The sequence below is a fragment of the Rhodopila sp. genome, assembly GCF_965276935.1.
Classification (GTDB): Bacteria; Pseudomonadota; Alphaproteobacteria; order Acetobacterales; family Acetobacteraceae; genus Rhodopila.
The window spans coordinates 57672-170783 of the sequence record NZ_CBDIBS010000003.1 but is presented as its reverse complement, the minus strand read 5'-3'; the positions used below and the strand labels follow the sequence as shown (position 1 = coordinate 170783).

The window sequence follows — 113112 nt, the reverse complement described above, 5'->3', positions numbered from 1 at the left end:
TCCGCCTCGGCACACGACCGGATCAGGCACTCGACCGCCGCGGCGTCCTGTGAACCTGTCATGGCGGAGAGCGACCTGGCCGTCTCGGCGCACCGGCCGGCATCGGGCGCCTGTCCGAAAACGTGCAATCCATCGCCGATCTGCATGTCCTTGATGTCGCACAGCCACGCGTTGAGCTTGATCAACGCCGCTTGCGGGTCTTCATCGGCCGCAACACCAGACTCCGCGGCCAGGCCCGTCTCCCACGCGCGCGCCATGATGAGTTCGGCCAGACGGGCGGCACGCCGCGGATCGAGGGACTGCGCCTCGGCGTATTCATCGAAAAGGTTCTCCACCTCGGCCGCGGCGCCATGCGCGCCAGCCTGGGTCAGCGGTGGCGTCAGATGGCCAATGGTGACCGCCGCCACACGCCGTTTCGCCTGTGCGGCCTCACCCGGGTTGTTAACGATAAACGGATAGATCAGTGGAACCGCCCCCAGAACCGCTTGGGGAGCGCAGGTCTCGGACAGCGCCGTGGCCTTGCCGGGCAGCCATTCGAGTGTCCCGTGTGTCCCGCAGTGGATCACCGCATGAACCTGCTCAACCCCGCGCAGCCACAGATAGAAGGCGACATAGGCATGCCGGGGCGGCAGCAGCGCGTCATGATACTCGGTCTTGCGAGCGGCCGTGTTGCCGCGATCCGGCTGCACGCCGATCAGCAGATTGCCAGCCCGGACAATGCGAAATCGGAACGCCCCGTCCTGGACGGCAGCGTCGCCGCCGGGTTCGCCCCAGGCGGCGCGAACTTGGTCGACAAACCGCGTGGGAAGTGTCGCGAGCAGGCATTCATAGTCGGCAATGCTTAGCACGGCGCTTGTCTCGCCGGCGGACAGTGCCGCTGCCAACGCGGCGGCGTTGCCAGGCGGTTCGACCGTGAACCCTTCATGCGCAAGCCGCTCCGCGATGGTGATGATACTGCGTGGCGTATCGAGTCCAACGGCATAACCGGTGCGCCCGGCCTTCGCCGGATAGTCTGAAAGGATGCAGGCGAGGCGCCGTTCGGCGCGGGGTGTGCGAGCCAGCGTCGCCCAGGCGAGCGCGAGATCGGCGGCGTGGGAAACGCCATTCGCCTCCGGCTGGTGAACCAGACGGGTGAACTCCAGCGCCTCGTTGCGTGGGGTCTCGCCCTTGAAGGATATCGCCCCGGCGAAGATACGGCCGTCAAGCTCGGGCAACACGATATTCATCGCGAGATCAGCCGGCCCGAGACCCCGTTGCGACGCCATCCACTGCGCCCGACCGCCGCCGCTCAAGGCCAGTTGAAAAACCGGTGCGTTCGCTTGGTCCAGCACCGCGCCGCCGGTGTCCAGCCGCGCCGAAAACGCGGTCAGATTGAGGATGATGTCAGGCCGGTTCGCTTTCAGGTACGCGCGCAAGGGGACAGCGGCTGCCGCGTCCTTCAGGCTGGTCACATAGACAGCGGTGACACGAAAGCCGCGAGATCCCAGCGCCTGCGCCAGCGCCACGACGGGATCAGTGTCCGCCGCCAACATCCAGGCGCGATAGAAGACGATCAGCGCTTCCGGGGCCTGAGTGGCACTTAGCCGCATCGCCGGCGGGAAGAAGCCGAACGCTTGCGACGTCACGGCGGGTGCAGCCTCGCCTCCCATGACGGGATTGGGCGACCATGCCTGCCTCGCAGCCATGACGGGATTGGAAGACTGTGCCCGCCTCGCCGCCGTTAGTTGTTCGCCAACCTGTAACGGCGAAACGTGGCTGGCCATGAAGCGCAGACACTGAGCGATATTCTCGATCCCACCGGCGGTGAAATACGACCAGATCTGGCGCAGCGCCTGGGGATCAAGCGTTGACGCTTCATCCAGACGCGCATCCGCCCGATGGTCGCCCGGCACCATCGCCAGTTGAAAGCCCGACGACCGCGCGAGGGACGCCAGCTCGTCGACGCCATAGCGCCAGTAATCCATGCCGCCGAGCAGACGAACCAGCACGAAGCGGGCCTTGGAGAGAACCTTCTCGACGTAAAGGTCGACGGAATAGGGATGACGAAGCGCGGCCAGATTGGCCAGCCTGAGGCTTGGCGATGCGTTCTTCCGCACCTCCCACGCGGCAGCGAGAAGCGCAAGGTCGGTGTCGGTGAAAGACAACGCGACAATATCCGCCGGGCTCTGCCCCAGGTCCACGGCTTCGGACGTATCATCGATCGAACGGGATTCGACGCGCAGCAAATGCATCGCCGCGCCTCAGCCCGCGAGAGCCGCGGCGATGGCATCCCGGTCAAGGCGTTTTTCGCCAATGACCACAAGCCGGCTGCGCCGCTCATCGCCTGGCGCCCAAGGTCGATCGAACTGCTGCCGGAAACGCTGCCCGACACCCTGGACCAGCAGCCGCATCGGCTTGCCGGACACCTCGATGAAGCCCTTCATCCGCAACACGTCGAACGTTTCGGCGACGCGGGCAAAGCGCCTGAGCAGTTCGGCTGGATCGGACGTCGCCGGGATATCGACAACAAAGCTGGTGAAGTCGTCGTGGTCGTGGCCTTCTTCCGCGTCGTGGTGCGATGGCCGCTGAGCAAGATCGTCCTCCACCGCCGCGGCCAGTCCGAGCAGAACCGACGCATCAATCCGCCCCTCCCGCGTCTCGACGATCTTGACCGCGCGCGGGATAGTCGCTTGGATCTCGGCGATGACGCGCTGCGCGGTTTCAGCCGTCAGAAGGTCAGCCTTGTTCAGTACCACCAGGTCGGCGCACAGAAGCTGGTCCTCGTAGACTTCTTCCAGCGGGTTGTCGTGATCGATCGCGCTGTCGGCGGCGCGTTGGGCGGCCAGCCTGGCAGGATCGTCGGCGAAGCGCCCATTGGCGACGGCCGCGCCGTCAACCACCGCGATCACGCCGTCGACGGTCAGCCGGGTCCGGATCTCGGGCCAGTCGAATGCCTTCACCAGCGGCTTCGGCAGCGCCAATCCGGACGTCTCGATGATGATGTGTTCGGGTTGCTGGGACCGCGCCAGCAGAGCCTCAATCGCCGGAATGAAATCGTCGGCGACGGTGCAGCACAGGCATCCGTTAGCAAGCTCGACGATATTCTCCTCGGGACAGCTATCGATGCCGCAGGATTTCAGGATCGTCCCATCGACGCCGACATCGCCGAATTCATTGATGATCAGCGCGAGGCGCCGCCCCTGGGCGTTTTCCAGCACATGCCGGATCAGGGTCGTCTTGCCGGCCCCCAGGAAGCCGGTGACGATCGTGACCGGAATTTTCGCCATGATCTGCCGCATTCACACCTCTTCGGCCAAGCCGGGATCAAGGCGGCCGATGCCGCCAGTCTCCAAGCCTGACCATTCCTTGAGGTACGAAAACCAATCCGGCGCGCACGTAAGGCCGCGAGTCCGAACCGCACCGGGGCACCCCGCCCGCCGCGTCAGCACTGATTCGTTGGCCGGTATCCTGGCTTGTGGGTCAATGCCTTGCGCCGCCTTCCCGGAGGATCACCCGTGGTGACCTGATTCCAGTGGCTTTGTCGGCGTTCGGCTATCCACTTACAGTTGCGGGGGCAGCTGCGGTCTCGGCGCGATAGTCCACGTCGTCCGCATTCCCGTTTAACCCTCGGTCTAGAGGGACCATCGAAACAGGACCATGTATGCTGCCGGTGCCGATGGCTGTCAAACGGTTTCCCGGAAGCCGGACCCGCGATCCATGTGGGTGATCCCGACCAGACATGGCGGCCGGACGAGCTGCCGATCGCATACCCGTAGCCTTGATCAGATCGTCAACCAGCGGCATTGGCTGCCGGCATTGCCTCGACAGGAGCAGGATTGATGACCGAAGCCGACGATCCCGACCGCCGGCACGCGGAGAAGATGGTCAGGCGCAAGCAGGTGCAGGACGCCGAGGTCGCATCCAAGACGATCACCTCCAAGGGGCTGCTCATGGTCAACACCGGGCCAGGCAAAGGCAAATCCACGGCGTCCTTCGGTCTCGTGCTGCGCGCGCTCGGCCATGGCTGGCGCATCGGCGTCGTGCAGTTCGTCAAGGGCGCCTGGCACACCGGCGAACGCAAAGCCCTGGAACGCTTCTCGGACCTGGTCGAATGGCACACAATGGGCGAGGGATTCACGTGGGAGACGCAGGATCGGCAGCGTGATATCGCGGCGGCGGCAAAGGCCTGGGACATGGCGCGAAAGCTGATGAACGATGCTTCAATCCGCCTTCTGGTGCTGGATGAGCTAAACATCGCGCTGCGCTACGATTACCTGCCCCTGCCGGACGTGCTGGCGGCGCTGGCCGACCGGCGGGATGACCTGAATATCGTCGTGACCGGCCGCAACGCGAAACCGCAGCTTATAGCCATCGCCGATCTCGTGACCGAAATGGCCCTGGTCAAACATCATTTCGCCGCCGGGGTGAAGGCGCAGGCGGGGATCGAGTTCTGATGCCAGCCGCGTCCACGCCAGCCAGGGCGCTGATGTTCCAGGGGACCGGGTCCGATGTCGGCAAATCCCTGGTCGTCGCGGGATTATGCCGAGCGCTGAGTGGTCGCGGCATGCGGGTTCGGCCGTTCAAGCCGCAGAACATGTCCAACAATGCGGCGGTCACCGTGGATGGCGGCGAAATCGGCCGGGCACAGGCGCTGCAGGCGCGCGCCTGCGGCGTCGCGGCCTCGGTGCATATGAACCCGGTGCTGCTCAAGCCGCAGAGCGATGTCGGCGCGCAGGTTGTCGTCCTGGGCCAGGTAACCGGCAACGCGACGGCGCGCGCATTCCAGGCGATGAAGCCGGGACTGCTTCCCACGATCCTCGACAGCTTTCGACATCTGCAGGCCGATGCCGATATCGTTCTGGTTGAAGGAGCAGGCAGCGCGGCCGAGGTTAATCTGCGTCCCAACGACATCGCCAACATGGGCTTTGCTCGCGCCGCCGGCGTGCCGGTCATTTTGATCGGCGATATCGACCGCGGTGGCGTCATCGCACAGCTTGTCGGCACACAGGCCGTGCTCGATCCGGCCGATGCGGCTATGGTCACGGGATTTCTGGTCAACAAGTTTCGTGGCGACCCGGCGCTATTCCAGCCGGGCATGGACTTTATCGCCGCGCGCACCGGCTGGCCCGGCCTGGGATTGATCCGTTATTTCGGGGATGCCGGACGCCTTCCCGCGGAGGATGCGGTCGCGCTGGACCGGCGGTGGGCGAGGGACGGGGGCAGCATCACCGTCGCAGTTCCGCGCCTGGCGCACATCGCCAATTTCGACGATCTCGATCCGCTCCGGCTCGAGCCGGCGCTCCGTGTGGTCATGATCGAACCCGGCCAGGCGCTGCCTGGGGATGCCGCGGTGGTCATCCTGCCCGGTTCCAAGGCAACCCTTGCGGATTTGGCGGATTTTCGGCGGAATGGCTGGGACATCGATCTTCGCGCGCATGTCCGCCGTGGTGGGCATGTCCTGGGGATCTGCGGCGGCTACCAGATGCTTGGGCAACTGGTGGCCGATCCCGATGGGATCGAGGGCCGTCCCGCCAGCCTTCCGGGGCTTGGCCTGCTCGATGTTCAGACGGTGCTGACCCACGGCAAGACGCTGACCGAGGTCAGCGGTATCTCGATGATCGAGCGGGCCAGGTTTCGCGGCTACGAGATGCATGTCGGGCAGACCGGCGGCGCGGACTGCGATCGGCCGCTGCTCCGCTTTGCCGATGGTCGAAGCGACGGCGCGGTGTCGGCCGATGGTCGTGTCCGTGCCACCTACGTGCATGGGCTGTTCGCCGACGACAGCCAGCGTGCCGCGCTGCTGTCCTGGTTCGGCGCCGATGCCGCTGGGCTATCCTATGAGGCGGATGTCGACCGGGTTCTCGATGCGCTTGCCGATCACCTCGCCGCCGATATCGATCTGGATCACCTGCTCAGTGTCGCCAGATGACGACGATCGCGAACAGCACCAGCCACTGTGCAACACAGGCTGCCTGGTACAGCCGCAGCGCGCGGATTATGTCGGCGACGGTCGCTTCCCGGCGACCATTGCCCATGAAGGCGTCGTCGAGGAGCGTGTCGCCATAGACTCTGGGTCCAGCGAGTTGCAAACCCAGTGCGCCAGCCATCGCCGCTTCGGGCCAGCCGGCATTGGGCGAGCGGTGCCGGTGCGCGTCTCGAAGCACCGCCCGCACGGCATCTTGCGGCGACCCGGCGACAGCATCTTGCGGCGGTCCGCCGACGGCGATCGACGCCAGAACAAGCAAGAACGCGGACAGACGGGACGCTGGAAGATTGATCAGATCGTCCAGCCGCGCCGCCGCCCAGCCGAAGGCGGCGTAGCGAGGCGTCCGATGCCCAATCATGGAATCGGCCGTGTTCGTGGCCTTGTAGCAGGCAGCACCCGGCAAGCCTCCCACAGCCAACCAAAACGCTGGAGCAACGATACCATCGGAGAAATTTTCAGCCAGGCTCTCGATTGCCGCGCGGGCCACACCAGCCGCGTCCAGGCAGTCGGGATTGCGGCCGACGATCATCGACACGGCTTTGCGCCCAGCTTCCAATCCGTCCCGTTGCAGCGCGTCGGCGACCGCACGGACATGGTCGTGCAGGCCGCGCTGGGCCAGAAGGCTGCTGGCGGCCAGGATCAGGAGACCCGCGCCGACCGGTCCCCGGGAAAAAATCCGATCAAGGATAAATGCCGCGCCTGCCGTCGCGGCCAGCAGCACAAAGAGGGTCAGAATCCCCAGCATCCGGCGGTGGATGTCTTGCGCGGCTGGGCGATTGAACCGCATCTCCAGCCCGCTGAGCAGCGCGCCCATCCAGGCGACAGGATGACCGATGGCGCGGTAGACGAAAGCCGGATAGCCGATTGCCGCTTCCAAGAGCAAGGCGGCCAGCGCCAGATCGACGTTGGAAACGCGGTTCATGATTTCACGGGAAAAGGCTCGGAACGTAGTCCGCGCGCTGATACCAACAGGCGGAGGACGTGACAAATCAGAGGCGGCACCTCGTCATGCCGTCGGAGATCGGCATCCACGCCTTTTCTCAACACGGACAAAAGCGTTGATGGCGTGCCTGCGCCCGCCATCACCACAAAACACCGCCGATCTTGGGTCAGAACTTACGGTGGCTGGTAGCAACTTGCTAAATCAGGTGATCGACCACTCATTCTTTGTTTTCAGCGGCCTGCTTATCCGCGCTGTCCATCATAAGATATGACAAACTTCGGGGGCAGGACACTAAGCTAGCGCCCCGCTTGATAGGTCGGAGCTTTTCCGCTGGAGAGTCGCCACCAGCGCATCGCCGCCGCCGTTCGTCAAGACGTGCCGGAAGTCCGACCGCTGTACCGCCACCCGGCTGATCGTGCCGGCGGCCAGTACATCGACGACTTTCCACCCTGAAGGCGTCTGCCTCATGACGTAGTCGAGCTCCGTCGCATCACCGCGCACGGGCGTAATTCGGCTGAGCACGACCATTCGGTCGGCGCCAAGGCTGCGCGTATCAGGCGAAACGGTGAAACGCTGGCCGGCATAGCTGTCGAAATTGGCCACATAGGTGGCGACCGTGTAACGGCGGAAAGCGTCCAGCAACCGGCCCTGCTGATCTTGCGAAAGGGTTGTCCAACTCGGGCCAACCGAAACCGCCAGCACGGTGCGCAAATCGAATACCTGATCGACCTCGGGGGCCAGCGCCTTGAACCTGTCGTTGAAGTCGACGTGCCCACCACTCCTCATCGCGTCGAGCAGCGCCTCGTTGAAGCGCTTAATCACGGAGGTCGCATCCGCTTGCGGTACATCTGCCAGAGCGGGTCGGCCCAGTGGTGCCGCCGCGATCACCAGGAGGCCAAGCAGTGAGCGCCGGCGAAGGCCCGCCGCGGCGCTGGAGGCGGTTGCAGCGGTCGAACTGATAGGCATGACAACTTCCTTTCGGTTTCCTGAATATCGGTCCAATGTTGACCGGCTCGGCATGAACGAAGTGACCTGATCAAGTCAGGCGGAATGGACTAGAGAAAACCGCTTTTCTCGCTGAGGCTGGCGGCACGGCCTGTTGAGATGGACAAGTTGTGATACTTCGATCGATCAACAGATGGATCGCCGTACAGCGATGGCCATTCGTTTTCTGGCATTAGATTTATGCACCAGGCGGACCTAATCCGGCTGAATGCTGGCTCATGCCCTGCTGAAACAGTAAGCAACATTTGGCTCGCGCACATGTCTGGATCGGCACACGCCATGCGGACGGCGCAGCACCCCCATGGTTTGAAGTGTTGCCTGATCCAGCCTAAGAACCCACGACCACGACAGACGGCAAGCTGCTTGCTGATCTGCGCCCGTCATGACGCCGTTAAACCGACATGCCGCGCTCGCCGTTGCCTTGACGAAAAGGCAGTCTGCCGCTCAACCGACACGTCGGTGCGACGCTGATCAATTTCCTCTGACCGAGCCTCAGCGCATCGCCGCAATTCGCTTACAATGTGATGCCTGAATCAGCAGAGGCGTTTGGTGGCCTCTCGCGAGATTTATCACCGTGCTGGCGATACAAGGTGTCCGAATTGAAGAGCCTTCAATAAGGTCGCGAAAGTTTGGTTGATTGCAAATAGATGCCTGGAGTTTGTGGTGAATAAGTTCCTTTTGAAGGATTTCATTTTGTCGTGTGTCCTTAGCAGGCGAACTCAAATCGCAAATTCGTTGAACAACTGAAACATGATGGACCTGCGGATCCTATGCCACCGGCGGCCGCTGTGCCTGCCTGCAACTAAATCTGCCATGGTTGCCTAGCGTGCGCCAACTTTTCGCGCCTGGGGCGGACGCGATCCTGCGCCTTGCGCTCCTTACGGGGATACTTGGCATTATCACGCTCTTGGTGATTGCGGGCTTCGTCTCAGAATCAAACTATGTCACGACCGTCGGCGTGGCGCCCGCCCAGCCCGTCCCGTTCAGTCATAAGCATCATTCCGGGGAACTCGGCATCGATTGCCGCTATTGCCATCAGCAGGTCGAGGTGCAGGCCACCGCCGGGATACCACCGATGTATACCTGCATGACCTGCCACTCGCAGATCTGGACCGGATCCGAAATGCTGGCGCCGGTGCGCGCCAGCTTGGCCAACAATACCGCATTGCACTGGACGCGAGTTAACCGCCTGCCTGACTACGTCTATTTCAATCACTCGATCCATATTGACAAGAACATCGGTTGCTCAACCTGCCATGGGGCCATGGACCAGATGCAGCTCACGACCCGCGCGCAGGCCTTCACCATGGCATTTTGCCTGAACTGCCATCGCAATCCTGAAAATTTCATTCGCACCAAGGAGCAGATTTGGAACATGGAGTGGACACCGCCGTCCAACCAGGCGACCCAGGGTGCCGATCTGGTCAAGCAGTATCACATCAGAGGCCCGGCCCAGCTCACCGACTGCTCGATCTGTCACCGCTGATGCACGCATGAGCGATCCCTATGATCTTGCCGCTCTCCGTGCCCGCCTTGCCGGCCCGGTTCGGCGGACCTGGCGCAGTCTTGACGCGGTCGCCGACACACCGGAATTCCGGCGGTTTCTGCACAACGAGTTTCCCTCGGCCGCCGGTCTGGCCGCCGGATCGGACCGTCGTGGGTTCCTCAAGCTGATGGCTGCGTCCCTGGCGCTTGCCGGCCTGGCCGGCTGCGACGATGACGACCCGCGCGATCAGGAAGTGCCCTATGTCCGCGCGCCCGAACAGGTCGTGCCGAGCGCAACGCTGTCCTATGCATCCGCTGCGCTGATCGATGGCTTCGCCAACGGCGTACTGGTCACGACGCGCAACGGCCGGCCGATCAAGATCGAGGGTAACCCGCAGCACCCATGGACCCGCGGCGGCACCGACGTGTTCGGTCAGGCCTCGATCCTCGATCTCTATGACCCCTTGCGTTCGCAGGCTGTACAATACCTGGGCCGGGCAAGCACCTGGCTGGCGGCCCGAGCCGCCTTGGTGGGCCGGTTCGCGCAGTCTCGGGCGGAGCAGGGCAACGGGTTGCGCCTGCTGACCGGGCCGGTGACATCGCCGTCGCTGATCGCCCAGATCGACGCGATGCGCCAGGCGTTTCCGCGGATGCGCTGGCACAGCCACATGCCCGCGGATCGGTCGCCAGCCTACGCGGCCACGCAACAGGTGTTCGGCCGCGCCCTGGAAACTCGCTGGCACTTCGATCAGGCGAAGCTGGTGGTGGCACTTGATGGCGACTTCCTCGACCCCGGCCCGCACCAGGTCGGCGTGTCGCGCGACTGGATCGAGGCGCGACAGGCGTCCGCCAGGAACGGCAGCCTGCTGCAACTGCATACCGCTGCGATGGTGCCGAACCTGACCAGCGCGAAGTCGGATTACCATGTCGCGGTCGGTCCCAGGGATATGGAACAACTGGCGCGAAGCCTGTTGTCGACCGTAAGCGGTCAGCAGCAGACAGTTCCAGCAGGCCCGATCAGGGAATGGCAGTCCCGCGTCGCCGCCGCGCTGCAGGCCGCGCACGGCCAGTGTATCGTCATCGCCGGGGCAACCCAGCCCGCCGCGGTGCAGGCCGCCGTCCATGGTCTCAACGTCGCCCTCGGCAACGTTGGCAAGACCGTGTTCTACACCGCGCCGGTGCTTGCCCAGGCGGAGTCGCTCACCGCTCTCGCGGCGGATATCGATCGAGGCGATGTCCGGACGCTGGTCATGCTGGACACCAATCCCGCCTACGATGCGCCGGCCGACCTCCGTTTCATCGACCTGTTCGCCAAGGTGCCGCTGAAGATCCATGCCGGGCTCTACGTGAACGAGACCGCGAACTACGCTGACTGGCACCTGCCGCTCGCCCACCCGCTGGAAACCTGGGGTGATGCACGCGCGCTCGACGGCACCGTCAGCGTGATACAGCCGACCATACAACCGTTCTACGGCAGCCGCTCAATGCAGGAGATTCTGTCGCTGCTGATCGATCAGACGGCGGCGAACGGGCTGACCCTGTTGCGCGGGCACTACCAGCAGGATACCGACGCCGCGACGTTCGAACCGCGGTGGCGGCAGGCGCTGCTGGACGGCTTTCTGCCTAATACAGCGCTTCCGGCGGAGGACGTGCGGGTCAACGCGGTGCCCAAGGCCGGGGCGCCCGAGGCCGTCGCACCCGACGCCAGGGCGCCCGCGCCACCACCGAACAGTCCGCCGAAAGGCCTTGACGTGATCTTCCGGCCCGACCCGACGATCTGGGACGGTTCGCTTGCCAACAACGGCTGGTTGCAGGAACTACCGAAGCCACTGACCAAGCTGGTTTGGGAGAATGCCATCTCGATCGCACCGGCGTTGGCTGAACGGGCGCACCTGTCGCAGGGCGATATCGTCACCCTGGCGGTGGCTGGACGCTCCGTGGAAGGACCGGTCTGGGTGTTGCCCGGCCAGGCCGACAACACGGTTGCCCTGACGCTGGGCTACGGCCGTCCCGCGCCGGACCTGTTGTTTTCCGGCCTTGGCTACGATGCTTACGCGGTGCGTATATCAGCCTCTCCATGGCAGCTTCCCGGCGGTACGCTGCATGCGGTGGGACGCCGCGTGCAACTGGCGACGACGCAGATCCATAACACGATGGAAGGGCACGATTTCGCCCGCGTCCAGCCGATGGGCGCCGCGCCAGTCGGTGATCCCGCGAACGCCGTGCAGCCGACACTTTATCCGGATAACAGCCAGCATGGCGATGGCCGCGCCTGGGCCATGGTGATCGATAACGACGCCTGCATCGGCTGCAACGCCTGCGTCGTCGCCTGCCAGGCGGAGAACAACATCGCCGTGGTCGGCAAGGAGCAGGTCCTGGCCGGGCGTGCGATGCACTGGCTGCGGATCGATCGCTACTACGAAGGCGGCCTCGACGACCCCGACACGCATTTCATGCCGATCCCGTGCATGCATTGCGAGCAGGCGCCGTGCGAAGTCGGCTGCCCGGTCGAGGCCACCCTGCACGACAGCGAAGGACTGAACCTGCAGGTCTACAACCGCTGCATCGGCACACGTGCCTGCTCCAGCTACTGCCCCTACAAGGTGCGCCACTTCAACTACCTGGACTACACCGGGGGCCAGGCGCCAAGCATCCAGGCGCGTAACAACCCAGATGTGACGGTGCGTTCGCGCGGCGTGATGGAGAAATGCACCTACTGTGTGCAGCGGATCGCCGCCGCCCGGATCACCGCCGACAAGGACAACGCGCCGATCCCCGATGGCGCCGTGCAGACCGCTTGCCAGGGCGCCTGTCCGACCCGGGCGATTACGTTCGGTGATAAAAACAACCCCAGAAGCGCTGTCGCCGCCTTACGGACCGACCCGCGTCACTACGCCTTGCTCGGTGAGCTGAACGTACGGCCGCGGACCACCTACCTTGCCGAATGGGCGCCGCCAACCGCCAAGCCGGAGGGCTGACCATGCCGAGCGATATCGCACAGCGGCCGGGCCGATTCATCGCACCGGACCAGACCTACGTGACGGTCGGCCGCGAAGTCGCGGGGATCACCTTCCTGCATCCACGCTGGGTGCTCTGGTGGCTGGCGCTGACGGCATCCCTCGCGCTCGTCGGCTTGCTGCTGATCAGTCTGTTCTTCCTGTACTGGCAAGGCGTCGGCATCTGGGGCAACAATATCCCCGTCGCCTGGGCGCTCGACATCGTCAGCTATGACTGGTGGATCGGCATTGCGTCCGGTGGGTTGCTGGTCTCGGCGCTGATGCTTCTGCTGGATATGGAATGGCGCGGCGCGCTGAACCGCATCACCGAGACCATGTCGGTGCTCGCGGTCGTGGCAGCCGGCATCTATCCGATCATCCATCTCGGGCGGAGCTGGTTCTTTTACTGGAACCTGCCTTACCCGAATTCCATGGTGCTATGGCCGCAGTTCCGCAGCCCGCTGTATTGGGATGCGGTTGACATCATCAGCTTTCTGCTGATCAGCCTGACCTTCTGGTATCTCGGCCTGCTGCCTGATCTTGGCACGTTGCGCGACCGCGCGTTTGAACGTGCGGTCGAGGCGAAGGGGCGCGGATTGTTACGCGCACAACTATATGGCATCGCGGCCCTCGGATGGCGTGGCTCTGCCGTGCACTGGCAGCGCTGGACCCACGCCTACCGCACCGTGGCGCTGCTGGGCGTGCTGCTCGTCATGTCGCTGCAGGCTGCCGCCGCGGTGATGTTCGCCGGCACGCTGGAGCCTGGATGGCACGACACGCTGCAGCCCGTGGCGTTCGTCGCCGCGGCGCTGTTCGCCGGTGTCGGCGTTGTCGCCATGCTGGCGGTCATGCTGCGGAGCGTGTTCGCGCTGCAGCCACTGATCACCACGCGCCATATGGAGATCGTCGCCAAGCTGCTGCTCGCCCTCGGCCTGATCAACATCTACTGCTACGCGCAGGAGTTCTTCAACACCTACCTGTTCGGCGACAGCTACGAGATCGCCACCGCGGGCCGTCGCATCGCCGGCGACGGCGCCTGGAGCTCCTGGGGGATCCTGGTCTGCGCCCTGCTTCCGGTGCAGCTTTTCTGGATCCCGGCGCTGCGCCGCTCGGCGAAGCTGCTATGCCTCGTAGGGGCGCTGGTGGCCGCCGGAATGTGGGCGGATCACTACATGGTCATTGTTGTTACGCTACAGCATGATTTCCTGCCGTCCGCGGCGCGCCCCTACAGCATGGATGTCTGGGGCGTCTCGACCTTGGTCGGAGTGATGGGCCTGTTCCTTTTCCTGCTGCTGTTGTTCCTCCGATACATACCAGTGGTATCCATCATTGAAACGCGGCAACTGGTGCCGCCTCCAAACCCGCCGCGTCGCCGTGGCTGAGGCAGGCACCGAAGCCGAGGCGCCGCTCTGGGGCGTGAGCGCCGAGTTCGGCACGCCGGAAGCTGTGCTGAACGCCGCACGGGTCTTGCGTGGCCGCGGGCTTGGCCGGCTGGACATCTTCTCTCCTGTTCCATTGCCAGATGCCGCCGACGTGCTCGGCTTGCCCCGGCGGGCGATCAATCCGTTTGCGCTGGCGGGCGCGCTGATGGGCGGGGCCGCCATGATGGGCATGTGCCTCTACGCCACCGGCTTCGATTACGTGTTTAATATCGGTGGGCGGCCACGCTTTAGTTGGCCTGCCTTCGTCATACCCAGCTTTTCCTTCGGCATGATGGTCGGCGCGCTGGTCGTGCTGCTGGTCATGTTGGTCCAAAGCCGGTTGCCGCGCCTGAACCATCACGCGTTCAATATCCCGTCGTTCACCCGGGCCAGCCAGGACCGGTTCTTCCTGGTCGTCATGGCGGGTGAGAAAGACTTCAATGCGAACGCGGTGGAACGCGTGCTGACGACGCTTGCCGTGCCGCCGCTGGTGATCAGCCAGGTGCCACGGTGATGCCTGTTCGTGCCTGCGGCATTGCCATGCTGGCCATGCTGTTGCTGGTAACAGGTTGCAAGCGGGAGAACATGTACACCCAGGGCAAGTTGCAGACCTGGGACCGAAACAACTTCTTTGCCAATAATGCGACGATGCAGCTTCCTCCAGCCGGCTCGATCGCGCGAGCCACCCCCAACCAGCCGGTGCCGCAGCCCGCGGTCGCCGACGCCGCGATGCTCGCACGTGGGCGCGAACGCTATAATATCTTCTGCACGCCTTGCCATGGCTTGGCCGGGGATGCGGCCGGAATGATCGTGCAGCGCGGATTTCCCCAGCCGCCATCGTTTCACAGCATCGAGCTGCAGCAGGCGAAGGCAAGCCGCTTTTATGACGCCATCACCAATGGCCACGGTGTGATGTACAGCTACGCCGATCGTGTTCCTCCGGCTGATCGTTGGGCCGTGATTGCCTACATCCGGGCGTTGCAGCGCAGCCAGGATGCACCGGCCACGGTGCTTTCCGCCCAGGACCGTGGCGAGCTTGGCGGAAGCCCATGAGGCTACCGGCCTTGATTGCCGCCGCGATAGGTGTGATCGCTCTGGTTGTTACGCTGCTGCTGGAACGAGGCGGCATGCGGGTGATGCCGTCCTACCTGGCGGCATGGCTGTTCTGGGTGGCACTGCCCGTGGGGGCGTTGCCGCTGGTCATGGGGATGGAGCTCGCGGGACTCGCGAGATCTTATGTCATGCCGCCATTGCGCCGGATGCTGGTGCTGCTGCCCGTCGCGGCTGTATTTGCCATACCGATCCTGCTTCGTGTCCACAGTCTGTATCCTTGGACCCAGACGCCGCAGCACGGCCTTGCTGTCAGATGGTTCAGCCCAGGCTTCTTCATTGGCCGGATGATCGTCTTCCTGCTGATCTGGGTCGTGCTGGCGCTGGTGTTCCTGCGTTCGCCCCCCGCCGGCAAGACGACAGGCCGGCGTGGCCTGGCGATCCTCGGCCTGCTGTTGCATCTGTTCATCGGTACGTTGGCGGCGACCGACTGGGCCATGTCGATTGATATGGGGTTCGGCTCATCTTGCTTCGGACTGTTGCTCATTATCGCGCAATGCGGAACGGCTCTTTCCGCCGCAGTGCTGCTGGCCGGCGGCGGCCGTCCCATTATTACCAGCACCGGGCAGGATGAACCCGGCGAAGCCGGCGAGCCGTCGACCCTGCCGCAGCAATTCGCGGTGATGATGCTCGCCGTCCTCGGCGCCTGGTTCTTCCTGCACTTCACCCAGTTCCTGGTTGTCTGGTCGGCCGACCTGCCGCGGGAGGTCGTCTGGTATCAGCACCGTGGCGCCGGACTGGGCGCCGCGGCGGAGTGGCTGGGGTTCATCGGGTTTGTGCTGGCGCTGTTTCTGCTGCTGCCTCGGCGTCTGGCTGGCCAGCCAAGGCTGGTCGCGGCGGTGGCGGCCCTGCTGCTGCTGGTCCATCTGGTTGAAATGTACTGGCTGATAACCCCGGCTGTCCGAGGCCGGTTCACGCTGACGGTCAGCGACGGGCTGACCATGCTGGGGGTTTGTGGATTGAGCATCGCCACGCTTCTTATGCGCCGGCCGGCGGTGGGGGGATCCCATGGATACGTTTAGCAGTTCGGATTCGCGGCGGCCGCGCATCGCCAGGTGGATCGTCAGCGGCGTGGTGCTCCTGGGCGGCCTGCTTCTGGTCTCCAACCGGACGTCGGTGCCGCTGGTGGCGCGCGACCCGCACGGACCCGAATCCGGACGCGGCGAGCCTTCGACTCCACCCAGCGCGCAAGCCGCCGCGCATGGGTTCGAGACGGAGGACATGAGTGCCAGGGACATGACCTGGCTGGTCTTCAGCCTTGGTGCCAGCGTCGCCGTCTCGATCGGAATACTGCTGCTGATGCTGACCTATTTTCATAGCCGCAACGAAGCGGCGCAGCCAAGGCTGACACCGGAACAGCAGGCACAGATCGAGCCGCCTGCTCCTGGCCTGCAAGCCAATCCGGCTGACGAACTGCGGCAGCAGCGCGCGCGTGAGGGTGCCTTGCTGCACGGCTATGCCTGGCTCGATTCGAATCACACCCGCGCCCGCATTCCGATCGACCGTGCCATGGCGCTGACGGTCGGCCAGTCGTTGGATAAAGCACCATGAACCCGAGCGATTATCCGCTGGCGCTTTGGCCGCCCTCGGCGTCCGCCGCCGCGGTGGACACCGACCACCTGATTCTGGCCTTTACCGTGCTGACCCTGGTGCTGGTGCTGCCGATCTTTGTCGGCTTCACCTGGTTTGCGATTGTCTATCGGAACGGCCGGCCGGCCAACCGCAAGCACGCCGAAAGCCACAGCGAGCGGATTGAACTGAGCTGGATGATCATTCCATTCCTGCTTACGCTGTTCTTTTTCGTCTGGGGCGCCTGGTCATTCGACACGCACCGGCATCCTCCCGCCAACGCCATGCAGATCAGCGCGATTGGGCGGCAATGGATGTGGAAATTCGAGCACCCAGGCGGCCAGGCCGAGATCAACAACCTGCATCTTCCAGCCGGCCAGCCAATTGTCATCAACATGATCTCGCAGGATGTCATCCATTCCCTGTACATCCCGGCAATGCGCATCCAGATGGAGACGCTGCCGGACCGCTACACGCTGATCTGGTTCAATTCGGATCGTCCTGGCACCTATCGGCTTTATTGCTCGGAATACTGCGGCACCGACCATTCAAATATGGATGGACTTCTTACCATCATGAAGCCGGCTGATTACCAAGCCTGGCTTGCCCAATCCAGCTCCGGGCAGTCGCTCGCGTCCGCCGGCAAGGCGTTGTTCGCATCTTATGGCTGCAGCGGTTGTCATAACCAGCAATCTACCGTGCGAGCCCCGACACTGGCCGGCTTCTATGGCAAGCCGGTGGCGCTGGCGGACGGCCGAACCGTCACCGCCGATGACAGCTTCATTCGGGGCAGCATTCTCGACCCGAACAAGAACGCGGTCGCCGGCTACAAGCAGGTCATGCCGAGCATGAAGGGTCTGATGTCGGAAGATGATCTGGCGCGGGTCGTTGCCTATGTAAAAGCGCGTGGACAACAAGGAGAGCAGGCACCATGAGTCCTTCCGACATTACGCTACGCGATCCGGTCACCGCGCGCAGCACGATCGGCCGGCCGCTCGATTACCTGCATGAGTCACATACTTTGCGATCCTGGTTCCTGACCAAGGACCACAAGCGCATCGCGCTGCTGTATCTGGCGGCCATCACCGTTTTCTTCATCATCGGCGCGATCGCCGCCGGGCTGATCAGGCTGTCGCTGATCGTGCCGAACGGACAGATCTTTACCAACGATACCTACAACAAGCTTTTCACCCTGCACGGCGTGATCATGGTCTGGTTCTTCCTGATCCCGTCAATCCCGACGACATTTGGAAACTTCCTTGTGCCGATCATGATTGGGGCGAAGGAGCTGGCGTTTCCGCGCATCAATCTGCTCAGTTGGTACATATTTGTCACCGGATCGCTGTTCACCGTGGCTGATCTGATCATCGGCGGCGTTGATACCGGCTGGACCTTCTACACGCCGTTCAGCACGACCTTTTCCAACACTTACGTGATTCCGGCTTTGCTTGGCGTCATCATTGTCGGGTTTTCCTCAATCCTGACCGGGCTGAACTTCGTCGTTACCATCCATACGATGCGCGCGCCGGGCATGACGTGGTTTCGCATGCCGATCTTCGTCTGGACGCAGTACGCCACCAGCCTGATCTTCCTGCTGGCGACGCCGGTGATCACCATCACCTTGATTCTGGTGGTCATGGAGCGTGCTTTCGGTATCGGCGTCTTCGACCCGAAGCTGGGCGGCGACCCGGTGCTGTTCGAGCACATGTTCTGGTTCTATTCGCATCCGGCGGTCTACATCATGGTACTGCCGGGAATGGGCGTGATCAGCGAGATCGTGCCCGCCTTCGCCATGAAGAAGCTGTTCGGCTACCGCTTCGTCGCCTACGCGACGATCGGCCTTGCCTCCATCACCTTCTTCGTGTGGGGCCACCACATGTTCGTCAATGGTGAAAGCGAGACCGCGGCGACCGTATTCTCCTTCCTGAGCTTTGCCGTGGCCGTCCCGTCGGCGGTGAAAGTCTATAACTGGACCGCAACGATATACAAGGGCTCGATCAAGCTCGATACGCCGATGATCTACGCGATGGGCTACATTGGGCTGTTCGTCCTGGGCGGGTTGACCGGCCTGTTCCTGGCGACGCTGTCGATCAACGAGCATGTCCACGACACATACTTCGTGGTAGCACACTTCCACTACATCATGGTCGGCGGAACCGTGCTGGCCTTCCTGGGCGGACTTCACTACTGGTGGCCGAAGGTCACCGGCCGGTTGTATCCGGAAGCCTGGGGTCGGATTTCCGCCGTGCTCATGTTCATCGGCTTCAACGTTACCTTTTTCCCACAATTCCTGCTCGGTTATCTCGGCATGCCGCGCCGCTATCACGATTACCCGCCGGAGTTCCAGATCCTCAACATCATGTCGTCGGCCGGCTCGACGATACTGGGTGCCGCGTATATCTTTCCGATGATCTACCTGATCTGGTCGCTGTGGTTTGGCAAGCAGGCGCCGGCCAATCCATGGGGCGCGAAAGGACTGGAGTGGACGACCAGTTCACCGCCACCCGCGCATAACTTCAATGAACAGCCGATCGTTGACTTCGAGCCCTACGACTATGAATTGCGGGCAGGGGGCTCGGACTGATCATGTCGCAGGCCGTCAACCCAGTCGGCATCGAGGTCGCCGAACATTTCGCCACAGCCGACCAGCAGCGCAATGCATCGATGCTGGGCATGTGGGCGTGGCTGCTGACGGAGTTGCTGCTGTTCGCCGGATTGTTTCTGGTCGCGCTGGTGCTGCGCGTGATGCATCCGACTTCGGTCACCGCGACCGCGCTGCACCTGAAGTTCTGGATCGGAGCCGGCAACACGGCAATTCTGATCCTGTCCAGCCTGACGATGTCCGCCGCGATCCAGGCCTCCCGCCTCGGCTGGCAAAAGCTCATGGTCCAGGCCATGCTGGCCACCGCCGCGCTTGGCACCCTGTTCCTATTGTTGAAAGGCTACGAATGGTACCAGGACTATGTCGAGCACATGACTCCATTTCTCGACCGGCCCTATGCGCTTGGCGGCGATCAAGCATCGAAATTGTTCATGAACGTCTATTACCTGACCACGGCCCTGCATGGGCTTCACCTGACCACCGGGGTCAGTATCCTGCTGGTGCTGGCTTGGCAGGCCAGCCGCCCCGGCTTTCTCAGTCGCCATCAGAACCGCATCGAGGTCTATGGACTGTACTGGCACTTCATCGATCTGATCTGGATTATCGTGTTCCCCGTGCTTTACGTGCTTAACCGATGAAAGCGACGCGAATGACCCCGGAAGACCGGCAGACGTTCATGCACCACATGCGCACGCCGATCTTCGCCTGCGTGGCGCTGCTGCTCATGCTCGGCTGCAACGTCGTGCTGGGGGCGTGGCTGCCGTTCCGCCGCGCCTGGATCATCGAGGCAGTGATCGCTGTCTGCATGGTGGTGACAGTCCTGTTGTTCTCGATGGATGTCGGGGAGGAACCGCCACTGCACCGGTTCTATGCCGCCCTGGGGTTCTGCTGGGTCTTCATCCTGTTTTCCATCACGATGATCGATTATCTGACGCGGTAGAACAAGGCACTCTCCCGTCATGGCGGGCGCAGGCTCGCCATCCACGCCTGTTCATCAGCATGCAAAACGGCATGGATGCCGGCCGAAGCCTGCTCCGGGAATGACCATGGATCGGCATGACGAATGCGCGGTTTGCCGGCGCTCCTCTGGCGTCACGGGTTGGCTGCGCGATAATGCCGCCGCTCTATCGATCAGTGACGGCGCGAAAAATTGGCTACGGTTGCGCTGAAGAACGACCACAGCGCATCCCCCGCGATCACGCCACCGGCGAACACCTCCATTACCGTGCGACCATCCGCCCCTCGGGTGGCCATCCAGATCTGGCGGCAGACGATGCCGACGAGCACCGCCCAGCCGGCAAGCGGCGCCGCGATCAGCAGTCCGGTGGCGAACAGCACGCCGAGTTGGCGGCGCTGGCCGCCAAGCAGTTGCAGCACCGCCCCCGGAACCGCCCACAGCAGCATTGCCATCGCCGCCGGACCCGCAATGCCGGCCTTGATGGTAGTGGCGTAGACGCGGTCGACCGGCGGGATCAGGTTGTGTGCGAAGTACCCCTGCCAACTCAGGCCGACCACCACGATCGCCACTACGAAGGCAGACATCGCGGCATAAAGCTGCTGGCGGCGGCCATCCGCTTCGAACGCGGCCCCATGACCAGCCCGCAACATGAAGCCTGCCTTCAGGTCGTAGCCCATATCCGCGAAAGCCGGACCGGTGGCGGCCGAAAAGCCAACCAGAAGCGCCAGTGCGGCCACAGGAAAGCCGATCAGCACACCGATCAGCAGCGTGATCAAGGCAATCGCAAAGGCTGGGAACCAGCCGGAGTGCATTGCCGCCAACCCGACCAGCAACTCATGCACGAAGGCGGCGGCCGCGGCGTAGATCACGAAAGCGATCAGCATGCCGACGGAAAGGTCGCTCATCAGGCCGCCGGCGAGCGCGATGCCGACGGCGATGCAGAGATATCCCATGAAACCGAGGCCCAAGGTGCGTCCAACACCGGATGTGCGGACTGCGCGCGCCGCGGTCTTTGTATCGCGCCGGCCGATCATTTGTGCCACCTGGACCAGCGCCATCAGCCCGGCGCCAACCATGAAGCCATGCGGGACCAACGCAGCGTTCAGGTCGCCGCCCGGAAAGATGGCGTGAAACATTGACCCTGAGAACAGCGTCTTCGAATAGCCACGCAGCAGCAGCCCGACGCCGAACATCGCCAGTGCCCAGACATTGCCGATGAAGGCGATGCCAAACGCCGACATCGGAATGCCGAACCACGCGCCGATCGCGCCAACACCGACCCCGATGCCGAGGATCGCCGCCTTGCGGCCGCCTTCGTCGCCCGCACGGATCGCTTCCGCCGCTGCGACGCCCGGCGGCCATGCGCCTTCGGCCGGAAACACCTTGCTGTCGAACATCCGGTACAGCAGGAACGCATCCAGCAGCATCGCACAGGCCACACCGACGAACATCGGCAAGATCAGGTCGGGACGGCCCAGCACGAACGGAATTCCGATCGGCAGCAGCAAGCTGTTCGCCGCGCCGAAAGTCGCCGCCGAGATCGCGCTCTGTGCCAGGTTCTGCACATGCACGGACCGGTAGCGGCGAAACAGTCCCAGCGGAATGCGCGCCAGCCCGATCGCCGCCAGCGCGCCAATCATCGACGTGTTGGGAGTCACCCCCAGCGTCGTCAGCAGTTGCATGCCGATGATCGCGCCGAACACCGACAGGATCAGCACCAGGATCAGCGTTGCCGGCGCGAAAAGACGCGGATGCGTCTCGGCCGTCGCGACCTGGAGCTCGCTCATGACAGCACCAGATCGATCGCATGCGCCACCAGCCGGCGTGACAGCAGAACCGGCCGATGCGCGGCCTGCCTCACGACTTGGCGCATTGCCTCGGAGTAGCCGATGCAATGCATGACGATGATGTCGGTGTCGGCCAGTGCGATGCCGGCCCGGCGCAGCGTGGCCTCGTTCCGTGCGACATAGGGTGAGGCTGCGGCGGCCTTCGTCTCGATCCCCGGTATGCCGTGGAATTCGTCGATCTGCGCCGCGTTTGGCAGCAGGATGCCGATCCGTTTGGCGCCGTAGGCGATGCCCTGAACGAAATGGTCGACCGTGTGCTGCGGTTCGATGAAGGGTGTGGACAGGTCGAAGCGGGTGAACTCGCCGGTGCACAACAGCACCAGCAGGTCGAAGCCACCTGTGTCCAACTCAGCGAGGATCGCATGTAGCCGGCGGTCGATCGCCGGCTTGCCCAGCAGCACCTCGCGGCCGTCACGCAGGCGGGAAACGAGTCGCTCCTCCCCGGCGTGGGGTGCGAGGTCTGCGACGGCGGCATCGTCCAGCCCATCCAGCGCGCCGCGCTCGATGACCTCGAACGGCGTCCGCGTTTCAGCCAGGATGTCCGGCATGACGTCACTACGCGGCGACTGGCCGATGGTGACGAACCCAACATGCTGAGACATTGGCGGCTCCGGTTTGTCGGCGACAGCCGACATCATGCTGCCGGATCCGGGCGCAAGATCTATGCCGCGGCGGCCGGTCGAGCGCTATGGCCCTCTACCCCAACCCCAACTAGCCTTCCAGCGGCAATTGCGTCAGGACCAAGATATGCGGCAGATCCAACGTGAGGAATTAGAACCATTGGCGACCGGCGCCTGGATCCTTGGAACCGGCGGCGGCGGATCGCCCTACCTGTCTTACCTCAACATGCGCAAGCTCTACGCCGACGGCACGCGGGTCAACCTGATGGACCCGGCCGAACTGGCGGATGACGCGCTGGTCGCCGTTGTCTCCAACATGGGTGCCCCACTCGTCGGCCAGGAACGGCTGTCCGATCCGGCCTTCGCCGCCAAACCGGTGCGCATGATGGAAGACTACCTCGACCGCCGGTTCAGCGCGGTGATGTCGGTGGAGATCGGCGGCGGCAACGCCTTCCAGCCGCTGCTTGTCGCGGCGATGACCGGCCTGCCGGTGGTCGACGCCGACGCCATGGGCCGCGCCTACCCGGAAGCGCAGATGACCAGCTTCGCCATCGCCGAACTGCCGATGTTTCCGCTGGCGCTCGCTGACATCCGCGACAACGAGATCATCGTCACCCGCGCCGCAAGCTGGAAATGGATGGAGCGGATTAGCCGCAAGGTCTGTACCGAGATTGGCTCGATCGCCGCCACCTGCAAGGCGCCCCGCACCGGCGCCGAGGTCAAGGCGTTCGGCATCCTGCACACCACCACGCAGGCGATCGCCCTGGGGCGGGAAGTGCGGCGGGCCCGCCAGGCGCATGAGGACCCGGTCGCCGCGACCCTGGTTGCCGCGCGTGGCAAGAGCCTGTTCCGCGGCAAGGTCGCCGACGTGCAGAGGCGAGCAACTGAAGGTTTTCTGCGCGGCAACGCCCGGATCGACGGCATCGACGACGACCGCGGGGCCGGCTTCCAGGTTGCCTTCCAGAACGAGTACGCCATCGGCTGGCGTGACGGCCGCGTCGTGGTGACCACACCCGACCTGATCTGCGTGCTCGACAGCGTCTCCGGCGAGGCAATCGGCACCGAGAGCCTGCGCTATGGCCAGCGGGTCAGCGTCATCGCGCTGCCGGCGCCGGCGATCCTGCGCACGCCGAAAGGTCTGGAACATGTCGGCCCGCGCGCCTTCGGCCACGACACCGACTACGTATCCGTTTTCGACAACGCTTCGGCAATGGAGACGTGGCCATGAGGCGCATCGGCATTGATGTCGGCGGCACCAACACGGACGCGGTGCTGATCGATGGCAGCCGCGTCCTGGCCGCGGTGAAGACCACCACCACCGCCGACGTATTGGGCGGCGTGCGCACTGCGCTGGACGCGTTATTGGCGCGGGGTGTGGATGATCCTGGCGCCATCGCGGCGGTGGTAATCGGCACCACCCACTTCACCAATGCGGTTATTGAGCGGCGCGGCCTGCAGCCGGTCGGCGCGCTGCGCATCGGGCTGCCGGCCAGTGCCAGCCTGCCGCCGTTCATCGACTGGCCGGAGGATCTCGCGGCTCTGGTGCGCGGTCAGGTGCACATGGTGGCGGGCGGCCATGAATATGACGGGCGTCCGATCGTGCCGCTGGACATCGATGCCATCCGCGGCGCCGCCCGCCGCATGGCGGACGCCGGCCTCACCTCGGTTGGCGTCACCAGCGTATTCTCCCCGCTGACCGCCGAATGCGAGCAGGAAGCGGCGCGCGTCCTGGCCGAGGAGATCCCCGGGGTCGCCATTACCCTGTCGCATGACCTCGGCCGCATCGGGCTGCTGGAGCGCGAGAACGTCACGCTGCTGAATGCCTGCCTGCGCGATCTGGCGCGAAGCACCGTCGCCGCCTTCACCGAGGCGTTGCTCGGCAGCGGCCTGACCGCACCGCTTTACCTGACGCAGAATGACGGCACCATCATGCGCGCGGAAACCGCCAGCCGCTTCCCGGTCTGGTGCTTTGCTTCCGGCCCGACCAACAGCATGCGCGGCGCTGCCTTCCTGTCCGGGCTGGACAACGGCGTTGTCGTCGATGTCGGCGGCACCACCACCGACATCGGATACCTGAGGGCCGGGTTTCCGCGTGAGGCCAATGCGGCGGTCGAGGTCGGCGGCGTGCGGACGCTGTTCCGCATGCCCGATCTGCTGTCGATCGCGCTGGGCGGCGGCACCGAGATCGGCGCCGTCGAGGGCGACACGGACGACATCCGCATCGGTCCACGCAGCGTCGGGTTCCGCTTGCTGGAGAAAAGCCTGGTGTTCGGCGGCGACACGCTGACCGCGACCGACATCGCCTGCGCGGCGGGCCGCATCGACCTCGGCGAGCGCGCGCGCGTGGCGGATCTGTCGCCGCGGCGTGTGGCCCAGACCTTGAGCCGCATGGGCGACATGATCGCCGAAGCGGTCGATCGCATGAAGACCGAGGCGGGCGACGTGCCGCTGCTCGCTGTCGGCGGCGGCAGTTTCCTGATCCCCAACACGGTCGAGGGGTGCGGCGAGGTGATCCGCGTCGAACACCACGCGGTCGCCAATGCGGTGGGCGCCGCGATCGCCCAGGCCAGCGGCGAAGTCGACCAGATCTTCTCCAACCTGACCCGCGACCAGGCTCTCGCGGCGGCGCGGACCGAGGCGGAAGCCCGCGCCATCGCAGCCGGTGCAAGGCAAGGCAGCCTGAAGCTGGTGGAGTTGGAGGATATCCCGCTGTCCTATCTGCCCGGCGACGCGCGCCGGGTTCGCGTTCGGCTGGTGGGCGATATCGGATAGACCGGTATGATACCATCCGCCGGAAGGATCGGCTGGCCCGTGCTGCCTTGTCTATAACTGCTTATAGGCACGTGGATGCTGCCCTGCCCGCTGCGGTATCAGCAGGATGCCTGCGACAATCACCGCCGCAAGCACGGCTGAGGCCTCGAAACGCCCCAGGGCTAGACCGCCATTGTTCAGCGGCTTGTCCAGGAAGTCACCAACCGTCGCGCCTAGCGGACGCGTGAGAATGAATGCGGCCCAGAACAGCACTATTCGTGAGACCGCAGTGTAATAATACAGCACTGCGACAACAGCGAGTGCCGCGCCGAACACGAGTGCGCCGCCCTCGTAACCAAGGCCGGTCGTATCGGCGAGAAAGTCGCCGAGCGCCGTACCGAGTGTCTGCGAGAACATGATCGTGGCCCAGTAGAATGTCTCGACCTTCTGCGACGTGATGTGATCGCTCGCGATGCCTCCCAGCGACCAGTACCAGGTGCCGAGCGTCGCCATCAGCAGCGCGAACAGGATTGATGATCCTCCCACATAGCCAATGCCGAGCGAGCGGTCGCAAAAATCGGCGAGCGTCGTCCCGGCCGTCGTTGTTGCGACGATCACCGCCCAATAAAGGAACGGATGGAACCGCTTCGCCCTGATCTGCGTCGCCACAGCAATCACGAGCAGTATCGCAAAGATCAAGGTGCCGATCAGGTAGCCGAGACCAAGCGTCATCGTGATCGCGTCGCCGCCGGTCTCCCCGAGCGTGGTCGCCGCGATCTTGATGATCCAGAAGCCGAATGTAACCGCTGGAACCTTGCTCAGAGTGTCTTCAGCGACTTTGTTCATGTCATCTTCCTCTGAGAGAATTCGCGGCCGGTGTGACTGACGCCCGCTGGACCGATGCCCAATGGATGAGTTGTGGTGCCGCCGTCTGGTTGTCCGATGCAGGCGTCCGCCTCCCGCGCAACCGGGAACGAAAGGCTGACCCGCAATCCCGGTTCCAATCCTTCCAGGCGCAGCCTGGCGCCATGAAGTTCGGCGACGGCGTCTACCAGGCTCAGGCCGAGGCCGTTGCCAGGCGTCGTGCGGCTGCGTTCTCCCCGGTAGAAGCGATCCGTCAGGCGCGGCAGATCAACCGGCGCCACGCCCGGCCCGTCATCCTCGACCGACAGAAGCGCGCCGGTGCCGTCATTCCCTTGCAGCCGCACGTTGATGCGCGACCCGGTCGGAGTATGGCGGAGCGCGTTCTCCACCAGGTTCGCAAGAGCCTGTGTCAGGAGTTCTTGGTCACCACTCACGATGACGCCTTGACAGATCGTCGCGGTCAACGCGTGACCCGCGTCCTCCGCATCCAGGCGATAGGCGTCCGAGACAGCCTCCGTCACAGCGAAGAGATCGACATCGCTGAATCCGGCGCGAGGCGATGCGCCTTCAACCTGGGCGATCCGAAGCAAGGCGGAAAAGGTCTCCAGCAGCCCTTGGGCCTCGCCAAGCGCGGCCTCGATCGAGGCTTCGTAGTCCGCCATCGACCGCGCATGTGCCCTTGCATCCTCAAGCCGTTGATACAGCCTGGACAAAGGCGTTCGCAGGTCATGCGCCACGTCACTGCTGACCTGGCGCAGGCTTTCCATCAAGATCGCAATCCGGTCCAACATCCGGTTGAGCGTGCCGGCAAGGCGGTCCAGGTCGTCACCCGTCCCCCGCATCGGCACGCGGCGCGTCAGGTCGCCGCCGATGATCGCCTCCGCCGTACGGGCAATTGCATCAACCCGTTTAAGAAAGGCATGGCTCAGCAGCGCGCCGCCAGCGATGCCGAGCACCGCCGCGAGACCGACTGTCCAGAGGAATGCGGTGACGATGGCCTCTTCCAGATCGCCGATCTGTTGCAGGTCGGCCCCGACCGCAAGCAAGACGCCGCCGCCCAGTTTGAAAACCTGAGCGCGAACCCTCTCGGGCCGGCCATCGTCCTCGGATGCCTCAGGCACATCGATGATGGTCCATCCCGGCTTCAGGCCAGGGGCGGCCGGCATCTCGCCGGCAAGATGCGCGCCCGCATGATCCTGCAATAGATAGTCAAGCGCGCTGGCGCCTTGTCCGCGCATCCGCACCACGTCGATCAGGTGATGCAAGCCACCAATCTGAAACTCTTCTCGCAGGAATGCTGCCTCGGTCTCGATGCGGGCGTCCATCTGTTGCTGCAAGGCGGAGCGGGCTTCCAGGAAGATCGCCACACCCAGGACAAGCGCCGAACCAGCGAACAGGGTGACGTAGAGCCCGGCAAACCTGAAGCTGGCAACGCGCAGCAACCTGGGCAGCACGATCCGGCTCACGGCTGGCCGGGTGTGGGCGCACGCAAGGCATAGCCGGCCCCGCGCACGGTATGGATCAGCTCGCCGCCGCCGTGCTGTGACAGCTTTGCTCTCAGCCGGCTTATGTGGGTCTCGACAATGTTCGTGGTCGGATCAAAGTGAAAATCCCATACGGCTTCAAGCAGCATGGTGCGCGTCACCACCCGGTCGGCGTTGCGCATCAGGAATTCCAGCAACTGGAACTCGCGCGGCTGCAACTCGATCGGTTTGCCGCCGCATACGACGGTGCGCCTGAGCAGATCCATTTCGAGGTCGCCGGCGCGCAGCGTGATCGGCGTTTCGGTTAGCGGCGGCCGCCGGGCAAGCGCGTTGACCCGTGCAAGCAGCTCGGCGAATGCGAACGGCTTCACAAGATAGTCGTCGCCACCCGCTTCCAGGCCGCGCACGCGGTCGCCGACGCCGCCGAGCGCAGTCAGGAACAACACCGGCGCCTTCACGCCTGTTGCACGCAGCGCCTGGACCAGACCGATACCATCCAGGCCCGGCAGCATTCGGTCCACGATCAGCACGTCGTGCCCGCCGTCGGTGGCAAGAAACAGCCCGTCACGTCCAGTGGCGGCGAGGTCGACGACGTGGCCCTGTTCGCGCAGGCCGCGGGCGACGTAGGCCGAGGTTTCCTGGTCGTCCTCGATCAGCAATATCTTCACATCCGCCTCCGTCGCCGGAACAAGCCAGCTTAGTCGGTCTCGCCGCCCTTGTGGCCGCCGATGATCTGGCCGCTCTGGGCGTCAATGATTACGGTTTGTACACCCGTCGGGCCGTTGGTCTCGACAACGACGCGCGGCTTGCCGTGAACGACATCCGCCCCGGCGTCGAATGCCTTGCCACCGCTCTGCTGCTCAGCGGCCGATATTGCCTGCGACAGGGTTATCCGGGTCCCTTGCAGCGCCGTTTCCTCGCGTGCCTCGTTGTTGGTCGCGGCAAGCGTCGGCCCTGCAAAGCCGAGCAAGAGCACGCCGGCGAGTCCGATGGCGGGAACGTGTTTGATGATCATGACCTGGTTTCCATGGCTGTCTCGCGGCGGCCGGATTGCCCGCCGCTGGATGCCAACTTGATCGAGCCAGTGTTGGAGCGCCTGGGACCACGTTATACGGTTTCTCAATCCGCGCTGTAATGGATCTCGATCCCATATCTGGATCGCTCGTTGGCGCGGTCCAGGAGAAGACGGCACCCGAGGCGGCACGAGGCAGACGGCGACCGACCGGCCGCTTGAGCAGACCGTTTTCCTCGCGCGGTCCCAGACGAGCGCTCGTTAACGGAAACCGCGCCGGTTCAGGCGCGTTGGACTGCAGAATCCTGGGAAAGAGCGGGCTCCGGAACGCCGCGTAAACCCGCGCGACGAGGTGGCCAAATGGTAACGATCATGACAAAACTCATGGCGACAATGCTGCGAGCCATATGCGGAATTGGCATCCTGATCACCGTCGCGCAGGCAGACGAGCCAACATCGCAACATAACCTGATCGGCTTTACCAAGACGTATTTTCAGCAATGGTCATCCTCCAACGCCGTAGCCTTGCCATACATGGATGACGTGTTTCCCGATCAGGTCATGTACTTTGACAAGACGCTCGATCACGCTGCGCTGATGACCGTCAAGCGCCGTTTCGCGGATCGCTGGCCGGAACGACATTTCACGGAACGCGTCGACAGTCTGCGTGGGACTTGCGATACGCCGCATCTCTGCGTTGTTTGGGGACTGGTCGACTGGGAATGCCGCAGTCCGCAACGCCATGAACAGGCCAGCGGCACGTCCGTGTTCTCGCTGCAACTGCGGGATGGCGTGGCGGTGGTCGCGGAAGACGGGTTTGTCGTGTCGCGTGGCCAGGCACTGGCTTGGCGGCCGCCAGAAATCGTCGCCAAGGCGCCAGATCAGGCAAAGCCCCCGGCGCCAGGGACTCTGGCACTGAGGCAACCGACACTGGCGGCACAAGTCAACCCGCCGGCCAACCATCCGGGGCCCTATACCAATGACGACATCCCCGCGCTCAGAGCGGCTTATTTTGCCGAGTCGTCGGACCGCGACTGGGTCAGCAACTGGCTGATGGCGGAGAAGACATTCACCGGCACAGCCAGATCGCTCGGTCTGCCGGGGATGCAGACGCTATCGGGTATCAGCGGCGACGACGTGCATCTCATGCGGTTCGACACCGACCACGGGCCAATCGCATGCATGATCCCGAGCAACGTGCCCGCGATCTCCAAGGGATCGGAAGTAAGGATTCAGGGCATCGTCTCGATCTTCATTGATCAGACCATGTATCTGGCACATTGCTCTTTCACCTGAACAAAGGTGCCCCCGATTACTTGGCCTGTTCGACCAGCTTCCGCTTGACCGTCGGATCGGACTGCTGGTTCGGATCGGCCCGCACAACCACCGGCGCGGTGCCGGTCTTGCTCATGCCGACATCGCCGGCCGCCTTCCTTGACAGATCGATGACCCGATCCTTGCGAACCGGTCCGCGATCATTGACATGCACCTGCGTCGATTGCCCGGTCGCTTTGTTGGTAACGGTAGCGTTGGTGCCAAGGGGCAAAGTGCGTGAGGCCGCGGTATTGCGATCAGGTTGCACCGGCTCGCCGTTTGCCGTTCTGCTATGGCCATCCTGACCATGGTTGAAGTACGAGGCCTGACCCTGCTGATCAACCGATGGCTTGGATGAGTTCGGCTGCGCCAGGGCGGTGCCGGCAACAAGTAAGCAAGCTGCTGTGAAGATAAGGATGCGCATGGGGTCGGTCTCCTGTGTTCGGCCGCAATCGGGATGCTAGCGGTGCCCACGGCGGCCGGCGATGGCATCTGTTATTTTTGCAGTATGCGTTTCCTAGAGCATGATCGTTTTAAGTTGACTCCTGCGTGAGTAGGGGTTCCGGCGCGGCCTAAAATCTGATCCAAGCTGTGGGCTGGGTCGGAGGCCAGCATGGATGGGTGCTCCTTACACGTTGGATTTGCGAGAACGCGCTGTCGCGGCATTCCGCTCAGGCAGGAGCCGGCTTGAGACGGCGACCCTCTTCCAGGTCAGTGAGTCGTCTGTGCAGCGGTGGTCGCGGCTGGATCGACAGAAGGGCAGCGTGGCGGCGCAGGGGCTGGGTGGTCATCGGCCCTTCGCACTGGCCAACGAACGCGACAGGATTATCGAACGGATTGCGCAACAGCCGGATCTGCCGTTGCGCGCACTGCTCGCTGAGTTGCAAGACCGTGGCATCACGGTGAGCTATTTTGCTGTCTGGAACATCGTTGACCGCGCTGGTCTCAGCTTTAAAAAAAAGCCTGCACGCCAGCGAGCAGGATCGTCCCAATGTTGCCCGTCGGCGCCTGCAATGGCAAAAGCGGCAGGATAAAGTTGATCCCAGACGGCTTGTTTTTGTAGACGAAACCTGGACGAAGACGAACATGACCCCGATCCGGGGGCGGTGCCCGGTCGGCCAGCGTCTGCTCGCCAAGGTGCCGCATGGTCATCGCCAGACGCAAACCTTCGTTGCCGCCCTGCGATGCGACGGCATTCATGCGCCATGCCTGCTCGATCAGCCGATGAACGCGATCAGTTTTCGCGCCTATGTCGAGCAGTTCCTGGTGCCGACGTTACGACCGGGCGACGTTGTGATCATGGATAATCTGAGCAGTCACAAGGGCCCTGTCATCCGCAAGGCAATCCGGACAGCGGGTGCAAAGCTGATTTTCCTGCCACCCTATAGTCCCGACCTCAACCCGATCGAGCAGGTGTTCGCCAAACTCAAAACCCTGCTGCGCAAGGCCAACGCCCGCACCATCGACGCAGTGATCGAAGCGATCGCCAAGCTCCTCGACGAGTATACCGTCGAAGAATGCGCCAATTACCTCGTCAACTCCGGCTACGGGTCAACCTAAAACGATCATGCTCTAATCCGGCTCCCGAGTGTAGATACACCCCGGGTTGCCTGGCGGCAGTCTATTAAGCCAGGCATCAGGACATGGCGCCGCAGACCGATCACCTGTGCGCCGATGACCGTCGCTCAAGGAGTTGGTCACTCGGATGGTGCTTCAGGCCCGCCGCGCACTTCACTCTCCGGTCCAACCATCCGTTCCGGCTTGCTCGCCGGCGTGGTCTCCGGGGCTTCCACCGCTTCGTCACGCTTTTCTGTCGAGGTGCCAGGTTCGAGTCCTTTGATGTCGTCCGCCGGTGTCATGGCAATCGTCCCTTCAGCTATGTCAAGGTCACGGAGCCTGCTGGCGACCGCCTGAAGTGACAACGATTGCCTGGACCGCGGGTTCCCGGTGCTGACACACGGCAGTCGCTTGGCGGGATTAACCGCCGCGGCGCTACGCATTGCTGAACCGACGCCGATCATCGGGAACGGATCGCATGAAGCCGCGTTCGAGCCGCAACCACACTTGGAAACCCAAGCCATGAAAGCAGCTCGCATTCGCCGCTTCGGCGGACCGGACGTCATCGAGATCGAGAACCTGCCTGAACCGGAGCCACGCGAAGGCGAAATCCGCGTTCGGATACAGGCGGCAAGCGTGAACCCGGTGGACTACAAGATCAGGCAGGGCGGCTTTCTGCCGGACGACAAGCTGCCGATGACGCTGGGGCGCGACATCTCCGGCGTTGTCGACGCGGCCGGCCCACAGGCGAGCGATTTCAAGATTGGTGACCGGGTCTTCGCCATGCTGCCGCCGGACCGAGGCGGCTGCGCCGAATTCGTCACCCTGGAACCCGGCGCCTGTGCGCCAAAGCCCGACAGCGTGAGTGACGCGGAGGCAGCGTCACTCGGACTGGCGGCGCTGACGGCGTGGCAAGGCCTGTTTGACCATGGTGGCTTGCGCCAGGGCCAGCGCGTGCTGATCCACGGCGGCGCCGGCGGCGTCGGCCATCTGGCGGTGCAGTTCGCCCGCGCTCGCGGCGCCGAAGTCTACGCCACCTGTTCCGGGTCCGATATGGTTTTCGTCCGCAGCCTCGGTGCGGCGCAGGTCATCGACTACAAGACGGAGCGGTTCGAGGACCGCGCGCGGGATATCGACATGGTCTTCGATCTTATCGGCGGCGAGACGCAAGAACGCTCCTGGTCCGTGCTTCGCCGCGGTGGGATTATGGTTTCAACTCTTACTGAGCCGGACAAGGCGAAGGCCGCCGCTCACGGTGCACGGGGGACGCGTTACATGGCACAGCCGAACGGCGGCCAGTTGCGTGAGATCGCCGGTCTGACAGCGGATGGCACAGTGAAGGTGACAATCGACCGGATGCTGCCGCTGGCGGACATCCGCGAGGCGCACCGTGCCGTCGAGCATGACCATGTGCGCGGCAAGATCGCGGTGCGAATCGCATGAACTGAAGCCGGCCTGATCAACCATCGCTTCAAGGGGATTTGCCGGCATTCGTTGATTGGGCGCCGCCGTGCCCGATCAGCGACCGTGCCGCGTAAGTGTCCTGGCTCCTTTCGTTCGTCCCCCGGCCGCATCACGGATATCGTCCTGCGTGCCGGCATGTCCTTCGCGGACGCAGGCGATCGCGCTTATGATCTGGTCGGCATGCAATAGCCGCACTGGTAGGCGTCGCAATCCAGGAAGGCCTGCTGCATCGGATGCAGCGGGCCAGTTTCGCTGGAAAGTCCCTCGATGGTGGTAACCTCGCCGTCGAACGCGCTGGCCAGCACGAAACACGACAGCACGCGAACGCCGTCGATCAGCACCGTGCAGGCGCCGCACTGGCCCTAACCCTTCTTGGTGCTGGTCAGGCCCATCGTCTTGCGCAGTGCGTCCAGCAGCGTGACACGCGGATCAAGGCTGAGCCGGTGCTCACGCCTGTTTACGCTTAACGTCAGGTCCATGCGCGGCTCCACGCGGTCGGGTTGCGGATTGCATAGGCAACGGTGTCTGCCGCCGGCAGTTCGTTATGCTTCAACACCAAACGAACAACACCTGCGCGATGACGCCGGCAGCGCCGCGCCAAGTTGCTCCAGCTTTTGCTTTACCTCGGCCATCGCACGCGGCATCTGTGTCACGATTCGGATGATGGTCGGCCTCGCGTTAATTCGGAATCGAACAGGATACGCCAATGCAAAAGCCCCGTGGACGTCATTTTTTCGCCAATCCCGGCCCGACCAATATCCCCGACAGCGTGCTGCGGGCGATGGACCGTCCCAGTATCGACTTCCACGATCCCGACTTCGTCGAGGTCTACGAAGCCGCTTTCGCCGGTGTAAAGCGCGTGCTGCGCACCGACCAGAGTCTGTTCATGTATAACGCCTCCGGCCACGGCGCCTGGGAAGCCAGCCTCACCAACCTGCTGTCCCCCGGCGACACCATCCTGGTGCTGGAATCCGGCTACTTCTCCGACGAATGGGCCGCCATGGCACGCAACCATGGACTGGAGGCGCGCACGCTGCAGGCCGATTGGCGCCGTGGCGTGGATATCGCCGCCTTGCGGGCTGAATTGGCCGCCGACACCGGCCACGCCATCAAGGCGGTCTGTGCCGTGCACAATGAAACCGCCACCGGTCTGATGCTGCCGCTGCCCGCGATCCGCACCGCGCTCGACGCCACCGGCCATCCGGCGCTGTTCCTGGTCGATACCATCTCCTCCCTCGGCTCGCTCGATTTTCGCATGGATGAATGGCAGATCGACTGCGTCGTCGGCGGCAGCCAGAAAGGCCTGATGCTGCCCACCGGCATGAGCTTCACCGGCGTCTCGGCCAAGGCCCTGGCCGCGCATCGGAACGCCAAGCTCAGCCGGTTCTATTTCGACTGGGGCCTGATGGAGAAGCGGTCGCAAAAGAGCTTCATCGGCACGGTTCCGGTGAACATCTTCTACGGCCTGCGTGAATCGATCCGCCTGCTGGAGGAAGAGGGTCTCGACAACGTCCATGCTCGCCACACCCGCCTGGCCGAAGCGACTCGACGCGCCGTCAGGGTGTGGGCGGCGAATGACGGGCCGCAACTATTCTGCATGTCGCCCGACCGTTTCTCGGACTCGGTCACCGCGATCTTGATGCCGGAGGGCTACGACGCTGAAGCCGTCCGCCGCACCGCCCGCCAGCGCTTCAACGTCTCCCTCGGCGGCGGCCTCGGCAAGCTGGGCGGCCGGATCTTCCGTATCGGCCATCTGGGCGACCTGAACGAGCCGATGCTGCTGGGCGCCCTGGCGGCGGTGGAGATGTCCTTGCGCATCAACCAAGTTCCCCACGGCCGCGGCGGCGTCGACGCCGCCATGGCGTTCCTGGCTGGTGATGATTGAGCGGCGGAGGCACGCGGCAAGGCGAGGGGCGGGACCCATAAGCGCTAGGAAAAAGCACATTTAGCGTCTCTGCCTTGGCAGCGCGGCCTTCCGGGCGGCTTGGCCAGCCGCCTGCGTGGGGTTCCGCGGGGCGCCATGCTGCGGCGTCTTTAGGGTTGTGCGAACAGAGCCAATTGCAGACGGCGATGAGTTGATTGCCAAACCCGCCAGAGACTGACGTGACGGGTTGCACGGCCAGATGTTGCCTCAGGGGGGAAAGCCGGGATCCTGGCTCAGCGAAGTCTCGATCAGCACGGCGGCGATGGAGATCAGCGAGCAGCCAACTGCGCGCAAGCTTGGGATTGCTCGCCTGCAAAGCCGCCCAGGCTTTTCAGTCGTTTGAACGCGAGTTCCACTCAGCAGCGCATGCGGTAGAGCCGCCGCTATCGCACGGTCTGGCGACAGTAAGGGCATCATGTATTAAGTCGCCCTCATGGTGCGCAAATCGGTCTTGTGGCCCTTGCGGTGCAACCTCTTGTGCTGGCGCTCGGTCGCCTCGGGCGGCTTGCGCGCGATGATCAGGCGCGCGCACCGGGGCGCGCCCGGCGTCGATCGGACACCGCGTGTTCCACCGTCAACGGACCGCTGCCGGACAGGCGACCCTCCGTTGGCGCGTCACCGCGATGATCCGCCAGCAGCCGGTCCAGCACATCAGCCAGGAAATCACCCGAATTACGCAATCGATCCGGCAGCGAGACGTCGCAGAGATCCGCAATCCCGGCTTCGGTGGCATGGCTGCCGATCGCGCGCGGCGATCGCCTGCCTGGACCACAGACCTGGCCGGCAACGCTTGTCCAGTGATGCAACAATGCGGCTTACATTTCCCCTTGGAGGCACGCCAGTTCGCGTCGTGTCGATCCTATCCTAACGCGTACGGGCCAGCGCTCTCGTCTTGCGTCCTTTCCCTGACCTCGGAAGCCATCAGTCGCCCAGCGCCTGCACGATCTCCTCGGTCATCTTCTTGGCGTCGCCGAACAGCATCATGGTGTTCGGCCGGAAGAACAGTTCATTGTCCACGCCCGCGTAGCCCGATGCCATCGAGCGCTTTACGAACAGCACGGTCCGTGCCTTCTCCACATCCAGGATCGGCATCCCGTAGATCGCCGATGAGGAATCCGTCTTGGCCGCGGGATTGGTCACGTCGTTCGCGCCGATCACGTAAGCCACGTCGGCGGTGGAGAAGGCGTTGTTGATCTCCTCCAGCTCGAACACGTCATCGTACGGCACGTTGGCTTCGGCCAGCAGCACGTTCATGTGGCCTGGCATACGGCCGGCAACGGGATGGATGGCGTACTGCACCTCCACGCCTTCCTTTTTCAGCGTGTCGGCCATCTCCCGCAGCGCGTGCTGCGCCTGGGCGACCGCCATGCCGTAGCCCGGCACGATGATCACCTTCGATGCGTTCTTCATGATGAACCCAGCGTCCTCGGCGTTGCCCGACCGGACCGTCTGGTCGCCGGTCGCCCCGCCGCCCGCCGCGGCACCGGCGCTTTCCGCACCAAACCCGCCCAGCAGCACGTTGATGATGCTGCGGTTCATCCCCTTGCACATGATGTACGACAGGATCGCGCCGGATGCGCCGACCAACGAGCCGGTAACGATCAGCGCCAGGTTCTGGATGGTGAAGCCGATGCCGGCCGCCGCCCAGCCGGAGTAGCTGTTCAGCATCGAAACCACCACCGGCATGTCGGCGCCGCCGATCGGGATGATAATCAGGAAGCCGAGTGCCAGCGCCACCAGCACGATCAGCGTGAATAGCGCGGGATTGCCGCCGGAGCCGACGAAGCTGATGATCAGGATCAGCAGCAGTATTCCCAGGCCCAGGTTCAGCCAATGCTGCCCGGCGAAGGTGATCGGCGTGCCCTTCATCAGCGCTTGCAGCTTGGCGAAGGCGATCAGGCTGCCGGTGAAGGTGATGGCGCCGATCGCCAGGCCCACCGACATCTCGACCAGGCTTTCCGGACGGATGTGCCCTGGCGTGCCGATCGCGAAGGCCTCGGGCGCATTCAATGCCGCCGCCGCGACGAACACCGCGGCCAGACCGACCAGGGAGTGGAACGCGGCGACCAACTGCGGCAGGGCGGTCATCTGGATGCGGCGCGCCACCACGATGCCGGCACCGCCGCCGATGATGATGCCCAGGAAGATCAGCACGTATCCGCCGCCGCCCATCCCGCCATGCAGCAGGGTGGCGACGATGGCCACGGCCATGCCGATCATGCCGAAGCGGTTGCCCTCCCGCGAGGTCACCGGCGACGACAGGCCGCGCAGCGCCAGGATGAACAAAACGGCGGCGACGAGGTAGGCGAGGGAGGTCAGGCTGGCGGACATGTCGATGCGGCCTTATTGCTTCTTTCGGAACATCGACAACATGCGCTGCGTCACCATGAAGCCCCCGAAGATGTTCACCGAGGCCAGGGTCACGGCAATAAAGCCGAAGAACCGCGCCCAGCCGGAATAGGCGAGGCCGGTGGCCAGCATGGCGCCGACGATGATCACCGAGGAGATCGCGTTGGTCACCGCCATCAACGGCGAGTGCAGCGCCGGCGTCACGTTCCACACCACGTAGTAGCCGACGAAGCAGGCCATCAGGAAGATCGCCAGCAGGAAGATGAACGGGTTGACCTCTGGCGCTACGGCGGCGGAGGTTGTGAACGCCATGTTGCGCGCATGGTCGGCTAGTTGCAGGGCCTGATCAGCCAGACGCGCGGCCTGATCCGCCAATTGGTTCGGGTTCATTGTCGCAAGGTCTCCGGACGTTCAGGCTGCAAGCTTATGCCGCTTGCGAGGGCAGGAAATTCGGGTGGACGATGGCACCGTTGCGGGTCAGCATGACGCCTTTGACGATATCGTCGGTCTCCGGCAGCTTCGGCGCCTTCGCCTCCTTGTCCCAGAACGTGGTAAGGAAGGTCAGCAGGTTGCGCGCATACAGCGACGATGCCGCCACGGTGATCCGGCTGGGCCAGTTGCGGTAGCCGAGGATGGTAACGCCGTTCTCGGTGACGGTGCTGGTTCCAGGCTTGGTCGCGGCACAGTTGCCGCCGGCTTCCGCCGCCAGATCGACAATAACGCTGCCGGCTTTCATGCTGTCCACCATGGCCTGGGTGACGATGACCGGGGCGTTGCCGCCCATCACCAGCGCGGTGCAGATGACGATATCGTTCTTGGCCACCGTGGTGGCCATCAGTTCGGCTTGCTTCTGGCGGAACGCGTCGGTCATTTCGCGGGCATAGGCGCCGGTCTGGCCGGCGGTTTCCTGATCCTCGACGCCGACGAAGGTGGCGCCGAGGGACTTGATTTCCTCCTTCGCCGCCGGCCGGACGTCGGTGGCGGAAACGATGCCACCCAGGCGACGGGCGGTGGCGATGGCCTGCAGGCCGGCGACGCCGGCGCCGATGACGAAGACGCGGGCGGGGGGCACCGTGCCGGCGGCAGTCATCATCATCGGAAAGCCGCGCTGGAAGGCGTTGCCGGCCTCGACCACCGCGCGGTAGCCGGCGAGGTTGGCCTGGCTCGATAGCACGTCCATCGACTGCGCGCGGGTGATGCGGGGCAGCAGTTCCATGGCGGCGGCATCGATGCCGGCGGCGGCAAGAGCGGGCACTAGGTCGGTATCGGCGAAGGCGCCGACGATGCCGACCAGCAGCGCGCCCTTCGGGATCAGCGCCCGTTGGTCGGGTTCCGGCGTCTGCACGGCGAAGACGATTTCAGCGCCAGCCAGGGTGGCGGCGGCATCAGCCGCGATCTCGGCTCCGGCGGCGGCGAAATCGGCGTCGGAGATGGCAGCGGTCAATCCAGCGCCGGCCTCGACCGCCACGGTCAAACCCAGGGCGATCAGCTTCTTGACTGTCTCCGGCGTCGCGGCGACGCGGGTTTCGGCGTCGCGCCGTTCCTTCAGCACCGCAAGGCGCATCCGTCGGTTCCTCCGTCATGGGCAGCAGGCCGTGCCGGAGCGCGTTGGGCGAACCCGGTTGGCCTGTCGGGCAACCAATGCACGTCCGGGCGGATGGGTGCAAGAGGCTCGCCGATGATCGCTTCATTCTTGTATCGGCGTCAAAGAAACGCGTTTCGTCAACCGCGGCGCCTTGATCCGAGCCCAAATGCTAGGGTCGGTGGTACAAAAACCGCCGGAGCATCATCAATCGGCAGCCACAAAACAGCAAGTCGGTTTGACAACCGTAATAATTGACCTGTAGCCAAAATCACGTCAGGGTCATTTTCTAGCTTTAGAGATCAATGCAGCTTTAGGAACAACGTGAGGATTGTGACCAATGTCTCGAACATGGGCAAGATGAATTTGCCGGCGCAAATTCATCGTCAGGTCGGTCTTGAGCAAGGCGGACCCGTGATGGTTTCAGTTGTAGATGGCGAAATTCGCATCAGGGCGCTGCGGGCAGGTCCTGAGCAGTCTTCAAGATCAGGCAGAGTCCGTGTTTGCCGACTCCGGCGAAACAGTGGATGGCTTCCTGCATGAACGCCGTGCTGAAGCCGCGGGCGACGGCGATACCACGAAGCGTGATCCTGGATGCTTCCGCTGTTCTCGCTTTCCTGCTGGCGGAAACCGGCAAGGACATGGTTCTGGATGCGTTGCTGTCCGGCGCCGACTGCGGGAGCAACTGCCCGTCACGTCGGTTCCCGTCGATGAGGACCTTGCGATTCGCTCAGCCCTCATGGCGGACGTGACGCGGCCGATCGGGCTGTCGCCTGGTGACCGGCTCCGCCTGGCCCTGGCGCAGCGATCAAGCGTGCCTGGGCTAACAGCTGACCACTACTGGCTGCTCGTGGCGGCGGTCACTGGTGGCCAGGTAAAGCTGATCCGCTAGAACAAGCTTATTGCCGTGCGGTCGGCGGCGGCCTTCGCCCCGACCAGCGTCAGCCAGCAAAAAATGCGGTATGCGCCCGATGATCGCCTGCGTGTTTCGCCTTTTTGTGGTTCAGGTTGAAAAGTTTAATGGAAAACGCATGCACAGCGGCCATGAGGTGCCGCCGCGTGCGCTTGGCCGTGCGCCGGTGATCCGCTACCGAGGTACGACATGATCCTCAACCAGGCAGGTCAGCATGTTTGCCGTCGAAGTTCGCGATACCATCATGATCGCGCATGCGTTGCCCGACCCGTTCTTCGGTCCAGCCGCGAACAAGCACGGCGCGACCTTCGTCGTCGATGTCGCCTTCATCGGCACATCGTTGACGCGGCACAACGTCGTGGTGGACATCGGCAGGGCGTTGACGCTGCTGCGGTCGGTGCTGGCGCCGCTGCACTATCAGGACCTCGATATGCTGCCGCAATTCGCCGGCATCCTGACCACGACGGAATTTCTCTGCCGCCATATCCACGACGAGATCAAGGCGGCCATCCGCCAAGGTGAACTGGGCGACGGCGCGGAGAGCCTGAGCGCGGTTCGTGTGACCCTCGGGGAAACGCATCTGGCGCGCGCGTGGTATGAACGGCCGGTGTTTGAGTAGTAACTCTGGAAAAAGATTTTGACGGATTATGGGGCGTGGTTCCTTGTTCAAGACCGGCCTGCTGGTCGGTTCCAGGTCCTGCGCGGGATGGCTGGTCACGACCCACTGCGGACCTACAGCGCTTAATCCAGGCTCTTGCGGAGGAAGACGCGAGAATGGGCCGGCAACCCGAACTCGACTTGTCCGAATTCCTCGTAGCCATGGCGCTTATAGCAGCCGGGTGCCTGGAAGCTGCTTGTCGCCACGACAGCCCGCTTACATCCACGTCTCCTCGCCTCTTTCTCGATGGCTGTAAGCAAACGGCTTGCCTGCGACTTGCCCCCGGATATTTCGCGGCAAGAAGAACATGTCGAGGAACAGCAGGCCAAGTTCAGTCCTGCCCCATAAGCCGTCCAGAAACTTCCCTGATGTGGCGTCGGACAGCTTGGCGCCGATTGGCGTCCGATCGGAGATCCCGGTCCGTTCTATGTTGTATTGGTAGAGAGCGGCCCCAGCTTCCGCCTTTGCTTGGTGGCCTTGCGTATTGATCAAAGTCGGGACGTAGTCCTGCAAGATCCCTACAATTCCCAATCTTCCAGATAAAGTGCCGAGACCCGCTGAAACTCCCGAACATTGTGCGAGACCAGGGTGAGGCCACGGGCCACCGCTTGACCTGCAATCAAAACATCATATGAGCCAATAGGAGCGCCCGCGGCGGCAAGTAGAGCGCGAATTTCCCCAGCGTGGCGAGCGTCCTCTCGGTCAAAATAAAGCACCTCGAATCGCAAGGCTTCAAGCCGAGCGAGGTTCTCGGCGGTTCGGTGTCCCTTGTAGGCGCCATAGAACAGTTCGTGCGCCACGATGGCGGACATGGCGACATCCTGTGGCTGGTGCTGGCGAATACGTGTCAGGAAGCCAGCATGGCCTTTGAGAAGAGCAATAACCGCGTTGGTGTCGAGCAGATACTTCACTTGAAGAAGTTTAGCCCCGGACGGTCCTGCTGATCCGGCTGTTCTGTCATGGCTTGGACAAAGTCACTGTCGAGCGGGCCAATAATCTCGTCCAACCATTTCCAATTCTGGGCGATGGGTTCAAGAATGACGGCATTGCCGTGGCGACGGATACGCACTTCGTTACCATCAAAACGGAAGTCCTTGGGTAGACGGACAGCCTGGGAACGACCGGTCCAGAAGATTTTCGCGGTTTCCATTGCGGCCTCTAATGATATCTACCGAGAAGATATACCAAATGGAGGCTGTTCAAGCAAGCTTGGCATTGCCCATCGGTGGCTTCCGCGCAATGCGTAAGCGTCGCTTGGTTGCGAGACCATGACACCCGGTCCAGGATAGGGCACGGCCAATGAGCCGCTAAACCATAACACCTGGAAACCGTCCGCCCTCATGTCCCGTTTCGCCGGCCTGACGCCGCTGCTCGCCCCGCGTTCCATCGCCGTCCTCGGCGCCTCCTCCGACCCGACGCGGATCGGCGGCCGGCCGATCGCCTACATGCGGGCGCAGGGATTTTCCGGCGGCCTTTATCCGGTCAACCCGAACCGGGCGGAGATCCAGGGGCTGAAAGCCTACCCATCAGTCGCCGACCTGCCGGAAACACCGGATGTGGCGATCGTCGCGGTGCCGGCCGAACTGGCCGCCCCGGCGGTGGCGGACCTCGCAAAGCGCGGCGTCAAGGCGGTGGTGATGTTCACCGCCGGCTTCGCCGAAATGGATGAGGCCGGGGCGGCGGCGCAAGACGGCATGGTCGCCACCGCTCGGGCGCACGGCATGCGCATCCTTGGTCCCAACTGCCTGGGCGTGTTCGATGCCCGCCGGTCGTACTACGCGACCTTTTCCTCGTCCTTCGACAGCGGCTGGCCGGTGCTGGGACGGATCGGCATCGCCAGCCAGTCGGGCGCCTACGGCACGCACCTGTATACCCTGGCGCGCAACCGCGGCATCGGCGCGTCGCTGTGCGTGATGACCGGCAACGAAGGCGACGTCACCGTCGGCGAATGCATCGGCTGGCTAGCGGAAAACCCGGATGTGGACGTGATCGCCGTCTATGCCGAGGGCATCCGCGAATCCGCCGGTCTGATCGCCGCTTTTGAAGCCGCGCGCGCGGCGCGAAAACCCATCGTCATGCAGAAGGTCGGGCGCAGTGATCTTGGCACGAAAGCAGCGAAATCCCACACCGCCTCCATCGCCGGCGACGACGCCGTGACCGAAGCGGTGATGGCCGAATTCGGTGTGTTCCGTGCCCGCAACAGTGAGGAAATGCTGGACATCGCCCACACCGCCACACGCAAGATCTATCCGGCGCGCAACACGCTGGGGGTGATCACGGTGTCCGGCGGCGCCGGCGTATTGATCAGCGATGTCGCTGAAGGCCTGGGGTTGGCGATGCCGGAAATGCCGCAGCAGGCGCAGCAGCGACTGCGGGAACTGGTACCGTTCTGCGCCCCGCGAAATCCGGTCGACGCCACCGCGCAGGTGGCCAACGACGTGACGCTGGTGAAGACCTTTACCGCCTCCATGGTCCGCGACGGCGGCTATGCCTCGGTGCTCGGCTTTTTCAGCATGACCGCGTCATCCAACCGCTGGCCGGCGATCCGTGAGCAGTTGAACCTGGTGAAGACCGAGAACCCGGACCGCCTGTATGTTCTGTCGGTCATCGTGCCGCCGGACCGGCGCGATGAGTTGGAAGCCGACGGCTGGGTGGTGCACGAGGACCCGACCCGAGCGGTTAACGCGATCGAGGCGATGGGCCGTTTCGGCGCCGCCTTCGCCGCCGGTCCCGAAGCCGCCGCGCCGTCCGTTCCGTTGGTCGGACTGCCCGCCGGCGCTCCGTCGGAGGCCGAGGCGAAGCGGCTGCTGGCAAGTGCCGGGATCACGTCGGCGCCGGAAGCCGCGTGCACGACGCCGGAGGAAGCCGTGGCGGCGGCGCGAGGGTTCGGTTTCCCGGTGGTGATGAAGATCTTGTCGCCGGACATCATCCACAAGTCGGAGATCGGCGGCGTGCTGCTGGACATCGCCGATGCGGACGCGGCGCGTTCCGGTTTCGCGTTGCTGCTGCAACGCGCCAAGGCCGCGGCGCCGAGCGCGCGGATCGAGGGCGCTCTGGTAGCGAAACAATTGAAAGGTGGCGTGGAGTGCATCCTGGGCGTCCACCGCGATCCGGTGTTTGGCTCGATGGCGATGTTCGGTCTCGGCGGCATCTTTGTCGAAGTGCTGAAGGACGTCGTCTTCCGCCGCTGCCCGTTCGGTCCGGATGTGGCCGAGACGATGATCCGCTCGATCCAGGGTGCCCCGCTGCTGCTGGGCGCGCGTGGCCGGTCGCCGGTGGACATCCCGGCTCTGGCCGACATGCTGGCCAGGTTGTCGGCTTTCGCTGTCGCGGCGGGCGAGCGGCTGCAGTCGATCGATCTCAATCCGGTTTTCGCGATGCCGCGGGGCGCGGGGGCGTTCGCCGCGGATGCCGTGATCGAGGTGGCGTCCTCAAGGTAATGTCGATCATTGCGAGAAAGCCAATCGATCTCCCGCCTTGCTCTCACCGCCGCGAACCCTTACTCAGCCGCCGACAGTCCCGTCTGAAGGAGGCCGCCATGGCGACCGAACGCACGCTTTCCATCATCAAGCCGGACGCCACGCGGCGGAACCTGACCGGCAAGGTCAACGCCTGCCTGGAGGAAGCCGGCCTGCGGATTGTGGCGCAGAAGCGCCTCCAGCTTACCCAGGCGCAAGCCGAAACCTTCTATGGCGTCCACGCGGGCCGGCCGTTCTTCCGCGACCTGGTGACCTTCATGATCTCCGGCCCGGTGGTCGTGCAGGTGCTTGAGGGGGAAAACGCGGTCGCCCGCAATCGAGAGGCCATGGGCGCCACCGATCCGAAGAAGGCCGCGCCCGGCACGATCCGCGCCCTGTTCGCCGAGGATATCGAGGCGAATTCGGTGCATGGGTCGGACAGCGCGGAGAATGCCGCCACCGAAATCGCCTTCTTCTTCGCTGCCACCGACATCGTCGGATGAGAAGCGGTTCCATGAACTGGATCGGCTTGCTGGGACGCTTCCTCATGAGCGCGATTTTCATCCAGGCGGGAATCGGCAAGGCGATGGCGCCAGCCGCGACCATGGCCTATTTCGCCAAGGACGGCCTGCCAATCGTGGGCGCCGCCTACGCCCTGTCCCTGGCGGTCGAGATAGGTGGCGGGGTCCTGTTGCTGATCGGCTACCGCGTGCGCCTAGTCGCGCTGGTGCTGGCGGCGTGGTGCGTCGCGACGGCGATGGTGGCGCACTACCACCCGGAAAGCCGGGAGCAGATGATCAACTTCATGAAGAACCTGTGCATGGCCGGCGGCTTTCTGCAGATTGTGGCGTTCGGCGCCGGTCGGCTGAGCCTCGGCCGGCAGTAGCCGGCGCTTGAGCTTGGTCTTGACCAGCACCGCACCTGCCAAGGCATTTGCCGAATGTGAATTCAGAGCCTGGATAGACAGACGTTTCGTCAAAGAATTGGGCTCGGCGGCGGCGCCTCCTTTTCATGCCGAGGCCGATCGGCATTAGAGCATGATCGTTTTAAGTTGACTCCTGCGTGAGTAGGGGTTCCGGCGCGGCCTAAAATCTGATCCAAGCTGTGGGCTGGGTCGGAGGCCAGCATGGATGGGTGCTCCTTACACGTTGGATTTGCGAGAACGCGCTGTCGCGGCATTCCGCTCAGGCAGGAGCCGGCTTGAGACGGCGACCCTCTTCCAGGTCAGTGAGTCGTCTGTGCAGCGGTGGTCGCGGCTGGATCGACAGAAGGGCAGCGTGGCGGCGCAGGGGCTGGGTGGTCATCGGCCCTTCGCACTGGCCAACGAACGCGACAGGATTATCGAACGGATTGCGCAACAGCCGGATCTGCCGTTGCGCGCACTGCTCGCTGAGTTGCAAGACCGTGGCATCACGGTGAGCTATTTTGCTGTCTGGAACATCGTTGACCGCGCTGGTCTCAGCTTTAAAAAAAAGCCTGCACGCCAGCGAGCAGGATCGTCCCAATGTTGCCCGTCGGCGCCTGCAATGGCAAAAGCGGCAGGATAAAGTTGATCCCAGACGGCTTGTTTTTGTAGACGAAACCTGGACGAAGACGAACATGACCCCGATCCGGGGGCGGTGCCCGGTCGGCCAGCGTCTGCTCGCCAAGGTGCCGCATGGTCATCGCCAGACGCAAACCTTCGTTGCCGCCCTGCGATGCGACGGCATTCATGCGCCATGCCTGCTCGATCAGCCGATGAACGCGATCAGTTTTCGCGCCTATGTCGAGCAGTTCCTGGTGCCGACGTTACGACCGGGCGACGTTGTGATCATGGATAATCTGAGCAGTCACAAGGGCCCTGTCATCCGCAAGGCAATCCGGACAGCGGGTGCAAAGCTGATTTTCCTGCCACCCTATAGTCCCGACCTCAAACCGATCGAGCAGGTGTTCGCCAAACTCAAAACCCTGCTGCGCAAGGCCAACGCCCGCACCATCGACGCAGTGATCGAAGCGATCGCCAAGCTCCTCGACGAGTATACCGTCGAAGAATGCGCCAATTACCTCGTCAACTCCGGCTACGGGTCAACCTAAAACGATCATGCTCTAACGCCTGGCTTCTGTCTATACAAAAACCTGGATGCCGGGCCTGCCATAAAAGGCTGTTGCGTCGACCGGTCGACAAAGGCCGCTGAAGCCGTAAGGACTAACCGGCGGTCAATATCCAATGCAGCATGCCCGCCACGGCCGCGACCGTGACGACGCCGCTCGCCCACAGGCCGACGAACCAGCCGAATTGCTTCCAGCGCGTCTGCGGCCTAGTGATAATGCGCACCAGCCTGCACCTTTCCACGAAAGATCCAGTAGCTGAAGCCGGAGTAGCCGAGGATCAGCGGGATCAGGACAGCGGCGCCAAGAAGGACGAACAACTGGCTCGCGCGTGGCGCTGCCGCCTGCCAGATCGTGATATCCGGCGGCACGATCATCGGAAAAAGGCTGATGCCGAGGCCGGCAAAGCACAGCAGGAAGATCGCCAGCGCGCACAGGAACGGCGTCAGATGATGCTGACGCACGATGCCGATGTGAAAGCCGATCGCGACAAGTGCCACAAGCACCGGAACGGGACTGGTGAACAAGATGCCTGGCCAGCCGAACCAGCGATGCATGAATGTCGGGTTGAGGAAGGGGGTCCAGAGGCTGACCGCGACGATCAGCGCCAGCATCAACCATCCCAGCACCACCGCCTGCTGACGGGCGCGGCTTCGCAGGGACCTATCTGTCCGCCAGATCAGCCAGCACGATCCCAACCACGCATAGCCGGTTACAACAGCCACGCCGCAGAGCAGCGTGAACGGGGTGAGCCAGTCGAACCAGCCGCCGGCATACTGCCCGTTCACCGCATGGATGCCTTGCAGCAGGCCGCCGAGTGTCACGCCTTGGCAGAGCGCGGCGATGGTTGATCCGCCGAAGAACGACAGGTCCCATAGCTTTTGCCCGATCGCGGTCTGGGCGCGAAATCGCAGTTCAAAGGCAACGCCGCGGAAGATCAAGCCGAACAGCATACCGAAGATCACCGGATAGAGCGCCGGCAGGATCACCGCATAAGCGACGGGAAAGACAGCGAACAGCCCCGCGCCGCCGAACACCAGCCAGGTCTCGTTGCCGTCCCACATCGGCGCGATGGAGTTGACCATGGTATCCCTGTCCTCGGACCCGCGCTCCGCGGCAAAGAGGATGCCGATCCCCAGGTCGAAGCCGTCCAGCATGACGTAGGCGAGCACCGCGAAGGCGATCAGCGCGGCCCAGATGCTGGCGATTGTCTGTGTGCTCATCGTGGGCTTACTCCGCCGGGAACGGCGAGGCGCCGCCCGAGCCGGCTGGTACGGCCCCGGCCAACCCCGGGTGAATGCCCGCCGAACGAATTGGCTTGTCCGGGTTGATGTCAGGCTCGCCGGAGACGGGCGGCTTAGCCATCATCCGCAAGATGACCATGATGCCGGCGCCGAAGACAATGAAATAGACGACCGCGAACACCGCCAGCGACGTCGCGATCCCCGGCAGCGCGATCGGCGAGACGCTGTCAATCGTGCGCAAGACGCCGTAGACGGTGTAGGGCTGACGGCCGATCTCCGTCGTCATCCAGCCGCACAGCATGGCGACAATCGGGGCCGGCGCCATAACCAGCGCGAGGCGGTGCAGCCAGCGGCTGGTGAACAGCGTGCCGCGCCGGCGGGCGAGCAGGCTCAAGGCGCCCAGCCCGAACATCGCGAACCCGAGCCCGACCATCACGCGAAACGTCCAGAACACGACGGGTGCATAAGGCCGGTCCGCCGGCGGGACCTGCTTCAGGCCTGGCACCCGGCCGTCCCAGCTATGCGTCAGGATCAGCGAGGAGAGGTGCGGGATCTCGATCTTGTCGTAGGTCCGCTGCCTGGCCATGTTGGGCAGGCCGAACAGGATCAGCGGTGCTCCATCCGGGCCCGACGGCGTCCAGTCGCCTTCCATGGCGGCGATCTTCATCGGCTGGTGTTCCAAGGTGTTCAGGCCGTGGATATCGCCCATCGCGATCTGCAACGGGGCCACGATCGCGGCCATCCACATCGCCATCGAGAACATCTTGCGCACCGCCGGCGTGGCTCGGTCGTGCAGCATGTGCCAGGCGGCGACGCCGCTGACGATGAAAGCAACCACCAGGTAGGACGCCAGCACCATGTGCGGCACCCGGCCAAAGACCGACGGATTGAAGATCACCTGCCAGTAATCCGTCGGATACATGCGGCCATCGGCGCCGACGGCAAAGCCGGCCGGGGTCTGCATCCAGCTATTCACCGACAGAATCCAGAAGGCCGACAGCAGGGTGCCGCCGGCGACCATGCAGGTCGCCAGGAAGTGCAGCTTGCGCCCGACCCGCTGCATGCCGAACAGCATTACGCCAAGGAACCCGGCCTCGAGAAAGAAGGCGGTCAGGACTTCATAGGCCATGACCGGGCCAATGACCGGACCGGCCTTCTCGGCGTACTGCGACCAGTTCGTGCCGAATTGGTAGGACATGACCAACCCGGACACCACGCCCATCGCGAACCCGATGGAGAAAATCTTTATCCAGTAACGGAACAGGTCGAGGTAGACCGCTTTGCCAGTCCGCAGCCAAAGACCTTCCAGCACCATCAGGAAGCTGGCCAGTCCGATGGAGAACGCCGGAAAAATGATATGGAACGCCACGGTGAAGCCGAATTGCGCCCGCGCCAGATGAAAGGCGTCGATCATCACGGTTCCTCCGGTTCCGTAGCGCGCCGCTTGCCGCTGGTGAAGACGGTGATCTTGCTCTTGATGTCGAGGATCTTTGAAACACCCGCGCCGAGGGCGAGCAACTGCATGAGGCTGTGGTTGTCGAGCTTCTGGACGTCATCCATCCAGCCGACCAACAGCTCGATCAGCTCGTGCATCTGGCGCATCTTGTCCTGGGCGTGGCGTTCTTCCGAACTGGTCGGCGTTTCCATCAGAATGCCGCGCAGCATCGAGAGTGTCGGGTCGACCTCCCGCTTGCGGCGCTCCTCGGCGAGAGTGCGGACGATCTGCCAGATGTCGTCTGGCGCTTCAAAATAATCCCGCCGATCGCTGGGGAGGTGGCGTTTGCGAACCAATCGCCACGCCTCAAGCTCCTTCAGACCCATGCTGACGTTGGATCGGGAGACGCCGAGGGCCTCGGTGATTTCCTCTGCGTTAAGCGGGCGGTCGGAGAGGAACAGCAGCGCGTAGATCTGCCCAACCGTGCGGTTGATACCCCAGCGACCGCCCATTTCGCCGAAATGCAGGACGAACTTTTCGATGACCGGTGGCAGGAGCATGTCAGTTTTTCTAATTTCAGTAATTACTGAAATGCCAGATAATTCGAGCAGGCGCGCTTGTCAAGGATGCGAACTGGTTCTGGCGGCAGCCTTTTCCAGACATTGGGTCGTCGCCGCGACGCCGCATGTTTTCAACGTCATGGCGGGATTGGCGACCAACGCTGCTTTACAGCGAATATTGTCCACAAAGCCCGAGCCGAAGGAGAGGAATTCGGCCAAGATCAGCGAACCTGCTCGGGAGATGGCGACCCGCTTCAGGCCCCAGTCGTTCCGCCCTTCGTGCTCGGCTTTGCAAAAGCCACGTTGCGGCCGAAGCAGAGCGCCATCCCGCGCTGCGCCTTGACGTAGTCGGGCGTGAGTTCAACCGAGCCGGATTCGAGCCATCGCGAGCCGGCGCGGCCATTGACCCATTCATCCGGCGGTAGCAGCGTCGAACCTCGTGTCGTGATGTCCCAGGCGTAATAATGGTGCGGCACGATGAGCTTCGCCTTCAGGCGTGAGGCCACCGCTTCGGCGGACCGATAGCTCAGGACGTGCTGCGATCCGTCGATTGGCAGCAATGCGATATCGACTTCGCCAAGCCTCGACCAGACGGTCTCGGGCGGATCGGGGCGGTTGTCCCCCCAATGCAGGATGCGCAGGCCGGCGACTTCCACAATGACAATGCAGTTGTCGAAGGACCGCCAGTTGTCCGGCGGTCGCGTCTGGATATCCGTCAGGCGGCGCGTCATCTCGGCCCAGTCGTGAGTACTGTGGCTACTGTCTGAGACGTGCTTGTCGGCAATTCCGGTCAGCTTGACGTCGGCGAACGCATAGGTGCCGATCAGCCGGTCGAGCAGCACGCTGGCGTGCAGCATGTGCAGGCCGTCATGGTCGAAATGCGCGTGGGTCGAGATGCCGATGTCCACGTCGACAGGGGGAAAGTCGAACAGATACCAGTCCCAGTTGCCCCATGGCGGGTTGCGCCATGGATCGATCATGATGCGGAGGCCGGCCGGCGACGTGATCCGGAACGCGGAGCCGCCGAAATACGCCAGCTCGACGGCGCCGGAGGTCACCGGCCGATGCCCGTCTTGCAGGGAGACCATGTGGTTGTGGTTCTCACGCTGCTTCCAGGTCCCCAGGCCTTCATTCCGGCGATCGGTCATTGGTCCCGCGGCGTTACGACATGGTCCGCAGGGAGCCGGCGCCGACTCGGCTTGTCAAGGCCGCATGGGCGTGGCCGAGGGTCTACCTTAGGGCGGCGCGGCTCTTGCGCGGGCGATCCAAGGGTCGTCTTGCTCTATTGCCGCTGTCCGGTGCCGAGTGCCGGCCAGTCAACAGCGGTCATTCGCCAGGAGGTCAGCATGAGCGACATTGAAATACTGAAACGGTCCATCAAGGTCTGCATGTTCGACCAGTATGGCACGGTGGTGGACATGCAAACCGGGCTTTGGGAGGTTGCCGTAGACTTCCTCAAGACGAAGGGCTGGAAGGGCAACGCCTATGCATTCGTCACCTGGTGGCGACGGACGCACTTCGAGAACTCGATGATCGACGCCCTGCTGCAGCGGGCGCACTTATCCTATCGGGCGATCGGCCATCTCTCGGTCGGCCAAGTCCTGACTCGCGCCCGCATCGCGCACACCGCGGAGGACGTAGAATACCTGGTATCCTGCATCGAGCGGCTGAAATGCTTTCCCGAGGTGCCGGACGCGCTGGCGCGGTTGCAGGCGCGATACAAGCTTGTCGTGCTGTCGAACGGTGATCCCGACATGCTGGAGGCGGCCAGAAAGCACCATGGCATCCCGTTCGACGCGGTGATCTCGGTGGCCGAGGCCAACGCCTTCAAGCCACACCGCGCGACCTACGAAATGGCCGCCGAACGGACGGGGGTCGCCCTGGACGAGGTAATGTTCGTTGCCAACCACGAGTTCGACTGCGTGGGCGCGAAGGCGGCCGGTATGCGGACGGCCTTCATCGACCGCCGTCAGCGCCCGTTTGCCGCGTGGCCGTACCAGCCGGACCTGGTCCTGCCTAGCATGACGGCCCTTGCCGATGTGTTGGTGTGAAGGCTGAGGAAAGAGATTTGGGCGATGATGCTTTGAGCTCGCAGCATCGCCAGTGTCGGATCATCGGCTAATGCCCTGTCTGATCGCGTGATTCATGCCTTCTGAATGGTCGGCCTCAGGCGATCACGCGCCGGGGTATCGCGGTTGAGGTATGGCGATTAGGGGTTGGCGGCTGGCCGGATGAGGAACGTGCGCAGTTTGAAGCTTGATCCGTATGGCGCGTAGGATTTGAAATAAGGCGGAGCTGTTTCGAACACCAAGGCTATATTCCCGACATTGAAGGGTGGGGCTTCAAGACGCAGGAATGATGTTTGCAGAATACGGGAACTCGCGCCGTGGGGTTTGTCCTTGTTGATTTTATAGTCGCTGGTTACCTCGGGTTGGATGTCAGTGAATAAAACATAATCGTACTGTCGAAGCTTGCTGAGAGTGGCACTGATCTGTGCATTCGAGATATGCTGAAATACCTCCCGGATCAGGCACAACTCAGCGTTTGGCAGGGGGTCGTGGGCGATGTCAAGGCATTGGAAATTGATCGTTTCGTTCGCATGGCATCTGTTGTTTTCCTCGATCAGCGCTTCAACAACGTCAACGCCGGTATAATCCACGCCACAGGATGCGATCATCCGACCGACCCGGAAATCGCCGCATCCAAGATCGACGACGCTTCGGATGTTGTGCTTCGCGATGAAGCTTGTCACGAAGTCCGCATAGGGCTGCGCGGCTTCCGCGTCCGACCCTGGGCCCGAGTAGAACGTTCCGGCTCCGTTACCCCACATCTTCTCCCTGTAGATCCTGGTGAAGACTTCCTTGGCGGTCAGCCGACGGTTACGCCGATCACGGATGTCTGCCTTAAGCCGACGGATCGAGCGCCGTAGAAACAGCGGTGCGAAATCCCTGATCTGGTTCTTGATGCTCACGGCCATGTTCATGTGCAAACGTCTCCAGCATGCCTTCTTAAGTGTCAGTGTGAGAAGGGTTCGAGCCTTTTGTCACATTATCAACACCTGACAACAGATCCGATCTGAAATTTCCCGTTGCCGATGCAAGCACAGCGGATGGTATCCTATGGACTCGCGCCGCAATCATGTTCGCTGACAAGCGCAGCGTAGCGGCGTGCTCTGCTTTCGCAGCAGGATTTCTGGCTGTCGATCGACGTCGCCGATGACGCTTGCTGGCGCTAGCCGGGTTGTGCGGGTGGGCTTGTGGCAGATTGGCTGGAGCCGACCACGAGCTGCTTCTGCTTTTGCAGCCTGCCGATGACGGTGTCGCTCAGATGCAGGTGCTGCTTCACCAGTTCCGGCGGGATCAGCGCCAGCCATTGCGCCAACGACACATCGGTGTAGCGCGGGGCAACGAACATTTCCAGGTAGCGCACCGGGGCATCACCGGTGTTCTCGATGTAGTGCCCCATCGCCCGCGGCACATAGCCGACGTCTCCGGCCTGGTAGTCGAAGGTGCGGGAATTGTTGCCGGAAGCGAAAACCGTCATGCGTGCCCTGCCGGAGATGTAGTATTGCCACTCATCGGCAAGCGGGTGCCAGTGCAACTCGCGCATGCCGCCGGGCTCGATCTCGACGAAGGCGGCGGCGATCCGGGCGGAGGCCTTGAAGACCTGGCTGTCGACGATGCGCACGCTGCCGCCTGGGCATTTGACCGGCTGCATGTCCATCATCCGGAAGACGAATGGGTTCGGCACCGGGCCGTTTGGATCGGCGACCGTATCGGCCTGCAGCGACGGCGGCACCGGTGCGGCGAAAATATACAGTTGCTTCTGCGGGATGTTGGCGAAGGCGCTTTCAGGCTCGTTGAAGTTCTTTGCCAGCACCGGCTTCGGCAGATGGGCGAACCACTGGCTGATCAGGAAGGTGTTGTCCTCGGAGAAGTCGCCGTCGTCGAACACCAGCAGGAATTCACAGCCGTCCTGCAGCGCCTGGATGGAGTGCGGCAGGCCGGAGGAAAAGTACCACAGGTCGCCCTGCTTAACGTCGGCAATGAAGTTGCGGCCGTTCTCGTCGATGCAGGTGATGCGGGCGCTGCCATTCAGCATCAGCGACCACTCGTCCGCCTTGTGCCAGTGCAGCTCGCGGATGCCGCCGGGGTTCAGCCGCATGTCCACGCCGGCCATGGCCTTGGACACCGGCAACTCGCGGACCGTGACCTGGCGCGCCCAACCGCCGTCTTGCAGGCGGTTGTGGCTGAGGCTGAAGGGCCACTTCAGATTCGGTATGTCGCCGGCGTCGGTGGGCGGCGGGGCCAGCAGGTCCGGGTTGTCGCGATCGGCCGCGGCGTTGCGCGGCCCAGGATCGGTGCCGCCGGTATTGCCGCGGATCGGCTGCGGGACATCGCCCTGGCCGGCGCCTTGGGCGAGAGTGGTGCTTGCGGTCAGCGCGCCTCCGGCGGCGGTGGCGGCGAGCATCGTGCGGCGGCTCATCGGGTTCATTGGCGGGTTTCCTGGGTCCGGGGTTACTGGGTAAACGCCGAGCGGGCGGCGGGTGCGGCGCACATTTCATTGAACGCTGAGCATCGACCGACTGCGGCTGGTGGACGCCATCCGAGGCAATGCTTCACGGTTGGAAATCATGATCGTACCAGCCGGCGAAAGCCTTGACCTGCCGAGCCGCCCGCGATCGTCATGCCGTGCCTCGGGTGGCGTGCGAGGGCAGGCTCCGTTCGGCGCCCATGCCTCACATGCGGGGGTGACTGGTGGTCCGCGCTGGCTATGACGGGATCAGGCGATCCGTGCCTTATTTGCAGTCGTTGTTGTTCAACAGATCCTAACGCGCAAGAACCAGCATCCGATCCTCATGCCCCGGACCCGCCAGGACCTCGTCAACGCCGATGGCCTGAACGCCCAGACGATGATCGATGACGGCCAGCGCAAAACCGGTTTCCAGCATGCGATGCAGAAAGGCGGCCGCATCGTGATAGCGGTCTGGGGTGAACTCGATGAACACGACCAGCGGGTTGCGCCGCGCGAGCACGCGGCTCATGCCGCGCCAGATCGCCTGTTCGGCGCCTTCGGCATCAATCTTGATGAAGTCGACCGGGCCCTCGCCGATCAGCTCGTCCAGCGTTGTCGTAGTCAAGGCATGCGCGTGTGGCGTGTCGCCGCGGGCTGAACCCAAATAGGCATTTTGCGGCAGGCCGGCCGGCACATGCAGCATGACGTGATCGCCGCGCCGCTCGGACAGCGGTTCCGCGCAGAGCGACACGCGGGAAGCGTAGCCGTTGATCCGCAGTGAACGGCGTAGCAGGGACATCATGCGCGGGTTCGGTTCGACGGCGTGCACGCGGCCGCTGGCACCGACCAGATCAGCCAGCAGCAGCGTATAGTACCCGAGATTGGCACCCACATCGACCACCGTCATGCCCGACCGCACGAAGCCCATGATCGCCTCGGTGACCCAGACTTCCCACAGGCCGTCGAGCATTAGATGCGGACTGAGGCCCTCGTCACCTAGGTCGACATACATCTTGTAGCGACCCAGCGTGCGGCACAGGATCGTATCGTCCGATATGCGAACCGTGTCGCATAGACGGCGGATCGTGGCCTCGTTCTCGTCGCGCGAACGGGTTTGAAGCAGGCCAAGATCGAACAGGCGGCCGTCGTTGAGATCCGGCTGCTGTTGCGGCGGCTCGCGATCGGGCAAGGGATCGGGCAAGGGTGGTGGACGACGGTTTCTGCCGAACAAGTCTTGCCTCCTGGGTTGAAACAGCCTGCCGCACGGGCGAGAACCCGCGTCTGCCGGGTGCCAGGCGTCGGACTTCCGGCCGAACCCATCCGGTATCGCTGGAATACGGGTTGCGCAAGGCATCCCAGGCGATCGCTCAGGGGAATCGCTTGAGTGTCTCATGCGATGCGCCGGATGACGTTTTCCAGATAATCCTGATTCCAGCCGGCCTTTTTACGGCGGTTCTTAAAGCTGGTGACGGGTTTCGCCTGGTTCAGTAAATTCATGGCAGTATGTTTCACGACCGCCATGTTGGCAGGGCCATGAGCGGTGCGCAGGCGCGCCAAATCGTCGTGGAATACCACATCCAGCACCCAGTGCAGCCGGTTCTCAATGCCCCAGTGGCTCCGCACGACCCTGGCGAGGGTCTCGGCACTGAGTTTGGTTGAGCACAGGTAGTATCGGGTTTCTGTCTGGATAACGCCGCCCCGCTCGGTTTCGCTTTCGATCATGCCGATGGCGGTCAGGCCAGGGAATGCAAATTCGCCCGGATGACGCCGCTCGGCGAACAGCCAGTTGATGTCGTGGCAGATCGTATGGCGGCGGGTTTCGATCCGGCCATGGTCGCCATCGACGGTCTCGAAGCTTTGCAGCGTCAGCGTTGGTGGTGGATCGGCAAAGACGGTTTCCACTTCGGCATAGGTCGCTGGCCAGTTCTCCTTCAAGGCCAGCACGTAATCGCCACCACCCTCGATGATCGTCTGGGCAATCTCCTTCTGCGTGCCCATGGCATCGATGGTCACCAACGCGCCGGCCAGTTCCAGACGACGCAGCAGCACAGGAATGGCGGTGATCTCATTGGATTTCGCCGACACCGCCTCTTGTCCAAGGACCAATCGCTGACGCGTCGCCCAGGCGGACACCGTATGCAGCGGCAGACGCCCTTTGCCGCGGGCATGGCTGCGACGCGAGGTCTTGCCATCGATCGCGATAATCTCGGGCGTGTCAGTCCGCAACCCGTCTACCCAGGTCAGGAAACATGTCTTGAACAGCTCAGGATCAATCGCCGCGATCACGTCGCACAATGTGTCGTGGCTCGGGATGCCGTGCTTGAACGGCAGAAAACGGCGGAGGAAGCCCTGGCGTTCGCTGCCCCACAGGCTGATTTCGACAAAGTCGTCCGCACCGGCGATGGTCCCGCAGAGCATCAGCAACAGGATTTCCGGTAGAGGATATAGCACCTTCGTCGCTTGGCGCGGGTCCCGGAGGGCCGCGAAGTGGGACAAGAAGCAGGGCTGGCTTGGCATGGACATAGAGACCTCCTGATGAGAGGCTTCCTATGAATCCGATTCTAGCCCGCACGGGAATCCCTCAACCACTCAAGCGATCGCCCTGGGCGATCGCTGCCGGCGCGTGCTGATACCGGACGTGGGGCCAACCAGCCTTGAACCGCCAAGGTCCGCGCGGTGACGGGATGCTCGAGGCTGGGGAACAATCGCCGGATTTCGTTGATCCCGGCCAGGCCTGGTGCCGGCCGGTTAGTCATGGGTCGTGGTGCAGCCCGCGGAAAATGCCCGAACCCGCCAATGTGGACCCGCCTTGCCCAAGGGTGTAAATCACCGGTTTCAAGACGTCGGTAACAAAGGGCACGCATCATGCCAGACAGCATTTCACCGCACGGCGACAGCCTGATCATCGACATGGTCCGCCGGTTCTCGCAGGACCGGCTCGCACCATTGGCGGCGGAGCGGGACAGGAAGAAGCGGATCGAGCCGGAGATCATCGCCGAACTGGGCGAACTCGGCGTGTTCGGCGCGACGACGCCGGCGGCGTGGGATGGCAGCGAAATCGACCCGGTCACCTATGCGCTGCTGGTGGAGGAGATCGCCGCCGGCGACGGGTCGGTGTCCACCATGGTGTCGGTGCATAATTCGCCGACCTGCATCGTGGTGAACAATTATGGCACCGATGCGCAGAAGGACCGCTGGCTGCGCAAGCTGGCGACCGGCGAACATGTTGGGTCGTTCGGGTTGACCGAGCCGCAGGCCGGGTCGGATGCCTCGGCGTTGCGCACCCGGGCGGTGCGGAAGGGGGATCGCTACATCGTTAACGGCGCCAAGCAGTTCATCAGCAACGCCACCCATCCGGGCAGCCTGGTGTTCTTCGCCGTCACCGATCCCGACGCCGGCAAGAAGGGGCTTTCGGCGTTCGTCATCGAGAAGAACCATCCGGGCTTCGCCGTGGCACGGGTGGAGGAGAAGCTGGGCCAGAAGGCCTCCGACACCTGCGCGCTGACGTTCGAGGACATGGAAGTGCCGGAAGACCAGCGCATCGGCGCCGAGGGCGAGGGCTACAAGATCGCGCTGTCGACGCTGGAAAGCGGGCGCATCGGCATTGCCGCGCAGAGCGTGGGGATGGCGCGGGCGGCGCTGGAGTACGCCATCGGCTATGCCCGCGACCGCCGAGCGTTCGGCGGGGCCGTGATCGATTTCCAGGCGGTCGGGTTTCGGCTGGCGGAGGCCAAGACCCGGCTGGAAGCCGCGCGCCAGCTTACGCTGCATGCCGCTCGGCTGAAGGCGGAGGGACGGCCGTCGCTGGAAGCGGCCTGCATGGCCAAGCTGTTCGCCTCGGAGGCGGCCGAGGCGATCTGCACGGCGTCGATCTCGACGCTGGGGGGGTATGGGTTCCTGGCGGATTATCCGGTGGAGCGGATCTATCGGGACGTGCGGGTTTGCCAGATTTATGAGGGGACGTCGGATGTGCAAAAGTTGATTTTGCAGCGGATGCTTTAGGGGCGGGCGACGCTGAACAGGCAGGGGCGGTAGCGGCGCGGCAAGTGGTCCAGAGAGTGTTTGATAATGGCGGGAAGTGTGATGACGAATGCAGGCTTACGACCAACCTGTCGCACGCCGCAGTGCCACCAAGGGTGTGGATATTAGGGAGGATAGAAGCGCCAGTGTAGCCGATCTGCATGCGGTGCTTTAAGCTTCATAATTGCCTCTAGAGGCTGTTATGAACCTACCGCCAGTGAAGCGACGCGTTTGAGCATGAGGCATACAAATGCAATGAGGTGAAATCCTGCCAGAGTACTGGCATATCGTTCATAATCCCTGACCAGGCGCCGAAAGCGGGTCATCCAAGCGAACGACCGCTCGACCACCCAGCGACGCGGTAGCAAGACAAAACCCTTTTTGGCTTCCGGCAACTTGACCACAACCAGTTCGATACCGTTGGCTTCGGCGGCCGCGGCGGCGTTGGGACCATTGTAGCCCTGATCGGCGAACGCAACCTCGACGTTGTTGTCACTCACGGCCTGCACCGTCCGGGTCAGTCGGCCGACCTCAACCCGCTCGTCGACATCAGCCGCAGTGACGTGCAGTGCCAGCAGACTGCCCAGCGTATCGACCGCCAGATGCAGCTTCGAGCCCTTTTTGCGCTTGGCACCGTCATAGCCCGCACGCTGCCCGCTTTCCGGCGAGGACCGCAGGGTACGGCTGTCGAGAATGACGGCGCTTGGCTCTGCTGAGCGGCCCAAGGCGTGGCGGAGCACCGCCCGCAAATCGTCAACCAGCGCCTCGAAACAGCCCGCTGCCAACCACCGCTGCGCCTGCTGGTAGACCGCTGCCCAGGGCGGCAGGTCATTTGGCATCCAGCGCCATTGCGCGCCGGTCTTGATGATGTATCGCAGGCCGTTGAACACTTCCCGTAGCGGATGGGCCCGTTGTCCGGCATCCTCCGCCAGCAAGGTCAGGTACGGCGCAACCAAAACCCATTCTTCATCAGTTACATCAGACGGGTAGGGCTTGCGGACGGTGCTCATGCCTGCAAACTTGGTGATTACTCCGCCGCAGGTCCATAACAGGCTCTAGGAATTAGAGCAATATTAGGATATATTTTGGTAGACCAAATCCACTCTTATGTGGGGCTATCGAGAGATCAATTAAGATTCTCAAAAACGGCCGTTTTTTGGAGCGGTTCGATTTGAGTTCGACAAAGGGTGCAGATGCGACACCCGATCAACACTGTCCCATCAGCCGACTCTGATGTGGGGTGGTCAGACCCATCGAAACCTATGCTTCGTCATATTCTTTTCTGAATAGGATATGGCAGCGCTTAACCACCATTAGCAAGGTGAGAATAAAATGTATGTAAATAATCCACGATATTGTCGCGGCTATTCGTCCTGTCTTCTCTACCGCAAAAAAGAACAGAAATAGCAGAATCGAAATCGAAGAAATTAGAATGAGATAGGATATATTGGAGTTAGTTTGCTTCAATAGAAATTTTCTTGTGTCCAATCCCTCTTTCTGTATTTGGGAGAGTTTCTCGTCCTTGCTTGGACTCCATTTTCTATTGTATATGCCAAACGTGGCTACTTGGAAGTTAAGTAAAAGTGCAACAAATATCCCAAAAAACGTGATTGATATACTATAAAATTCCTTCGACGCCTTAATGCAGAAATAAGATGCTGCAATACCTACAAGAACTGGCACTAGAAAAAAGATAATAATATCAACAACAGAAATTCTTTTCGACACATCATTCCGCAAAGTGTCGATGTGATCAAATATAATTTGCCAAATGTTGACTTTCATTGTTGCTTGGACTTCCCGATGACCGTTTGGAAATCAGTTAATAGACTGGTTGATTCTTTACTGATCTCGGCATATACAGGATGACCGTTAGAAGCCCGCTTGATGCCAGTTAGGTCGATCACTCCAGCCTCGCTGTTTGAGCCGAGCATTCCGACCCGCCGTCTCTGTCCGCCGAATTCAATCTCGGCAACAGCCTCATTGAAGATGACGCCATCGTGTTTTACAACACCACCATTCGCAGCCTTCATTGAACTTGTCAGGTCGCCTAGGCTGCCAAGTATCCCTTTACGCCGCGCGTTTATAACAATTTGAAAGTCAACCCCTTGGTCAACGTGGGTGTTCAGATAACGATCAGCCACGTCGGACGAGGCGTTTCGTCTGATAAGACGCAGACCCTTAACCGGGGCGGCGTCGTAAATGCCTCCCGTTCCTGTCGGCAAAAGTTTCTTAAAATGCAGGGAAAATCCAGGGTTCCGTTTCCCGAAGTCATCCCGCATTTTTGCTGAGACCAACTCAACGCACGATCTCGCGGCAAAGGATTGGAAAGCGGCAAATCCGTGATTAAAGCCAGGTGGAAACCAATACTCATAAAAAAGAGGTATGATTTCGACGTGAGTTGTCTTGCGGCGAAATTCGGACACGTTCGTCTGAGAGTTTATAAGGTCACTTTCAAATCCAGATATGCCATACTGCACGACGCCCTTGCTATTTCCGGCTGTGTTGACGCGATGCTGAAAGTACCAGTGGCGGTCGCGCTCGCTTTCGTCAGGGGTCGCCTCGCGAGAAACAGCATTGCGACTTACGAACGACCTTACGAATTCGGGCAGGGTAACGGCAATACCCTCTGCGTCAAAGGGCAGAGACTTCCGGTGCCGCGTGCGGCAGACTGTCAATTGATAGATGCGAATGCCAACTTTAGTGGGCATCTTTTCTAAAGCACCTTCCCGCCGATTCGTTCCCTGTCACGTCAGGTTCTGTTGCGCTAATTCGATGCAACTCGCAAGGGTCAGGGCTATCCAGATCGCAACCGCCATGTTTTGCCTGTCTGTTAATGGATCTGACCACCCCACATCAGAGTCGGCTGATGGGACAGTGTTGATCGGGTGTCGCATCTGCACCCTTTGTCGAACTCAAATCGAACCGCTCCAAAAACGGTCGTTTTTGAGAATCTTAATTGATCTCTCAATAGCCCCACATAAGAGTGGGTTTGGTCTCCCGACGTTGCATACTGGTATCACGCGATGAAGAAATCCTGCGGCTGCGAGCAAGGTCGCCATCTGCCAACTCAACCAGCCACCAAGCTCGCCACGGCGATCGCGATCTGCACCGCACGCGTCCTGTGTTCCCAGCCTGATGCGGCACCACCTCCTCCAAAGCTGGCGCAAACCGCTCATCGACCCACCGCCGCCGCCTGATCCGGAAATGGGGGCGCTTACGTCCGCCCTGAATCAGACCGCACGCGCCCAGCTAGGCCGCAGCCTACAGATCCAACAGGTCGATGCCGGATTGTGCAACGGCTGTTAATCGGAAATCCCCGCGCTGAACAGCTTCTTTCATGGTTTGGAGCAGTATGGATCGCGCTTCGCCGCCTCCCCGCCGCAGCGATGTGTCAATGATCGGGTCCAGAGCGCGTTCTGGCATCAGCGCCGCGTCGCGGTCGTGCTCGACAGCAAGAACCGGAACCCGAACTATTAGCCTCGGCGCAGCCGTGATACGGCAACCTATCGATCCGCTCCGCGCTCGGCTTTTCGTCCACCGCCGCAACCTAAGCCCATCGGAAACTCTGCCTGATTTCGGGGAAACGGTCGGCGTAAGCTAGTAAAGCAAGATCGCCGCCTTGTGAGGCGGCATGGCTTCGGTCATAAGGCGCGGGTTCTTCCAAAAGGGGCTTCATGCCGATTTTCCCGGACTGCTCATCCAGGGCTCCGGCCCACCTGCTCGCCGCGATCCTGATCCTTGGTTCGGCCGTCGGCGGGTCCGCCCTGGCCCAGACGCCGACCGCCCCGGCAGGCGCTGCGGCGGGGTCGCCACCGACCGCGCCATCAGCGTCGCCATCGGCGTCCACAGCATCCCCCGCGGCATCCGATCCGGTGCTGGCGACCGTCAATGGCGCGCCGATCCACATGAGCGACCTGAACGCCACGGCCGAGACGCTGCCGCCGCAGGCGCGCTCGCTGCCGCCGCAACAGCTCTACCCGATGCTGCTGGAGCAGTTGATCGATGCGCGCGCCCTGCTGGTGGAGGCACGCAAGACCGGCCTCGACAAGGACCCCGAGGTGCAGCGCAGCATGCAGATGGCGCAGGACCGGGCGCTGGAGTCGGCCTTTCTCAGCAAGGCGGTCCGGCCGCAGGTCACCGATGAAGCGGTGAAGGCGCGTTATGAACAGGATACCGCGGCCAAGGCCGGCGAGCCGGAGGTGCATGCGCGTCACATCCTGGTTGGGGATGAGGCGACGGCGAAGAAGATCATCGCCGACCTGAAGAACGGCGGCGATTTCGTGGCGCTGTCCAAGCAGTACAGCAAGGACCCCGGCGCCTCGGCGCAGGGCGGCGACCTGGGCTTCTTCAAGAAGACCGACATGGTGCCCGATTTCGCCACCGCCGCCTTTGCGCTGAAGGACGGCGAGGTGTCGCCGACGCCGGTGCATACCCAGTTCGGCTGGCATGTGATCCAGGTGCTGGGACATCGCGACGCACCCAAGCCAAGCTTTGACGAGGAGCGTGCTCAACTGCGGCAGTCGATGGTGCAGGCGGCGGTGCAGAAAGAGGTCGCGCAGGCGCGCGGCGACGTGAAGGTGGAGACGTTCAAGATGGACGGCTCACCGGCGAAGGCGACCGACACGGCGGAACCGCCGGCGGCGAAGTAGGCGACCGCTGATTGGGGGAAAAATCATGCCGACAGCCGTGTCTCCGCTGGCGGTGACCTTGCCTGAGCTGCCGCCGCTGGCGGGTGTCCGCCTGGCCGCGACGGCGGCCGGCATCCGCTACCAGGATCGCACCGACGTGGTGATGATGGAGGTGCCCAGCGGCAGCTCGGCGGCGGGCGTTTTCACCTCGAACAAGTGTCCCGGCGCGCCGGTGGACTGGTGCCGAGCGTCGTTGCGGGGCGGGCGGGCGCGGGTGGTGGTGGTGAACGCGGGCAACGCCAACGTGTTCACCGGCAAGGCCGGGCGGGACGCCTGTGCCGCCACGGCGGCGGCGGCGGGCAAGCTGGCTGGCTGTCCGGCGCGGCAGGTCTTCGTCGCCTCCACCGGCGTGATCGGCGAGGTGCTGCCGCATGACAAGCTGACCGCGGTGTTGCCGGCGCTGCGGGAGGGACTGGCCGAGGACGGCTGGGAAGCCGCCGCACGCGGCATCATGACGACGGACACGTTCCCGAAGGCGACGACCCGGGTGGCGCAGATCGGCGACGCGCAGGTGCGGATTACCGGCATCGCCAAAGGCAGCGGGATGATCGCGCCCGATATGGCGACGATGCTGTGCTTCGTTTTCACCGACGCGAAGATCCCGGCGGATGCGCTGCAAACGATGCTGAACAAGGGCGTTCGTGGCAGCTTCAACTGCACGACGGTGGATTCGGATACATCCACATCCGACACGGTGCTGCTGATCGCGACCGGGCAGGCGAAGCATTCCAGGGTTCCGGCGGCGGATGGTAACGCGGCACGCAACCGAATGTTGGCGGATTTCTCGCGCGCGCTGAATGACCTGCTGCTGGACCTGGCGTTGCAGGTGGTGCGGGACGGGGAGGGGGCTCGGAAGCTGGTGAAGATCGACGTCACCGGAGCGGTGAATGCGCGGTCGGCGAAGCGTATCGCGATGACGGTGGCCAACTCGCCGCTGGTGAAGACGGCGATCGCCGGGGAGGATGCCAATTGGGGCCGCATTGTCATGGCGGTCGGCAAGGCAGGCGAGCCGGCGGACCGGGACAGGCTGTCGATCGGCGTGGGCGGCGTCTGGATGGCGCGGGAGGGCGCGGTGATTCCGGGTTATGACGAGGCTCCGGTGGTTGCGCACATGAAGGGACTGGAGGTGGAGATCGCCATCGATCTCGGGTTGGGGCGAGGGATGGCAACAGTTTGGACCTGCGACTTGACGCACGGGTATATTGACATCAACGGGTCGTATCGGAGCTGATAGACGCTGCGGAGCGGCAGGTCGAATAATGCATTCGCATAACGGTTTCGCATGCCCCTCCGCTGACGCCGGTTGCTCACGCGCTGCATGGCGGCGGCCACCGATGTCGATGGCCATACGCGCTAGGGCGTGGCGCCAGGCTTTCGCTCGCAGGGCGGTCTTAGTGACCGATCATCCAGGGGCGCTGGGTCGGGAAACTCTTGGCTGTCACGGCCTCCGCGGTCGGCTTCTTGCGGCCGGCGCCAGAACAGCAGCCACAGGAGGCAGGATGGCGTCTCGCGCGCGCCGGCGCGTTCGCACTGCGTTCGTTGACTTCACCCGCGCGCCGACGTCCTGGATCGACGCCGGACAGCGCTGGCGCGGTGAGCAACGCGCGCGGCGCGGATCCACCGCAACCTTCGCAGGGCTGCGGCCGCTGGAAGTCCGCCATCGGCCGCAACGCGGTGAACGGACCGCACTCGGAACAGAGATACTCGTAGACTGGCATCGCGTGACCTTTCAAACGTCGGCAGCGAGCGGCATGGTCACGCCGCCCTTGACACCGCCGCTCGGCCCGGCCGCACCGGGATTTATGTCGAAGTCGAAAATCTCGGTCGGCAGCCAGAGCGTCGCGCAGGAGTTGGGGATGTCCACCACGCCGCTGATATGGCCTTGCACGGGCGCGGTTCCCAGGATCGAGTACGCCTGCGCACCGGAGTAACCGAACTTCTTGAGGTACTCGATCGCGTTCAGGCAGGCTTGGCGATACGCGACGTTGATGTCCAGGTAGTGCTGCTCACCGGCCTCGTCGACCGAGATGCCCTCGAATATCAGGTAGTCGCTGTAGGCCGGCTTGATCACGCTGGGCTTGAAGATCGGGTTCTTGATGCCGTACTTCCCCATGCCGCCCTTGATCAGTTCCACCTTCAGATGAATCCAGCCCGGCATCTCGATGGCGCCGCAAAAGGTGATCTCGCCATCGCCCTGGCTGAAATGCAGATCGCCCATCGATAGCCCGGCACCGGGGACGTAGACCGGAAAGAACACGCGCGCGCCGCGCGAGAGATCCTTGATGTCGCAGTTTCCGCCATGCTCGCGCGGCGGCACCGTTCGGGCACCGGTGGCGGCGGCAGCGGCCTTGGCATCGCCCTGCAGCCGGCCCATGTGCGCTGTCGGCCCGAACGGGGCGTTGGCCAGCGGCGGCACGCGGGCCGGGTTGGTGGCGATCAGTCCAGTTTCCCGCCGGTTCCAGGTCTCCAGCAGCTTCGGATCGGGCAGGCAACCGATCAGTCCAGGATGGATCAGGCCGGCGAAGTTCACCCCTGGCACGTGGCGGGAGTTGGTGAACATGCCGTGGAAATCCCAGATCGACTTCTGCGCCTCAGGGAAATGATCGGTCAGGAAGCCACCGCCGTTCTTCTTCGAGAAGAAGCCGTTGAACCCCCAGGCATTATGCGGAAAGGCGCCGATATCGAGAAAGTCGACGACCAGCAGGTCTCCGGGTTCGGCGCCCTCCACACCCACCGGGCCACTGAGGAAATGCACGATGCTCAGGTCGATGTCCCGCACGTCGGCGGCCGAGTCGTTGTTCTTGATGAACCCGCCGGTCCAGTCGTAGCACTCGATGATGAAGTCCTGGCCGGGCTTGACGGTGGCGACCATGGGAATGTCCGGATGCCAACGGTTGTGGATCATGTCGTTATCGTAAGCGGACTGCGACAGGTCGACCTTGATGAGGGTGTCGGTCACGGAGTTCCCTTTCTTGCTGATGGTGGCAGTCTCGACTGAGATCGCGCAGACGACCTGGAGCATTCTGTTCGCCTATGCCGGTGCGCGTTCATGGGTGCCGGTGCGCGTTCACCGGGACGATGTTGCCGCGCCGCGGTCGGAAGCGCAAAGCCTGCTGCCGCCATGCGTCACTACCGGGCGCGATACACGGACGTCGTCATCATGCGTCAGCATCGTCGGCCATGTCACGGCGATCCTCTTGTAGTTCGCTGGGCATCGCACGCACCTCGTTTCGTGGATCTGACAATCGAGCGTCAACGTCTCGCGGATGCGCCGAACGAGTCCGACCCGCCGATCGAACCACTGTCGTATCAGTTTACCGGTGCCTATACGCTACATTCCGCCAATACAGAACGCCATGTCTCGGGCGTGCGCTGGTAAATATCGCGGTCAAACAATGTACAACTTTTTGTTATATGTATTACGTTGCTGTTGCCTGGTTACCCCATGGTGTCGCGCGGCATTCGTCGCCTAAGGTTCCGCCTTCCATCGGGAGTCTGGACAGATGTCTGACATGACCACCGCCAAGCCAGGGATGCGTCGATCCTATAACAAGCTGGTCAACAATCCGGTGCTGGAAGACTATTCGCTCCGATACGCACCGAAAAGCTTCCGCACCTGGTCGACCTATGCGGTCGCGTCTGCTGCCCTTGGTGGTATCGCCTACCTGGCGGACCAGGCGATTGGCGGTTCGCTCGCCGTGCAGTTCGGCTTCGAGAATGCGTTCTGGGGTATTCTGGCCGCGGCGCTGGTGATCTTCCTGACCGGAATTCCCATCGCCTACTACTGCGCCAAGTACAATGTCGACGTCGACCTGCTGACCCGCGGCGCAGGCTTCGGCTATCTCGGATCCACCATCACTTCGGTGATCTACGCGTCGTTCACTTTCATCTTCTTCGCGCTCGAAGGGTCGATCATGGCCCAGGCTTTCTTGCTGTACTTCGGCATCCCGTTGCCTATCGGTTACGCGCTAGGCTCGCTGATCATCATTCCGCTCGTGGTGTTCGGCATGACGTTGCTGGCGAAGTTGCAGGTCTGGACGCAGCCGCTCTGGCTCCTGCTGCTGTTCGCGCCGCCCGTGGCGGTGCTGGCGGTGGACAAGAACGCGATCCATGACTGGGTCACCTTCGCGGGAAACTCGCCAAGCAAATCAGGCTTTGATTGGCTGTTGTTCGGTAGCGCCGCCGGCATCGCGCTGTCATTGATCGCTCAGATCGGTGAGCAAGCGGACTACCTGCGCTTTATGCCGGACAAGACGTCGTCCAACAAGGTCAGGTGGTGGCTGGCGGTGATGTGCGCCGGTCCGGGCTGGGTCGTGCTGGGTGCCGCGAAGCAATTGATGGGCTCGTTCTTCGCATCGGTCGCGGTCGCGAACGGCACCTCGCTGACCGAGGCCAATGAGCCGATACAAATGTATATCGCTGGCTACAACTACATGTTTCCCGCCTTCGCCGCCTTGAGCGTCGCGACCTTCTTCGTCATTCTGTCGCAGATCAAGATCAACGTGACCAACGCCTATTCCGGCTCGCTGTCCTGGTCGAACTTCTTCTCGCGCCTGCTGCATGCCCACCCCGGCCGCGTGGTGTACATCTTCCTGAACGTGGCGATCTCGCTGACGATGATGGAACTGAACATGTTCTCTTTCCTGGGCAAGATCCTTGGCTTTTACTCGAACGTCGCGGTCGCGTGGGTTGGCGCGGTGACCGCCGACCTCGTTATCAACAAGCCGCTGAAGCTGAGCCCGCATTACATCGAATTCAAAAGGGCCCACCTCTACAACTTCAATCCGGTTGGCTTCGGCTCGATGCTGTTCGCGTCCTTCGTGTCGATCATTGCGTTCTTTGGCTTGTTGGGGGAGGCGGCGCAGGCGTTCTCCGCGTTTATCGCGCTCGTCCTGGCGTTCGTCGGCTCACCGATCATCGCCTTCGCGACCAAAGGACGCTACTACCTGGCCCGGCAGCCCTACGACGACAGTCATGTCGCGGGCGATACCTTGGCCTGCGTCACCTGCGGCTACGACTACGAAAAGAAGGACATGACGAGTTGTCCATTCCACCATGGCACGATCTGCTCGCTGTGCTGCTCGCTCGAGTCGTCCTGCCACGACATGTGCAAGCCCGCCGCCGGCAGCGTTCCGGCGGTGGCCGCCGGCCGCTTGTAGGCGATCGCCGCTCGTGGTCCGATGCGGCCGGGGACCTCAGCCCGTTGGTTGAGCCGGCCCACTGAACATGCGCGTGCTGTGGCTCGTCCCGCCTCGTCTGGTCAGGTAGCGCACCCGGCACGGATCCCGCCGTGCCCTGTCCTTTCGGCAACAGGAGAATGATGACGTGATACATGGCGATATCGGCAGCAGCCGCGATTCGGTCGGCGTGGCCGTGGTGAATTACAAGATGCCACGGCTGCACACGAAGGCGGAGGTGCTCGCCAACGCACGCGCAATCGGCGACATGATCTGCGGCATGAAGGTCGGACTGCCTGGAATGGACCTGGTGGTGTTCCCGGAATACAGCACGCATGGCATCATGTACGATCGGCAGGAGATGCTCGACACTGCAGCGGTCCTGCCCGGCGAGGAGACGGACATCTTTGCCGCCGCATGCCGCAAGGCCGGCGTATGGGGTGTGTTCTCCTTGACCGGCGAGCGGCATGAGATGCACCCGGAGAAGGTGCCGTACAACACGCTTATTCTGATGAACGACCAGGGAGAAATCGTTCAGAAGTACCGGAAGATCATGCCGTGGACGCCGATCGAGGGATGGTACCCCGGTGACTGCACCTATGTCTCGACCGGGCCGAAGGGACTGAAGATCAGCCTCATCATCTGCGATGACGGCAACTACCCAGAGATCTGGCGCGACTGCGCGATGCGTGGCGCGGAACTGATCGTGCGGTGCCAGGGCTACATGTATCCTGCCAAGGAGCAACAGATCCTGATGGCGAAGTCCATGGCCTGGGCGAACAACGTCTACGTTGCCGTCGCCAACGCGTCCGGCTTCGACGGCGTCTACTCGTACTTCGGCCATTCCTCGGTCATCGGGTTCGACGGGCGGACGTTGGGTGAATGCGGCACCGAGGAGAACGGCATTCAGTACGCGCAACTGTCAGTGCCGTTGATCCGCGAGGCGCGACGGTCGATGCAATCCCAGAACCATCTCTTCAAGTTGCTGCATCGTGGCTATACCGGAATGATTAATTCGCGCGAGAACGCCAGCGGCAAGGCGGAGTGCCCGTTCGAATTCTATCGCCAGTGGGTGGCCGACCCGGAAGCGATGCGCGCGCAAGTGGAGGCGTTGACGCGGCAAGAGGTCGGCGTGAGCGACTGCCCGATTGAGGGGATCCCGTCGCGGCAAGCCGCGGAGTGATGCCCGTCGCGCCACGAGGTGGCACCTACGCGGTTCGGTCCGCTTTGCGCCAGAAGGGCTAGCATGCCGCTTCCGGGCATCGGAAGAACGGCGGCCGTGTGGTCGCCGGTCGAGGATATTGCGCCATGCCGTAGTTCGCGGAAAGATGCGTTGCTGACGCAGACCGCGGGGAGCAGCCTGGATCAGGCGTTGCTTGCGCTGCGACCGGCCGTCAAGTCACCGACCCTCCCGCCGCCACGCCAGCAGCAGCAACCCGACCATCAGCGGCAGCGACACCCATCCGGGCAGCAGTTGCAGTGCCGCGACGCCGGTCACCACGTGATCATGCCGCCGCTCCAGCCCCACCCAGGCACTGCCGGACGCCGTACTAGCTTCGTCGGTCCGACGCAGTTCCGGCACGTCCTCGCCCGACGCGGTGGCCAGCCAATGCACCCCGCCATCCGATGCTCGTGCCAGAGGCCCAACCACGCTGGCGGTCGCCCGCAAATCCGCTAACTCCGGCGGGTTGGCCGCGCCGGCGGCGGCATAAGCCGACTGTTTCCCCTGCGTCACCTGCCAGACCCCCGGCACCGGCGCGACACGCGTCGCTGTCGCTCGCCCGGGCGAGTCCTCGTGCAGCGCCACCGTCTCGGTCTTGCCATCCGGATCGGTGACGATCACCTGCCCCGGCGGCGCCGGATCGGTTGAGCGGCGCTCAATCAGCAGCCGCCCATCGGTCACCCGCGCGGTCAGCGCGTTCTCCTCCAGGTCCGGCTCCTGCATCAGCCAATGCGCGATCCGTCGCAGCAACTCAGCCTGCGGCCCGCCGCCGTCATGGCCGCGCGACCAGAGCCAGATCTGATCGGACAGCAGCAACGCCGTACGCCCCTCGCCAACGCGGTTCAACGCCAGCAGCGGCTGGTGGTCAGGCGTGCGCAGCAACACCTCGCCGTCCACCGCACCCGGCTCGATGCGCTGATACCACGGGCCCCAGGTCGGCGCCTTAGGGGGTGCCGTGGCAGGTCCCGCGGCAATGCCTTCGGCGGCTGCGTCGGGCGGATTGGCGTCGGCCAGGCCCTCAGTAACCGGATGCCGCTGCCCGAGTTCAGAGACCCAAGGTCGGAAGCGGCCATCCACAACAGCGTCGTTGCGCGCCGGCCCGGCGGGCAGCACGGCACCGAGTGGCGACGAAGCCAGGCTGCTGCCGCCGGCGAATTCGGGGCCGACGCTCATGAGCAAGGCGCCACCCTGGCGCACCCGGTTGGCGATGTTCGCCAGATAGGGCAGCGGCAGCAGACCGCGGTTCTGGAACCGGTCCAGGATGATCAGGTCGAACTCGCCGATCTTGTCGACGAACAGCTCGCGCACTGGAAAAGCGATCAGCGCCAGCTCGTTCAGCGGCGTGCGGTCGTCCTTCTCCGGCGGCCGCAAGATGGTGAAATGCACCAGATCGACCGACGGATCGGCTTTCAGCAGGCGCCGCCAGGTGCGCTCCCCCGGATGCGGCTCACCGGAGATCAGCAGCACACGCAACCGGTCGCGCACGCCGTTGATCTCCACCACGGCACGATTGTTGAGCTGCGACACCTCGCCCGGCAGCGGACTGGCGGCCATCTCGATCACGGTGGGGCCGGCGCGGGTGATCGGCACGTCGATGCGCTGCTCGACGCCGACCGGGACGCTTTCGACGCGGAACGGTTGACCGTCGCGGCGGACCGTCAAGGTGGCCGGTCCGGTGTGACCAGTCGTACCCAGGTCATCGATGGCAACCCGCAGGGTGATGGATTTGCCGACAATCCCGTAGCCCGGTGCCTCGATCACCCGCAGCCGGCGGTCGGTCTCCTCGCCCCGGCCGGTCAGCAGCATGTTCAAGGGGGCGCCACCAGGGGTGGTCGATGGCACGTCGTGGATCTGCCCGTCGGTGATGGCGATGGTGCCAGCCAGGCGGGATCGCGGAATGTCGGCCAGGGCACGATCGACTGCGCCGAACAGCCGCGTGCCGGCGTTGCCGGCTTCCGGCACGGTAACGGTCCGCAGCTCCAGGTCCGGTAGCCTTGCAGCCTGCGCCTCGATCGACTGGCGCGCGCGGTCAGCCAGACGCGCCCGATCGCCGACCTGCATGGAGGCCGACTGATCGACCACAAGCAGGCCGATATCGCGCAGCGACTGCCGGGTTTCCTGCACCAGCCGTGGCCCGGTCAGCCATAGCAACAACACGCCGAAGCCGATCAGCCGGAATAGCGTTCCCTTTGCGCGCCGCCACAGACCGAGTGCCACGATGGCAGTACACAACAGCCCCAGTGCCACCAGCAGCCATACCGGCAGCAGCGGATCGAAGCGAATGGCGGCGATAACCTGTTCCGGCCGCATCTATTGTCCAAGCCGCTGCAGGATGGCAGGCACGTGCACCTGGTCGCCCTTGTAGTTGCCGGTCAGCGCGTACATGACTAGATTGACTCCGAAACGGTAGGCCAGCGTTCGCTGCCGTTGGCCGCCGGGAATGACCGCGTAGGGATTGCTGCCGTCCGGACTGATTGCCCAGGCGGCCGCCCAGTCGTTGCCGCCGATGATCACTGGGCTGACGCTGTCGTTCGTCCGGTCCTGGTCACGCTGCACCCAGACCGTATCGCCGGTGAAGCGGCCGGGAAACTCCGACAGCAGATAAAACGCCCTGGATAGTACATGATCCACCGTCAGGGGCGCCAGCGGCGGTATGATCAACCCGTGGCTGATCCGCTTCAGCGCCGCCTCGGTGCCTGGTGCGAAACCGCTGCCGGAACCAGAATCGCGGGTATCGATCAGGATGATCCCGCCGCGGCTCATGTAGTCGTTCAGCGCCGCCGTCTGCGCTGTGGTTAACGGTTCGGCGTCGGCGATGATCGGCCAGTACAGCAGCGGGTAGACGCTGAGGTCGGTCTGGCCGGGCTGCACCGGGTCAGGCTCGAACAACGTGGCCGCGGTGCGGCGATTGACATAGTCCGACAGCCCCTCCAGCCCGGATTTCGCGATGCCGTCCACGGTGGCGTCGCCCGAGGTGATGTAGCCCAGCCGCGTGTCGGTCGCCGGGCTGCCGCCGGCATCCAGCGCATGCGCCGGCGGCATCGCCAGCAGCATCAACGCTACGGCCGCGGTGGAAACGCGCGCGCGCAGCAGCCCGCGCAGGCCCAGCGAGATCAGCATGTCCACGCACAGCAGCAGGATTGCCAGCGCTACCAGGGGCGGACCCAGCGCCCGCTGCTGCGCCGAACCCTGGATGGTCTGCAAGGTTGCGCCGCTGATCGGCGGCGCTGCTTCCGGTAGGGACAGGCGGGTGCCCAGGTTCAGCGCCTGCCGCCCGTTTTCCGGACCATACAGACCAGGTGGATGACGCGGCGAGACCGCGGTCTTGGCAAAACTGTCGCCGCGCAAAGCGGTCGCCGCCGCCGGCGGCTGGGTCAGCAGGCCGAAGCCGTCCAGCGTCTCGGCCGGGGCAAGCATGGTCGTGTCCTCGGTTGTCGCCACGCCAACGGACAGTGAGACCAATCGCCGCAGCATGTCGACGAACAGGCCGGATAATGGCAGGTTCGACCAGTCGGCGTTGGCGGTCACGTGGAACAGCACGATGCGGCCGGCCCCCATGGTTGCCTCGGTCACCAGCGGCGTGCCGTCCGCCAGGGTCGCCCAGGTATGCGCCGCCAGGTCCGCCGTCGGCTCCGCCAGCACCTGGCGGTTGATCCGCACCTCCTGCGGCACCGGCAGGTCGGCGAACGGCGATCCGGGCGGGAATGGTGCCAGGCCGGCCGGCTGGCTCCAGGACAAGGCGCCGCCAAGCTGACGGTCGCCGCTGAGCAGCCGGACCGGCAGCAAGGTATCGGTGTCGTTGCCAGCTTCCTCGGCGGTGCGCGGTCCGGCGAAGCGGATCAGCAGCCCGCCCTTGCGCACCCAGTTTGTCAGCGCATCGCGCTCCGCCCCATCCGGCAACGGCCGATCGGCCAGAATAAGCACGGAGACGTCCCGCTTCAGCAGCGTCGCCGCATCGCCGGCGCGCAATTCGGCGAACGGCTCCAGCGCGCGCCGCAGGAAATACAGCGGGCCGGCGAATGGCGTTTCGGCGCTGGCCTGGTCGCCGGACAGCAGCCCGACCGGCCGCCGCCGCCAGCGTTCATCCAGCAGCACCACGGATCCGGCGCCAGGCGGCCCTTCCAACACCAACCGGTTGAGCCGGTTGCGCAGCTCCGGTGGCAATTCAATGCCGGCCGAAGCCACCGAGGCGCCCGCCGGGATGTTGATCGTGGTACGCGCCAACGTGCGCCCGTCACCGCTCTGCGCCAAGATGCCAGCCTTCGTCGGGGCGCTTGTCGGCACCTGCGCCAGATGCGCGACCAGGCGATCGGCTTCGTTCGTCGGCGGCAGCAGCAAAGGTGAAGGGATGGTGTCGCAACAAAGCTCGGTGACCGCGCCGGCATCACGCAGCGCCTGGGCAAACGTGGGATAATCCGCGCCGTCGGCCAAACCGTCCGGCACGTAGACCACGGACGCGGCCCGCGCATTCGCCTCGTGCCAGGCACGGATGGCGGCCGCGGCGGCGGCGCGGTCGGGCGGCCAGGACTGTGGCTGCAAGCCGGCGAGGCGGGCGCGCAGTTCGGGAATCGGCATGGCCGCGGTGACGGTGATTGGCGCGCCGCTGCCATCCGCGGCAGTGGACAGCAGTGCGGCTTTGCGTCCCGCCCGCTCCGCCCGGTCCAGCAGCGTCCCAGCGGCTTCCTTGCGGCGCGCCCAGTCGTTCGCGGCAGCCCAGCCATTGTCCACGACCAGCAGGACCGGACCCTTGCCCGCCAGGACCGACCCGGCATCGAGTACCGGGCGGGCAAGGGCCACGATCACCAGCGCGGCGGCGATCAGACGCAGAGCCATCAGCCACCAGGGCGTACGGGCCGGGGTTTCCTCGGTCGCGTGCAGGCCCAGCAGAAAACGCACGGCGGGAAAGTCTTCCGACTTCGGCGCGGGCGGCGTGACACGCAGCAGCCACCAAAGCATTGGCAGGGCGAGCAGCCCGACCAGCACCCAAGGTGCGACAAAGATCATCGCGCCGCCAACGCGGCGTATATTGTCAGCAAGGCTGTCTCCGGTGTGTGGTCGGTATGATGCACGCCGAAGCCGAAGCCCACGGTGGCGCAGAGTGACGCCAGTTCCTGTTGTTGCGCCTTCAGCCGCTGCGCATAGGCGTCGCGCACCGACTCGACGCGGGGCACCAGGGTATCGCCGTCTCGCTCCAGCCCGCGGAAGCGGATGCGGCCGCGGTACGGCAGGTCGGCTTCCGCCGGGTCCAGGATTTGCAGCAGGTAGCCAGTGACCGGAATGGCTGAGAATCGGCCGAGCATGGCCTTCAGGTCGTCGAGGGGCGAGAGGAAGTCGCTGAACAGGACAATCGTGCCGTGGCGCGGCAGGCGCACCGGCGGCGGCAGGCCGCTGTCGTCGTCAGTGCGCACTAGTTCGGCAGCAAGTCGATCAAGTCCGGATCGGCTGGCGATGGGGCGGGCGCCATCGTGCATCATCATAACCCGCTCCCCGCCGCGCAGCAGCAGGGATGACAGGGCGAGCAGCAGCAGATCGGCGCGATCGCGTTTTTCAACCGGGACCTGGCGCGAGCGCCATCGCATGGACGCTGATCCGTCCCGCCATAGGCAAACAGTTTGCGCGGCTTCCCACTCGGTTTCCCGGATGAACCAGCCTTCCGGCGCGCCGCGGCCGGACTTGGCGGATTGCCGCCAGTCGATCCGCGCCACGGAATCCCCGGATACGAACCGACGGAACTGCCAGAAGCTGTCACCCTGACCAACACGACGGCGGCCATGCACGCCTTGAGCCACGGTGGAGGCAACGCGTTCCGCCGCAACCAGCAACGGCGGCAGGCGGGCGCCGATGGCCTCGGCTTGCAGGGCGTCAGTGGGTGCTAGGGACATGGGAACAGATCAAACTGCTGCGGGTCGATTGCTTCGGGTCGGGCGCGGCCGCCACCGCCGTCATGGCGGGCGCATGGTCGCCGTCCATGGCGTTGCGTGGGCCACGACCTCAAGGCGTGGATGGCGGGCCTGCGCCCGCCATGACGAGGGAGCGGTGCGGCGCCGCGACGAGGGAGCAGTGCGGCGCCATGACGAGACAGTGATGCGGCGCAATGATGGGAAACGGGCAGCGCGCTGATTGTCTCGGCAGTCCCACATCGGTCATCCACCCGATTACATCCCGCCGCTGCCTGAGCGGTCTGCTGTCCGACGACCACCGTGCTATCCAAGATGTCCCACCAGGCGGTCGATCACGTCGGTCAGCATCACGCCATCGGCGCGGGCTGAAAAGCTCAGGGCCATGCGATGGCGCAGCACCGGGCGAGCCAGCGCGGCGATGTCGTCCACACTGGGCGCCAGCCGCCCGTCCAGCAGTGCGCGGGCTCGGCTTGCCAGCATCAATGCCTGCGCGGCACGCGGACCGGGACCCCAGGCGACATGGCGGCGAACGATCTCGTCCCCAGCGGTCTCCGGCCGGCAGCCTCGGACGAGCGAAAGAATGGCGTCCATCACCTTTTCGCCCACCGGCAGGCGGCGCACCAGCGCCTGGGCGGCCATTAGTTCCTCCGCTGTCATTGCCGGGGCCGGACGCGCCTCCGCGGCCCCGGTGGTCGCCAGCAGCATGGTCCGTTCGGCGTCCTGGTCCGGGTAGCTGACGGTGATCTCCAGCAGGAAGCGGTCGAGTTGCGCTTCGGGCAGCGGATAGGTGCCCTCCTGCTCGATCGGGTTCTGTGTCGCCAGCACGTGGAACGGCGTCGGCAGCGGGTGCTCGACCCCGCCGACCGCGATACGCTGTTCCTGCATGGCCTGCAGCAGAGCCGACTGGGTGCGCGGGCTGGCGCGGTTGATCTCGTCCGCCATCAGCAACTGGCAGAACACCGGCCCTGGGACGAAGCGAAAGCTGCGCCGGCCTTCGGTTTCATCCAGCACCTCACTGCCGACGATATCGGCCGGCATCAGGTCCGGGGTGAACTGGATGCGCTTGGTGGCAAGGCCGAGCACGACGCCGAGGGTTTCCACCAGGCGGCTCTTGCCCAGGCCGGGAACACCGACCAGCAACACGTGGCCGCCCGACAACAAAGTGATCAAGGTTTGATCAACGACTTGGTTCTGACCGAAAATAACGTGGCCGATGCCGGCCCGCACCTGACTGATGCGCGCGCCGGTCGCCTCCGCCGCCGCGACAATGGCGTTCGGATCGTCAAACCCCGGCACTTGCCGGTTGGGAAAGCCTTGTGGCGTTGCAGCCATACCGCCTGACATACGGGTCGTGCCCTCCGCGATTACGTCCACGGCAGTATATAGGCTCTTTTGCCGAAGGGGGGATGCTTCCTATATCGTTGGAGTATGAGGAAAGTTCGGCGTCCGATGGAGAAGAATGCGTGAACGGCATTGGCGTTCCCTGTCATCTGCCTCCGCCAAGGGGTCCCGGACCGTCTTCCGATCGTGTTCAGGGAGGTGAGGCGGGGGACTATCTGGCGGCGGAAGGTATTTCAGCTCATGGTGCTCGAGGTCATGATAGCCCAAGGCGGCCCGGTCGAACCCCAACCGAATGCGGCGACCTGCCCTTCCTGATCAAGCGCGACGGCACCTGGCTGTATCGTGGCAGTCCGATCAATCGGAAGGAGCTGGTGTGCCTGTTCGCCAGCGTGCTGCGGCGGGAAGAAGATGGAAGTTGGTGGCTACAGACTCCGGCCGAGCGCGGACGCATACAGGTCGAGGATGCGCCATTCGTCGCGGTCGAACTGGACTGGACCGGCGATGGGCGGGACCAGATCCTGTCATTCCGCACCAATATCGACGAGATCGTGAGTGCCGGCCTGGAGCATCCGATCCGTATCGCCCACGACATACTGACCTGCGAGCCGACGCCCTACCTGCTGGTTCGTCCCGGCGCGGCCAAGCATCTGGGCGTGGAGGCACGGATCAACCGGGCGACGTATTATGAGCTTGTCGCGCTTGCCGTGCCGCGCTGGATTGGCAGCCGACGCGTGTTAGGCGTCTGGAGCCAGGGCCAATTTTTCTCCCTGGGCGACCTGCCGCCTGGCGAGGCGTGACTCCAATCGAATTGCGGACGCGGCTGGCCGCGATCACCGCCGTTCCGCCAGACCCGGCTTCGGTCCATGGCGACGAGCTGCTGACCACGCTGTCTGCGTCTGTTCCCCATAGGGCGCCGGTGCCGGCCGCCGTGCTGGTGCCGGTCGTATTGAGCGACAGCCCTGGCATCCTGTTGACCAAGCGCACATCGCATCTGACCAGGCACGCCGGGCAGATCAGTTTTCCTGGTGGCCGGATCGATCCCGAAGATGCCAGCCCGGAAGCCGCCGCGCTGCGGGAGGCACAGGAAGAGATCGGTCTGGACGCGGCAGCGGTCGAGGTTGTGGGGCGGATGGCTGACTACATCACCGGCACCGGCTATCGGATCACACCGGTGCTGGCGCTGGTGCCACCCGACCTGCTGTACGAGATCTCGCCGCATGAGGTGGAGGCGGTCTTCGAATTGCCGATGGACGTGGTGCTGGACCCGGACGCGCCGCGCCGGCAGCGTCAGCACGTCGGCGGCGTCTGGCGGGAATACTGGGTCTGGCCGCATCCCGAGCATTACATCTGGGGTGCGACCGCCGCGATCCTGGTGCACCTGGCGGAACGGCTGCGGAAAGAGAGGCGTTGATGCGTGGGGTATTGCTTGCCGGCGCATTGGAATTGATATCGGTTTCAGCCCTCGCGCAAACCCGCATTGACTCCATCAACACCAACTTCCGCTGGTTCGGCCCCGACGACAAGATCATCGTCGAGCGGTATGATGATCCCAGGGTACAGAATGTATCCTGCTATCTGTCGCGGGCAGAGACAGGCGGGGTGAAAGGCGAGCTTGGCTTCGCCGAGGACCCCAGCCGGTTCTCGATTGCCTGCCGAGCGGTGGGGCTGGTGACGATGCCGGCTGCCATGCCGAAGACCGAGGTAATCGCGTTTTCCCAGGCCTCGCTGTTCTTCAAGACGTTTCAGATCCACCGGTCGCTGGATCTGGAGAAGCATGTGCTGGTCTATACGGTTGTCAGTACGAAGCTGATCAATGGATCACCGTTCAACAGCATAAGCGTGGTGCCGACGGAGCGGCAGTGAGGGCCGCGAGAACCAGCAGCGCGCATTTGGCTGTTGCCGACAGGCACGCCAGACCAGTTTGACAACGGCGTGTTTCGAGGCGCCATGGAATGGCCGCCGCCGGGATCGAGGTCCGACGACACCTTGACCCTTCACGCGCCTGCAATCCACTATCGGTGCAAAGGCCTATTCGAAGGCCGCGACGGCACCGCACGGAGACACATCATGGTTGAAAGAGCACCGTTCCTGAATGGCGCTTATGGCGCCTATCACCATCGCGGGCTGCCGGCGGAGGACCAGGAAATGACCCGCGTCGGACCCGACACGCCATGCGGCGAATACCTGCGACGCTTCTGGCAGCCGGTCATCCTCGCCACCGAACTGGGCGACCTGCCCCGCCGCGTGCGCATCCTGGGCGAGGACCTCATTGCCTTCCGCGACAAAAGCGGCGCCTTCGGCTTAGTCGAGCCATACTGTCCGCACCGCGGCACCTCACTCGAATACGGCCTGATCGGCGAGAACGGCATCCGTTGTCCCTACCACGGCTGGTTATTCAACGTGGACGGCCGGATCCTGGAAACGCCGGGCGAGCCGGCCGACAGCACCCTGAAAGACCGGCTGTGTCACGGCGCCTATCCGGTGCACGAACACGCGGGCCTGGTGTTCGCTTATATGGGACCACCGGACAAGAAACCAGCCTTCCCGGTCTTCGACACCTACGACCTGTCGGGCTACCAACTGATCGCCCGCGCCCCCACGCTCTGGCCCTGCAACTGGCTGCAGGTCAAGGAAAACAGCATGGATCCGGCACATGTCGCGTTCCTGCACACGCTTCCGGGCAGTGACGGATTCAGCGAGGATTTCAAGGAACTGGCCGAGTGGGACTGGATGGAGACGCCCGTCGGCATGGTCTACATTGACACCCGCCGCTACGACGACAAGGTCTGGGTGCGCGTCGCCGATTTCATGCTGCCGAACATTCACCAGTTCCCGCCCAACCAGGATCCGGTGGCACTGCGCAACACCTTGAACCGCCCGCAGGCGACCACCTGGGCGGTGCCGCTGGACGATACGCATACCATGCAGATCGGCTACTACCGCGCGCCCGTGGGCAAGGACCCGGCGCGCGGCACCGTCTTCGGCCAGGATGGCAACCGCCCCTATGAGGAGCGGCAGCGGGTTCCCGGCGACTGGGACGCCCAGGTGAGCATTCACGACGGCATGGCTCGACATGGGCTGGAGCATCTCGCTTCCACCGACCGCGGCATCATCATGATGCGCAACATGATCCGGCGTGGGATCCGCGCGGTCGGCGCCGGCGAGGATCTCGGCTACCCGATCCTGAACAACGGCGCGGCGCTGCCGACTTATAGCCATGACCGGGTGATACCAGGCATCGCTCCGGCCGCAACGCCAGAGGCGGACCGACAATTGCTGCGTGAGGTCGCACGAAACGTGGTCGCGGAGGCGGTGAAGACCGGCCTGGCAGAGGCCTGATGGATTGGCATGGAGTGGGTTCATGACTGGGGCTCGTTCCATGGCATCGCGCGGCCCGAGGACGCGCCATTCCCTCGCCACCTGTGCCGCCGGCGTTTGGTACCCGCGAACTGGATCACCATCAGGTGCAGGAATGCAGGCGGCGTGGGCGCGGGTTCCGGCTTTGGATTAAGAAGAGGGAAAATTGCCGTCGACGGCGACGGTCTCACCAGCCAGAAACTTGATAGTCTCGATACCGCCGCGTGCCGTCAAGCGCCGTTCGCGCGCAGGCGCTGATCGTGTCTCAGACCGTGCTAGGCGGCGGCACGTCAAGCCCCACACCCTGTAAGTGGCCGAAGAATTCCCGCACCTTTAAAAGGTCCGCCGCGGGCAACGGCGCTTTCAGAATGGACGCGACGTTGCTTCGCAGGTGCGCCGAGTCGCCGGTGCCGAACAGCACGACGTCAACGCCGGCCTCGTGGCGCACGTAACGGTAGGCGGCATCAGTGACACTGCTGGCGCCGTCGGGATGGACCAGAAAACCCAGCGGATCGTCACTGTCAGCCAGCCAGGCGGGGATCTGACCCGCCTTGGCCAGATCGCGCATCGTCGCGGCAAGCTGAGCCGGCCGCGCGAAGATGCCGCGGACGGCGAACATCATCAGCGTGCCGATGCCTCGGGCCAGCGTGTGCGGGAACACCTGGGTGCGCGCCACCTGGTGCATCAGATGAAAGGCGACCATGGCGGTATCCCACATGTCATCCTGCGTCGCGCGATACAGCATTTTCTGTCCGGGATCGTTTGGCGCGGTTTCGGTGATGCCGAGGAAGCGGAATTTGCCGCGCGCCCTCTCCCGCAGCAGCGCCGGCACGATCGTGTCGCGTACCTGGCCGTAGGCGGCTGGCGGCACCGCGTGAAGCTGAAAGACGTCGACGTAGTCCAGCCCCAGGCGCCGGAGCGAGAAATCCAGGCTGTCGATTACATTGTCCACGCTGAACGCCGCATCGCCGGCGGGCTTCGAGGCTTTGGTGCAGACCACCACACTTTCGCGTGGTATGCCCCGCAGGGCGGCACCAACGACCTCCTCGGTGTTGTAGACGGCGGCGGTGTCGATCAGGTTGACGCCGAGATCCAGGGCCTGGCGGATGATGCCGATGGCGTGGTCGGTGGATTGTCCGGTGCCCAGGCCCAGCCGGCTGAACCCGCCGCAGCCCAGGCCGGCGACGCTGACGCGCAGTCCAGTCCGGCCGAGTGTGGTGTATTGCATGGGATGCTCCTCGAGATGCCAAGCGTAGCAGCGCGGAACGAATGAGGCGATGGTTGGAGGTTGAAGCGTGCAAGTCATCGGGCATCGCGGCGCGCGCGGCCGGTTTTCGGAGAACACGCTGGAAGGGTTCCGTGCCGTGGCCGCGCTGGGCATCAGCGCATTCGAACTGGATGTCGGAATGACCGCCGATGGCGTGGTGGTGGTCAATCACGATCCAGCGCTGCATCCAGACCTTACGCGTGATGCCTCCAACCGCTGGATCTCCCGGCCGGGACCGTTAATCCGGTTGCTGACCTGGGCGGAGCTGGCGCGGTATGACGTGGGGCGGATCAAGCCTGGATCGCCGACCCATCGTCTGTTCCCGGAGCAGCGTCCGCATGACAGTGCGCGGGTGCCGACACTGGCCTCGGTGCTGGCGGCGTTGCCGGACGCGATGTTCGTCATCGAGGTGAAGACCGATCCGACGCATCCAGATTGGACAGTCGAACCGACGGTCCTGGCGGACGCGGTGCTGTCGGTTGTCGACCAGACGAACGCCGCCACGCGGGTTGTCATCGAGTCGTTCGACTGGCGGGTGCCATCCCATGTTCGCCGCGTCCGGCCGGAGATAAGGCTGGCCTGGCTGACGCGGGCGCGGACGGTGGCGGCGGCCGCGCTGTGGTGGGATGGCGTGCGCCCGTCCGATCATGACGGGTCGGTGCCGGCCTGTGTCGCCGCGGCGGGCGGATTTAAGGCAGGCGATGCCTGGGCACCCGACCACGCCGACCTGTCAGAAGCGCTGGTGCATGAGGCACACGCGCTGGGCCTGTCCGTGCTGTCCTGGACGGTCAACCGGCGCCAGGACATGCGGCGGCTGATCGGGTGGCGGGTAGATGGGCTGATTTCGGACCGGCCGGATGTTGTTCTGGAAGTGGTCAGGGAAGATGGTTGCGAAATCGTGTAACGGGGCTGCGGCTGTAGCGTGAGCTTCAGGCGACTGAACGCTTCATCGCCCAAACGGTGTGTTCAACCGCACGATGGTCAGGTTCAGGAACGCGGCGAAGGACACCCAGGCCAGATATGGCACCATCAGCAGGCTGGCGGTGCGCGAGATCGGCGCCAGCAGCACGATCGGCGCCAGGATCGACAGCCACAGGAAGGGCACCTCGATCAACGCCCAGTCAGGCCGGCGCAGCCTGAAGAACAGCGGGCTCCACAAGAGATTGGCGATCCCGTTGGCCAGGAACAACACCGCCACCAGCACACGGGCATCCCGGCTTCCGGCGCTGCGCCAAGCCAGGTATGCGGACAGCGACGCCAGGGCCAGGATCACCGTCCAGGCGGGGCCAAACAGCCAGTCGGGCGGCTGCCACGACGGTTTGCGCAGTTGGTAGTACCACGGCGAAAGCTCCGTCAGGAACGCCCCGAGACCGGCGACCACCACACCCCAGACGACGGCGGCGACAATTTCAAGCGTCACGCATCAACCAGTCCCAACAGATGACCGAGGTCCTTGAAGAAGATACGCACATGGGCCAGCGGGTCCTTGCGGACAAGCTTCTTGTTCATGTAGGAATCCCAGGTCAGGCGCTGCACGTCGGCGTCCTCGCAGATGGTGACGAACCGCTCCCGCCGCTTGTCGCTGGAATACCAGAACCACTGCATGACGCCCAGGATCAGGAACACCCGGCCATGCGCCCGCATGAACCTCTTGCGCGCCGTCCGCAATGCCTTGGCATTGCCGGTGGCCAGGTAGGCTTCGGCTGCGTCGCCGGCCAATCGGCCGCCCTCCATCGCGTAATAGATGCCCTCGCCCGAGGCCGGGGCAACCACACCGGCGGCATCGCCGGCCAGCACGACATCGCGGCCATTGTCCCAGCGGCGCATCGGCCGCATCGGGATCGGCGCGCCTTCCCGCCGGATGGTCTTCGCGCCGTTCAGCCCCGCGGCCTCACGCAAGGTGCCGACGGACTGGCGAATCGAGAACCCCTTGCGGGCCGAACCGCTGCCGACGCTGGCGGTGTTGCCATGCGGGAACACCCAGCCATAAAAATCCGGGGAGATCCTGCCCTGATAATAGACGTCGCAGCGATTGCCGTCGAAACCCTTGGTCGGCGCCTGAACAATTTCGTGATAAGCAAAGACGTATTTTATTCGATCGGCGCCTTTGACGCATTGTTCGGCGACGTTCGACTTCGCCCCGTCGGCACCGATGACGACCTTGGCGCGCACGCGCTCCGCTGATGTGCCCTTGGCCCCTGCCTTGTCGATGCCCTTGCGTTGAAAGTTGACCACCGCAACCCCGTCCGGATCGCGGGTGACCGAAAGGAACTGGCCAGCGACGCGGTCAGCGCCGCATTTGGCGGCCCGCTCGCGCAGCCACTCGTCGAAGTCCTCGCGGTTGACCATGCCGACGAAGCCGCCGCTGTTGATCGGCATGTCGACGCCCTTGGTGGACGGCGCCACCATGCGGGCCGAAGTGATGCGCGCGCATAACAGGTGGTCCGGGATGCCGAAGTCCTGGATCAGGCGCGGCGGGATCGCGCCACCGCAGGGCTTGATTCGGCCAGCGCGGTCCAGCAGCAGCACGGACCGTCCATGCCTGGCAAGTTCATGCGCCGCGGTCGCGCCGGACGGCCCGCCGCCGACGACGACCGCATCATATGTCTCGATCATGGCAGTGCTCCTTGAATGAATTTCGGCGTCATGATGCGCCAGCCAGCAGCGTCCGCAGCGCGAAGGCAGTGACCAGCATGCCGATCACATACAGGGTGGTGCCGGTTCCGTTGTACCACGGCGCCAGCGCCCGAGGGTTCCGCAGCAGCCGGAACATCAGCAGGATCTGCGCCAGCAGCAGCGCGGCGACGGCGTAGGCATGATGCGGGAATCCCCAATGCATCAGCAGCGACACCACGATGACCTGCGGCGCCGCCATCGCCACGCAGGCTACGGTGCCGGCATTATCCACCCCCAGCAGGACCGGCAACGAGTTGATGCCGCTCTGCCGATCGCCCTCCACCGACTTGAAATCATTCAGCGTCATGATGCCGTGGGCACCGGCGCTGTACAGCGCCGCCATGGCCAGGATGTGCCAGTCCGGCCGAGTCGCGGCCATCACGGCGGCCCCGGTGATCCATGGCAGGCCCTCGTAACAGGCGGCGCAGGCGGCATTGCCCCACCAGCCGTTCTGCTTCAGCCGCAGCGGCGGCGCGCTGTAGGCCCAGGCCAGCGCCAGACCGACCACCGCCGCGGCAAAGCCCCATCTGCCGAGCGCGGCGGCGACCAGAAGGGACAGCAGCGTCCAGCCGATGGCGATGTAAAGGCCTTGACGGCCGGGCAGGCGCCCCGACGGGATCGGCCGATCTGGCTCGTTGATCGCATCCACATGCCGATCGAACCAGTCGTTCACCGCCTGGCTGGTGCCGCACACCATCGGCCCGGCGAGGATAATGCCTAACACGATGATGCCCCAGTGGTTGCCCGCCGGCACACCGGACGATACCACGCCGCAACCATACGCCCACATCGGCGCGAACCAGGTTATTGGCTTCAGAAGTTCCAGCGCCGCGGGCATCGAACGAGCGGTTCTGGTTTCGCTAGGAAATGCTTGTAGTGAGGGCATCTGTCGTCCCGTGATCAAATGTTTACTTCGTGGCAGGCGCAGTTCTCCCTCGCGTGCTCGGTCGCCCGCCATCCACGCCTTGGGGTGTTGGTTCAAACAAAGCCGTGGATGGCGGGCGACCGAGCACGCAAGGGAGGGCTGCGCCCGCTATGACGTTGAAACTCTGGTACCTCCCCGTAAACGATTGATAGGAAACACACTGCCATGATCTAGTCCGCTCCCTGCGCCTCCGGATCGCCAAGTCCGTAGCGGCGCAGCTTGACGTAAAGGCTTTGCCGGCTCAGCCCCAGCATCTCGGCGGCGGAGGCGCGGTTGTCGCCGGTCAGGTTCAGTGCCGCCTCGATGCACAGCCGCTCGATTACGTCGGTCGCCTCGCGCACCAGATCCTTCAGGGCGACGCGGCCGATCAGTTCGGTCAGATGTTCCAGCGATCGTGGAAAGGCACGCTCCACCTCCGGCTCCCGCCGAAGCCGGCGCCCGACATCGCGAATCGCGTAGCCGAAGCAGGGCTGGCCGCCGTTCATCACCGTCACGGCGGAAATTTCCACCTCCGCCGCTTTGCCCAGGTCCCCGCGCACCTGGCTGGCGAACAGCCGCACCGAGCCGTACTGGCGCAGGTTGGCGGTCAGGATATCCAGATCAACGTTGTTGCGGCCGAGCCAGCGGGAGAGCGGTTCGTTGCGGGCCTGTTCCTCAGTGGGAAGCTGCGCCAGTTGCAGGAACGTCGCATTGGCGGTGAGCACCCGGCCATCGAAGCCAGTGACGACGAACCCGTCCGGCGCGCTTTCCATCAGTTTCAGCAGCTTGGTCTTCAGCTTCGGCAGCACGGCTTCGGCCGGTCCGGTGTGCAGACTGGCAATGCGAACCAGACAGGCGACGCCGCTCTCATCATGGAACAGCGAGGCTGAGACAACCACCTCCCGCTCGCCTTCAACCAGCTTCGCCCGCACATCGTCGGCTCGGCCGGAGGCCCGCACACCCGCCAGCAGCAGATCGACCGAGCGGGCGCTTTCGGCGGTGAAAATCGCTGTGACCGGCCAGCGTTGCCCCGGTTCGGCGGCATTGGCCAGCAGCCGGCGCGCGGTCGGGTTGCTGTCCAGCACGCGCTGGCTGGCGCCATCGACGATCAGCACGGCGTCGGAGGCCATCTGGAACAGCAGGCGGTAGCGCGTCTCGACATGGCGGGTGCGGGCGTAATCGCGTTCCATCGACTGCTGGGCATCAATCAGCCGGCGCTGTAGAGAAGAAACCGCGCGCAGGTCGCGGCCGAAGGCGACAATTCGTCCCGGCACCCCGGCCGGAACCGCGGCGTACAGGATCGGGATGTCGGCGGCCGCCGGTTCAATGAGTGCGCCGGCACTGGTTGCCGCCGAATGGGCTGCGGCGGGATGGTTCAAGTGCCGCCAGCGCGGTTCGCCTTTCGAGGCTGCCTCCGCCAGCATCGCCTCGACCTTTGGCCGGCTCTCCTCGGTCACGACATCGAACCAACGCTTTCCCAACCAGCCGACGTGGCCAGGAAGGTCGTCCACGAGGCCCTGGTCAGCGATGGAAACATCGTGGATGACCCCCGATGCATCCAGAATCAAGGCAATGTCGGCCGCCGCGGCGACCAAAGCCGCCGCGGCTTCCGCATCGATGTTGCCCAGCGCTGTCTTCGGAGTTCTGAACGCTTTCACGGTCAGCGACATCCTCCAGTTAAAGCAACGGGCCCGCTGCGCGCCCCGGGCTGGGACGCGACCAAGTCTTCCCCCGCCTCGCGGTCAGTCGGCCGCCGTACGCAACGCCAATATGCTAGTTGCCTGCCGCACCGCGCTCTGCGCGTCGCGCGCCCCGACATCGGCACCGACGCGTGCCACGAGGTCGGGATGCAGCAGAAAAAGTGGTCCACCGATCATGATGCTGATATCGCGGTTCCGTGAAACCCGTCGCAGGGTGCGGATGATGCCGCCGAGGCCCTCCAGCCGCGAGGCCGATCCGATCGAAAAGCCGGCGACATCGACCCAGTTGTCGCGCACGAGGTCGGCGGCATCCGCGCTGGTTGATGCCGGACCACCCGCCACATGCCAGCCTTCCCGCTGGAAGAACTCTGACAGGATGACCAGGCCGAACGTGTGTTGTTCGCCCGGCGCCGGCAGCAGCAGCACGGTTTCCGGATATGGGTGGTTGACTGCCGCGACCTGGAAGTTGGGTGAGAGCGCGCGCACGATCTGCTGCAGCCGCCCCACGCTGATGGTGACCTGGGTGAAGTCGCAGCGATCGTCGTTCCAGAGTTCGCCCAGCAGGCGGGCCGCCTGCGTCAGGATGCCGAGGTAGAGCGATGCGGTGGTGACGCCGCGCCGCCGCAGCAGGTCGATGAACGCCACGGCGCCCTCGGGTTCGCGGCCCAGCAGCAAGCGAACCAGTTCACCTGTGTCATCTTTGGTTGTCGGTGTTGCTGTCGCATTGGATTGACTTGCCGCCGCGCTCCGCGCGAGGGCGAGTCGTGGCAGGATTTCCGCCTCCACCACCTGGGTCAGCAACGCGGTGCGCCTGTTGCGCTGGATGGCGCCGATGAACGCGACATTGCCGCCCGTCAGGTTGGCGCTGGCGCTTTCCTCCGCAACGCTGCCTATCGCGGCGGCCGGCCCGGCCTCGGATGATGGTCCAAGGTCGTAACCTGGGCTGTTGCGCCACTGCGCTGGGTCAGACGTCTGTTCAAGGAAGGTTGTCATTCTCATCCCCCTTCTCATTCGAGCGCCGCGGCCCACGGATGTCAAGCTTGGTTTACGTACAGACCGCTTGACAGTCTGATCAGACGCGTCCTAGCCTTCCAATCACGCTGCATCATGTGCAGGGGAGGGCGAGATGAACAACCGTCTAACCAACGACGCTCCTACCAGTTTACAGCCGCGGTTCAGGGCCTGCGGGCTGGGAAGCGGTGTGCCGCTCTCCAATGCCGAAACCGACATGGCAATCGCATGGCTGTCAATCCATGTTTACGCTTGATCTGCTGAACCGCTTCGTCGGAGCGGTCGACTGTTGCCCATGGAGCGCAACCACAGGCCGGCAGAGCCGCCTGCACCAGTCCAGCCCGGTGCGCGGGCGTCCGCTCTACACCGCGGATGAGCGCCGGCGGCGCGATCAATCGCGCTGGACCATGGTGCAGGGCGTGCTGGCGCCGGTGCAGTTCGCCGTGTTCCTGATCAGCCTGTGCCTGGTGACGCGCTACCTGGCGACTGGCGATGGCCTGGCCGTCGCCACCGGATCGATCGTGGTGAAGACCGCCTTGCTGTACACGATCATGGTCACCGGCGCGATCTGGGAACGCGACGTGTTCGGCCAATACCTGTTTGCGCCCGCCTTCTTCTGGGAAGACGTCGTCAGCATGCTGGTGCTGGGTCTGCACACCGCCTACCTGATCGCGCTGTTCTCTGGCGCGGTGGACGCGGAACGGCAGATGTGGCTCGCCCTGGCGGCCTATTCATCCTACCTGATCAACGCCACCCAGTTCATCATGAAGCTGCGTGCGGCGCGCCATCAGCAGGCGATCTGGCCGGCGGATGGCATGCTGGGACATACTTCATGAGCCAGGCTGTCGCATCGGGTGCGATGGATGCTTGTGAAGACCGTCCCGTGCTGCGCCAGCGTGGCCAGCGGGAGGTGTTCTGCGGCCTGACCGGGATCATCTGGCTGCATCGCAAGATCCAGGACGCCTTCTTCCTGGTGGTCGGTTCGCGCACCTGTGCCCATCTGATCCAGTCCGCCGCCGGCGTGATGATCTTCGCCGAACCCCGCTTCGCCACCGCGATCATCGACGAACGCGACCTGGCGGGCTTGTCGGACGCGAACGACGAACTGGACGCGGTGGTGACCCAGTTGCTGGCGCGCCGGCCGGATATCAAGCTGCTGTTCCTGGTCGGCTCCTGCCCGTCGGAGGTCATCAAGCTGGACCTGTCGCGCGCCGCGCTACGACTGGGGCGGCGATTTGCGCCAAACGTGCGGGTGCTGAACTACTCCGGCAGCGGCATCGAGACGACGTTCACCCAGGGCGAGGACGCCTGCCTCGCTTCGCTGGTCCCGGTATTGCCTGCCATTGATTCGCGCGAACTGCTTGTTGTTGGCGCACTGGCCGATGTGGTGGAAGACCAGTTCGCCCGCCTGTTCGCCGCCATGGGCATCGCGAATGTCAAATTCCTGCCGCCGCGCCAGTCCACCGATCTGCCGCCGGTTGGGCCGGGAACGCGGTATCTGCTGGCGCAACCCTTCCTGGCGGAGACCGCGCGTGCGCTGGAGGAACGTGGTGCGACCCGGATCGCCGCGCCGTTTCCGCTTGGGGTAGAGGGCACCACGCTGTGGCTTCAAGCGGCGGCCGCCGCGTTCGGCGTCGATCCGGTCCGGTTCCGCGCCGCCACCGATCTGGCCCGGGAACGCGGCCGGCGCGCGGTAGCGAACTACCGTGGCCAACTCGCCGGCATGCGCATGTTCTTCTTTCCCGATTCGCAACTGGAAATCCCACTCGCCCGCTTCGTCGCCCGCGAACTGTCGATGCAGGTGATCGAGGCCGGCACGCCCTACCTGCATCGCCAGCATCTGGCCGAGGAACTTTCGCTCATGCCGGCGGACATCACGCTGAGCGAGGGCCAGGATGTCGAGCGCCAGCTTGACCGCTGCCGCGCGGCGAGGCCCGACCTCGTGGTCTGTGGCCTCGGACTGGCCAATCCACTGGAGGCCGAGGGCCTTACCACGAAATGGTCGATCGAGCTGCTGTTCACCCCGGTGCAGGGTTACGACCAGGCGGGTGACCTGGCTGAGCTGTTCGCCCGCCCGCTGGTGCGGCGCATGCGGCTAGCGGTGTAATCCGATGAAACTGACCCTCTGGACCTATGAAGGGCCGCCCCACGTCGGCGCGATGCGAGTCGCCACCGGGATGGAGGGGCTGCACTACGTGCTGCACGCGCCGCAAGGCGACACATACGCCGACCTGCTGTTCACCATGATCGAGCGGCAGGCCAAGCGGCCGCCGGTGACCTACACCACGTTCCAGGCACGCGACCTCGGCGGCGACACCGCCGAACTGTTCAAGAACGCGGCGTTGCAGGCGTACGAGCGCTTCAGGCCACAGGCGCTGCTGGTTGGCGCGTCATGCACCGCCGAACTGATCCAGGACGATCCAGGCGGCCTCGCCCGCGCCCTGGGGCTGCCAATCCCGGTGGTGGCGGTGGAACTGCCGGCCTACCAGAAGAAAGAGAACTGGGGTTCGGCGGAGACCTTCTATCAGCTCGTCCGCGCCTTCGCGCAGCGTTCCGCGCTGCGTGAAAAAGCGCCGAACGAGCGCCCTCGCTGCAACATCCTGGGTCCAACCGCATTGGGGTTCCGCCATCGCGATGACGTGGCCGAGATCACCGGCCTGCTCGACCGGCTGGGCGTGGACGTCAACGTCACCGCGCCGCTGCGGGCGACGCCGGCCGACCTGGGTCGGCTTGGCGACGCCGATTTCAACATCGTGCTGTATCCGGAAACCGGCATGCCGGCGGCGCAGTGGCTGCTGCGTACGTTCGGCCAACCGCTGGTGAAGACCGTGCCGATCGGCATCGGCGCGACCCGCGATTTTATCCAGGAAGTCGCCGGTCTGGCCGGCGTCGATCCGGCGCCGCTGCTGGACGCCGACGAATCGCGGCTGCCCTGGTACTCGCGCTCGGTCGACTCGACCTACCTCACCGGCAAGCGCGTGTTCATCTTCGGCGATGCCACCCACGCCGTCGCGGCGGCGCGAATCGCCCGCGAGGAACTCGGCTTCACCGTCGTCGGCTTGGGCACCTACAGCCGGGAATTCGCCCGCGAGGTGCGCCAGGCGGCCACCCAGCACAACATCGAAGCCACCATCACCGACGACTACCTGGAAGTCGAAGCGGCGATCACTGAAGCGCAGCCGGAACTGGTTCTCGGTACACAGATGGAACGCCACATCGCCAAGCGGCTGGGCCTTCCCTGCGCTGTCATCTCCGCGCCGGTGCATGTGCAGGACTTTCCGGCCCGCTACTCGCCGCAGATGGGCTTCGAGGGTGCCAACGTGATCTTCGACACCTGGGTGCATCCGCTGATGATGGGCCTGGAGGAGCATCTGCTGGGCATGTTCCGCGATGACGCGGAATTCAAGGATGAAGCCGGCGCCTCGCATCTTGGCGAAGCCGCGGCGCTTCCGGACGCCGCGCCGGTGCTGGCCGGCGAACCGGCGCTGACCTGGGATCAGGCAGCGGAGAAGGAACTGAAGAAGATCCCGTTCTTCGTTCGCGGCAAGGCGCGCCGCAACACGGAACGTTTCGCCATGGATCATGGCTTGGCCGCTGTCACCTTGGACACCCTATACGATGCGAAAGCGCATTATGGCCGTTAAGCGGACACCCATGCGGGTGACGGCGGTTAATCTGACGCCGATAAGGCTGGTCGTGGTGACGATGGACAGTCACCTCGGCGGGGCGCTGGCACGGGCCGAGGTCGCGCTGCGGCGGGATCTGCCCAACTTGACCGTCACCATGCACGCCGCCGACGAATGGGGCAGCGATGCGGCGGCGCTGGACGCCTGCCACGCCGACATCGCCCAGGCCGACATCGTCATCGCCGCCATGCTGTTCCTGGAGGACCACATCCGCGCCGTGCTGCCCGCGCTGCTTGCCCGCCGGAACCAGTGCGATGCGATGATCTGCCTGCTGTCAGCGGGTGAGGTTGTCAAGCTGACCCGCATCGGCAAGTTCGAGATGTCCACCGAAGCCACCGGCGCGATCGCCTGGCTGAAGCGGATGCGCGGCAAGAGCGCCAGCGGCTCGAACGCCCGCGGCCAGATGAAGATGCTGCGCCAGTTGCCCAAGCTGCTGCGCTTCATTCCAGGCACCGCGCAGGACGTGCGGGCCTACTTCATGACGCTGCAGTACTGGCTGGCGGGATCCGAGGAAAACCTCGGCGGCATGGTGCGCCTGCTGGTCAACCGTTACGCGACCGGCGCGCGGGCGAACCTGGCCGGCGCGGTGCGCACCGCGCCGCCGGTCGCCTATCCCGACACCGGCCTGTATCACCCGCGTGCCGCCGGCCGCATCGTCGAGCGGATCGAGCAGCTTCCCGCCGGTGGCGGGAATGGCCGGGTCGGCATCCTGCTGCTGCGATCGTACGCGCTGTCCAGCAATGCCGCCCACTATGACGGCGTGATCGCCGCGCTGGAGGCCCATGGCCTGCAAGCCATTCCCGCCTTCGCCAGCGGGCTGGACCAGCGCGACGCCGTGCACAACTACTTCATGCGCCTGGGTCAGCCGACGGTCGATGCGGTGATCTCGCTGACCGGGTTCAGCCTGGTCGGTGGCCCCGCCTATAACGACGCGCATGCCGCGGAGGAACTGCTGGCCTCGCTCGACGTGCCCTATATCGCCGCGCATCCGGTGGAATTCCAGACATTGGAGCAGTGGCAGGCGGACGCCCGCGGCCTGCTGCCGGTCGAGGCCACGATGATGGTGGCGATCCCGGAGCTGGATGGCGGCATCTGCCCGATGACCTTCGGCGGCCGCTCCAGCGCCACCGGCGACGACCGCCGGCGCGACATGGTACCGCATCCGGAGCGCACGGCGATGCTCGCCGCGCGGGTGGCGCGCCTGGTGGCGCTGCGGCGAAAGGCACGGGCGGAGCGCAAGATCGCCGTCGTGCTGTTCAACTTCCCGCCCAATGCCGGCACCGTCGGCAGCGCGGCATATTTGTCGGTCTTCGCGTCCCTGTTCAACACGCTGCGCGGCATGGCCGAAGCCGGTTACGATGTTGAACTGCCAGCCAGCGTCGATGCCCTGCGGGAAAAGCTGCTGGGCGGCAACGCTTCCTTGTTCGGCGCCAACGCCAACGTCGTCGCGCGCATGCCCGCCGACGACCACGTGCGCCGCCAGCGCTGGCTGCCGGAGATCGAGGCGCAGTGGGGTCCGGCGCCTGGCCGGGTGCAGACCGACGGCGCCAGCCTGTTCGTCCTCGGCGCGCACTTCGGCAACATCTTCGTCGGCATCCAGCCGGCCTTCGGCTACGAGGGCGACCCGATGCGCCTGCTGTTCGAGCATGGCTTCGCGCCGACGCACGCCTTCTGCGCCTTCTACCGCTGGATCAACCAGGAATTCGCGGCCGACGCGGTGCTGCATTTCGGCACCCATGGCGCGCTGGAGTTCATGCCCGGCAAGCAGGCCGGCATGTCCGGCGACTGCTGGCCCGACCGGCTGATCGGCGACCTGCCGAACTTTTATCTCTACGCCTCCAACAACCCGTCCGAGGGCATGATCGCCAAGCGTAGGGCAGGGGCTTCGCTGATCAGCTACCTGACGCCGCCGGTGGCACATGCCGGGCTGTATCGCGGCCTGTTGGACCTGAAGGCCTCGCTGGATCGCTGGCGCGCGCTGGCGCCGGATGCCGACATCACCCAGCGGGACACGCTGGCCAGCGTCATCCAGGCGCAGGCGACGGCGGTGAACCTGGCGGAGGCCGAACCGGCCTGGACCGGCGACGATAGGGCCGACATCGACCGCCTGTCCGCCGCTCTGCTGGAGCTGGAATACACGCTTATCCCGCACGGGCTGCATGTGGTGGGCGAGGGGCTGAACGAAGAGCAGCGCACCGCCATGCTGGACGCCGCCAGTGTTACCGACGTAGCCGAACGCCAGCGGCTGGGCGCGCTGCTGGCGGTGGACCACGAGGTTCCGGCCATCATTCACGCGCTGGACGCCGGCTACCTGCGCCCCGCGCCCGGCGGCGATCTTCTGCGCACCACCGACGTCCTGCCCACCGGCCGCAACCTGCATGGCTTCGACCCGTTCCGCATTCCCAGCGCCTTCGCCGTGCGTGACGGCGCGCATCAGGCCGACCGCCTGCTCGCCCGCCACAAGGCCGACAGCGGCGCGCTGCCGGAGACGGTGGCGATGGTGCTGTGGGGCACCGACAACCTCAAAACAGAGGGCGGCCCGATCGCCCAGGTGTTGTGGCTGCTGGGCGCCGAACCTCGCTGCGATAGCTACGGCCGGGTCGCCGGTGCCAGATTGATCCCGCTGGAGACCCTCGGCCGTCCGCGCATCGACGTGGTCGCGACCTTGTCCGGCATCTTCCGCGATCTGCTGCCGTTGCAGACGAAACTATTGGCCGAGGCGGCGCTGCTGGCGGCGGCCGCGGACGAGCCGGTGGAAGAGAACTTCATCCGCAAGCACGCCCTGTCGTTTCAGGCTGAACATGGAGGTTCCATCGAGGACGCCGCGCTGCGGGTGTTCGGCAACGCCGACGGCGCCTACGGCGCCAATGTCAACAACCTTGTCGGCAGCGGCACATTCGATGACGAGGACGAACTGGCGGATGCCTACCTGAAGCGCAAGGGTTTCGCCTATGGCGTGTCCGGCAAGCCGGCTCGGCATGACGCGGTGCTGGCGCATGCGCTAGCCCGAGTGGACGTGACATATCAAAATCTCGACTCGCTTGAGATGGGTGTGACCACGGTCGATCATTACTTTGATACGCTGGGCGGTATCAGCCGAGCGGTGCGGCGGGCGCGGGGCGGGTCGGCGGCAGCGGTTTATATCGGCGACCAGACCCGCGGCGACGGCACCGTGCGCACCATATCCGAACAGGTCGCGCTGGAAACCCGCACGCGGGCGCTGAACCCGAAATGGTATGAGGCGCTGCTGTCGCACGGCTACGAGGGCGTGCGGGAGATCGAGGCCCATGTCAGCAACACCTTCGGCTGGTCGGCGACCACCGGACAGGTGCAGCCCTGGGTCTACGAGAAACTGTCGGAGACGTTCGTGCTGGACCCAGACATGCGGGCGCGCCTGGCGAAGCTGAACCCGACGGCGTCGGCGAAAATCGCCAACCGACTGATCGAGGCGCACGAGCGGAACTACTGGACGCCGGGCGAGGCGATGCGCGAAGCGCTGCAACGCGCTGGCGAGGAACTTGAAGACCGGCTCGAAGGGGTTGGCCTGGAGGTAGCGGCATGACAATCATCCGACGCATTCCCACGCGCGGCGACGGCGAAGGCAGCGTGCAGGTCAGCCTGGAGCCCGACCTGAAGATTGGCAACGCCCAGGTCTTTGCCGTCTATGGCAAGGGCGGCATTGGCAAATCCACCACATCGTCGAACCTGTCCGTCGCGTTCTCCAAGCTTGGCAAGCGGGTCTTGCAGATCGGCTGCGATCCGAAGCACGACTCGACCTTTACTTTGACAAAACGTCTGGTGCCGACGGTGATCGACATCCTGGAGACGGTGAACTTTCATTCGGAAGAACTTCGGGTCGAGGATTTTGTTTACCCCGGCTACAACGGCGTGATGTGCGTCGAGGCCGGCGGTCCACCCGCTGGTACCGGCTGTGGCGGCTACGTCGTTGGCCAGACGGTGAAGCTGCTGAAGGAGCATCACCTGCTGGAAGACACCGACGTGGTGATCTTCGATGTGCTGGGGGACGTGGTATGCGGCGGCTTCGCCTCGCCGCTGCAACATGCCGGACGGGCCTTGATCGTGGCGGCGAACGACTTTGATTCGATCTTCGCGATGAACCGCATTGTCGCGGCGATCCAGGCCAAGGCGCGCAACTATGAAGTGCGGCTGGCCGGCGTCATCGCCAACCGCAGCGCCGGCACCGATCAGATTGACAAGTTCAACGCCCGCACCGGTTTGAAGACCCTGGCGCACTTCCCGGACCTCGATGTGATCCGCCGCTCCCGCCTGAAAAAATCGACGTTGTTCGAGATGGAGCCGACGCCGGAGATCGTCGCTGTGCAGAACGAATATCTTCGTTTGGCCGCGACCCTGCTGGCGGGGACGGAGGGCCTGGAGACGCGGTCGATGAAGGATCGCGATATCTTCGATCTGCTGGGGTTTGATTGATGCCGACAGCCATGCCGTCTGCTGATCCGTCATGGCCGGGGTTGTCCCAGCCATCCACCCCCGGCCATGACGGGGCAGGGGGCACCTACACCGCCCGCCGGGGCGAATTGCTGCAATACTTCGATCGCACCGCGGTGGAGGCGTGGAAGCGCCTGACCTCTGATGCGCCGGTCAATCGCATCCGCGCCACCGTGCGCGCCGGCCGGGAGGAAATGCGTGGCACGCTGCTGAACTGGCTGCCGGACGACCTGCGCGGCGCCCGCATACTCGACGCCGGCTGCGGCACCGGCGCGCTTGCCGTCGAGGCCGCCAGGCGCGGCGCGCATGTCGTCGCCATCGACCTCTCGCCCACGCTGGTCGGTCTGGCGCGGGAGCGGTTGCCGCACAGCCTGGGCGCCGGCACTATCGATCTCCACGTCGGCGACATGCTGGACCCAACCTTGGGTCGCTTCGACCATGTCGTGGCGATGGACTCGCTGATCCACTACCGTGCGCTCGACACCATCCGCACGCTGGCGGAACTAGCGAAGCGCACTGACCGCTCGATCGTCTTCACCTTCGCTCCGCGCACCGTGATGCTGAGCGTCATGCACGCCGCCGGCCGGCTGTTTCCCCGCGGCGACCGGGCGCCCGCCATCGAACCGGTGCGTGAACGGACCATCACTCGTCGCATCAGCCATGACCTTGCTGGCTGGTTCACCGCGCGGACACATCGGGTGTCGACCGGCTTCTATATTTCCCAGGCGCTGGAAGTTGTTCGGCCATGAGCGCGATCAGCAACAAGCTCGCTGGCAACTGGAGCCGCGTCAGCACACGGTTCCTGCCGTTCGCCGATGCCGCGACGCCGGAGTTGCCGCTGGGCCGGCTGCTGCGGCTGTCGCTGTTCCAGGTCTCCGTCGGGCTCGCCGTGGTGCTGCTGATCGGCACGCTCAACCGCGTCATGATCGTCGAGCTTGGTGTGCCGGCCTGGCTGGTGGCGGTGATGATCTCCCTGCCGCTGGTCTTCGCGCCGTTCCGTGCCGTGGTGGGCTTCCGCTCCGATACCCATAAGTCGGTGCTGGGCTGGCGCCGCGTGCCGTATATCTGGATGGGCACGCTGCTGCAGTTCGGCGGCTTGGCAATCATGCCGTTCGCGCTGATCGTGCTGTCCGGCGACAGCCACGGCCCGCCGATCTATGGCCAGGTGGGCGCCGCGCTGGCGTTCCTGTTGGTCGGCGCCGGGCTGCACACGACGCAGACCGTCGGGCTGGCGCTGGCGACCGATCTGGCACCGCCGGCAGCCCACCCTAAGGTCGTCGCCCTGCTCTGCATGATGCTTCTGCTGGGCATGGTTGGCGGCGCGCTGACCTATGGCGTGCTGCTGGCGCATTTCACCGAGATCAAGCTGATCCAAGTAATCCAGGGCACCGCGCTGGCGACCATGATCCTGAACGTCGCGGCGCTGTGGAAGCAGGAGGTGCGTAACCCGGCGCAGACCGCTAGGGACCGCGTGGATCCGACCTTCAAGCAGGCCTGGATCGCCTTCCGGCAGACGCCGCAAGCCAGGCGGCGGCTGATCGCCCTGGGCCTCGGCACCATCGCCTTCAGCATGCAGGACATCCTGCTGGAACCCTATGGCGGGCAGGTGCTGCATCTGACCGTTGGCAACACGACGATCCTCAGCGCGCTGCTCGCGACCGGCGGCCTCAGCGGCTTCGGTCTCGCCGCGCGCCTGCTGGGACGCGGGGCCGATCCTTACCGGCTGGCCGCCTTTGGCGCGCTGGCCGGGCTGGTCGCGTTCAGCGCGGTGATCTTCGCGGCACCGCTGGATTCGATCGCCCTGTTCGCCATCGGCACCGCGCTGATCGGCTTCGGCGCCGGTCTGTTCGGGCATTGCACGCTGACCGCGGCGATGGGCACCGCCCGCGTCGGCCAGATCGGCCTGGCGCTGGGCGTCTGGGGTGCCGTGCAGGCCTCCGCCGCCGGGTCGGCGGTCGCCGCCGGCGGCCTGATCCGCGACGGCATCGGCGTCCTTGCCGCGAATGGGACGCTCGGCCAGGCGCTGGATGTGCCGCAGGCCGGCTACGCCTTTGTCTATCACATCGAGATCTATCTGCTGTTCGCCACCCTGATCGCGCTAGGCCCGCTGGTTCGCCGGCCGAGCGTCGAACCTCGTCCACGCCTTCACGACCCTCGCCGGCACGAAGCCGCTGGCTTCGCCCTTGGCGAACTTCCTTCCCACTCGCTCAGCCTTCCGAGGTAATGTCATGCAAGCTGGCGCCATAACTGGTTATATCGATGTCGCGCAGGTCGCGCTCTATGTGTTCTGGGTGTTCTTCGCCGGTCTGGTCTATTACCTGCGGCGGGAGGACAAGCGGGAAGGCTATCCGCTGGTGACCGAGCAGCCTGGGCAACGCCTGCAGGGCTTTCCGTTCCTGCCGACGCCGAAGACCTTCCTGCTGTATAGTGGCGAGGAAGTGCAGGTCCCGCGTCCAGACGACCAGGAGCCCGAGTATGATGCAGTGCCCGCGGAGGGCTTTCCCGGCGCCCCACTGCTGCCGCTCGGCAATCCGATGCTGGCCGGGATCGGGCCTGGCGCCTCGGCGTTGCGCGCCGATAAGCCCGATCGGATGATTGAGACGAATTCCATCAAAATCCTGCCGATGCGTGTGCTTCCGCTGTACTTCGTGCCGGAGGAAAGCCCCGATCCGCGTGGCATGGAAGTGGTTGGCGCCGATGGTGTGGTCGGCGGCATCGTCACCGACATGTGGATCGACAAGGCCGAGGACGTGGTCCGCTATCTGGAAGTGACGCTGGCCGCCGGCCCGTCGGTGCTGCTGCCCAAGCCCCTGGCGAAGGTCAACATGACAGCCCGGCAGGTCGTCGCGGTGTCCGTCATGGGCGGGCAGTTCGCCGACGCGCCGCTGCGCGCCAACGCCGACGAGGTGACGACGCGGGAAGAAGACCGCATCCAGGCCTACTTCGGCAGCGGTCATATGTATGCCAAACCCAGCCGCATGGAGCCGCTGCTATGAACGGGCACGATCACGAGCCGGTGCGGGGCCTGCCGGCGCCGCTGCCGGACGGCGAGACCATCCTGTGGCAGGGGGGGCCGAACTGGCAGACCCTGGCGCGCCGGGCGATGCGGGTCCGTGTCGTCACGGTGTACTTCGTGCTGCTCGCGGTCTGGGGCATCTCCGGCGGCGTCTCGGCCGGGACCTCCGCCTGGGACATCGCGCTGTCGACCCTTCGACTGGGCGCGCTTGGCATGGTGGCGGTCGCCATACTGGCGCTGTTCGCCTGGCTGGTGGCGCGCACGACGGTCTATACGATCACCACGCGGCGCGTGGTGATCCGCTTCGGCATCGCGCTGCCGATCACGCTGCAAGTCGCCTTTCCGATGATCAACACGGCCGGCGTGCATCTCTGGTCGGGCGGCCACGGCGACATTGCGCTGGTCGTGCAACCCGCCAAGCCGCGCATCTCCTATTTCGTCATGTGGCCGCACGTGCGGCCGTGGAAAATGAACCACGTCGAGCCGATGCTGCGCTGCGTGCCCGATGCGGCCGGGGTGGCGCAGATCCTCGGACGCGCGCTCGCCGCCTCTGCGTCGCAGCCGGCGCAGGCGATGCCGGTGTCCGCCGTCGCCGGCGATAGCAGCGCTCACGTACCCGCCGCCGCCTGAGGAAGTTTGTCATGAGCCACTCATCCCAGCCTCGGCCGTCCTCACGCAGCATCCCGATTTTCATGGGGACGGTCATGCTGCTGGCCATCCTGCTGGCCGCGTTTGGCCGCATGGCGGGTCTGGCGACAAGCAAGCCGACGGCGTTGCCGGTCGCCTCCCGCGAACTGCTGTTCCGCGATCAGCCGAATGGCGCCGTGGCGATCTTCGACACGAAGGATGCCGCCACACCGATCAGCATTGCCGCACCTGGCACCAACGGCTTCCTGCGGGCGACGATGCGCGGCCTGGCGCGCCAGCGTCTGCGCCAGGACAGCGACCGGGCGGCCGACGAGGCAGTGCCGTTTCGCCTGACCGAATGGGCTGACGGGCGGCTGACGCTGGAGGACACCACCACCCATCGCACGGTGGAAATGGAGGCATTCGGCATTACCAACGAGGAAGTCTTTGCCCACCTGCTGACCGCCCCGTTGCCCACGCCACTGCCCACTGGCCGGCCGGTGACCGAGCAGGCCGGACCATGAGCAACCCTGCCAAACCCAGGCGCTTTGACGTGCCCTGCACCGTCGAGATCGAGCAGACGCCGGAAAGCCTGCACGCCTACGTCACGCCCGAGGGTGTCGAGATCGGCCCCGGCGACCGGGTACTGGTGCATGGCGCGCCCTCACGCATCGGCTACGGCGAGCGCGTCACCCTGCAATGCCACGCGACGGTGACGCGCGCGGGTATGCTTGGCCGCTTCTGGGCGCATGTCAGCGGCCTGCTGTCGCTTGTCGAACTCTACGAAGTCGGCTTCGAGCCGAAGGAGTGCACATGAACGCGATCAACCCGGCGTCGGGCAACAAGGCCACGGCGAAGCAGGTCAGCGAGACCACTAAGCTGGCGCAGCGTGACACGGTGCTGAGCCCGCGTTTCTACACCACCGACTTCGCCGCCATGGAAAAGCTGGATGTCGACCCGGTGCGCGTCGAATGGGACGCGCTGATGGCCGAGTTCGCGCGCGACACCAACAAGACCCACTTCACCCGCAACGCCGATTTCGACATCGACCTGTCGACCATGCCGGACGACCTGCGGGAGGAGTTCATCCACTTCCTGGTCAGCTCGGTAACGTCCGAGTTCTCCGGCTGCGTGCTGTACGCGGAAATCAAGAAGCGCGTCAGCAACCCCGACATCCACGACTGGTTCGCCTACATGGCGCGCGACGAGGCCCGTCATGCCGGCTTCATCAACGACACGCTGAAGGATTTCGGCGTCGGCGTGGACCTGAGCTTCCTGACGAAGGTGAAGAAGTACACCCACTTCCAGCCGAAGTTCATCTTCTACGCGGTCTATCTGTCGGAGAAGATCGGCTATGCCCGCTACATCTCGATCTTCCGGCAGTTGGAGCGCCATCCGGAGATGCGGTTCCACCCGATCTTCAAGTGGTTCAAGGAGTGGTGCAACGACGAGTTCCGCCATGGCGAGGCGTTCGCGCTGGTGATGCGCGCCAACCCCGCGGTGCTCAGCGGGATCAACAAGCTGTGGATCCGCTTCTTCCTGCTGGCGGTGTTCGCCACCATGTTCGTCCGCGACCACGGCCGTCCGGTGTTTCACCAGGCGCTCGGCCTTGATCCCAGCCAGTACGACATGCAGGTCTTCCGCATCACCCAGGAAATTGCCAAACAGGTGTTCCCGGTGACTCTGGATTTGGACAATCCGGCGTTCCTGGCCGGGTTGCAGCGGCTGCTGCGGCTGAGTGAAAAGATCGCGGCGAACAAGGGACAATGGGGTTTCGGTGGCATCCTGAAGGGTCTGGGACTGAAGGCCGCGGCCGCGGCAACGCTTGGCCGGCTGTTCCTGATGCGACCGCAACGGCACGAACTGCCGCGGCAGGTCTGTGTCGCGCCGGCCTGGTAGGGCGACGCGCAACTCATGGCCCAATACGGTTTACCCGCGCTGCACGGCCTGCTGATCTGGTGGGTCAGCACCTGCCTGATCCTGTTCCTCGACGGACTGCCCAGACGCACCTTCCGATGGAGCATGGCCGGCGCCACGGCGGCCTTGGGCGGCGCGCTCTACGGGCTGATCACCAGTGCCTTCGACACCAGCGTTTCCGGCGCCTACTGGGCGTTCACCTGCGCCGTGCTGGTCTGGGGCTGGCTGGAGATGAGCTTCTACATGGGCTACGTCACCGGCCCGCGCACCCGTCACTGCCGCCACGGTTGCGGCGGCTGGCGACATTTCGGGCATGCCATCCAGGCCAGCTTGTATCACGAGCTCGCGATTCTGCTGCTGGGCGCCCTGGTGATCGGGTTGACCCGCGGGGCGCCGAACCAGTTCGGCACCTGGACCTTCATCGTGCTGTGGTGGATGCACCAGAGCGCCCGTCTGAACGTCTTCCTGGGCGTCAGCAACCTGAACGCCGAGTTCCTGCCGGAGCACCTGGCGCATATTCGCAGCTTCTTGCGCAATGCGCCGATGAACCTGCTGTTCCCGTTCTCGGTTACCGCCTCGACGATCTGCGCCGTGCTGATGGCGCAGCAGGCGGCGGCGGCGGGCGGCAACGCTTTCACCGTTACTGGCTATGCGCTTCTGACGACGATGATGATCCTGGCGATCCTGGAACACTGGTTCCTGGTGCTGCCGATCTCCGCCACCAAGCTGTGGAACGGCCTGTGGCAGTGGAGTCTGAGCTCACGCGGCGGGAGCGCCAAGGTGCCGCAAGCCCATCACGGACCTTTACCAAGACGAGCAACGATCGGGGGACGCCTATGAACTACGAGACCTTCTTCCGCAAGCAGATCGACGTCCTCCGCCGTGAGGGCAACTACCGGGTCTTCGCTGATCTGGAACGTCAGGCGGGCCACTTCCCGTGCGCGACGCACCACCGGGAACGTGGCCAGGCGCCGGTCACGGTATGGTGCTCGAACGACTACCTGGGCATGGGGCAGCACCCGACGGTGATCGGTGCCATGCACGAGGCGCTGGACCGCTGCGGCGCGGGCGCCGGCGGCACCCGCAACATCGCCGGCACCAACCATTACCACGTAATGCTGGAGCGCGAGCTGGCCGACCTGCACGGCACCGAGGCGGCGCTGCTGTTCAACTCCGGCTACATGTCGAACTGGGCGTCACTGAGCACGCTGGCGGCGAGGATGCCGGGATGCGTGGTGGTGTCCGACGAGGCCAACCATGCCTCGATGATCGAGGGCGTGCGGCACAGCCGAGCGGAGAAGCGGATCTTCCGGCATAATGATCCGCGGGATCTGGAGCGGCAACTGGCGTCGCTGGACCATGACCAGCCGAAGCTGGTGGCGTTCGAGTCGGTCTATTCGATGGACGGCGACATCGCGCCGATCGCCGAACTCTGCGACGTGGCGGACCGGTACGGCGCGATGACCTACCTGGATGAGGTGCATGCCGTTGGACTGTACGGCCGTCGCGGTGGCGGCGTCAGTGAACGGGACGGCGTCGCGCATCGGCTGACGGTAATCGAGGGCACACTGGCCAAGGCGTTCGGCGTGGTCGGCGGATATATCGCCGGATCGGCCGCGCTGTGCGATTTCGTGCGCAGCTACGCCTCGGGCTTTATCTTCACCACGGCGCTGCCACCGGCAGTGGCGGCCGGCGCGGTGGCCAGCATCCGGCACCTGAAGGTCAGCCAGATGGAGCGGGCCAGGCATCAGAACCGAGTGGCGCTGCTGCGCCGGCGGCTGGACGCAATCGGCGTGCCGCACTACGACAACCCGAGCCACATCGTGCCGGTCATGGTTGGCGACCCGGTGCTGTGCAAGCAAATCAGCGACCGGCTGCTGGACGAGTTTTCCATCTACGTCCAGCCGATCAACTATCCCACCGTGCCGCGCGGCACCGAGCGCCTGCGGATCACCCCGTCGCCATTGCATACGGATGGCGATATCGAGCATCTGGTCGGTGCGTTGGGCGCGATCTGGGCGGACCTGAGCTTGCGAAGGGCCGCCTGATCACCACGTCTCGATCCGTTTGAACAAGGGAGGTGGCTAAAGTGACAAGCTACGATGGGAACGCGAGCAGACGGCGGTTGCTGAAGGCGGGTCTTGCCGCAATTGGCGGCGTTGTTGCCGCGCATGGCGTCCGGGCTGAGCAGACAATGGCCCAGAAGAACGTCGCGGAACCAAAGATGGCGCAGGAGAAGATCGCGCAGAATCTGGTCCAGTACCAGAATCAACCGAAAAATGGTCAGAAGTGCAGCACATGCGTCAACTTCGAGGCGCCAAACGCTTGCAAGATCGTTGCCGGAACGATTAACCCTGAAGGCTGGTGCATCGCGTTTGCACCGAAGGAGTCGTAGTTAGCATCAAGATCGTTGATGTGATCACTGGTCCTGGAGACGTTGCTGCTGGAAATACTGCAAGGTGGCATCCCTCTGGGCCGGTGTCAGCGGAATGCCACGCCTAGCCAGGAATTTGTCGAACCGCGCCTCCGCCGGTGCGCTGATAGCGGCGGCTGTAGTGAGCCGTGCATGCTGGGCCAGCCAGTCGGACGCTGGCTTGAAGCGTGTCCAGCCCGGCTGGGCGGCGGCAAGGTTCACATCATGCCATACTGGATGATGAGGCGGCTTCAGCAGTTCTGGAAACTTCGTGAAGAACGTGTCAACAAAGGTCACTAGGTTGCGGTACCTGACAGAGCCCAGCGGCCAGTCAAAGACGGCGAGTGTGACACCAACGCCAACTGTCTCCACGGTCTGGTCCTCAGGGATGAGCGTTGGGTAGTCGGCGTGGGTAAACAGGCCGCCTGGCAGATAGGTCTTTTCAAGCGCCTCATTGCTTGGCACGGACAGGAAGTGCAGGTTTGTATCAGCCGGCGTGGTCGCGAACAGGCGAACCGGCTTGCCGCCGAGATAGACATTCGCGGCAATTTCGCCGCGCCGCAGTTTGTCTTGTGCAATGGTCGGTTCATCAGTACGGAAGTCAGGCGCGATGCCGAGCGTCTTGAAAATGACCCGGGCGGTAAGGTTGGTGCCGGCACCCTGAACGTCGATGTTAACTGGCTTGGCTTGTAGATCCGAGACAGACGTGATGTCGCGCCGTGCACAAATATGCACGTCATTGTTATAGAGCTTGCAAATATACTGAATTTTCCTCAATCCGTCCGGGTAGAGATTCTGCGACTTGGCATAGCTGAGAACGTCCGCGGCAACCAGCGCAAGGTCGACTCCGGGCAGGTAAAGCAGGTCGCCGAGGTTCTGCAGCGATCCCTTGCCAACAATTGGTATAATGCGCAGTTGATCCGAGTTGAGGACAGAGGTGAGATCGGTGGCAACACGCATGAACGTGCCGTCGATCTCGCCTCCCATGATCCCGATGGTACTCGGTTGCGCGGACGCAGCCGCACTGGCGGAAGAGCGCGCCAGAAGTGCGGATGCTGGAAGAGCCGACAGAAGGAAACGCCGCCGCATGTTACCTCACGGAAAGGACTTCAAGGAGGGGACCAGCCTCGGGATCTCCAAGAGCGGTGGCACGTTCATACCATAAGCGCGCGAGCGCTGGGTCGGCATCGATTCCACCGACAGCGGTCTGATCGACGTAGGCAGGATCATAGAGGCGGCCAAGGCTTAGCGCGGCAGCCGCGTCGTCCATTTGAGCCGCGCTGAGATAGAACCGTCGCGCGGCGGAAATATCACCGCGTTGTTCAGCCGCTCGCCCCTGATTGTAGAGCTCGATAGCACGAGCAGTGGGGCGCGTGACGAGCTTGGCGGACAACTGAGGCTGACTTGCGGCTGGTGCGGGCATGGCCGGCGCGGAATGCATTGTGAAATCGCCTGCTGCGGCACCCGTGCCTGCCACAGGGGTTGGTGTCGAATGTAGCGGCACGGAAAGTTCCGTCGCATCCGTGCTGGCTACAGGGCCGGGCGCGGGCGGCCGGTTGGCTGGAGCGCTTTCAACTGGTGGCGCAAGACCTTGAGTGTCAGGAAAAGGCTGTTGCGGATCGTTTTTCAGGAGAGCCAGGAGTTCGGTGATCTGTGTCGGGGTGGCTGCCGGAAACATGTCCAACAGGGTGACCACGGTTTCACCCATATTGTCCCCGGAAGGCGCCCAGCGATGGCCCGCGGCCGCCTGCGCCTTGGCTCGGGCAAGCAACTCTTCGAACGTGGGAGAGGCAGCCGCCGCAGGAAACACGACGATCAGCACGAGACAGATCACGTCGAATAATCGGCCGAGACGTCTTGCGGCGCCAACCAGCCGGTAAGTTAGCGACTTCAAGCCTCGGCTACTTGTTGCAAGGTCCCTGCATCGCCGCGGTGTGATCTGCGTTGCATTGTCCGCAAATCTTGCCCAATCCTCAGCCGCCAGATTTCCCGGAAGGACACGTGATCCGCTGAAAATCCCGAAAAGCATTCTTCAATACTCCCGCGGGAGCTGTTTCCTCTTTCTCTGCATCCGCGCCGATTAACGGCATGCAAGCGTTTCCAATTATCGACAATGGACCAGGATCGTCCAGCGCGCCAGACACTTTGGGCTGATGTCGACCGCCGTCGTGCCACGCGGTCTGAACGGCGTGAGGTGTCCAACGTGCCGCGTGCGCGTGCGTCAACCTTTTATCTCAGCAGCGATGTCACTCGTGTCCAAGCTATTCAGCCAGGTCGACCAGCCCATAATCGCGAAAAGCCATGTCAGAAGACATCACGCCCGTTGGCCCTTGGGATCAGCGGAAGCTACTTCGCGGGTAGCGGCTCCGGGTTGGGCGACAGGGTGCGCAAGTAGTCGATGACGTCGGCACGCTCCTTCGGATTGGGTATCCCCACGAACGTCATCCTGGTTCCCGGCGCATAAGCGCTCGGCTTCTTCAGCCATTCATACAACTCGTCATAGGTCCAGGGACCTTTATGCGCCTTGAGCGCAGCGGTGTAGTTGAAGCCCGCCATATGGGCGTGCGGGCCGCCGACCACGCCATAGAGATTCGGACCAATGCCAGCCTTCCCGCCGTTCGTGAAGGTATGGCAGGCGATGCAGCCCAGCTTCTTGGTATCCGCCTCACCGGTCGCCGGATTGGCCGAGGCAAGCAGGGTCTCCACCGGCGGGTCCCCGGCAGGCGCCGCCGCAGCGGTCGATGCCTTGGGCGGGTTTAGCTCCGCCGCCGTCGGTGTCGGCAGCGGCTCCGGGCTGTGCGAGAGCGTGTGCAGGTAGTCGATCACATCTGCCCGCTCCTTGTCGTTGCTGATGCCGGCAAAGGTCATCTTAGTACCCGGAGCATATTCACTGGGCTTATGCAGCCACTCGTTCAGCTCCGCAAAGGTCCAGGGCCCCTGCTTGGCTTTCAGTGCGGCTGAGTAGCTGTAACCCTGCATGTGCGCGTGCGGGCCGCCGACCACGCCATACAAATTGGGCCCAATGCCGGCCTTGCCGCCTTCGGTAAAGGTGTGGCAGGCGACGCAGCCCAGCTTCTTGGTGTCGGCTTCACCCGCGGCGGGATCGGCCTTGGCCAGCAACACGGCGACCGGCGGCAGCGGGGCCTGGGCAGGCGCATTTCCAGGCGTCGCTTCGGTCGGGACGTCGATCTTGATCGCCATCTGCTTCAGCGGTCGCTCGACGACCAGGTTATCGCCGATCAACCCAGTCAAAAAGAAGGCTATCCCGGCGATCAGCACCGCCGCGATAGCCTTGTTGATCTCAATCGAATTCATGCCGTCTCAGCTCCAGCCACGGGACCGCCCCTGGCCCGGCACATATTATAAAGCGATACGGTTCGGCTAGGGGTGGGTTTGCAATTCCGGAAAATCTTTCACCATGCTGACGCCGAACAGGGGCTTGTAGACACCATTGTGGCAGGTCGCGCAGTTCACCTTGGCGGAATCGCCATCGGCACCCAGCCGAACCGGCGGAAACACCGTGTGCAGGGGGTCAAGGTAGTTGTCGTTCAGGTCCCTGACCATGCGGATGCCATACCAGGCGTTCACTCGCTGCGGCGTGCTCTGGCTCCAGTCGGTGAACGCCCTGGTGTTGTGGCAGTAGGTGCAGTTCACGCCGAGCGACTGGGAGAAGTGGATCATCAGCGAATAGGTCCAGTAGGTCTGCTTGATCGACGACCGATCGTCGGTGGGCAGCGCCGTCTGACCAATGACGCGGATGTTGGCGTCGTGCTCCAGGAACGGCGTGAACGGATCGAAGGGCAGGGAACTGTCCTCGGCGACGGCGGCCGGATGGTTCTTGCCCGCCGGGATCTGCGCGAAGCCGCTGGCCTGGACCGGGCCGGGGTTATCGAACCAGACGTTGGCCGGAACCGGGTTGCCGCGGTGGCAGGTATAGCAGGTCACGCCGGTCGCCGCGACGTGGCTTTTCCAATCGGCGTTGACGTGCTGCACCATCTGGATCATCCGCCTGGCGACGACCTTGGTATACACCGTGTCAGCCGCCATGTTGTTGACATCGTGGCAATAGGCGCAGCCTTGCACCGGTGCAACCCAGGTGGTGATCGACGCCATCAGCCGGGTAAAGTTGCCGACACTGACATCTTTCAGCACCTGGACGTTTTTGTAGACCGCCCCGGCCTTGCCACCGACGTCCGGCAGTCGTGGCAACGACGCCGGGATCTTGTTGGCTGCGAGTTCCTCCCTGACAAAGCGCGGATTGTAGATCTCGTCCATCGCAGTGCCGCGAAAGCCGCGTTGGATGCCGTTCATGGGAGGCCACTCGGTCTGGTACAGAATGACCGCGGCAACCGCGAGGGCCGCCGCCACGGCGCCCCCCAGGGTGACTTGCTGACGGAAGTTCATTGCCCTGCTCCCGGGGGTAACGTCTTGAGTGGGTCCACGATGTTCCCCCAGATCTGCGGATAAGGTGCCGCGATACCATGCTTGACGCCCCAGAGGTACCAGTTGTCCACCACGGTACCGGTCAGCAGGATGCCGATCCCGCCGGTCAGTGTGGTCAGCACGGCGAACCACCAGAGCCAGCGATGGATCGATTCCGCAGTGGCGTTAAAGCCCATGGTCCAGCGCCAGAACAAGGCGCCGCGTTCAAACGCGGTGCCGCGGTCGACAATCTGTTCAATCTCGCGTTCGGCGCCGTAGCGGCTGGTCGCCATCACCGTGCCGGCGTGCATGCCGAATATCACGGCGGAGCCATACAGGAACACGATCGAAAGCATGTGGAACGGGTTGTAGAACAGGTTTCCGTACCGGATGGAGAAGGACGCGGTCCAGTCAAGGTGCGGGAAGATGCCGAACGGGACGGCCTCGGCCCAGCTTCCCATCAGGATCGGGCGAATGAAACCCAGCACCAGATACAACCAGATCGCCGACGCGAACGCCCAGGCGGTGTGGGTTCCCAGTCCCAGCGCCCTGGCCCGTCGATACATACGGGTCCACCAAAGCAGGATGGACGCGGTCAGAAAGAACCCGGCCAACAGCCACCACCCGCCCTGGGCCAGCGGCGGCAGGATTTTCAGGCCATATGCCGGCGGCGGCGGTTCAAGCGCCAGCCAGGGCAATTGCCGGACGAACTGGATCGGGTTCCAGTCGACCGACGCCCACATGTTCAGACCGATGATCTCGAAGGCGATGAAGCCGCAAACCAACGAAGCGATGCCGGTGAACCCCAGGTAGATCGGACCAACCTGGGCGTCGCCGAACAGGCCGAACAGGTAGGAATGAAACGGCCTGCCGGAGCGCGCCCAACTGCCGCGCGGCAGTGCGACGCCGGTTTGCACCGGACCTTGTACCTGAACCCGGGTGAAGATATTCTGATACTCTGCCATGTTTGCCTCCCCGCTGCCGGATCAATGCGCCCAGATCGGAAGATTGAGCCACCAGGTCCACCATTCCGGCCAGCCACGGCTCCAGAACGGTCCGCTGATGATGATGCACACCGCGCTCCAGAACGACGCCGAGGCGGCCAGGAATATTCCCAGGCGGTGGATGCCCAGCGTGCCGATTGAGTAGCCGATGGTATCGCGGAAATAGGCGTTCTCGTACTCCGGTCCCTTGACCATCTGGCCCTTGGGGGGATTGGCGGCGGACAGGATCAGCGAGGCATGCAGCCCCAGTGCCAGCGCATTGGTGAAGAAGAAGCTCACCGCGATCATGTGCGCCGGATTGTAATGGAAATGCAAGTACTGGTACCCGGTGTTCGACACCCAGTCCAGATGGGCCAGGATGCCGTACGGGAACCCGTAGCCCCAGGCGCCCATCAGCAGCGGGCGGAACACCACCAAGGTGACGTACGCTAGGATGGCGAAGCTGAAGACGAACGGCACATGCAATCCCATGCCCAGCTTGCGGGCGATCTCAACCTGGCGCAGCGCCCAGGAACAGAAGGCGCCGACTGCGCAGATGGTGATCAACTGCCACAGCCCGCCTTCCTTCAGCGGCGCGAAGGCCAGCCCGTAGCTCAGGTCGGGTGGCGCTATGTTGATGCGCCAGACATTCCAGGTCGGTCCAATGGCGGCGCCCCAGATGATCAGGAGCGTGCCGAGCAGGGCGAAGAAGATAGTAGTTACGCCGAAGAAACCGACCCAGAACGGCCCGACCCAGAAATCGAACAGGTCACCGCCGATCAGGGTGCCTCCGCGGGTGCGGTACTTCCTCTCAAAACTGAGCATAGCCATCGCCATGATCTCCAACTAGTCGTCAGGCATTTGGGTCAAGAAGTAACGGACAAGGCCTTGGTGTGTTGCGGCCCTGTCCGTTACTCCGTTTCGCCACGTTATTTCGCGGTTGATGGCAAGGGCGCCATCTGTGCCGCGGTCGCGCCGGCATGCGGCCCTTCCAGCCAGTTGAACCGGGCGGTGCTGAGCAGGATGAAATGGATCAGCAGAGCCAGCACGAACAGGAAGATCGCCAACGCGACAAGCACGCGCCGGGGATCGAACAGAAGCCAAATGCGCCACATATCCGTTTCCCCCTTAGACGAATTGCGAGATCACGTGGCCGACCATGCCACCGGCGTCATTCAGCCACGAGGTGGCATAGCCGTTGGGTCCGGGCAGCCAAGGACGCCATTGCCACGCAAGGAAGTGCGCAATGATGGCGATTACCGTGAAGACGATAAAGCTCGTGATAAAGATACCGTGGAACTCTTTCGCCTCCGTCTCCGTCAACCCCGTTGCCGAGGGTCCTGGTGCGATAGCCATGTTATTACTCTCCGGAAACAGCCTTGCGGCCGGTGTCGCGCGCATCCCGCGCGACTGGGATTGCCGTGGGATAGCGGGCTACGGCGCCCATTCCGCCTGGGACCGCCAGGTGGAACCTCGGACCGCCCGTTGGCGTGCCGCGCGGGCGGCTGGGGGCAGCTACTTGAAACAGGGACTGCTGGGAATGCGTGGTCGCGAACATGGCTCGACCGTCCAACATCGCCATGGCGGGCGAACGTTCGCCGTCCGCGCCTTGCGATACTGGTGCGGCCAAAAGCGTGGATCCCGGCCGTTCGCCCGCCATGACGTGAGAAGCTTGCCGTAGCATCCCAGACAGATCGAACGATCGAACATAGAAGCTTATGTTTTCGCTCATGCAGCCACCCGTTCGGCCAACGCGTGACAGACGCGGCCGGCGGTCACCCGGTCTTCCCCGGCCTGTCTCACGTCTTGCTCGACACGATCGCGCAGCCGTTTTGCAGCCGAGATACGGACCAGGAACGGTTCTGTTTCAAGATACTTATCCAGCCGTTCCTGCGCATCCTCGTCCCAGGGCAAGCTGGACGACATTCTTGTTGGCGTGGCTTCAATCTTGTCCATGTCGGTGCCCAGCGGCAGGATATTGAATAGCGCGTCGAACAGGGCGTTACAGTATTCCTGGATGACATAGGTGGCGCCGGCATATCCCATGAACGGCGTGCCGATCGACCGACGGATGATCGCACCGGGAAACGACGCCGGTATATACATGCTGCGGTTGCCCGCCTCGGCGATGTACATTCGTTCGTTATAGGACCCAAACATCACCAGCGGGGTCTTGCTCCGCATCGCCTGCCGCACCGCGGCGTTGTCCGGCTTGATGCCGGGCGCACGGGAGAAAGCGAAGGTGCAGGGGATGCCCATCTCGTCTTCCAGGAAGCGCCGCAGGCCGCGGGCATAGGTTTCGGTTGCAACGACCGCGAAGGACGCGGTGGCGAAGAAATCCTGCGTGACGCTGCGCCACAGGTCCCAGATTGGCTTGATCGTGGTGTGCTTCTCGCGCTCGATGAATGGCTCGGGATCCACACCGGTCAGTTCACCAAGCTTGCGCAGGAAGTTGGTGGTGGCGAAAAGCCCGATCGGCGCTTGCAAATACGGTCGGTCAAGCTCCTCGCAGAGCTTGCGGCCAAACTCGCGATACAGGCAGACGTTCACGTCGGCGTTCGGCAGGCGCTGCACGTCGTCGATGTGCGCGCCGAGCGGGAACACGAGGTTGATTTCGCAGCCGATGCCTTCGATTAGGCGGCGGATTTCGGCGACGTCGGACGGCATGTTGAAGGTGCCGTAGATCGGGCCAATGATGTTGACGCGAGGCTTGGTGCCTTCCGGGCGTGGTGCGCGCGGCTTTGGTTTGGATCGTTTCGCACCAAACTCGGACCACAGCCAGTTGATGGCGCGGTCGGCGGCTTGCCACTGGTCCTCGTCGATCGTGCGCGGGATGAACCGCAGCAGGTTCGACCCCTCGGGCGTGACGCCACCGCCGATCATCTCGGCGATGCTGCCCGTTACCACCACCGCCGGCATGTCCGGGTCCTGCGTCCCGGCCGCCCGTCGCATCGCGTCCTCGGTGCCATTCCGGGAAAGTTCTTCTTCCGACAGGCCGGTAACGACGACGGGCAGTTCATGTGGCGGCAGGGCGTCGGTGTAGTGCAGCACGGCGGTGACCGGCAAGTTCTCGCAGCCGACCGGGCCGTCGATCACCACGCGCAGGCCGCGGATCGCGGTGAAGGTGTAGACCGCGCCCCAGTAGCCACCAGCCCGGTCATGATCGATCACGAGCATCGCGTCAGGTCCCCACGGCCTGGCTTGCCTTGGCTTTCGCCTCTCGCGCTCGCCTGTAGCGCTCCTTTGAACCGGGCGGGTCCTTCGGCACATCCTTCCAGCCATAGCCGGCGGTTTCGCCGGCGCCGACCTTGTCGAAGAAGCTCACCATGCGGGCGAACCGCTCGCGTCCCCTGGTCTGAGCGGCGACGATCGCGGCCAGCGCGCCGGCACCGGCCGGTCCGAACAGCGGGCGCGCGGAGACCATGTTGGTGAAGTAAAGCGCTGGAATGCCGAGCGCCTTGGCTTTCTGCACCAGCGGGGTGGTGCCGACTGCGAGGTCGGGGCGGACGTGCAGCATTGCCGCGATGTCCTGTTCCAGTGAGGCGCGATACTGGACATGCGTGCCGCGGGCTTCCAGCCAGGCGCGATCGGGCGCGCTCCAGTCCGTCCTGGGGCAGGCGGTGCCGACATAAGGCACCTCGGCGCCGGCCTCCATCAGCAGGCGCGCAACCAGCAGTTCTGAGCCTTCGTAGCCGGAAACGGTGACGCGGGCGCTGATCGGATTGGCCTCCAGCGCGGCGCGGATCGCCGGCAGAAATCGGGCCTTGGCGGCGTCGATCTTGTCGGCGGATACGTTCGCGGCGGCGCCGATCGCGTCCAGCCAGGCGGCGGTGCCATCGTGGCCCACCGGGGCCGATCCGACAATGGGACGGCCGGCGGCCTCGAATTCGCGGAATGACGCGGTGTAGAAAGGATGCACCGCGGCGGCGACGGCGCAATCGAGCGCGCCATACAGATCGCGCCATTCACGCGATGGGATCTGCGGACCGACGGCGAGGCCCATGGGGGCGAGCATCGCGCCGACGCCGATCGGATCGACCGGAAACAACTCGCCGATCAGGGTCACGGTCGGCATGTCGGCCTGCGCGCGGGGCCGGGCGACGGGGCCGGATTCGGCTTCCAGACGCGCGTAGCGCAGCATGGCGCCGGCCAGCACATCCTTCGCCTCGGCGTGCGTGGGCACACCGAAACCCGGCACGTCGATACCGATGATGCGGACGCCGTCGATCGCCTTGGGCAGACGATCCAAAGGCACGCCGGAGGCAGTCGGCACGCACAGGTTGATCACCACCACGGCGTCGTAGTCGGCCGGCTTGGCGGTCTCGTACACCGCGTTGCGGATGTCCTCGTAAAGCTGGCCGCGCACCAGGGTTTCCGAGTTAAACGGCACATAGCCGACGCTGCGCTTGGCGCCGTAGAAATGCGAGGTAAAGGTCAGCCCGTAGACGCAGCACGCCGATCCGGACAGGATCGTCGCGGTGCGCTTCATGCGCAGCCCGACGCGCAACGATCCGAACGCCGGGCACATCGATTGCGGCTGGTCATGCGGGCCGCGCGGGTAATCCTTCAGAAGCTGGTCGAGGATTTCACTTTTCCCCGCCGCGCGTGCCGCGTCCAGCATG

The 113112-nt window shown here is 64.1% G+C and carries 109 protein-coding genes and 1 riboswitch (2 of these 110 running past the window's edge); of the genes, 54 read left to right on the top strand and 55 right to left on the bottom strand.

Annotation, left to right across the window (positions count from 1 at the left end; all coding sequences use genetic code 11):
- A protein-coding gene (cobN, locus tag ACQY4S_RS08645; RefSeq protein WP_428484804.1) for a cobaltochelatase subunit CobN crosses the window boundary here: on the bottom strand, positions 1-2231 show its 5' portion. Its footprint begins 1237 nt before the window's first position; only the first 2231 of its 3468 coding nucleotides appear in the window; it begins with the start codon at positions 2229-2231; the stop codon falls past the left edge of the window.
- Positions 2232-2240: 9 nt separating this feature from the next.
- Entirely contained in the window at positions 2241-3278 is a 1038-nt protein-coding gene (gene cobW / locus ACQY4S_RS08640; protein ID WP_428484803.1) for a cobalamin biosynthesis protein CobW, read from the bottom strand.
- Between the two features lie 142 nt (positions 3279-3420).
- Positions 3421-3640, bottom strand: a riboswitch (cobalamin riboswitch).
- A gap of 178 nt (positions 3641-3818) precedes the next feature.
- Here cobW and cobO point away from each other — a divergent pair.
- Together cobO and ACQY4S_RS08630 are read left to right on the top strand one after the other, a co-directional pair.
- Positions 3819-4433, top strand: a complete 615-nt coding sequence (gene cobO, locus ACQY4S_RS08635) for a cob(I)yrinic acid a,c-diamide adenosyltransferase (RefSeq protein ID WP_428484802.1) — start codon at positions 3819-3821, stop codon at positions 4431-4433.
- Positions 4433-5908, top strand: coding sequence for a cobyric acid synthase (locus ACQY4S_RS08630; protein ID WP_428484801.1), 1476 nt, complete (start codon positions 4433-4435; stop codon positions 5906-5908). The genes cobO and ACQY4S_RS08630 overlap by 1 nt, the downstream gene beginning before the upstream one ends.
- Here ACQY4S_RS08630 and cbiB read toward each other — a convergent pair.
- Together cbiB and ACQY4S_RS08620 are read right to left on the bottom strand one after the other, a co-directional pair.
- Positions 5892-6887: an adenosylcobinamide-phosphate synthase CbiB gene (cbiB, locus tag ACQY4S_RS08625; protein ID WP_428484800.1), complete on the bottom strand. Its 996-nt coding sequence runs from the start codon at positions 6885-6887 to the stop codon at positions 5892-5894. The two genes, ACQY4S_RS08630 and cbiB, sit on opposite strands and share 17 nt — an antisense overlap.
- A 312-nt stretch (positions 6888-7199) precedes the next feature.
- Positions 7200-7874, bottom strand: a complete 675-nt coding sequence (locus ACQY4S_RS08620; RefSeq protein WP_428484799.1) for an ABC transporter substrate-binding protein — start codon at positions 7872-7874, stop codon at positions 7200-7202.
- An 865-nt stretch (positions 7875-8739) separates the two neighbouring features.
- Here ACQY4S_RS08620 and ACQY4S_RS08615 point away from each other — a divergent pair.
- The 11 genes from ACQY4S_RS08615 to ACQY4S_RS08565 are packed head-to-tail and all read left to right on the top strand — an operon-like array spanning position 8740 to position 20036.
- Positions 8740-9399 (top strand): cytochrome c3 family protein, encoded by a 660-nt coding sequence (locus ACQY4S_RS08615; RefSeq protein ID WP_428484798.1) that lies wholly within the window; start codon positions 8740-8742, stop codon positions 9397-9399.
- A 7-nt stretch (positions 9400-9406) separates the two neighbouring features.
- A complete protein-coding gene (locus ACQY4S_RS08610) occupies positions 9407-12376 on the top strand; it encodes a TAT-variant-translocated molybdopterin oxidoreductase (RefSeq protein WP_428484797.1) in 2970 nt (989 codons plus the stop codon).
- Between the two features lie 2 nt (positions 12377-12378).
- Entirely contained in the window at positions 12379-13776 is a 1398-nt protein-coding gene (gene nrfD / locus ACQY4S_RS08605; protein WP_428484796.1) for an NrfD/PsrC family molybdoenzyme membrane anchor subunit, read from the top strand.
- On the top strand, positions 13769-14329 hold the full coding sequence (locus tag ACQY4S_RS08600) for a DUF3341 domain-containing protein (protein ID WP_428484795.1): 561 nt from the start codon (positions 13769-13771) through the stop codon (positions 14327-14329). Before nrfD ends, ACQY4S_RS08600 begins: the two co-directional genes overlap by 8 nt.
- Positions 14329-14868: a c-type cytochrome gene (locus tag ACQY4S_RS08595; RefSeq protein WP_428484794.1), complete on the top strand. Its 540-nt coding sequence runs from the start codon at positions 14329-14331 to the stop codon at positions 14866-14868. Before ACQY4S_RS08600 ends, ACQY4S_RS08595 begins: the two co-directional genes overlap by 1 nt.
- Positions 14865-15947, top strand: a complete 1083-nt coding sequence (locus ACQY4S_RS08590; RefSeq protein ID WP_428484793.1) for a hypothetical protein — start codon at positions 14865-14867, stop codon at positions 15945-15947. The genes ACQY4S_RS08595 and ACQY4S_RS08590 overlap by 4 nt, the downstream gene beginning before the upstream one ends.
- Positions 15934-16476, top strand: a complete 543-nt coding sequence (locus ACQY4S_RS08585) for a hypothetical protein (protein ID WP_428484792.1) — start codon at positions 15934-15936, stop codon at positions 16474-16476. Before ACQY4S_RS08590 ends, ACQY4S_RS08585 begins: the two co-directional genes overlap by 14 nt.
- Positions 16473-17429 (top strand): cytochrome c oxidase subunit II, encoded by a 957-nt coding sequence (gene coxB / locus ACQY4S_RS08580; RefSeq protein WP_428484791.1) that lies wholly within the window; start codon positions 16473-16475, stop codon positions 17427-17429. The genes ACQY4S_RS08585 and coxB overlap by 4 nt, the downstream gene beginning before the upstream one ends.
- Positions 17426-19078: a cytochrome c oxidase subunit I gene (locus tag ACQY4S_RS08575; protein WP_428484790.1), complete on the top strand. Its 1653-nt coding sequence runs from the start codon at positions 17426-17428 to the stop codon at positions 19076-19078. The genes coxB and ACQY4S_RS08575 overlap by 4 nt, the downstream gene beginning before the upstream one ends.
- 2 nt (positions 19079-19080) lie before the next feature.
- Positions 19081-19734 (top strand): cytochrome c oxidase subunit 3, encoded by a 654-nt coding sequence (locus ACQY4S_RS08570; protein WP_428484789.1) that lies wholly within the window; start codon positions 19081-19083, stop codon positions 19732-19734.
- An 11-nt stretch (positions 19735-19745) separates the two neighbouring features.
- Positions 19746-20036, top strand: coding sequence for a hypothetical protein (locus ACQY4S_RS08565; RefSeq protein ID WP_428484788.1), 291 nt, complete (start codon positions 19746-19748; stop codon positions 20034-20036).
- Positions 20037-20227: 191 nt separating this feature from the next.
- On the opposite strand, the gene ACQY4S_RS08560 is transcribed toward ACQY4S_RS08565, so the two are convergent.
- Complete coding sequence (locus ACQY4S_RS08560; protein ID WP_428484787.1) at positions 20228-21841, bottom strand: OPT/YSL family transporter; 1614 nt, start codon at positions 21839-21841, stop codon at positions 20228-20230.
- Positions 21838-22503, bottom strand: a complete 666-nt coding sequence (locus ACQY4S_RS08555) for an AroM family protein (RefSeq protein WP_428484786.1) — start codon at positions 22501-22503, stop codon at positions 21838-21840. Before ACQY4S_RS08555 ends, ACQY4S_RS08560 begins: the two co-directional genes overlap by 4 nt.
- A 145-nt stretch (positions 22504-22648) precedes the next feature.
- Here ACQY4S_RS08555 and ACQY4S_RS08550 point away from each other — a divergent pair, with 145 nt between their 5' ends.
- Together ACQY4S_RS08550 and ACQY4S_RS08545 are read left to right on the top strand one after the other, a co-directional pair.
- Positions 22649-23749 (top strand): DUF917 domain-containing protein, encoded by a 1101-nt coding sequence (locus ACQY4S_RS08550; RefSeq protein WP_428484785.1) that lies wholly within the window; start codon positions 22649-22651, stop codon positions 23747-23749.
- Positions 23746-25293 (top strand): hydantoinase/oxoprolinase N-terminal domain-containing protein, encoded by a 1548-nt coding sequence (locus ACQY4S_RS08545; RefSeq protein WP_428484783.1) that lies wholly within the window; start codon positions 23746-23748, stop codon positions 25291-25293. Before ACQY4S_RS08550 ends, ACQY4S_RS08545 begins: the two co-directional genes overlap by 4 nt.
- Before the next feature lie 51 nt (positions 25294-25344).
- On the opposite strand, the gene ACQY4S_RS08540 is transcribed toward ACQY4S_RS08545, so the two are convergent.
- Genes ACQY4S_RS08540 through ACQY4S_RS08525 form a run of 4 tightly spaced genes read right to left on the bottom strand, consistent with a single transcriptional unit; the run spans position 25345 to position 28635 of the window.
- Positions 25345-26118, bottom strand: a complete 774-nt coding sequence (locus tag ACQY4S_RS08540) for a COG4705 family protein (RefSeq protein ID WP_428484782.1) — start codon at positions 26116-26118, stop codon at positions 25345-25347.
- Positions 26115-27590, bottom strand: a complete 1476-nt coding sequence (locus ACQY4S_RS08535; RefSeq protein ID WP_428484781.1) for an ATP-binding protein — start codon at positions 27588-27590, stop codon at positions 26115-26117. The genes ACQY4S_RS08540 and ACQY4S_RS08535 overlap by 4 nt, the downstream gene beginning before the upstream one ends.
- 8 nt (positions 27591-27598) lie before the next feature.
- Complete coding sequence (locus ACQY4S_RS08530; protein ID WP_428484780.1) at positions 27599-28288, bottom strand: winged helix-turn-helix domain-containing protein; 690 nt, start codon at positions 28286-28288, stop codon at positions 27599-27601.
- Positions 28289-28317: 29 nt separating this feature from the next.
- Complete coding sequence (locus ACQY4S_RS08525) at positions 28318-28635, bottom strand: PepSY domain-containing protein (RefSeq protein ID WP_428484779.1); 318 nt, start codon at positions 28633-28635, stop codon at positions 28318-28320.
- 369 nt (positions 28636-29004) lie between these two features.
- Here ACQY4S_RS08525 and ACQY4S_RS08520 point away from each other — a divergent pair, with 369 nt between their 5' ends.
- Positions 29005-29928: a hypothetical protein gene (locus tag ACQY4S_RS08520; RefSeq protein ID WP_428484778.1), complete on the top strand. Its 924-nt coding sequence runs from the start codon at positions 29005-29007 to the stop codon at positions 29926-29928.
- Positions 29929-29944: 16 nt separating this feature from the next.
- Here ACQY4S_RS08520 and ACQY4S_RS08515 read toward each other — a convergent pair whose 3' ends face one another.
- Complete coding sequence (locus tag ACQY4S_RS08515) at positions 29945-30370, bottom strand: septal ring lytic transglycosylase RlpA family protein (protein ID WP_428484777.1); 426 nt, start codon at positions 30368-30370, stop codon at positions 29945-29947.
- A 193-nt stretch (positions 30371-30563) separates the two neighbouring features.
- On the opposite strand from ACQY4S_RS08515, the gene ACQY4S_RS08510 reads away from it, so the two are divergent.
- Positions 30564-31506, top strand: a protein-coding gene (locus ACQY4S_RS08510) for an IS630 family transposase (protein ID WP_428483280.1) whose coding sequence is annotated in 2 segments (ribosomal slippage) — positions 30564-30899 and positions 30901-31506 — 942 coding nt in all. Because the reading frame shifts where the segments join, the coding sequence is not laid out codon by codon here.
- Between the two features lie 137 nt (positions 31507-31643).
- Here ACQY4S_RS08510 and ACQY4S_RS08505 read toward each other — a convergent pair.
- Positions 31644-31805, bottom strand: a complete 162-nt coding sequence (locus ACQY4S_RS08505; RefSeq protein WP_428484776.1) for a hypothetical protein — start codon at positions 31803-31805, stop codon at positions 31644-31646.
- Positions 31806-32025: 220 nt separating this feature from the next.
- Between ACQY4S_RS08505 and ACQY4S_RS08500 the strand changes: the two genes are divergently transcribed.
- On the top strand, positions 32026-32946 hold the full coding sequence (locus ACQY4S_RS08500) for an NADP-dependent oxidoreductase (protein ID WP_428484775.1): 921 nt from the start codon (positions 32026-32028) through the stop codon (positions 32944-32946).
- Between the two features lie 185 nt (positions 32947-33131).
- On the opposite strand, the gene ACQY4S_RS08495 is transcribed toward ACQY4S_RS08500, so the two are convergent.
- A complete protein-coding gene (locus ACQY4S_RS08495; protein ID WP_428484774.1) occupies positions 33132-33308 on the bottom strand; it encodes a 2Fe-2S iron-sulfur cluster-binding protein in 177 nt (58 codons plus the stop codon).
- A gap of 365 nt (positions 33309-33673) precedes the next feature.
- Here ACQY4S_RS08495 and ACQY4S_RS08490 point away from each other — a divergent pair, with 365 nt between their 5' ends.
- The gene (locus tag ACQY4S_RS08490; RefSeq protein WP_428484773.1) at positions 33674-34852 is read left to right on the top strand and encodes a pyridoxal-phosphate-dependent aminotransferase family protein; all 1179 of its coding nucleotides are present in this window, start codon (positions 33674-33676) and stop codon (positions 34850-34852) included.
- Between the two features lie 557 nt (positions 34853-35409).
- Here ACQY4S_RS08490 and ACQY4S_RS08485 read toward each other — a convergent pair.
- From ACQY4S_RS08485 to ACQY4S_RS08470, 4 genes are all read right to left on the bottom strand, one after another.
- Entirely contained in the window at positions 35410-35697 is a 288-nt protein-coding gene (locus ACQY4S_RS08485; RefSeq protein WP_428484772.1) for a hypothetical protein, read from the bottom strand.
- Positions 35698-35812: 115 nt separating this feature from the next.
- Complete coding sequence (locus tag ACQY4S_RS08480; protein ID WP_428484771.1) at positions 35813-37222, bottom strand: NAD(P)(+) transhydrogenase (Re/Si-specific) subunit beta; 1410 nt, start codon at positions 37220-37222, stop codon at positions 35813-35815.
- A 12-nt stretch (positions 37223-37234) separates the two neighbouring features.
- Positions 37235-37630 carry a proton-translocating transhydrogenase family protein gene (locus ACQY4S_RS08475; RefSeq protein ID WP_428484770.1) on the bottom strand — a complete coding sequence of 132 codons (396 nt, stop codon included), beginning with the start codon at positions 37628-37630 and terminating at the stop codon, positions 37235-37237.
- Positions 37631-37664: 34 nt separating this feature from the next.
- A complete protein-coding gene (locus tag ACQY4S_RS08470) occupies positions 37665-38804 on the bottom strand; it encodes a Re/Si-specific NAD(P)(+) transhydrogenase subunit alpha (RefSeq protein ID WP_428484769.1) in 1140 nt (379 codons plus the stop codon).
- Positions 38805-39361: 557 nt separating this feature from the next.
- Here ACQY4S_RS08470 and ACQY4S_RS08465 point away from each other — a divergent pair.
- From ACQY4S_RS08465 to ACQY4S_RS08455, 3 genes are all read left to right on the top strand, one after another.
- Complete coding sequence (locus tag ACQY4S_RS08465; protein ID WP_428484768.1) at positions 39362-39574, top strand: hypothetical protein; 213 nt, start codon at positions 39362-39364, stop codon at positions 39572-39574.
- A 210-nt stretch (positions 39575-39784) separates the two neighbouring features.
- Complete coding sequence (locus tag ACQY4S_RS08460; RefSeq protein ID WP_428484767.1) at positions 39785-39928, top strand: hypothetical protein; 144 nt, start codon at positions 39785-39787, stop codon at positions 39926-39928.
- A 21-nt stretch (positions 39929-39949) separates the two neighbouring features.
- Positions 39950-40354 carry a 6-pyruvoyl trahydropterin synthase family protein gene (locus ACQY4S_RS08455; RefSeq protein ID WP_428484766.1) on the top strand — a complete coding sequence of 135 codons (405 nt, stop codon included), beginning with the start codon at positions 39950-39952 and terminating at the stop codon, positions 40352-40354.
- Positions 40355-40476: 122 nt separating this feature from the next.
- Here the strand turns inward: ACQY4S_RS08455 and ACQY4S_RS08450 are convergent, their stop codons facing one another.
- The 4 genes from ACQY4S_RS08450 to ACQY4S_RS08435 are packed head-to-tail and all read right to left on the bottom strand — an operon-like array spanning position 40477 to position 41543.
- Positions 40477-40653 carry a hypothetical protein gene (locus ACQY4S_RS08450; protein ID WP_428484765.1) on the bottom strand — a complete coding sequence of 59 codons (177 nt, stop codon included), beginning with the start codon at positions 40651-40653 and terminating at the stop codon, positions 40477-40479.
- The gene (locus ACQY4S_RS08445) at positions 40610-40906 is read right to left on the bottom strand and encodes a hypothetical protein (RefSeq protein WP_428486295.1); all 297 of its coding nucleotides are present in this window, start codon (positions 40904-40906) and stop codon (positions 40610-40612) included. Before ACQY4S_RS08445 ends, ACQY4S_RS08450 begins: the two co-directional genes overlap by 44 nt.
- A gap of 5 nt (positions 40907-40911) precedes the next feature.
- On the bottom strand, positions 40912-41304 hold the full coding sequence (locus ACQY4S_RS08440; protein ID WP_428484764.1) for a type II toxin-antitoxin system VapC family toxin: 393 nt from the start codon (positions 41302-41304) through the stop codon (positions 40912-40914).
- Positions 41301-41543 (bottom strand): antitoxin, encoded by a 243-nt coding sequence (locus ACQY4S_RS08435; RefSeq protein ID WP_428484763.1) that lies wholly within the window; start codon positions 41541-41543, stop codon positions 41301-41303. Before ACQY4S_RS08435 ends, ACQY4S_RS08440 begins: the two co-directional genes overlap by 4 nt.
- Positions 41544-41733: 190 nt before the next feature.
- Here ACQY4S_RS08435 and ACQY4S_RS08430 point away from each other — a divergent pair, with 190 nt between their 5' ends.
- From ACQY4S_RS08430 to ACQY4S_RS08415, 4 genes are all read left to right on the top strand, one after another.
- Positions 41734-43833: an acetate--CoA ligase family protein gene (locus tag ACQY4S_RS08430; protein WP_428484762.1), complete on the top strand. Its 2100-nt coding sequence runs from the start codon at positions 41734-41736 to the stop codon at positions 43831-43833.
- Between the two features lie 98 nt (positions 43834-43931).
- Entirely contained in the window at positions 43932-44354 is a 423-nt protein-coding gene (gene ndk / locus ACQY4S_RS08425; protein ID WP_428484761.1) for a nucleoside-diphosphate kinase, read from the top strand.
- 11 nt (positions 44355-44365) lie between these two features.
- Positions 44366-44737 carry a DoxX family protein gene (locus ACQY4S_RS08420; RefSeq protein ID WP_428484760.1) on the top strand — a complete coding sequence of 124 codons (372 nt, stop codon included), beginning with the start codon at positions 44366-44368 and terminating at the stop codon, positions 44735-44737.
- 244 nt (positions 44738-44981) lie between these two features.
- Positions 44982-45924 (top strand): IS630 family transposase gene (locus tag ACQY4S_RS08415; protein WP_428484759.1). Its coding sequence is split into 2 segments (ribosomal slippage): positions 44982-45317 and positions 45319-45924, totalling 942 coding nucleotides; the frame shifts between segments, so codons are not numbered across the junction.
- Positions 45925-46036: 112 nt separating this feature from the next.
- Here ACQY4S_RS08415 and ACQY4S_RS08410 read toward each other — a convergent pair.
- The 6 genes from ACQY4S_RS08410 to ACQY4S_RS08385 are packed head-to-tail and all read right to left on the bottom strand — an operon-like array spanning position 46037 to position 50326.
- The gene (locus tag ACQY4S_RS08410) at positions 46037-46165 is read right to left on the bottom strand and encodes a DUF2474 domain-containing protein (protein ID WP_428484758.1); all 129 of its coding nucleotides are present in this window, start codon (positions 46163-46165) and stop codon (positions 46037-46039) included.
- The gene (gene cydB / locus ACQY4S_RS08405; RefSeq protein ID WP_428484757.1) at positions 46149-47162 is read right to left on the bottom strand and encodes a cytochrome d ubiquinol oxidase subunit II; all 1014 of its coding nucleotides are present in this window, start codon (positions 47160-47162) and stop codon (positions 46149-46151) included. The genes ACQY4S_RS08410 and cydB overlap by 17 nt, the downstream gene beginning before the upstream one ends.
- Before the next feature lie 7 nt (positions 47163-47169).
- The gene (locus ACQY4S_RS08400) at positions 47170-48597 is read right to left on the bottom strand and encodes a cytochrome ubiquinol oxidase subunit I (protein WP_428484756.1); all 1428 of its coding nucleotides are present in this window, start codon (positions 48595-48597) and stop codon (positions 47170-47172) included.
- On the bottom strand, positions 48597-49178 hold the full coding sequence (locus ACQY4S_RS08395; RefSeq protein WP_428484755.1) for a GbsR/MarR family transcriptional regulator: 582 nt from the start codon (positions 49176-49178) through the stop codon (positions 48597-48599). The genes ACQY4S_RS08400 and ACQY4S_RS08395 overlap by 1 nt, the downstream gene beginning before the upstream one ends.
- Positions 49179-49238: 60 nt before the next feature.
- Positions 49239-49397 (bottom strand): hypothetical protein, encoded by a 159-nt coding sequence (locus ACQY4S_RS08390; protein ID WP_428484754.1) that lies wholly within the window; start codon positions 49395-49397, stop codon positions 49239-49241.
- Positions 49398-49432: 35 nt separating this feature from the next.
- Positions 49433-50326, bottom strand: coding sequence for an MBL fold metallo-hydrolase (locus ACQY4S_RS08385; RefSeq protein WP_428484753.1), 894 nt, complete (start codon positions 50324-50326; stop codon positions 49433-49435).
- A 198-nt stretch (positions 50327-50524) separates the two neighbouring features.
- On the opposite strand from ACQY4S_RS08385, the gene ACQY4S_RS08380 reads away from it, so the two are divergent.
- Entirely contained in the window at positions 50525-51229 is a 705-nt protein-coding gene (locus tag ACQY4S_RS08380) for a haloacid dehalogenase type II (protein WP_428484752.1), read from the top strand.
- A gap of 158 nt (positions 51230-51387) precedes the next feature.
- On the opposite strand, the gene ACQY4S_RS08375 is transcribed toward ACQY4S_RS08380, so the two are convergent.
- From ACQY4S_RS08375 to ACQY4S_RS08360, 4 genes are all read right to left on the bottom strand, one after another.
- A complete protein-coding gene (locus ACQY4S_RS08375; RefSeq protein WP_428484751.1) occupies positions 51388-52161 on the bottom strand; it encodes a class I SAM-dependent methyltransferase in 774 nt (257 codons plus the stop codon).
- A gap of 248 nt (positions 52162-52409) precedes the next feature.
- Entirely contained in the window at positions 52410-53672 is a 1263-nt protein-coding gene (locus tag ACQY4S_RS08370) for an oxalate decarboxylase family bicupin (RefSeq protein WP_428484750.1), read from the bottom strand.
- Positions 53673-54006: 334 nt separating this feature from the next.
- Positions 54007-54924: an FkbM family methyltransferase gene (locus tag ACQY4S_RS08365; protein ID WP_428484749.1), complete on the bottom strand. Its 918-nt coding sequence runs from the start codon at positions 54922-54924 to the stop codon at positions 54007-54009.
- Positions 54925-55082: 158 nt separating this feature from the next.
- The gene (locus ACQY4S_RS08360; protein WP_428483659.1) at positions 55083-56216 is read right to left on the bottom strand and encodes an ISAs1 family transposase; all 1134 of its coding nucleotides are present in this window, start codon (positions 56214-56216) and stop codon (positions 55083-55085) included.
- A gap of 342 nt (positions 56217-56558) precedes the next feature.
- Between ACQY4S_RS08360 and ACQY4S_RS08355 the strand changes: the two genes are divergently transcribed.
- Positions 56559-57695 carry an acyl-CoA dehydrogenase family protein gene (locus ACQY4S_RS08355; protein ID WP_428484748.1) on the top strand — a complete coding sequence of 379 codons (1137 nt, stop codon included), beginning with the start codon at positions 56559-56561 and terminating at the stop codon, positions 57693-57695.
- Positions 57696-57913: 218 nt separating this feature from the next.
- Here ACQY4S_RS08355 and ACQY4S_RS08350 read toward each other — a convergent pair whose 3' ends face one another.
- Positions 57914-58723, bottom strand: a complete 810-nt coding sequence (locus ACQY4S_RS08350; protein ID WP_428483489.1) for an IS5 family transposase — start codon at positions 58721-58723, stop codon at positions 57914-57916.
- 771 nt (positions 58724-59494) lie between these two features.
- Positions 59495-60424, bottom strand: coding sequence for a hypothetical protein (locus ACQY4S_RS08345; RefSeq protein ID WP_428484747.1), 930 nt, complete (start codon positions 60422-60424; stop codon positions 59495-59497).
- 966 nt (positions 60425-61390) lie between these two features.
- Here ACQY4S_RS08345 and ACQY4S_RS08340 point away from each other — a divergent pair.
- On the top strand, positions 61391-62365 hold the full coding sequence (locus ACQY4S_RS08340) for a peptidylprolyl isomerase (protein ID WP_428484746.1): 975 nt from the start codon (positions 61391-61393) through the stop codon (positions 62363-62365).
- A gap of 25 nt (positions 62366-62390) precedes the next feature.
- The gene (argJ, locus tag ACQY4S_RS08335; protein WP_428484745.1) at positions 62391-63635 is read left to right on the top strand and encodes a bifunctional glutamate N-acetyltransferase/amino-acid acetyltransferase ArgJ; all 1245 of its coding nucleotides are present in this window, start codon (positions 62391-62393) and stop codon (positions 63633-63635) included.
- A gap of 160 nt (positions 63636-63795) precedes the next feature.
- Here the strand turns inward: argJ and ACQY4S_RS08330 are convergent, their stop codons facing one another.
- Entirely contained in the window at positions 63796-64122 is a 327-nt protein-coding gene (locus ACQY4S_RS08330; RefSeq protein ID WP_428484744.1) for an FmdB family zinc ribbon protein, read from the bottom strand.
- Positions 64123-64133: 11 nt separating this feature from the next.
- Complete coding sequence (gene fmdA, locus ACQY4S_RS08325) at positions 64134-65363, bottom strand: formamidase (protein WP_428484743.1); 1230 nt, start codon at positions 65361-65363, stop codon at positions 64134-64136.
- Between the two features lie 13 nt (positions 65364-65376).
- Here fmdA and ACQY4S_RS08320 point away from each other — a divergent pair, with 13 nt between their 5' ends.
- The 4 genes from ACQY4S_RS08320 (at position 65377) to ACQY4S_RS08305 (ending at position 68764) form a co-directional block, all read left to right on the top strand.
- On the top strand, positions 65377-65607 hold the full coding sequence (locus tag ACQY4S_RS08320; RefSeq protein WP_428484742.1) for a hypothetical protein: 231 nt from the start codon (positions 65377-65379) through the stop codon (positions 65605-65607).
- A 29-nt stretch (positions 65608-65636) separates the two neighbouring features.
- Positions 65637-65783, top strand: a complete 147-nt coding sequence (locus ACQY4S_RS08315; RefSeq protein ID WP_428484741.1) for a hypothetical protein — start codon at positions 65637-65639, stop codon at positions 65781-65783.
- Between the two features lie 124 nt (positions 65784-65907).
- A complete protein-coding gene (locus tag ACQY4S_RS08310) occupies positions 65908-67563 on the top strand; it encodes a purine-cytosine permease family protein (RefSeq protein WP_428484740.1) in 1656 nt (551 codons plus the stop codon).
- Between the two features lie 166 nt (positions 67564-67729).
- On the top strand, positions 67730-68764 hold the full coding sequence (locus ACQY4S_RS08305) for an aliphatic amidase (protein WP_428484739.1): 1035 nt from the start codon (positions 67730-67732) through the stop codon (positions 68762-68764).
- A gap of 216 nt (positions 68765-68980) precedes the next feature.
- On the opposite strand, the gene ACQY4S_RS08300 is transcribed toward ACQY4S_RS08305, so the two are convergent.
- The 4 genes from ACQY4S_RS08300 to ACQY4S_RS08285 form a co-directional block, all read right to left on the bottom strand.
- A complete protein-coding gene (locus ACQY4S_RS08300; RefSeq protein WP_428484738.1) occupies positions 68981-71113 on the bottom strand; it encodes a hypothetical protein in 2133 nt (710 codons plus the stop codon).
- Positions 71114-73807 carry a DUF4159 domain-containing protein gene (locus tag ACQY4S_RS08295; RefSeq protein ID WP_428484737.1) on the bottom strand — a complete coding sequence of 898 codons (2694 nt, stop codon included), beginning with the start codon at positions 73805-73807 and terminating at the stop codon, positions 71114-71116.
- Positions 73804-74685 carry a DUF58 domain-containing protein gene (locus ACQY4S_RS08290; RefSeq protein WP_428484736.1) on the bottom strand — a complete coding sequence of 294 codons (882 nt, stop codon included), beginning with the start codon at positions 74683-74685 and terminating at the stop codon, positions 73804-73806. The genes ACQY4S_RS08295 and ACQY4S_RS08290 overlap by 4 nt, the downstream gene beginning before the upstream one ends.
- 321 nt (positions 74686-75006) lie before the next feature.
- Complete coding sequence (locus ACQY4S_RS08285; RefSeq protein ID WP_428484735.1) at positions 75007-76047, bottom strand: AAA family ATPase; 1041 nt, start codon at positions 76045-76047, stop codon at positions 75007-75009.
- Between the two features lie 212 nt (positions 76048-76259).
- Between ACQY4S_RS08285 and ACQY4S_RS08280 the strand changes: the two genes are divergently transcribed.
- The 4 genes from ACQY4S_RS08280 (at position 76260) to ACQY4S_RS08265 (ending at position 79383) form a co-directional block, all read left to right on the top strand.
- Positions 76260-76841 carry a DUF1285 domain-containing protein gene (locus ACQY4S_RS08280; protein ID WP_428486244.1) on the top strand — a complete coding sequence of 194 codons (582 nt, stop codon included), beginning with the start codon at positions 76260-76262 and terminating at the stop codon, positions 76839-76841.
- On the top strand, positions 76838-77455 hold the full coding sequence (locus ACQY4S_RS08275; RefSeq protein ID WP_428484734.1) for a CoA pyrophosphatase: 618 nt from the start codon (positions 76838-76840) through the stop codon (positions 77453-77455). Before ACQY4S_RS08280 ends, ACQY4S_RS08275 begins: the two co-directional genes overlap by 4 nt.
- Entirely contained in the window at positions 77455-77907 is a 453-nt protein-coding gene (locus ACQY4S_RS08270) for a CreA family protein (protein WP_428484733.1), read from the top strand. Before ACQY4S_RS08275 ends, ACQY4S_RS08270 begins: the two co-directional genes overlap by 1 nt.
- A gap of 204 nt (positions 77908-78111) precedes the next feature.
- A complete protein-coding gene (locus tag ACQY4S_RS08265) occupies positions 78112-79383 on the top strand; it encodes a Rieske 2Fe-2S domain-containing protein (protein ID WP_428484732.1) in 1272 nt (423 codons plus the stop codon).
- A 283-nt stretch (positions 79384-79666) separates the two neighbouring features.
- Here the strand turns inward: ACQY4S_RS08265 and ACQY4S_RS08260 are convergent, their stop codons facing one another.
- Entirely contained in the window at positions 79667-80629 is a 963-nt protein-coding gene (locus ACQY4S_RS08260) for an aldo/keto reductase (RefSeq protein ID WP_428484731.1), read from the bottom strand.
- Positions 80630-80696: 67 nt separating this feature from the next.
- On the opposite strand from ACQY4S_RS08260, the gene ACQY4S_RS08255 reads away from it, so the two are divergent.
- Positions 80697-81572 carry a glycerophosphodiester phosphodiesterase family protein gene (locus tag ACQY4S_RS08255; protein ID WP_428484730.1) on the top strand — a complete coding sequence of 292 codons (876 nt, stop codon included), beginning with the start codon at positions 80697-80699 and terminating at the stop codon, positions 81570-81572.
- A 42-nt stretch (positions 81573-81614) separates the two neighbouring features.
- Here ACQY4S_RS08255 and ACQY4S_RS08250 read toward each other — a convergent pair whose 3' ends face one another.
- The 5 genes from ACQY4S_RS08250 to ACQY4S_RS08230 all read right to left on the bottom strand — a co-directional run bounded on the left by ACQY4S_RS08250 (position 81615) and on the right by ACQY4S_RS08230 (position 86947).
- The gene (locus tag ACQY4S_RS08250) at positions 81615-82088 is read right to left on the bottom strand and encodes a TspO/MBR family protein (RefSeq protein WP_428484729.1); all 474 of its coding nucleotides are present in this window, start codon (positions 82086-82088) and stop codon (positions 81615-81617) included.
- Positions 82085-83284: a geranylgeranyl diphosphate reductase gene (locus ACQY4S_RS08245; protein ID WP_428484728.1), complete on the bottom strand. Its 1200-nt coding sequence runs from the start codon at positions 83282-83284 to the stop codon at positions 82085-82087. The genes ACQY4S_RS08250 and ACQY4S_RS08245 overlap by 4 nt, the downstream gene beginning before the upstream one ends.
- Before the next feature lie 28 nt (positions 83285-83312).
- Positions 83313-84230 carry a chlorophyll synthase ChlG gene (gene chlG / locus ACQY4S_RS08240; protein ID WP_428484727.1) on the bottom strand — a complete coding sequence of 306 codons (918 nt, stop codon included), beginning with the start codon at positions 84228-84230 and terminating at the stop codon, positions 83313-83315.
- Between the two features lie 209 nt (positions 84231-84439).
- On the bottom strand, positions 84440-85906 hold the full coding sequence (gene ppsR / locus ACQY4S_RS08235) for a transcriptional regulator PpsR (protein WP_428484726.1): 1467 nt from the start codon (positions 85904-85906) through the stop codon (positions 84440-84442).
- Between the two features lie 84 nt (positions 85907-85990).
- Positions 85991-86947: a cobalamin B12-binding domain-containing protein gene (locus ACQY4S_RS08230; protein WP_428484725.1), complete on the bottom strand. Its 957-nt coding sequence runs from the start codon at positions 86945-86947 to the stop codon at positions 85991-85993.
- A 254-nt stretch (positions 86948-87201) separates the two neighbouring features.
- On the opposite strand from ACQY4S_RS08230, the gene bchF reads away from it, so the two are divergent.
- The 15 genes from bchF (at position 87202) to ACQY4S_RS08155 (ending at position 103067) form a co-directional block, all read left to right on the top strand.
- Complete coding sequence (gene bchF / locus ACQY4S_RS08225; protein WP_428484724.1) at positions 87202-87795, top strand: 2-vinyl bacteriochlorophyllide hydratase; 594 nt, start codon at positions 87202-87204, stop codon at positions 87793-87795.
- On the top strand, positions 87792-89066 hold the full coding sequence (locus ACQY4S_RS08220) for a ferredoxin:protochlorophyllide reductase (ATP-dependent) subunit N (protein ID WP_428484723.1): 1275 nt from the start codon (positions 87792-87794) through the stop codon (positions 89064-89066). Before bchF ends, ACQY4S_RS08220 begins: the two co-directional genes overlap by 4 nt.
- A gap of 4 nt (positions 89067-89070) precedes the next feature.
- The gene (gene bchB, locus ACQY4S_RS08215) at positions 89071-90603 is read left to right on the top strand and encodes a ferredoxin:protochlorophyllide reductase (ATP-dependent) subunit B (RefSeq protein ID WP_428484722.1); all 1533 of its coding nucleotides are present in this window, start codon (positions 89071-89073) and stop codon (positions 90601-90603) included.
- On the top strand, positions 90578-94207 hold the full coding sequence (locus ACQY4S_RS08210; RefSeq protein WP_428484721.1) for a magnesium chelatase subunit H: 3630 nt from the start codon (positions 90578-90580) through the stop codon (positions 94205-94207). Before bchB ends, ACQY4S_RS08210 begins: the two co-directional genes overlap by 26 nt.
- Complete coding sequence (bchL, locus tag ACQY4S_RS08205) at positions 94204-95094, top strand: ferredoxin:protochlorophyllide reductase (ATP-dependent) iron-sulfur ATP-binding protein (protein WP_428484720.1); 891 nt, start codon at positions 94204-94206, stop codon at positions 95092-95094. The genes ACQY4S_RS08210 and bchL overlap by 4 nt, the downstream gene beginning before the upstream one ends.
- An 11-nt stretch (positions 95095-95105) precedes the next feature.
- The gene (gene bchM / locus ACQY4S_RS08200; protein WP_428484719.1) at positions 95106-95861 is read left to right on the top strand and encodes a magnesium protoporphyrin IX methyltransferase; all 756 of its coding nucleotides are present in this window, start codon (positions 95106-95108) and stop codon (positions 95859-95861) included.
- Positions 95858-97336 (top strand): PucC family protein, encoded by a 1479-nt coding sequence (locus ACQY4S_RS08195; protein WP_428484718.1) that lies wholly within the window; start codon positions 95858-95860, stop codon positions 97334-97336. Before bchM ends, ACQY4S_RS08195 begins: the two co-directional genes overlap by 4 nt.
- Before the next feature lie 4 nt (positions 97337-97340).
- Positions 97341-98108 (top strand): photosynthetic reaction center subunit H, encoded by a 768-nt coding sequence (gene puhA / locus ACQY4S_RS08190; RefSeq protein WP_428484717.1) that lies wholly within the window; start codon positions 97341-97343, stop codon positions 98106-98108.
- Complete coding sequence (gene puhB / locus ACQY4S_RS08185; RefSeq protein WP_428484716.1) at positions 98105-98758, top strand: photosynthetic complex putative assembly protein PuhB; 654 nt, start codon at positions 98105-98107, stop codon at positions 98756-98758. Before puhA ends, puhB begins: the two co-directional genes overlap by 4 nt.
- 11 nt (positions 98759-98769) lie before the next feature.
- The gene (gene puhC / locus ACQY4S_RS08180; protein ID WP_428484715.1) at positions 98770-99279 is read left to right on the top strand and encodes a photosynthetic complex assembly protein PuhC; all 510 of its coding nucleotides are present in this window, start codon (positions 98770-98772) and stop codon (positions 99277-99279) included.
- On the top strand, positions 99276-99572 hold the full coding sequence (locus tag ACQY4S_RS08175) for a hypothetical protein (protein ID WP_428484714.1): 297 nt from the start codon (positions 99276-99278) through the stop codon (positions 99570-99572). Before puhC ends, ACQY4S_RS08175 begins: the two co-directional genes overlap by 4 nt.
- Positions 99569-100654 (top strand): magnesium-protoporphyrin IX monomethyl ester (oxidative) cyclase, encoded by a 1086-nt coding sequence (acsF, locus tag ACQY4S_RS08170; protein ID WP_428484713.1) that lies wholly within the window; start codon positions 99569-99571, stop codon positions 100652-100654. Before ACQY4S_RS08175 ends, acsF begins: the two co-directional genes overlap by 4 nt.
- Positions 100655-100669: 15 nt before the next feature.
- Entirely contained in the window at positions 100670-101512 is an 843-nt protein-coding gene (gene puhE / locus ACQY4S_RS08165; protein WP_428484712.1) for a putative photosynthetic complex assembly protein PuhE, read from the top strand.
- Positions 101509-102720 carry a 5-aminolevulinate synthase gene (gene hemA / locus ACQY4S_RS08160; protein WP_428484711.1) on the top strand — a complete coding sequence of 404 codons (1212 nt, stop codon included), beginning with the start codon at positions 101509-101511 and terminating at the stop codon, positions 102718-102720. Before puhE ends, hemA begins: the two co-directional genes overlap by 4 nt.
- A 77-nt stretch (positions 102721-102797) precedes the next feature.
- Positions 102798-103067, top strand: coding sequence for a hypothetical protein (locus ACQY4S_RS08155; protein ID WP_428484710.1), 270 nt, complete (start codon positions 102798-102800; stop codon positions 103065-103067).
- Positions 103068-103091: 24 nt separating this feature from the next.
- Here the strand turns inward: ACQY4S_RS08155 and ACQY4S_RS08150 are convergent, their stop codons facing one another.
- From ACQY4S_RS08150 to bchY, 10 genes are all read right to left on the bottom strand, one after another.
- Entirely contained in the window at positions 103092-104072 is a 981-nt protein-coding gene (locus ACQY4S_RS08150; RefSeq protein WP_428484709.1) for a TAXI family TRAP transporter solute-binding subunit, read from the bottom strand.
- Between the two features lie 103 nt (positions 104073-104175).
- Entirely contained in the window at positions 104176-104979 is an 804-nt protein-coding gene (locus ACQY4S_RS08145; protein ID WP_428484708.1) for a hypothetical protein, read from the bottom strand.
- A gap of 452 nt (positions 104980-105431) precedes the next feature.
- The gene (locus tag ACQY4S_RS08140) at positions 105432-106364 is read right to left on the bottom strand and encodes a c-type cytochrome (RefSeq protein WP_428484707.1); all 933 of its coding nucleotides are present in this window, start codon (positions 106362-106364) and stop codon (positions 105432-105434) included.
- A gap of 102 nt (positions 106365-106466) precedes the next feature.
- A complete protein-coding gene (gene pufC, locus ACQY4S_RS08135; protein ID WP_428484706.1) occupies positions 106467-107489 on the bottom strand; it encodes a photosynthetic reaction center cytochrome PufC in 1023 nt (340 codons plus the stop codon).
- On the bottom strand, positions 107486-108472 hold the full coding sequence (gene pufM / locus ACQY4S_RS08130; RefSeq protein WP_428484705.1) for a photosynthetic reaction center subunit M: 987 nt from the start codon (positions 108470-108472) through the stop codon (positions 107486-107488). The genes pufC and pufM overlap by 4 nt, the downstream gene beginning before the upstream one ends.
- Before the next feature lie 21 nt (positions 108473-108493).
- Positions 108494-109321, bottom strand: coding sequence for a photosynthetic reaction center subunit L (gene pufL, locus ACQY4S_RS08125; RefSeq protein WP_428484704.1), 828 nt, complete (start codon positions 109319-109321; stop codon positions 108494-108496).
- Between the two features lie 98 nt (positions 109322-109419).
- Complete coding sequence (gene pufA, locus ACQY4S_RS08120; protein WP_428484703.1) at positions 109420-109605, bottom strand: light-harvesting antenna LH1, alpha subunit; 186 nt, start codon at positions 109603-109605, stop codon at positions 109420-109422.
- A gap of 13 nt (positions 109606-109618) precedes the next feature.
- The gene (pufB, locus tag ACQY4S_RS08115; protein WP_428484702.1) at positions 109619-109846 is read right to left on the bottom strand and encodes a light-harvesting antenna LH1, beta subunit; all 228 of its coding nucleotides are present in this window, start codon (positions 109844-109846) and stop codon (positions 109619-109621) included.
- Between the two features lie 372 nt (positions 109847-110218).
- Complete coding sequence (gene bchZ, locus ACQY4S_RS08110; protein ID WP_428484701.1) at positions 110219-111667, bottom strand: chlorophyllide a reductase subunit Z; 1449 nt, start codon at positions 111665-111667, stop codon at positions 110219-110221.
- A 4-nt stretch (positions 111668-111671) separates the two neighbouring features.
- Positions 111672-113112: the 3' portion of a chlorophyllide a reductase subunit Y gene (gene bchY, locus ACQY4S_RS08105; RefSeq protein WP_428484700.1), read on the bottom strand. Its footprint extends 59 nt past the window's final position; 1441 of the gene's 1500 nt are visible here — the last part of the coding sequence; its start codon lies beyond the right edge, outside the window — the gene reads right to left on this strand; its stop codon occupies positions 111672-111674.

Bases quoted from the DNA above. Each gene is read 5' to 3' on its own strand.
- cobW (WP_428484803.1), bottom strand. From the start codon at position 3,278: ATGCGGCAGATCATGGCGAAAATTCCGGTCACGATCGTCACCGGCTTC.
- cobO (WP_428484802.1), top strand. From the start codon at position 3,819: ATGACCGAAGCCGACGATCCCGACCGCCGGCACGCGGAGAAGATGGTC.
- ACQY4S_RS08630 (WP_428484801.1), top strand. From the start codon at position 4,433: ATGCCAGCCGCGTCCACGCCAGCCAGGGCGCTGATGTTCCAGGGGACC.
- cbiB (WP_428484800.1), bottom strand. From the start codon at position 6,887: ATGAACCGCGTTTCCAACGTCGATCTGGCGCTGGCCGCCTTGCTCTTG.
- ACQY4S_RS08620 (WP_428484799.1), bottom strand. From the start codon at position 7,874: ATGCCTATCAGTTCGACCGCTGCAACCGCCTCCAGCGCCGCGGCGGGC.
- ACQY4S_RS08610 (WP_428484797.1), top strand. From the start codon at position 9,407: ATGAGCGATCCCTATGATCTTGCCGCTCTCCGTGCCCGCCTTGCCGGC.
- nrfD (WP_428484796.1), top strand. From the start codon at position 12,379: ATGCCGAGCGATATCGCACAGCGGCCGGGCCGATTCATCGCACCGGAC.
- ACQY4S_RS08595 (WP_428484794.1), top strand. From the start codon at position 14,329: ATGCCTGTTCGTGCCTGCGGCATTGCCATGCTGGCCATGCTGTTGCTG.
- ACQY4S_RS08590 (WP_428484793.1), top strand. From the start codon at position 14,865: ATGAGGCTACCGGCCTTGATTGCCGCCGCGATAGGTGTGATCGCTCTG.
- ACQY4S_RS08585 (WP_428484792.1), top strand. From the start codon at position 15,934: ATGGATACGTTTAGCAGTTCGGATTCGCGGCGGCCGCGCATCGCCAGG.
- coxB (WP_428484791.1), top strand. From the start codon at position 16,473: ATGAACCCGAGCGATTATCCGCTGGCGCTTTGGCCGCCCTCGGCGTCC.
- ACQY4S_RS08575 (WP_428484790.1), top strand. From the start codon at position 17,426: ATGAGTCCTTCCGACATTACGCTACGCGATCCGGTCACCGCGCGCAGC.
- ACQY4S_RS08570 (WP_428484789.1), top strand. From the start codon at position 19,081: ATGTCGCAGGCCGTCAACCCAGTCGGCATCGAGGTCGCCGAACATTTC.
- ACQY4S_RS08565 (WP_428484788.1), top strand. From the start codon at position 19,746: ATGACCCCGGAAGACCGGCAGACGTTCATGCACCACATGCGCACGCCG.
- ACQY4S_RS08560 (WP_428484787.1), bottom strand. From the start codon at position 21,841: ATGAGCGAGCTCCAGGTCGCGACGGCCGAGACGCATCCGCGTCTTTTC.
- ACQY4S_RS08555 (WP_428484786.1), bottom strand. From the start codon at position 22,503: ATGTCTCAGCATGTTGGGTTCGTCACCATCGGCCAGTCGCCGCGTAGT.
- ACQY4S_RS08550 (WP_428484785.1), top strand. From the start codon at position 22,649: ATGCGGCAGATCCAACGTGAGGAATTAGAACCATTGGCGACCGGCGCC.
- ACQY4S_RS08545 (WP_428484783.1), top strand. From the start codon at position 23,746: ATGAGGCGCATCGGCATTGATGTCGGCGGCACCAACACGGACGCGGTG.
- ACQY4S_RS08540 (WP_428484782.1), bottom strand. From the start codon at position 26,118: ATGAACAAAGTCGCTGAAGACACTCTGAGCAAGGTTCCAGCGGTTACA.
- ACQY4S_RS08525 (WP_428484779.1), bottom strand. From the start codon at position 28,635: ATGATCATCAAACACGTTCCCGCCATCGGACTCGCCGGCGTGCTCTTG.
- ACQY4S_RS08520 (WP_428484778.1), top strand. From the start codon at position 29,005: ATGACAAAACTCATGGCGACAATGCTGCGAGCCATATGCGGAATTGGC.
- ACQY4S_RS08515 (WP_428484777.1), bottom strand. From the start codon at position 30,370: ATGCGCATCCTTATCTTCACAGCAGCTTGCTTACTTGTTGCCGGCACC.
- ACQY4S_RS08505 (WP_428484776.1), bottom strand. From the start codon at position 31,805: ATGACACCGGCGGACGACATCAAAGGACTCGAACCTGGCACCTCGACA.
- ACQY4S_RS08500 (WP_428484775.1), top strand. From the start codon at position 32,026: ATGAAAGCAGCTCGCATTCGCCGCTTCGGCGGACCGGACGTCATCGAG.
- ACQY4S_RS08490 (WP_428484773.1), top strand. From the start codon at position 33,674: ATGCAAAAGCCCCGTGGACGTCATTTTTTCGCCAATCCCGGCCCGACC.
- ACQY4S_RS08480 (WP_428484771.1), bottom strand. From the start codon at position 37,222: ATGTCCGCCAGCCTGACCTCCCTCGCCTACCTCGTCGCCGCCGTTTTG.
- ACQY4S_RS08475 (WP_428484770.1), bottom strand. From the start codon at position 37,630: ATGAACCCGAACCAATTGGCGGATCAGGCCGCGCGTCTGGCTGATCAG.
- ACQY4S_RS08470 (WP_428484769.1), bottom strand. From the start codon at position 38,804: ATGCGCCTTGCGGTGCTGAAGGAACGGCGCGACGCCGAAACCCGCGTC.
- ACQY4S_RS08465 (WP_428484768.1), top strand. From the start codon at position 39,362: ATGAACGCCGTGCTGAAGCCGCGGGCGACGGCGATACCACGAAGCGTG.
- ACQY4S_RS08460 (WP_428484767.1), top strand. From the start codon at position 39,785: ATGCGCCCGATGATCGCCTGCGTGTTTCGCCTTTTTGTGGTTCAGGTT.
- ACQY4S_RS08455 (WP_428484766.1), top strand. From the start codon at position 39,950: ATGTTTGCCGTCGAAGTTCGCGATACCATCATGATCGCGCATGCGTTG.
- ACQY4S_RS08435 (WP_428484763.1), bottom strand. From the start codon at position 41,543: ATGGAAACCGCGAAAATCTTCTGGACCGGTCGTTCCCAGGCTGTCCGT.
- ACQY4S_RS08430 (WP_428484762.1), top strand. From the start codon at position 41,734: ATGTCCCGTTTCGCCGGCCTGACGCCGCTGCTCGCCCCGCGTTCCATC.
- ndk (WP_428484761.1), top strand. From the start codon at position 43,932: ATGGCGACCGAACGCACGCTTTCCATCATCAAGCCGGACGCCACGCGG.
- ACQY4S_RS08420 (WP_428484760.1), top strand. From the start codon at position 44,366: ATGAACTGGATCGGCTTGCTGGGACGCTTCCTCATGAGCGCGATTTTC.
- cydB (WP_428484757.1), bottom strand. From the start codon at position 47,162: ATGAGCACACAGACAATCGCCAGCATCTGGGCCGCGCTGATCGCCTTC.
- ACQY4S_RS08400 (WP_428484756.1), bottom strand. From the start codon at position 48,597: ATGATCGACGCCTTTCATCTGGCGCGGGCGCAATTCGGCTTCACCGTG.
- ACQY4S_RS08395 (WP_428484755.1), bottom strand. From the start codon at position 49,178: ATGCTCCTGCCACCGGTCATCGAAAAGTTCGTCCTGCATTTCGGCGAA.
- ACQY4S_RS08385 (WP_428484753.1), bottom strand. From the start codon at position 50,326: ATGACCGATCGCCGGAATGAAGGCCTGGGGACCTGGAAGCAGCGTGAG.
- ACQY4S_RS08380 (WP_428484752.1), top strand. From the start codon at position 50,525: ATGAGCGACATTGAAATACTGAAACGGTCCATCAAGGTCTGCATGTTC.
- ACQY4S_RS08375 (WP_428484751.1), bottom strand. From the start codon at position 52,161: ATGAACATGGCCGTGAGCATCAAGAACCAGATCAGGGATTTCGCACCG.
- ACQY4S_RS08370 (WP_428484750.1), bottom strand. From the start codon at position 53,672: ATGAACCCGATGAGCCGCCGCACGATGCTCGCCGCCACCGCCGCCGGA.
- ACQY4S_RS08360 (WP_428483659.1), bottom strand. From the start codon at position 56,216: ATGTCCATGCCAAGCCAGCCCTGCTTCTTGTCCCACTTCGCGGCCCTC.
- ACQY4S_RS08355 (WP_428484748.1), top strand. From the start codon at position 56,559: ATGCCAGACAGCATTTCACCGCACGGCGACAGCCTGATCATCGACATG.
- ACQY4S_RS08350 (WP_428483489.1), bottom strand. From the start codon at position 58,723: ATGAGCACCGTCCGCAAGCCCTACCCGTCTGATGTAACTGATGAAGAA.
- ACQY4S_RS08345 (WP_428484747.1), bottom strand. From the start codon at position 60,424: ATGCCCACTAAAGTTGGCATTCGCATCTATCAATTGACAGTCTGCCGC.
- ACQY4S_RS08340 (WP_428484746.1), top strand. From the start codon at position 61,391: ATGCCGATTTTCCCGGACTGCTCATCCAGGGCTCCGGCCCACCTGCTC.
- argJ (WP_428484745.1), top strand. From the start codon at position 62,391: ATGCCGACAGCCGTGTCTCCGCTGGCGGTGACCTTGCCTGAGCTGCCG.
- ACQY4S_RS08330 (WP_428484744.1), bottom strand. From the start codon at position 64,122: ATGCCAGTCTACGAGTATCTCTGTTCCGAGTGCGGTCCGTTCACCGCG.
- ACQY4S_RS08310 (WP_428484740.1), top strand. From the start codon at position 65,908: ATGTCTGACATGACCACCGCCAAGCCAGGGATGCGTCGATCCTATAAC.
- ACQY4S_RS08300 (WP_428484738.1), bottom strand. From the start codon at position 71,113: ATGCGGCCGGAACAGGTTATCGCCGCCATTCGCTTCGATCCGCTGCTG.
- ACQY4S_RS08295 (WP_428484737.1), bottom strand. From the start codon at position 73,807: ATGATCTTTGTCGCACCTTGGGTGCTGGTCGGGCTGCTCGCCCTGCCA.
- ACQY4S_RS08290 (WP_428484736.1), bottom strand. From the start codon at position 74,685: ATGTCCCTAGCACCCACTGACGCCCTGCAAGCCGAGGCCATCGGCGCC.
- ACQY4S_RS08285 (WP_428484735.1), bottom strand. From the start codon at position 76,047: ATGTCAGGCGGTATGGCTGCAACGCCACAAGGCTTTCCCAACCGGCAA.
- ACQY4S_RS08270 (WP_428484733.1), top strand. From the start codon at position 77,455: ATGCGTGGGGTATTGCTTGCCGGCGCATTGGAATTGATATCGGTTTCA.
- ACQY4S_RS08265 (WP_428484732.1), top strand. From the start codon at position 78,112: ATGGTTGAAAGAGCACCGTTCCTGAATGGCGCTTATGGCGCCTATCAC.
- ACQY4S_RS08260 (WP_428484731.1), bottom strand. From the start codon at position 80,629: ATGCAATACACCACACTCGGCCGGACTGGACTGCGCGTCAGCGTCGCC.
- ACQY4S_RS08245 (WP_428484728.1), bottom strand. From the start codon at position 83,284: ATGATCGAGACATATGATGCGGTCGTCGTCGGCGGCGGGCCGTCCGGC.
- chlG (WP_428484727.1), bottom strand. From the start codon at position 84,230: ATGCCCTCACTACAAGCATTTCCTAGCGAAACCAGAACCGCTCGTTCG.
- ACQY4S_RS08230 (WP_428484725.1), bottom strand. From the start codon at position 86,947: ATGAGAATGACAACCTTCCTTGAACAGACGTCTGACCCAGCGCAGTGG.
- bchF (WP_428484724.1), top strand. From the start codon at position 87,202: ATGTTTACGCTTGATCTGCTGAACCGCTTCGTCGGAGCGGTCGACTGT.
- ACQY4S_RS08220 (WP_428484723.1), top strand. From the start codon at position 87,792: ATGAGCCAGGCTGTCGCATCGGGTGCGATGGATGCTTGTGAAGACCGT.
- bchB (WP_428484722.1), top strand. From the start codon at position 89,071: ATGAAACTGACCCTCTGGACCTATGAAGGGCCGCCCCACGTCGGCGCG.
- ACQY4S_RS08210 (WP_428484721.1), top strand. From the start codon at position 90,578: ATGCGAAAGCGCATTATGGCCGTTAAGCGGACACCCATGCGGGTGACG.
- bchL (WP_428484720.1), top strand. From the start codon at position 94,204: ATGACAATCATCCGACGCATTCCCACGCGCGGCGACGGCGAAGGCAGC.
- bchM (WP_428484719.1), top strand. From the start codon at position 95,106: ATGCCGTCTGCTGATCCGTCATGGCCGGGGTTGTCCCAGCCATCCACC.
- ACQY4S_RS08195 (WP_428484718.1), top strand. From the start codon at position 95,858: ATGAGCGCGATCAGCAACAAGCTCGCTGGCAACTGGAGCCGCGTCAGC.
- puhA (WP_428484717.1), top strand. From the start codon at position 97,341: ATGCAAGCTGGCGCCATAACTGGTTATATCGATGTCGCGCAGGTCGCG.
- puhB (WP_428484716.1), top strand. From the start codon at position 98,105: ATGAACGGGCACGATCACGAGCCGGTGCGGGGCCTGCCGGCGCCGCTG.
- puhC (WP_428484715.1), top strand. From the start codon at position 98,770: ATGAGCCACTCATCCCAGCCTCGGCCGTCCTCACGCAGCATCCCGATT.
- ACQY4S_RS08175 (WP_428484714.1), top strand. From the start codon at position 99,276: ATGAGCAACCCTGCCAAACCCAGGCGCTTTGACGTGCCCTGCACCGTC.
- acsF (WP_428484713.1), top strand. From the start codon at position 99,569: ATGAACGCGATCAACCCGGCGTCGGGCAACAAGGCCACGGCGAAGCAG.
- puhE (WP_428484712.1), top strand. From the start codon at position 100,670: ATGGCCCAATACGGTTTACCCGCGCTGCACGGCCTGCTGATCTGGTGG.
- hemA (WP_428484711.1), top strand. From the start codon at position 101,509: ATGAACTACGAGACCTTCTTCCGCAAGCAGATCGACGTCCTCCGCCGT.
- ACQY4S_RS08150 (WP_428484709.1), bottom strand. From the start codon at position 104,072: ATGGGAGGCGAGATCGACGGCACGTTCATGCGTGTTGCCACCGATCTC.
- pufC (WP_428484706.1), bottom strand. From the start codon at position 107,489: ATGAACTTCCGTCAGCAAGTCACCCTGGGGGGCGCCGTGGCGGCGGCC.
- pufM (WP_428484705.1), bottom strand. From the start codon at position 108,472: ATGGCAGAGTATCAGAATATCTTCACCCGGGTTCAGGTACAAGGTCCG.
- pufL (WP_428484704.1), bottom strand. From the start codon at position 109,321: ATGGCTATGCTCAGTTTTGAGAGGAAGTACCGCACCCGCGGAGGCACC.
- pufA (WP_428484703.1), bottom strand. From the start codon at position 109,605: ATGTGGCGCATTTGGCTTCTGTTCGATCCCCGGCGCGTGCTTGTCGCG.
- pufB (WP_428484702.1), bottom strand. From the start codon at position 109,846: ATGGCTATCGCACCAGGACCCTCGGCAACGGGGTTGACGGAGACGGAG.
- bchZ (WP_428484701.1), bottom strand. From the start codon at position 111,667: ATGCTCGTGATCGATCATGACCGGGCTGGTGGCTACTGGGGCGCGGTC.